Source organism: Frankia sp. RB5, assembly GCF_059816245.1.
The window spans coordinates 1-115,343 of the sequence record NZ_JCBATA010000008.1; the positions used below are offsets into that span (position 1 = coordinate 1).

The 115,343-nt window shown below is 73.4% G+C and carries 95 protein-coding genes and 1 pseudogene (1 of these 96 running past the window's edge); 60 read left to right on the forward strand and 36 right to left on the reverse strand.

All coding sequences use genetic code 11. The features are described 5' to 3' along the window. Positions 1 to 493 precede the first annotated feature (493 nt). Both AC6EXY_RS05660 and AC6EXY_RS05665 read right to left on the reverse strand, forming a co-directional pair. Positions 494 to 2,422 (reverse strand): serine/threonine-protein kinase, encoded by a 1,929-nt coding sequence (locus tag AC6EXY_RS05660; protein ID WP_499818837.1) that lies wholly within the window; start codon positions 2,420 to 2,422, stop codon positions 494 to 496. A gap of 408 nt (positions 2,423 to 2,830) precedes the next feature. Then, positions 2,831 to 4,759 carry a protein kinase domain-containing protein gene (locus AC6EXY_RS05665; RefSeq protein ID WP_499818836.1) on the reverse strand — a complete coding sequence of 643 codons (1,929 nt, stop codon included), beginning with the start codon at positions 4,757 to 4,759 and terminating at the stop codon, positions 2,831 to 2,833. 505 nt (positions 4,760 to 5,264) lie between these two features. Between AC6EXY_RS05665 and ppk2 the strand changes: the two genes are divergently transcribed. Together ppk2 and AC6EXY_RS05675 are read left to right on the forward strand one after the other, a co-directional pair. Then, on the forward strand, positions 5,265 to 6,287 hold the full coding sequence (gene ppk2, locus AC6EXY_RS05670) for a polyphosphate kinase 2 (protein WP_101832747.1): 1,023 nt from the start codon (positions 5,265 to 5,267) through the stop codon (positions 6,285 to 6,287). 120 nt (positions 6,288 to 6,407) lie between these two features. Then, the gene (locus AC6EXY_RS05675) at positions 6,408 to 7,385 is read left to right on the forward strand and encodes a 1-aminocyclopropane-1-carboxylate deaminase/D-cysteine desulfhydrase (RefSeq protein WP_101832746.1); all 978 of its coding nucleotides are present in this window, start codon (positions 6,408 to 6,410) and stop codon (positions 7,383 to 7,385) included. A 60-nt stretch (positions 7,386 to 7,445) separates the two neighbouring features. Here the strand turns inward: AC6EXY_RS05675 and AC6EXY_RS05680 are convergent, their stop codons facing one another. Further along, complete coding sequence (locus AC6EXY_RS05680; RefSeq protein WP_243407703.1) at positions 7,446 to 7,994, reverse strand: phosphotransferase; 549 nt, start codon at positions 7,992 to 7,994, stop codon at positions 7,446 to 7,448. 309 nt (positions 7,995 to 8,303) lie between these two features. Between AC6EXY_RS05680 and panB the strand changes: the two genes are divergently transcribed. Continuing rightward, on the forward strand, positions 8,304 to 9,158 hold the full coding sequence (gene panB, locus AC6EXY_RS05685) for a 3-methyl-2-oxobutanoate hydroxymethyltransferase (protein ID WP_101832744.1): 855 nt from the start codon (positions 8,304 to 8,306) through the stop codon (positions 9,156 to 9,158). Positions 9,159 to 9,240: 82 nt separating this feature from the next. Here the strand turns inward: panB and AC6EXY_RS05690 are convergent, their stop codons facing one another. From AC6EXY_RS05690 to AC6EXY_RS05735, 10 genes are all read right to left on the reverse strand, one after another. Next, positions 9,241 to 10,632 carry a class I SAM-dependent methyltransferase gene (locus tag AC6EXY_RS05690; RefSeq protein WP_499818835.1) on the reverse strand — a complete coding sequence of 464 codons (1,392 nt, stop codon included), beginning with the start codon at positions 10,630 to 10,632 and terminating at the stop codon, positions 9,241 to 9,243. A gap of 393 nt (positions 10,633 to 11,025) precedes the next feature. Next, positions 11,026 to 14,559, reverse strand: a complete 3,534-nt coding sequence (gene dnaE, locus AC6EXY_RS05695; protein WP_101830097.1) for a DNA polymerase III subunit alpha — start codon at positions 14,557 to 14,559, stop codon at positions 11,026 to 11,028. 265 nt (positions 14,560 to 14,824) lie between these two features. Further along, positions 14,825 to 16,414, reverse strand: a complete 1,590-nt coding sequence (locus tag AC6EXY_RS05700; protein WP_207770141.1) for a pyridoxal phosphate-dependent decarboxylase family protein — start codon at positions 16,412 to 16,414, stop codon at positions 14,825 to 14,827. Further along, positions 16,411 to 17,499 carry an alpha/beta fold hydrolase gene (locus AC6EXY_RS05705; RefSeq protein ID WP_499842308.1) on the reverse strand — a complete coding sequence of 363 codons (1,089 nt, stop codon included), beginning with the start codon at positions 17,497 to 17,499 and terminating at the stop codon, positions 16,411 to 16,413. Before AC6EXY_RS05705 ends, AC6EXY_RS05700 begins: the two co-directional genes overlap by 4 nt. Positions 17,500 to 17,686: 187 nt before the next feature. Then, positions 17,687 to 17,863: a hypothetical protein gene (locus AC6EXY_RS05710; protein ID WP_165818211.1), complete on the reverse strand. Its 177-nt coding sequence runs from the start codon at positions 17,861 to 17,863 to the stop codon at positions 17,687 to 17,689. 306 nt (positions 17,864 to 18,169) lie between these two features. Next, entirely contained in the window at positions 18,170 to 19,525 is a 1,356-nt protein-coding gene (locus tag AC6EXY_RS05715; RefSeq protein WP_101830080.1) for a DEAD/DEAH box helicase, read from the reverse strand. A gap of 561 nt (positions 19,526 to 20,086) precedes the next feature. Further along, the gene (locus tag AC6EXY_RS05720) at positions 20,087 to 21,814 is read right to left on the reverse strand and encodes a glycosyltransferase 87 family protein (RefSeq protein WP_243407136.1); all 1,728 of its coding nucleotides are present in this window, start codon (positions 21,812 to 21,814) and stop codon (positions 20,087 to 20,089) included. Between the two features lie 11 nt (positions 21,815 to 21,825). Further along, complete coding sequence (locus tag AC6EXY_RS05725; protein WP_101830079.1) at positions 21,826 to 23,121, reverse strand: DUF445 domain-containing protein; 1,296 nt, start codon at positions 23,119 to 23,121, stop codon at positions 21,826 to 21,828. Between the two features lie 234 nt (positions 23,122 to 23,355). Beyond that, entirely contained in the window at positions 23,356 to 23,592 is a 237-nt protein-coding gene (locus AC6EXY_RS05730; RefSeq protein ID WP_243407135.1) for a DUF6343 family protein, read from the reverse strand. Between the two features lie 165 nt (positions 23,593 to 23,757). Further along, the gene (locus AC6EXY_RS05735) at positions 23,758 to 24,519 is read right to left on the reverse strand and encodes an enoyl-CoA hydratase-related protein (RefSeq protein ID WP_101830078.1); all 762 of its coding nucleotides are present in this window, start codon (positions 24,517 to 24,519) and stop codon (positions 23,758 to 23,760) included. Positions 24,520 to 24,657: 138 nt separating this feature from the next. Here AC6EXY_RS05735 and AC6EXY_RS05740 point away from each other — a divergent pair, with 138 nt between their 5' ends. From AC6EXY_RS05740 to AC6EXY_RS05810, 15 genes are all read left to right on the forward strand, one after another. After that, a complete protein-coding gene (locus AC6EXY_RS05740) occupies positions 24,658 to 25,731 on the forward strand; it encodes a thioesterase family protein (RefSeq protein ID WP_243407134.1) in 1,074 nt (357 codons plus the stop codon). An 872-nt stretch (positions 25,732 to 26,603) separates the two neighbouring features. After that, a complete protein-coding gene (locus tag AC6EXY_RS05745) occupies positions 26,604 to 29,606 on the forward strand; it encodes a sensor histidine kinase (protein WP_101830077.1) in 3,003 nt (1,000 codons plus the stop codon). Position 29,607: 1 nt separating this feature from the next. Further along, on the forward strand, positions 29,608 to 30,027 hold the full coding sequence (locus AC6EXY_RS05750; protein ID WP_101830076.1) for a roadblock/LC7 domain-containing protein: 420 nt from the start codon (positions 29,608 to 29,610) through the stop codon (positions 30,025 to 30,027). A gap of 108 nt (positions 30,028 to 30,135) precedes the next feature. Then, positions 30,136 to 30,507 carry a DUF742 domain-containing protein gene (locus tag AC6EXY_RS05755; protein ID WP_101830075.1) on the forward strand — a complete coding sequence of 124 codons (372 nt, stop codon included), beginning with the start codon at positions 30,136 to 30,138 and terminating at the stop codon, positions 30,505 to 30,507. Next, positions 30,488 to 31,114, forward strand: coding sequence for a GTP-binding protein (locus AC6EXY_RS05760; protein ID WP_101830074.1), 627 nt, complete (start codon positions 30,488 to 30,490; stop codon positions 31,112 to 31,114). Before AC6EXY_RS05755 ends, AC6EXY_RS05760 begins: the two co-directional genes overlap by 20 nt. A gap of 167 nt (positions 31,115 to 31,281) precedes the next feature. Next, positions 31,282 to 32,289 carry a LuxR C-terminal-related transcriptional regulator gene (locus tag AC6EXY_RS05765; protein WP_101830094.1) on the forward strand — a complete coding sequence of 336 codons (1,008 nt, stop codon included), beginning with the start codon at positions 31,282 to 31,284 and terminating at the stop codon, positions 32,287 to 32,289. A gap of 744 nt (positions 32,290 to 33,033) precedes the next feature. Then, positions 33,034 to 33,405, forward strand: a complete 372-nt coding sequence (locus AC6EXY_RS05770; protein WP_279354588.1) for a TcmI family type II polyketide cyclase — start codon at positions 33,034 to 33,036, stop codon at positions 33,403 to 33,405. 216 nt (positions 33,406 to 33,621) lie between these two features. Then, positions 33,622 to 33,879, forward strand: a complete 258-nt coding sequence (locus tag AC6EXY_RS05775) for an acyl carrier protein (protein ID WP_101830073.1) — start codon at positions 33,622 to 33,624, stop codon at positions 33,877 to 33,879. Positions 33,880 to 33,965: 86 nt separating this feature from the next. Further along, positions 33,966 to 34,472 (forward strand): SRPBCC family protein, encoded by a 507-nt coding sequence (locus tag AC6EXY_RS05780; RefSeq protein ID WP_101830072.1) that lies wholly within the window; start codon positions 33,966 to 33,968, stop codon positions 34,470 to 34,472. A 14-nt stretch (positions 34,473 to 34,486) separates the two neighbouring features. Continuing rightward, complete coding sequence (locus AC6EXY_RS05785; RefSeq protein ID WP_101830071.1) at positions 34,487 to 34,975, forward strand: cupin domain-containing protein; 489 nt, start codon at positions 34,487 to 34,489, stop codon at positions 34,973 to 34,975. After that, complete coding sequence (locus tag AC6EXY_RS05790) at positions 34,972 to 36,273, forward strand: beta-ketoacyl-[acyl-carrier-protein] synthase family protein (protein WP_101830070.1); 1,302 nt, start codon at positions 34,972 to 34,974, stop codon at positions 36,271 to 36,273. Before AC6EXY_RS05785 ends, AC6EXY_RS05790 begins: the two co-directional genes overlap by 4 nt. A gap of 29 nt (positions 36,274 to 36,302) precedes the next feature. Beyond that, positions 36,303 to 37,574: a beta-ketoacyl synthase N-terminal-like domain-containing protein gene (locus AC6EXY_RS05795; RefSeq protein ID WP_165818212.1), complete on the forward strand. Its 1,272-nt coding sequence runs from the start codon at positions 36,303 to 36,305 to the stop codon at positions 37,572 to 37,574. A gap of 60 nt (positions 37,575 to 37,634) precedes the next feature. Next, positions 37,635 to 38,372 (forward strand): SDR family NAD(P)-dependent oxidoreductase, encoded by a 738-nt coding sequence (locus AC6EXY_RS05800; protein WP_101830069.1) that lies wholly within the window; start codon positions 37,635 to 37,637, stop codon positions 38,370 to 38,372. After that, entirely contained in the window at positions 38,372 to 38,713 is a 342-nt protein-coding gene (locus AC6EXY_RS05805) for an antibiotic biosynthesis monooxygenase family protein (RefSeq protein ID WP_101830068.1), read from the forward strand. The genes AC6EXY_RS05800 and AC6EXY_RS05805 overlap by 1 nt, the downstream gene beginning before the upstream one ends. A 29-nt stretch (positions 38,714 to 38,742) precedes the next feature. Next, positions 38,743 to 39,060, forward strand: coding sequence for an antibiotic biosynthesis monooxygenase family protein (locus AC6EXY_RS05810; RefSeq protein ID WP_243407133.1), 318 nt, complete (start codon positions 38,743 to 38,745; stop codon positions 39,058 to 39,060). Between the two features lie 182 nt (positions 39,061 to 39,242). Here the strand turns inward: AC6EXY_RS05810 and AC6EXY_RS05815 are convergent, their stop codons facing one another. Both AC6EXY_RS05815 and AC6EXY_RS05820 read right to left on the reverse strand, forming a co-directional pair. Continuing rightward, on the reverse strand, positions 39,243 to 39,878 hold the full coding sequence (locus AC6EXY_RS05815; RefSeq protein ID WP_279354587.1) for an ATP dependent DNA ligase: 636 nt from the start codon (positions 39,876 to 39,878) through the stop codon (positions 39,243 to 39,245). Further along, the gene (locus AC6EXY_RS05820; protein WP_279354586.1) at positions 39,875 to 40,180 is read right to left on the reverse strand and encodes an ATP-dependent DNA ligase; all 306 of its coding nucleotides are present in this window, start codon (positions 40,178 to 40,180) and stop codon (positions 39,875 to 39,877) included. Before AC6EXY_RS05820 ends, AC6EXY_RS05815 begins: the two co-directional genes overlap by 4 nt. 340 nt (positions 40,181 to 40,520) lie before the next feature. Between AC6EXY_RS05820 and AC6EXY_RS05825 the strand changes: the two genes are divergently transcribed. From AC6EXY_RS05825 to AC6EXY_RS05840, 4 genes are all read left to right on the forward strand, one after another. Then, positions 40,521 to 41,756: a hypothetical protein gene (locus AC6EXY_RS05825; protein WP_101830066.1), complete on the forward strand. Its 1,236-nt coding sequence runs from the start codon at positions 40,521 to 40,523 to the stop codon at positions 41,754 to 41,756. Positions 41,757 to 41,829: 73 nt separating this feature from the next. Continuing rightward, complete coding sequence (locus tag AC6EXY_RS05830) at positions 41,830 to 41,979, forward strand: hypothetical protein (RefSeq protein WP_243407132.1); 150 nt, start codon at positions 41,830 to 41,832, stop codon at positions 41,977 to 41,979. Between the two features lie 136 nt (positions 41,980 to 42,115). Beyond that, positions 42,116 to 43,234, forward strand: a complete 1,119-nt coding sequence (locus tag AC6EXY_RS05835; RefSeq protein ID WP_243407131.1) for an enoyl-CoA hydratase/isomerase family protein — start codon at positions 42,116 to 42,118, stop codon at positions 43,232 to 43,234. An 899-nt stretch (positions 43,235 to 44,133) separates the two neighbouring features. Beyond that, on the forward strand, positions 44,134 to 45,471 hold the full coding sequence (locus tag AC6EXY_RS05840; protein WP_101830063.1) for an ATP-dependent 6-phosphofructokinase: 1,338 nt from the start codon (positions 44,134 to 44,136) through the stop codon (positions 45,469 to 45,471). A 110-nt stretch (positions 45,472 to 45,581) separates the two neighbouring features. On the opposite strand, the gene AC6EXY_RS05845 is transcribed toward AC6EXY_RS05840, so the two are convergent. The 3 genes from AC6EXY_RS05845 to AC6EXY_RS05855 all read right to left on the reverse strand — a co-directional run bounded on the left by AC6EXY_RS05845 (position 45,582) and on the right by AC6EXY_RS05855 (position 49,141). Beyond that, on the reverse strand, positions 45,582 to 46,502 hold the full coding sequence (locus tag AC6EXY_RS05845; RefSeq protein WP_499818166.1) for a GNAT family N-acetyltransferase: 921 nt from the start codon (positions 46,500 to 46,502) through the stop codon (positions 45,582 to 45,584). Between the two features lie 124 nt (positions 46,503 to 46,626). Next, the gene (gene metX, locus AC6EXY_RS05850) at positions 46,627 to 47,721 is read right to left on the reverse strand and encodes a homoserine O-acetyltransferase MetX (protein WP_101830062.1); all 1,095 of its coding nucleotides are present in this window, start codon (positions 47,719 to 47,721) and stop codon (positions 46,627 to 46,629) included. 127 nt (positions 47,722 to 47,848) lie between these two features. Next, positions 47,849 to 49,141, reverse strand: coding sequence for a bifunctional o-acetylhomoserine/o-acetylserine sulfhydrylase (locus AC6EXY_RS05855; protein ID WP_101830061.1), 1,293 nt, complete (start codon positions 49,139 to 49,141; stop codon positions 47,849 to 47,851). A gap of 773 nt (positions 49,142 to 49,914) precedes the next feature. On the opposite strand from AC6EXY_RS05855, the gene AC6EXY_RS05860 reads away from it, so the two are divergent. The 6 genes from AC6EXY_RS05860 (at position 49,915) to AC6EXY_RS05885 (ending at position 56,294) form a co-directional block, all read left to right on the forward strand. Next, the gene (locus tag AC6EXY_RS05860; protein ID WP_101830060.1) at positions 49,915 to 50,886 is read left to right on the forward strand and encodes a proline dehydrogenase family protein; all 972 of its coding nucleotides are present in this window, start codon (positions 49,915 to 49,917) and stop codon (positions 50,884 to 50,886) included. Further along, the gene (gene pruA / locus AC6EXY_RS05865) at positions 50,883 to 52,646 is read left to right on the forward strand and encodes an L-glutamate gamma-semialdehyde dehydrogenase (protein ID WP_207770137.1); all 1,764 of its coding nucleotides are present in this window, start codon (positions 50,883 to 50,885) and stop codon (positions 52,644 to 52,646) included. Before AC6EXY_RS05860 ends, pruA begins: the two co-directional genes overlap by 4 nt. A 96-nt stretch (positions 52,647 to 52,742) precedes the next feature. After that, positions 52,743 to 52,979, forward strand: coding sequence for a hypothetical protein (locus AC6EXY_RS05870; RefSeq protein WP_101830059.1), 237 nt, complete (start codon positions 52,743 to 52,745; stop codon positions 52,977 to 52,979). Positions 52,980 to 53,060: 81 nt separating this feature from the next. Beyond that, positions 53,061 to 53,759, forward strand: coding sequence for a DUF5134 domain-containing protein (locus tag AC6EXY_RS05875; protein WP_243407129.1), 699 nt, complete (start codon positions 53,061 to 53,063; stop codon positions 53,757 to 53,759). Between the two features lie 192 nt (positions 53,760 to 53,951). Then, positions 53,952 to 54,635: an AIM24 family protein gene (locus AC6EXY_RS05880; protein ID WP_101830058.1), complete on the forward strand. Its 684-nt coding sequence runs from the start codon at positions 53,952 to 53,954 to the stop codon at positions 54,633 to 54,635. Between the two features lie 123 nt (positions 54,636 to 54,758). Next, on the forward strand, positions 54,759 to 56,294 hold the full coding sequence (locus AC6EXY_RS05885; RefSeq protein ID WP_243407128.1) for a CoA transferase: 1,536 nt from the start codon (positions 54,759 to 54,761) through the stop codon (positions 56,292 to 56,294). 16 nt (positions 56,295 to 56,310) lie between these two features. On the opposite strand, the gene AC6EXY_RS05890 is transcribed toward AC6EXY_RS05885, so the two are convergent. After that, positions 56,311 to 57,510, reverse strand: a complete 1,200-nt coding sequence (locus AC6EXY_RS05890) for a hypothetical protein (protein WP_101830057.1) — start codon at positions 57,508 to 57,510, stop codon at positions 56,311 to 56,313. A gap of 625 nt (positions 57,511 to 58,135) precedes the next feature. On the opposite strand from AC6EXY_RS05890, the gene bfr reads away from it, so the two are divergent. The 3 genes from bfr to AC6EXY_RS05905 all read left to right on the forward strand — a co-directional run bounded on the left by bfr (position 58,136) and on the right by AC6EXY_RS05905 (position 61,471). Continuing rightward, positions 58,136 to 58,615: a bacterioferritin gene (gene bfr, locus AC6EXY_RS05895; RefSeq protein WP_101830056.1), complete on the forward strand. Its 480-nt coding sequence runs from the start codon at positions 58,136 to 58,138 to the stop codon at positions 58,613 to 58,615. Positions 58,616 to 59,129: 514 nt separating this feature from the next. Then, positions 59,130 to 59,741, forward strand: coding sequence for a superoxide dismutase (locus AC6EXY_RS05900; RefSeq protein WP_101830055.1), 612 nt, complete (start codon positions 59,130 to 59,132; stop codon positions 59,739 to 59,741). Between the two features lie 944 nt (positions 59,742 to 60,685). Then, complete coding sequence (locus tag AC6EXY_RS05905; RefSeq protein WP_499842309.1) at positions 60,686 to 61,471, forward strand: alpha/beta hydrolase; 786 nt, start codon at positions 60,686 to 60,688, stop codon at positions 61,469 to 61,471. 47 nt (positions 61,472 to 61,518) lie between these two features. On the opposite strand, the gene AC6EXY_RS05910 is transcribed toward AC6EXY_RS05905, so the two are convergent. Further along, positions 61,519 to 62,109: an HD domain-containing protein gene (locus AC6EXY_RS05910; RefSeq protein WP_499818165.1), complete on the reverse strand. Its 591-nt coding sequence runs from the start codon at positions 62,107 to 62,109 to the stop codon at positions 61,519 to 61,521. A 369-nt stretch (positions 62,110 to 62,478) separates the two neighbouring features. Here AC6EXY_RS05910 and AC6EXY_RS05915 point away from each other — a divergent pair, with 369 nt between their 5' ends. Together AC6EXY_RS05915 and AC6EXY_RS05920 are read left to right on the forward strand one after the other, a co-directional pair. Continuing rightward, positions 62,479 to 64,206 (forward strand): GlnX family signal transduction membrane protein, encoded by a 1,728-nt coding sequence (locus AC6EXY_RS05915; RefSeq protein WP_101830053.1) that lies wholly within the window; start codon positions 62,479 to 62,481, stop codon positions 64,204 to 64,206. Then, a complete protein-coding gene (locus AC6EXY_RS05920) occupies positions 64,203 to 65,339 on the forward strand; it encodes a glutamate ABC transporter substrate-binding protein (RefSeq protein WP_243407127.1) in 1,137 nt (378 codons plus the stop codon). The genes AC6EXY_RS05915 and AC6EXY_RS05920 overlap by 4 nt, the downstream gene beginning before the upstream one ends. Positions 65,340 to 65,428: 89 nt before the next feature. Here the strand turns inward: AC6EXY_RS05920 and AC6EXY_RS05925 are convergent, their stop codons facing one another. The 3 genes from AC6EXY_RS05925 to AC6EXY_RS05935 all read right to left on the reverse strand — a co-directional run bounded on the left by AC6EXY_RS05925 (position 65,429) and on the right by AC6EXY_RS05935 (position 69,311). After that, a complete protein-coding gene (locus AC6EXY_RS05925; RefSeq protein ID WP_243407126.1) occupies positions 65,429 to 67,759 on the reverse strand; it encodes a serine/threonine-protein kinase in 2,331 nt (776 codons plus the stop codon). 207 nt (positions 67,760 to 67,966) lie between these two features. Next, positions 67,967 to 68,245 carry a GlsB/YeaQ/YmgE family stress response membrane protein gene (locus AC6EXY_RS05930; RefSeq protein WP_207770135.1) on the reverse strand — a complete coding sequence of 93 codons (279 nt, stop codon included), beginning with the start codon at positions 68,243 to 68,245 and terminating at the stop codon, positions 67,967 to 67,969. Positions 68,246 to 68,390: 145 nt separating this feature from the next. Next, positions 68,391 to 69,311 (reverse strand): ABC transporter ATP-binding protein, encoded by a 921-nt coding sequence (locus tag AC6EXY_RS05935; RefSeq protein ID WP_101830052.1) that lies wholly within the window; start codon positions 69,309 to 69,311, stop codon positions 68,391 to 68,393. Positions 69,312 to 69,704: 393 nt separating this feature from the next. Between AC6EXY_RS05935 and ddaH the strand changes: the two are divergent. Beyond that, positions 69,705 to 70,511: pseudogene (gene ddaH, locus AC6EXY_RS05940) on the forward strand (dimethylargininase); the annotation flags it as partial. Between the two features lie 38 nt (positions 70,512 to 70,549). Here ddaH and AC6EXY_RS05945 read toward each other — a convergent pair. Next, positions 70,550 to 71,812, reverse strand: coding sequence for an aminotransferase-like domain-containing protein (locus AC6EXY_RS05945; protein WP_243407125.1), 1,263 nt, complete (start codon positions 71,810 to 71,812; stop codon positions 70,550 to 70,552). A gap of 659 nt (positions 71,813 to 72,471) precedes the next feature. Here AC6EXY_RS05945 and mftR point away from each other — a divergent pair. The 4 genes from mftR (at position 72,472) to AC6EXY_RS05965 (ending at position 78,697) form a co-directional block, all read left to right on the forward strand. Then, positions 72,472 to 73,035: a mycofactocin system transcriptional regulator MftR gene (gene mftR, locus AC6EXY_RS05950; RefSeq protein WP_499818168.1), complete on the forward strand. Its 564-nt coding sequence runs from the start codon at positions 72,472 to 72,474 to the stop codon at positions 73,033 to 73,035. Positions 73,036 to 74,128: 1,093 nt separating this feature from the next. Then, the gene (locus AC6EXY_RS05955) at positions 74,129 to 74,605 is read left to right on the forward strand and encodes a hypothetical protein (protein ID WP_499818164.1); all 477 of its coding nucleotides are present in this window, start codon (positions 74,129 to 74,131) and stop codon (positions 74,603 to 74,605) included. Between the two features lie 302 nt (positions 74,606 to 74,907). Beyond that, a complete protein-coding gene (locus tag AC6EXY_RS05960; RefSeq protein WP_499817718.1) occupies positions 74,908 to 75,876 on the forward strand; it encodes an undecaprenyl-diphosphate phosphatase in 969 nt (322 codons plus the stop codon). Positions 75,877 to 76,033: 157 nt separating this feature from the next. Continuing rightward, positions 76,034 to 78,697, forward strand: a complete 2,664-nt coding sequence (locus tag AC6EXY_RS05965; RefSeq protein WP_499817717.1) for a cation-translocating P-type ATPase — start codon at positions 76,034 to 76,036, stop codon at positions 78,695 to 78,697. A gap of 64 nt (positions 78,698 to 78,761) precedes the next feature. Here the strand turns inward: AC6EXY_RS05965 and AC6EXY_RS05970 are convergent, their stop codons facing one another. Then, positions 78,762 to 81,347, reverse strand: a complete 2,586-nt coding sequence (locus AC6EXY_RS05970) for a bifunctional copper resistance protein CopD/cytochrome c oxidase assembly protein (RefSeq protein ID WP_499817716.1) — start codon at positions 81,345 to 81,347, stop codon at positions 78,762 to 78,764. 3 nt (positions 81,348 to 81,350) lie between these two features. Continuing rightward, positions 81,351 to 82,034 (reverse strand): copper resistance CopC family protein, encoded by a 684-nt coding sequence (locus tag AC6EXY_RS05975; protein WP_243408088.1) that lies wholly within the window; start codon positions 82,032 to 82,034, stop codon positions 81,351 to 81,353. A 315-nt stretch (positions 82,035 to 82,349) separates the two neighbouring features. On the opposite strand from AC6EXY_RS05975, the gene AC6EXY_RS05980 reads away from it, so the two are divergent. Then, entirely contained in the window at positions 82,350 to 84,020 is a 1,671-nt protein-coding gene (locus AC6EXY_RS05980; protein WP_423748168.1) for an NAD(P)/FAD-dependent oxidoreductase, read from the forward strand. Here AC6EXY_RS05980 and AC6EXY_RS05985 read toward each other — a convergent pair. Then, positions 83,951 to 84,763, reverse strand: a complete 813-nt coding sequence (locus AC6EXY_RS05985) for a CHRD domain-containing protein (RefSeq protein WP_101835619.1) — start codon at positions 84,761 to 84,763, stop codon at positions 83,951 to 83,953. The genes AC6EXY_RS05980 and AC6EXY_RS05985 overlap by 70 nt on opposite strands. A 389-nt stretch (positions 84,764 to 85,152) precedes the next feature. Here AC6EXY_RS05985 and AC6EXY_RS05990 point away from each other — a divergent pair, with 389 nt between their 5' ends. Further along, positions 85,153 to 86,463 carry a YhjD/YihY/BrkB family envelope integrity protein gene (locus AC6EXY_RS05990; protein WP_499817715.1) on the forward strand — a complete coding sequence of 437 codons (1,311 nt, stop codon included), beginning with the start codon at positions 85,153 to 85,155 and terminating at the stop codon, positions 86,461 to 86,463. A gap of 34 nt (positions 86,464 to 86,497) precedes the next feature. On the opposite strand, the gene AC6EXY_RS05995 is transcribed toward AC6EXY_RS05990, so the two are convergent. Further along, positions 86,498 to 87,646 carry a hypothetical protein gene (locus tag AC6EXY_RS05995; protein ID WP_101835617.1) on the reverse strand — a complete coding sequence of 383 codons (1,149 nt, stop codon included), beginning with the start codon at positions 87,644 to 87,646 and terminating at the stop codon, positions 86,498 to 86,500. A gap of 182 nt (positions 87,647 to 87,828) precedes the next feature. Further along, on the reverse strand, positions 87,829 to 88,161 hold the full coding sequence (locus AC6EXY_RS06000) for a HypC/HybG/HupF family hydrogenase formation chaperone (protein WP_115538036.1): 333 nt from the start codon (positions 88,159 to 88,161) through the stop codon (positions 87,829 to 87,831). Positions 88,162 to 88,362: 201 nt separating this feature from the next. Between AC6EXY_RS06000 and AC6EXY_RS06005 the strand changes: the two genes are divergently transcribed. From AC6EXY_RS06005 to AC6EXY_RS06025, 5 genes are all read left to right on the forward strand, one after another. Beyond that, positions 88,363 to 89,325: an NAD-dependent protein deacetylase gene (locus tag AC6EXY_RS06005; RefSeq protein ID WP_499817714.1), complete on the forward strand. Its 963-nt coding sequence runs from the start codon at positions 88,363 to 88,365 to the stop codon at positions 89,323 to 89,325. 80 nt (positions 89,326 to 89,405) lie between these two features. Continuing rightward, complete coding sequence (locus AC6EXY_RS06010; RefSeq protein WP_101835612.1) at positions 89,406 to 90,095, forward strand: GNAT family N-acetyltransferase; 690 nt, start codon at positions 89,406 to 89,408, stop codon at positions 90,093 to 90,095. A gap of 127 nt (positions 90,096 to 90,222) precedes the next feature. Beyond that, on the forward strand, positions 90,223 to 91,833 hold the full coding sequence (locus AC6EXY_RS06015; RefSeq protein ID WP_499817713.1) for a DNA-3-methyladenine glycosylase 2 family protein: 1,611 nt from the start codon (positions 90,223 to 90,225) through the stop codon (positions 91,831 to 91,833). Next, positions 91,830 to 92,462, forward strand: a complete 633-nt coding sequence (locus AC6EXY_RS06020; protein ID WP_101835608.1) for a methylated-DNA--[protein]-cysteine S-methyltransferase — start codon at positions 91,830 to 91,832, stop codon at positions 92,460 to 92,462. The genes AC6EXY_RS06015 and AC6EXY_RS06020 overlap by 4 nt, the downstream gene beginning before the upstream one ends. Before the next feature lie 90 nt (positions 92,463 to 92,552). Continuing rightward, positions 92,553 to 92,816, forward strand: a complete 264-nt coding sequence (locus tag AC6EXY_RS06025) for a UBP-type zinc finger domain-containing protein (protein WP_101835606.1) — start codon at positions 92,553 to 92,555, stop codon at positions 92,814 to 92,816. Between the two features lie 122 nt (positions 92,817 to 92,938). Here AC6EXY_RS06025 and AC6EXY_RS06030 read toward each other — a convergent pair whose 3' ends face one another. Both AC6EXY_RS06030 and AC6EXY_RS06035 read right to left on the reverse strand, forming a co-directional pair. After that, positions 92,939 to 94,153 carry an RtcB family protein gene (locus AC6EXY_RS06030; protein ID WP_101835604.1) on the reverse strand — a complete coding sequence of 405 codons (1,215 nt, stop codon included), beginning with the start codon at positions 94,151 to 94,153 and terminating at the stop codon, positions 92,939 to 92,941. Between the two features lie 324 nt (positions 94,154 to 94,477). Further along, on the reverse strand, positions 94,478 to 94,849 hold the full coding sequence (locus AC6EXY_RS06035; protein WP_101835602.1) for a protealysin inhibitor emfourin: 372 nt from the start codon (positions 94,847 to 94,849) through the stop codon (positions 94,478 to 94,480). A gap of 542 nt (positions 94,850 to 95,391) precedes the next feature. Between AC6EXY_RS06035 and AC6EXY_RS06040 the strand changes: the two genes are divergently transcribed. The 3 genes from AC6EXY_RS06040 to AC6EXY_RS06050 all read left to right on the forward strand — a co-directional run bounded on the left by AC6EXY_RS06040 (position 95,392) and on the right by AC6EXY_RS06050 (position 99,107). Next, complete coding sequence (locus AC6EXY_RS06040) at positions 95,392 to 96,732, forward strand: thiamine pyrophosphate-dependent enzyme (protein WP_499842310.1); 1,341 nt, start codon at positions 95,392 to 95,394, stop codon at positions 96,730 to 96,732. A 160-nt stretch (positions 96,733 to 96,892) separates the two neighbouring features. Next, positions 96,893 to 98,422 (forward strand): aldehyde dehydrogenase family protein, encoded by a 1,530-nt coding sequence (locus AC6EXY_RS06045; protein ID WP_499817712.1) that lies wholly within the window; start codon positions 96,893 to 96,895, stop codon positions 98,420 to 98,422. Positions 98,423 to 98,600: 178 nt separating this feature from the next. Then, the gene (locus AC6EXY_RS06050; RefSeq protein WP_243408085.1) at positions 98,601 to 99,107 is read left to right on the forward strand and encodes an LppP/LprE family lipoprotein; all 507 of its coding nucleotides are present in this window, start codon (positions 98,601 to 98,603) and stop codon (positions 99,105 to 99,107) included. A 98-nt stretch (positions 99,108 to 99,205) separates the two neighbouring features. Here the strand turns inward: AC6EXY_RS06050 and mce are convergent, their stop codons facing one another. Further along, entirely contained in the window at positions 99,206 to 99,631 is a 426-nt protein-coding gene (gene mce, locus AC6EXY_RS06055; RefSeq protein WP_101835596.1) for a methylmalonyl-CoA epimerase, read from the reverse strand. A 400-nt stretch (positions 99,632 to 100,031) separates the two neighbouring features. Here mce and AC6EXY_RS06060 point away from each other — a divergent pair, with 400 nt between their 5' ends. The 4 genes from AC6EXY_RS06060 (at position 100,032) to AC6EXY_RS06075 (ending at position 103,197) form a co-directional block, all read left to right on the forward strand. Beyond that, positions 100,032 to 100,466 (forward strand): MerR family transcriptional regulator, encoded by a 435-nt coding sequence (locus AC6EXY_RS06060; protein ID WP_101835594.1) that lies wholly within the window; start codon positions 100,032 to 100,034, stop codon positions 100,464 to 100,466. Between the two features lie 375 nt (positions 100,467 to 100,841). After that, on the forward strand, positions 100,842 to 101,516 hold the full coding sequence (locus AC6EXY_RS06065) for a MerR family transcriptional regulator (RefSeq protein ID WP_101835592.1): 675 nt from the start codon (positions 100,842 to 100,844) through the stop codon (positions 101,514 to 101,516). 269 nt (positions 101,517 to 101,785) lie between these two features. Next, positions 101,786 to 102,493: an ATP-dependent Clp protease proteolytic subunit gene (locus AC6EXY_RS06070; protein WP_101835590.1), complete on the forward strand. Its 708-nt coding sequence runs from the start codon at positions 101,786 to 101,788 to the stop codon at positions 102,491 to 102,493. Next, the gene (locus AC6EXY_RS06075; protein WP_499817711.1) at positions 102,490 to 103,197 is read left to right on the forward strand and encodes an ATP-dependent Clp protease proteolytic subunit; all 708 of its coding nucleotides are present in this window, start codon (positions 102,490 to 102,492) and stop codon (positions 103,195 to 103,197) included. The genes AC6EXY_RS06070 and AC6EXY_RS06075 overlap by 4 nt, the downstream gene beginning before the upstream one ends. A gap of 317 nt (positions 103,198 to 103,514) precedes the next feature. Here the strand turns inward: AC6EXY_RS06075 and AC6EXY_RS06080 are convergent, their stop codons facing one another. The 3 genes from AC6EXY_RS06080 to AC6EXY_RS06090 all read right to left on the reverse strand — a co-directional run bounded on the left by AC6EXY_RS06080 (position 103,515) and on the right by AC6EXY_RS06090 (position 106,075). Beyond that, positions 103,515 to 104,891, reverse strand: coding sequence for an RNA polymerase sigma factor (locus AC6EXY_RS06080; RefSeq protein ID WP_499817710.1), 1,377 nt, complete (start codon positions 104,889 to 104,891; stop codon positions 103,515 to 103,517). Continuing rightward, positions 104,891 to 105,310, reverse strand: a complete 420-nt coding sequence (locus AC6EXY_RS06085) for a YciI family protein (protein ID WP_101833247.1) — start codon at positions 105,308 to 105,310, stop codon at positions 104,891 to 104,893. The genes AC6EXY_RS06080 and AC6EXY_RS06085 overlap by 1 nt, the downstream gene beginning before the upstream one ends. Before the next feature lie 213 nt (positions 105,311 to 105,523). Further along, positions 105,524 to 106,075 carry an SDR family NAD(P)-dependent oxidoreductase gene (locus AC6EXY_RS06090; RefSeq protein WP_499817709.1) on the reverse strand — a complete coding sequence of 184 codons (552 nt, stop codon included), beginning with the start codon at positions 106,073 to 106,075 and terminating at the stop codon, positions 105,524 to 105,526. Positions 106,076 to 106,182: 107 nt separating this feature from the next. On the opposite strand from AC6EXY_RS06090, the gene AC6EXY_RS06095 reads away from it, so the two are divergent. The 4 genes from AC6EXY_RS06095 (at position 106,183) to AC6EXY_RS06110 (ending at position 110,874) form a co-directional block, all read left to right on the forward strand. Next, the gene (locus tag AC6EXY_RS06095) at positions 106,183 to 106,734 is read left to right on the forward strand and encodes a MarR family winged helix-turn-helix transcriptional regulator (protein ID WP_165818522.1); all 552 of its coding nucleotides are present in this window, start codon (positions 106,183 to 106,185) and stop codon (positions 106,732 to 106,734) included. Between the two features lie 30 nt (positions 106,735 to 106,764). Then, positions 106,765 to 107,616: a DUF72 domain-containing protein gene (locus AC6EXY_RS06100; RefSeq protein WP_101833244.1), complete on the forward strand. Its 852-nt coding sequence runs from the start codon at positions 106,765 to 106,767 to the stop codon at positions 107,614 to 107,616. 282 nt (positions 107,617 to 107,898) lie between these two features. Beyond that, the gene (locus tag AC6EXY_RS06105) at positions 107,899 to 109,719 is read left to right on the forward strand and encodes a VIT1/CCC1 transporter family protein (protein ID WP_499817708.1); all 1,821 of its coding nucleotides are present in this window, start codon (positions 107,899 to 107,901) and stop codon (positions 109,717 to 109,719) included. A gap of 276 nt (positions 109,720 to 109,995) precedes the next feature. Further along, positions 109,996 to 110,874 carry an NAD(P)H-binding protein gene (locus tag AC6EXY_RS06110; RefSeq protein WP_499817707.1) on the forward strand — a complete coding sequence of 293 codons (879 nt, stop codon included), beginning with the start codon at positions 109,996 to 109,998 and terminating at the stop codon, positions 110,872 to 110,874. Between the two features lie 31 nt (positions 110,875 to 110,905). Here the strand turns inward: AC6EXY_RS06110 and AC6EXY_RS06115 are convergent, their stop codons facing one another. Then, positions 110,906 to 111,037, reverse strand: a complete 132-nt coding sequence (locus AC6EXY_RS06115) for a hypothetical protein (protein WP_499817706.1) — start codon at positions 111,035 to 111,037, stop codon at positions 110,906 to 110,908. A gap of 21 nt (positions 111,038 to 111,058) precedes the next feature. Here AC6EXY_RS06115 and AC6EXY_RS06120 point away from each other — a divergent pair, with 21 nt between their 5' ends. The 4 genes from AC6EXY_RS06120 to AC6EXY_RS06135 all read left to right on the forward strand — a co-directional run. Then, complete coding sequence (locus AC6EXY_RS06120) at positions 111,059 to 112,009, forward strand: IclR family transcriptional regulator (protein ID WP_101833242.1); 951 nt, start codon at positions 111,059 to 111,061, stop codon at positions 112,007 to 112,009. Positions 112,010 to 112,544: 535 nt separating this feature from the next. Further along, entirely contained in the window at positions 112,545 to 113,333 is a 789-nt protein-coding gene (locus tag AC6EXY_RS06125; RefSeq protein ID WP_101833241.1) for an SDR family NAD(P)-dependent oxidoreductase, read from the forward strand. 59 nt (positions 113,334 to 113,392) lie between these two features. Then, a complete protein-coding gene (locus AC6EXY_RS06130) occupies positions 113,393 to 114,679 on the forward strand; it encodes an acyl-CoA dehydrogenase family protein (RefSeq protein WP_101833240.1) in 1,287 nt (428 codons plus the stop codon). 78 nt (positions 114,680 to 114,757) lie between these two features. Next, positions 114,758 to 115,343, forward strand: partial view of a rhodanese-like domain-containing protein gene (locus AC6EXY_RS06135; protein WP_499817705.1) — the beginning only. It continues 1,040 nt past the right edge of the window; 586 of the gene's 1,626 nt are visible here — the first part of the coding sequence; the start codon lies at positions 114,758 to 114,760; its stop codon lies beyond the right edge, outside the window.

Here is a 115,343-nt window from a genome sequence, read left to right on the forward strand (position 1 = left end):
CGTCTCACCCCCGACGGCGAGACGCTGCTCGCCCAGGCGCGGCGGCTGCTCGCCATCCACGACGAGACGCTGCGTGACTTCGGCGTCGCCGCCGACAAGACGATCGTCATCGGCTCCACCGAGCACGAGGGCCGAGCGCGTCACCGGCCGCACCGACCAACCCGGGCGCCCCGACGACCCCGCCCGCGCAGCCCACCCACACTCCGCCGCCCGACACCCCGTCTCCCACACCGGCGCCGACCACCGAGCCGCCCACCGACAGGCCCACGGACGGACCGACGAGTGAGCCGACGGACCGGCCGACCCCGAAGCCGAGTCGCAGCTGCACCGGCTCCGCGACCGGGAGCAACCGGTCCTCCGCCAGTGGCAACCGGAACTGCACCGGGTCCCGCCGGAACCTGACGCCCCAGCCCGGTGACACGGCGTAGGCGACTGCCGTCAGCCGGTGCTCCGCCGTGACGGACCGGAGTTCCCGCGCGGGCGGTGTGGCCCGTCAGCAGACCGGCGGCGGGGGTGTGCCCGGCCCGTTCGGGGCCGCCGTCGGGCAGCCGGTCGGCGGCGCCTGAGCCGACCCGGTCGGCGAGGGGGTGGGCCCGCCGGTCGGGGAGGCTCCGGACGTCGGCGAGGGCCGTTCCGTCGAGGTCGGGGTCGGCTCTACGGTCCCCGGCTGCGGGCTCGGCGTGAGCGGGGTCGGGTCACCCTCTGGTGTCTCCGGCTGGCTGCCGCCGCGCGGCGACCCGGCGGTCGGCGGTGGTGCGGCGGTCCCGTGGGCGACGCCCCCGGGTATCCATGGCATATCGCTACCGGGGCCGGGCGGCGGGGGATACGTGCCCGCGGGTGTGCGGTCCTGCGCGGGGGTCGGGGTCGGTTCCACCTGCGGTTCGCTGCCGCCGCCGGACGACGCGAGGACGGCGGCGACGATGCCGGCCACCAGCATGACCAGCAGCGCGCCACTGGCCAGCGGCGCGGCCCGCCGCCAGGGCGCGGGCAGCCAGCCGAACGTCGCCTCCAGCGCCGCGCTGCCCCATCCCGCCACGCCCGGCCGTCCGGACCCGCTGTCCCGCCTGGGGCCGCCGCCCTGTCTGGGACCGGCGCCCTGTCTGGGACCGCCGTCGGCGAGATGCCCGTCGTCCTCGAGGAGCCCGCCGCCGGCGGGCCGGCCGGCCTCGGCGGACCGGTCGTCGTCGAGGAGCGCGCCGTCGAGGTCGGCTCCCGCACCACGGCCGCCCGGGTTCACGCGTCCCGGCGCCGCGCCGCGCGCGAGAGCCACGGCGGCGGGCGCGAGGCGGGTCGCGACCGCCCCTCCCCGGGGCTCGGTGCGCTCCGTCGCCGGCGTCGGGACGCCGCGAGGCCTCGGCGCGGCCGGGGCGGCGCCCGCGACACCGGGCGGGTTGTCGCCCTCCGGGCCCGCCCAGCGCGGCACGGGCATGGTGCCGACGGAGCGGTCGCCGCCGGGCGGAGGGGTGGGGCGCAGCGCCAGTGGGTGGGTCGGCTGGTCGGGCCGGTCGGGATCGAGGCCGGCCGCCGCCTCGTCGAGGGAGCCCAGCGGTGGGCGGGCCTGCCAGGGGGTCAGGGCCTGCGCGGCGACCCGGTCGGCGTCCGCGGGCGTGCGCACCTGAGGATCGGCGACGAGCCGGCGCACCAGATCGGCGGCGCTCGGGCGGTCCTGCGGGCGGCGGGCCAGCGCGGCGCGCACGAGCGGGACGAGCGCGTCGGGAACGCCGACGATGTCCGGCGGGCGGTCCTCGCGCATCCGGGTCAGCACGTCGGCCTCCTCCGAGGCGAACGGCGGATGGCCGGTGGCCGCGTACGTCACGCAGGCCCCCCAGGCGAAGATGTCGGCCGGCGGGCCGGCACGCTCCCCGCGCAGCTGCTCGGGTGCCATCCAGGCGAGCGTGCCGATGAGGATGCCGGTGCGGGTGTGGCTGGGGACGCCGGTGGCACGGGCGATCCCGAAGTCGATCACCTTGGGGCCGTCCCAGGCCAGCAGGATGTTCGACGGCTTGAGGTCACGGTGGACGACGCCGGCGGCGTGGATCGCGATGAGGGCGTCGGCGAGCCCCACGCCGAAGCCGTGCAGCAGACGCTCCTCCATCCGGCCGTGGCGCAGCACCGCGTCGGCGAGGCTGGTGCCCTCGACGTACTCGGTGGCCAGCCACGGGGAGGCGGCCTCGGGGTCGGCGTCGAGGACGGCGGCGACCGCGCGACCGTGGACCCGCCGGGCGGCGGCGACCTCGCGGCGGAACCGCTCGCGGAACTCCGGGTCGTCCGAGAACCGGGCGTCGGGCACCTTGACGGCCGCGGCCCGGCCCTCGGCGTTGAAGCCGAGATAGACCGTGCCCATCCCCCCCGCGCCGATCCGGTTGTGGATGGCGAACGGGCCGACCTGGCGGGGGTCGTCGTCGACCAGCGGAGTCAGCATCGCCCCGCCCGGCCGCGTGAGGACGCCCGGGCGGCCCGAGCCCGGCGACGGGCACCCGGCCGTCGCCGGGCCCGCTCACCGTCCCGCCCGACCTGCGCCGACATGGTCACTCCTTCGATCACCACGCCAGGACTCCGCACCGCGCCGGGAACCCGACCCACACCCTCGGCCCCGGCCGGTCCACCGGCGGATCCGCTCGGACGGCTCGTCCCCTCTGCGCGCCGCGGCCGGAGCCGGGCACATCCCGGGTGAAACGATAATGCTCCAGGCCATCCAGATGCGGCTGGTCCCGGGGTGACGGGCGCGCCGCCGGCGGGGCGGCCTCCGGCGGGCGCGTCCGGCGGCCCGTCGCCGACCACCCGCGAACGGCGCCCGGTCGCAGGCGCCGTCGGGACACGCAGGGGCGTCTCACCGGCGGCTGTCGGCGGCCTGCGGGTCGGTGGTGGGGATCGGGTCGAGCGTGCTGAAGTTCGTTCCCGTCCAGCGGAAACGGACGTCGGCGTGGCCTGAGGGGGAGCCGATCGGGTCCTGCGGGTTGTAGGTGTCGTACCGCAACGTCACCTCGTGGTCGTTGCGCTGGTTGCGCAGGGCGACGTGCGCGCTGGGATCCTTCGTGTCCGTGCCGCGGTAGCGGCCGTCGGCGAAGACGAACGCGAGCTGGCGCGGGGTGTTGTCGGCGGCCGGCTGGCCGGTGCCGATGACCACGTTGAGGCGGCGGTCCTCCTGGTAGGTGCTCATGTCCGGCTCGTAGCCGTTGGAGCGCACGACCGCCGCCGCGTCGGTCGACGACAGGGTGCCCGCGGAGGACGTCGGGCTCGGACTCGTGGTCGTGCCTGTCGGTGAGGCCGCGCTCGTCGTCCGCGTGGCCGGTACGGTCGCCGTCGGCGCGGTCGGGTTCGACGTCGGCGCGCCCGTGGCCGGCGGGAAGCTCGCCGTCGGCGCCGCGGAGGGATCCGCGCCGCCCCCGCCGCCGCTCGTGAGGGCGACCGCGGCGGCGATCCCACCGCCGACGAGCAGCAGGGCGAGGACGGCGACCGCGACCAGGGCGCCGCGCCCGCCGGACGAGCCGCCGCGGCCCCCCGACGGCCCCGTCCCGCCCCAGCCGCCGGGCCCACCCGGACCGGCGCCGTGCTGGTGGGCGTAGCCGGGTCCGGGCGGTGCCGCGTCGTAGCCGGCGGGGCCGTAGGACGGCGGTGTGCCCCCGCCGGGGCCCGAGCCGCCGTACCCACGGTCGTCATAACCACGGGTGTCGTAGCCCCGGCCGTCGTAGCCCCGGCCGTCGTAGCCCCGGTCGTCGTAGCCGCGGTCGCGGGCGGCGCGGGAGTCGCGCAGGGTGGGATCGGGCGGGTAGCCGCCGGCCGGTGCCGCCGGGGGGCGACGGCCCGCCGTGGCGGGCGGGTAGCCGGGCCCGCCGTGGGCCGCGGGGCGCCCGGCGAACGCGGGGCCCGCGCCGTCCGGCGGCGTCGGCGGCAGGTTCCAGATCTGGGCGAGCGCCGTCTCGCTCGCCTGGTCGGACTCGGCCGCCGAGCGCACGTCCCGGCCCACCAGCCGGGCCAGCAGGTCGGTGGCGCGCGGGCGCGCCTCGGGCTCCTTCGCCAGCGCCGCGTACACCAGGTCCACCAGGTCCGCCGGCACCCCGTCGAGGTCGGGCTCGGCGGTCATGATCTGCATCCCGATGGCCTCGGCGCGTTCCCCCCGAAACGGCGGGCGTCCCGCCGCCGCGAACGCCACGCACGCCCCCCAGGCGAACACGTCGGCGGGCGGGCCCGCCCGGTCCCCGCGCAGCTGCTCGGGCGCCATCCAGATCAGCGTGCCGATCAGCATCCCCGTGCGGGTGTGGCTGGTGCTGTCGGCGGCCCGCGCGATCCCGAAGTCGATGACCTTCGGCCCGTCCCAGGCCAGCAGGATGTTCGCCGGCTTCAGATCGCGGTGGACCACCCCGGCCGCGTGGATCGCGACCAGCGCGTCGGCGAGCCCGATCGCCAGCCCGTGCACCAGCCGGTCGTCCAGGGCACCGCGGCTGGCGACCGCGTCGGCGAGACTGCGGCCCTCGACGAACTCGGTGGCCATCCACGGCCGGTCCCCGGTCAGATCGGCGTCCAGCACCGCCGCGACCGAGCTGCCCCGCACCCGCCGCGCCGCGTCCACCTCCTGGCGGAACCGCGACCGGAACTCCGCGCTGTCCGCCAGGCCCACCGACGGCACCTTCACCGCGGCCGGCTTGCCGTCCTCGCCGAATCCGAGGTAGACCACTCCCATTCCGCCGGCGCCGATCCGGTTCGCCACCCGGAACGGACCGATACGACGGGGGTCATCCGAGGTCAGGGGCGTCAGCACACTGCTTCCTTATCTCCTGGCACCCCGCGCGGCGGCGGGTCGTACAAGAACCGACATGGGCGAGCGGCCGATCCGTCACCGCCGCTGGCGCCGTGCGGTGCGGGTGGTCCTGGCGATTGTCTCGCGGGCCGGGCGGCACCCTCATCTGGTAATGGCGATGTTGCCGTCCGTCGATGGACTGTGTACTCCCGGTGCGGGTGGGGGTGTCGGCGGGACGACATCCGCGGCCGCGGTGTGAATGCCGGTGGGCGACGCCGGGAAGGAACGGGACAGGACCTCGGCCGTACGTCGGCCGTGGACGGAGCGAGCCGCGACGCGGTGATGCCGGCCGGTCTGTGTCGGATATGTCGGAGTGCGACTGTTCCGCCATCGGGCGTTCGTTCGTCCGCCAACACCGGACCGGCGGACTTTCGTACGGTTGGCCGGCCAGGGCCGACCTGGGATGGACGCGGCCGGGACCACCGCCCGGGCCGGGGAACGCAGCCGGTGCGCGGAGGGAGTCGATGTGACCCAGGTCGAACGGGTGATCCCCAGGGGAGCCGACGTGAAGGCCGAGCCGCTGGTGCATGGCGGCGAGAGCATCCGCGGCTGGCTGGGGGCCGCCGGGCTCGCGGAGCAGGTCGGTGAGCAGTCGGAGCATCTCGCCGGGCTGCGCGTCCTCGACGAGGACGACGACGAGGCCACCCTGCTGCGTCCCGACGGCACCCCCGTCGACACCTGGCGCGAGAACTACCCCTACGACGCCCGCCTGCACCGCGCCGACTACGAGCGCGAGAAGCGGTTGCTGCAGATCGAGCTGCTCAAGCTGCAGTACTGGGTCAAGGAGACCGGGCAGCGCCTCCTGCTCGTCTTCGAGGGCCGCGACGCCGCCGGCAAGGGCGGGACGATCAAGCGGTTCACCGAGCATCTCAACCCGCGTGGCGCCCGGGTCGTCGCCCTGGAGAAGCCCTCCCCCCGTGAGCAGGGCTCCTGGTACTTCCAGCGGTACGTCGAGCACCTGCCGGCCGCCGGCGAGATCGTCATGTTCGACCGGTCCTGGTACAACCGGGCCGGCGTCGAGCGGGTGATGGGGTTCTGCTCGCCGGAGGAGTACCGCGAGTTCCTCCGCCAGGCTCCGGAGCTGGAGCGGATGTGGACCCGCAGCGGCATCACCATCGTCAAGCTGTGGTTCTCGGTGTCCCGGCGCGAGCAGCAGACCCGCTTCATCGTCCGCCAGATCGACCCGGTCCGGCAGTGGAAGCTCAGCCCCATGGACATCGCCTCCCTGGACCGCTGGGACGACTACACCGACGCCAAGGAGGCGATGTTCTTCTACACCGACACGGTCGAGGCGCCGTGGACGGTGGTGAAGAGCAACGACAAGAAGCGCGCCCGGCTCGAGGCGATGCGCCACGTCCTGCACCGTCTCAACTACACCGGCAAGGACCCGGAGCTCGTCGGCACGCCGGACCCGCTCATCGTCGGCCACGCCGTCGACCTCCTCGAGACCGGCGAACAGGCCGACCGCACCTTCCCCTCCCTGCACTGACCCGACCGCCGCGGGTCGGCCGGCCGCGAGGACGTGACATCGCGGCCAGACCCAGGCGCGCGGCGGCCGTGGCCCGCCATGGCAGTGCGGGCTCGGCCGTGGACGGTCGACAATGGCCTGATGGACGAGGCACCGGCCGCCGCCGTTCGAGGTGAGGAAGCGCGTCTCGCCGAGCTGCTGCGCCCGCGGCTGCCGTCGCCGCTCGACGAGCTCGTCGACGACCGGATGGCCGCGCGCGGCCTGCGCCTGCTGCTCAAGCGTGACGACCTCGTTCATCCGGACATCCCGGGCAACAAGTGGCGCAAGCTCGCGCCGAACCTGGCGTGGGCCCACGCCGCGGGCCACGACACGGTGCTGACGTTCGGCGGCGCCTACTCGCACCACGTCCGGGCCGTCGCCGTCGCCGGCGCGGCGCTCGGGCTGCGCACCGTCGGCGTCATCCGCGGGGAGGAGCACCGCCCGCTCAACCCGGTCCTGGCACGCGCCGCCGAGCATGGCATGCACCTGACCTACCTCGACCGGACGTCCTACCGGCGGCGGACGTCCCCGGACCTGGCCGACCGGCTGCGGGCCGCGTTCGGCCCCTTCCATCTGCTGCCGGAAGGCGGCAGCAACGCGCTCGGGGTACGCGGCGCCGCCGGGCTGCCCGCCGAGATCACCCAGCCATTCGACGTGCTCTGCTGCTCCTGCGGAACCGGGGGCACCCTGGCCGGCCTCGCCGCCGGGCTGCGGCCCGGCCAGCGCGCGGTCGGCTTCCCCGTGCTGCGCGGCGGCGACTTCCTGGCCGACGACATCCGCGCGCTGCAGCGGGCCGCGTTCGGCGCCGCCACCACCACCTGGACGTTGGAGTGTGGCTTCCACTGCGGCGGCTACGCCCGGACGACCCCGGACCTGACCCGGTTCATCGCCGACTTCGCCGACCGCCACGGCCTCACCCTGGAACCGGTCTACGAGGCGAAGATGCTCCTGGGAGTGTTCACCCTCGTCGCCGCCGGAGACTTCCGGCCTGGGAGCACCATCGTCGCTGTCGTGAACGCCCTGGCCGACGGACCGCAGTCGTCTGCGCGCATCGCGGCCGCGGGTGTGGCGACGCCCTGAGTCCCCGTCCGCCAGCCTGGGTCGTGCGCACAATCGGCGAACGAATCGTCTCCCGGCTCCTCAGGTGAGCTGCTCGCGATGGTCGCAGACCCACTGCTGCGAAGCGCGCACCTCGTCGACGGCGCCCGCGTCGCGCAGCCGCCTGGCCGCCGGATCACCGGCGCGTGCTCCCGCCTCGATCCCGCGCCAGCAGCGATCCTGCCACCACAACACCGTCTCGATCAGCGGCGCATCCCGGCGCAGGCCGTAGGCGTCACGGATCAGCCCGATCCTTCGGGCTGCTTCCGACGGGGCGGCGACGGCGGGCCCGAGCCCGACGAACTGCCAGCACACATGCGCGACATCGTGGATGCGTTCGCCGGGGCCGGCCAGATCCCAGTCGATGAAGGCAACGGGACGCATCCCTGCGCCGAGGTCGCGGTACACGGTGTTCTTGGGAGCCAGATCGTTGTGGCAGACGACCTCGCAGCCGCCGGCCAGGTGAGTGCCGGCCGTCAGATCGTGCAGCTGGCGAACCAGGCCGGCAACGCGGGAGAGACTGGCGTCGGAGATGACCGCGGCGAGCTGTCCGGGCGCCCAGGCGACATGACCGGGCAGATAGGTGAGCACCTGGCGTCCGTGTTCGTCGACTCCGAGCGGTCGTGGTGCCCCATCCCAGCCCTGCTGTGCCAGAAACGTGAGTAGATCGTGGATGTAACCGGCACGGGGTGGCAGCGGCCTTCGTACTGTTGCGCCAACGCGGGTCACGGCGTTGACCGCGCCGCCGGGAAGAGACGTGTCCGTCATGCCGCTCCGCCGAGCTTTGCCGCGGCCGAGTCCGTGGTGAAGGCATCACGGGCCGGCGGCACAGAGATCCGCCGGAGCATTATCGGGACTGGCGCCAACCCGACCGTGGTGGTGACCAGAAGGGACATACCCATGTCCATTCCTCCCCTCCTTCCCGTGCCTTCGCGGACAGCAACAGCGTGGCCCACGGATCGTCGGATCACTGTTCGTGATCTACAGGCGGCGACCGACCGCGGTGAGCGATGGGCGATGCTCACCAGCTACGACGCCCTCACGGCCGGGGTCCTTGACCAGGCCGGGGCGCGTGCCCTGCTCGTCGGCGACACCAGCGGCGAGATGGTCCTCGGGGACCCGAGCACCGTACCGGTGACGATGGAGCAGCTCGTTCCGATGGTGCGGGCCGTCGTCCGCGGCACCCGTACCGCGCTGGTCGTCGCCGACCTGCCCTTCGGTACCTACCAGAGCGGGCCGCGACAGGCGCTGGTCAACGCGGTGCGCCATCTGAAGGAGGGCGGGGCGCAGGCGGTCAAGCTGGAAGGCGGCCGGGCGGTGATCCCGCAGGTGAGCGCGCTGGTGGCGGCCGGCATCCCGGTCGTGGGGCATCTCGGACTGACCCCGCAGAGCATCCATGCTCTGGGCGGGCACCGGGTTCAGGGCCGCGGCGGCGCCGGTGACCGGCTGCTGGAGGATGCGCTGGCACTGGAACGGGCGGGCGCGTTCGCCGTTGTCCTGGAGGCCGTCCCGGCCGAGCTGGGACGCCGGGTGTCCGTGTCCCTGCGCATCCCGACGGTGGGCATCGGAGCGGGTCCGGACTGCGACGCCCAGATCATGGTCTGGCAGGACCTGGCCGGCCTGACCACGGGCCGCGCGCCCCGGTTCGTCAAGCGCTACGCCCACCTTGCCGGCACTCTGGGCGACGCAGCCGATCGTTACGCCGGCGAGGTCGCCGCGGTCCGCTATCCCGAGCGCGCGCACACCAGCGTCTGAGCGGTTCGCGGCGCCGTGACCATGGCCGGCGTCCCACAAGGTGGGGCGCCGGCCGATCGACGTCGGGACGTCGGGACGTCGGTCAGGAGGACGGGGACGGGGCGGGGGAGTCGTAGTGGGGGCGCAGGGGTTGGCCGGAGCGGCCGGCGTCGGGGCGGACGGCCAGCGTCTGGTGGATCTGGGTCTGGCCGGACTCGAAGCTGAGCGCCGAGCCCGCCATGTACAGCCGCCACACCCGCGCGCGGCCCGCGCCGGCCAGCCGGATGGCGGTGTCCCAGTCCTCCTCCAGGCGGCGCACCCAGGCGCGCAGGGTCAGCGCGTAGTGCTCGCGCAGGTTCTCGACGTGGCGGACCTCGAAGCCGGCGGCCTGCGTCAGCGAGGTCATGAGCCCGATCTCGTGCAGCTCCCCGTCGGGAAACACGTAGCGGCGCAGGAAGTCCCGGCCCTTCGGCAGCGGCACCGGCCCGAGGTGCGGGCGGCCGCGTCCCGCGCCCGCCGGGTCGCCGGGCAGGGAGATGCCGTGGTTGAGCAGCCGGCCGCCGGGGCGCAGCAGCCCGTACAGGCTGGCGAAGTAGGTCGGCAGCATCGCCCGGCCGACGTGCTCGACCATGCCGACGGAGCTGATCGCGTCGAACGGGCCGTCGGGGATCTCCCGGTAGTCCTGCAGGCGGATCTCGATCGCGTCGGACAGTCCCGCCTCGGCGATGCGGCGCCGTGCCTCCGTCGCCTGCTCCACCGAGATCGTCACCCCCACTCCGCGCACGCCGTGGTGCCGGGCGGCGTGCAGGAGCATGCTGCCCCAGCCGCAGCCGATGTCAAGCAGCCGCTCGCCGGGTCGCAGGCCGAGCTTGCGGCAGACCAGCTCGTGCTTGGCCTCCTGGGCGGCGTCGAGCCCCACGGACGGGGACTCCCAGACCGCGCACGAGTACGTCATCGTGGGGCCGAGCAGCAGGCGGTAGAAGTCGTTCGACACGTCGTAGTGGTGCGAGATGGCGGCGGCGTCGCGGTCCTGGCTGTGCCGGCGGCCATGGAGTCGGGCCTCCTCCGCCGGCGGGACCGGCGGCCGGGTGCCCAGCTCCCGCAGCAGGGTGAACAGCGCGCCCCGGGCCGCGGCGTCAAGCCGCCGCGGTGATGTCGACAGCCCCTCGCGCACTCCGAGGGCGGCGAAGATGTCGCCGTCGACGTCGAGGTCGCCGGCGACGAACGCGCGGGCCAGGCCCAGCTCGCCGGGGCGGAACAGCACCCGGCGCATCGCCTCGGGGGAGCGCACGGCGATCCGGGTCGGCGTGTCGGGGCCGAGCGTCGAACCGTCCCACAGTGTGACCCGGACCGGCGGGTCGGTCCCGAGCAGGGTCCCGAGCAGGGCGTGCGTCGCCCGCGCGACCTGCGGCGACCACGCGGGCGCCGGATCGGCACCGGTGGGGGTCGCGGGGGCGACGGGCTGGGGGTCCTCCAGGTCTCGACTGATCGTCACGGCGCATCCTCCGGCTCGGGTGCGCCGTCCCCGTGCTGGGACGTCGCCGGAGTCGGCCGGCGGGGACAGCGCCGGGGACCGGCCCGGTCGGCGCCGCCCGACCCGGGTCTGGACAAACCACCGGTGCTGTGCGCGCCGGCCGGTCGCGGACCCTGGTCGGCCCAGCCCCGCGGGGCGCGGTCGCACCTGGTTGTCTGGGTGGCATCGTCCCCCGGAAAAGCCGCGTTCGAACGGTGGCAGGTGTCGCATGCCAGTAGGCCCGAGAACGGGAATAAACCGCCTGCTGACCTCCTGAGAACACCAGGCCACGCACGGCGCGAGACGCCCGCGGTGGACGCCCGGCCGGGCTGGGCCGGGGCGGCCGCTGGCCGCCCCGGCCCGATCCGGCGGAGGTCAGGCGACGGCGGCGGCGCCGAGCAGGGCCTTGAGGTCGCCCATCAGCGCGGGGGTGCGCTGCACCTTGTAGGCGTCGTCGAGGCGCAGCAGCGTGACCCGGCTCGCGCCCTGCAGGCGCAGGTGCACCTCGGTCGTGCCCGGATGGGTGCCGAGTACCTCGCGTAGCCGTTCGACGGTCGGCGGGTTCACCCGCGACGCCGGCATCGTGATGATCACCGGCGGGCTCAGCGCCTGGTCGCTGAGGTCCGGCACGGTCAGCTCGGAGGCGATCAGCCGCGGGGCATCCTCCCGCTTGTCGAGGCGGCCCTTGACGATGACGACGGCGTCCTCGGCGAGCTGCGTCGAGCACGTCTCGTAGGTCTGCGGGAAGAACATCACCTCCAGACCGCCCTCCAGGTCCTCGATGGTCGTCAGCGCCCAGAGCTTGCCCTGCTTGGTGACCTTGCGCTGCAGGCTGGAGATGATTCCGCCGATGGTCACCGTCGAGCCGTCCGCGTACTCACCGCCGGTGAGCGAGGCGATGCCGCAGTCGGCCTTGGCGGCCAGGATGTGCTCGACGTCGCGCAGCGGGTGGTCCGACACGTACAGGCCGAGCATCTCCCGCTCGTGGGACAGCTTGACCGTCTTGTCCCACTCCTGGTCGGAGAACTCCTGGACGCCGAACATCGGCGCGCCGCCGTCGTCCTCGGTGTCGTCGAGTGCGAACAGGTCGAACTGGCCCTCGGCGTTCTTCTTCTTCACGCTCATGACCGCGTCGACGGCCTGCTCGTGCCGCTCCACCAGGCCGCGACGGGTGTGCCCGAGGGCGTCGAAGGCGCCGGCCTTGATCAGCGACTCGATGGTGCGCTTGTTGCAGACCACCGCCTCGACCTTGTCGAGGAAGTCCGGGAACGACACGAACCGGGGCTTGGCTCCCCGGGTGCGCACGATCGACTCGACGACGTTCGTCCCCACGTTGCGGATGGCGGCGAGGCCGACCCGGATCTCGTTCGATCCGTGCGCCGTGTAGTCGGCGTTGGAGCTGTTGACGTCCGGCGGCAGCACCCGGATGCCCATCCGTCGGCACTCGTTGAGGTAGATCGCCGACTTGTCCTTGTCGTCACGCACCGAGGTGAGCAGCGCCGCCATGTACTCGGCCGGATAGTTGGCCTTCAGGTACGCCGTCCAGTAGGAGACGAGTCCGTAGCCGGCGGTGTGCGCTTTGTTGAAGGCGTAGTCGGAGAACGGGACGAGGATGTCCCACAGTGTCTTGATGGCCGCGTCGGAGTAGCCGTTGTCCTTCATCCCGCTGGAGAACGGGACGAACTCCTTGTCGAGGATCTCCTTCTTCTTCTTGCCCATCGCCCGGCGCAGCAGGTCCGCGCCGCCGAGGGAGTAGCCGGCGACCCTCTGCGCGATCGCCATGACCTGCTCCTGGTAGACGATCAGGCCGTAGGTCGTGTCGAGGATGTCGGCGAGCGGCTCGGCCAGCTCCGGGTGGATCGGGGTGATCTCCTGCTGGCCGTTCTTGCGCAGCGCGTAGTTGATGTGCGAGTTGGCGCCCATCGGCCCCGGCCGGTAGAGCGCGAGCACGGCGGAGATGTCCTCGAAGTTGTCGGGGCGCATCATCCGCAGCAGGGAGCGCATCGGGCCGCCGTCGAGCTGGAACACGCCGAGCGTGTCGCCGCGGCCCAGCAGTTCGTAGCTGGCGGGATCGTCGAGGCTCAGGCCGAGCAGGTCGATCGTCCGGTCCCGGTTGGACTCGACGTTGCGCACCGCGTCGTCCATCACCGTGAGGTTGCGCAGGCCCAGGAAGTCCATCTTGAGCAGGCCGAGCGTCTCGCAGGTCGGGTAGTCGAACTGCGTGATGATCGCGCCGTCGGCGTCGCGGCGCCACACCGGGATGTGGTCGATGATCGGCTCGGCGGACATGATGACGCCCGCCGCGTGCACGCCTGCCTGGCGGATGAGGCCCTCGAGGCCCTTCGCGGTGTCGATGACCTTGCGGACGTCCGCGTCGGACTCGTAGAGGCCGCGGATCTCACCGGCCTCGCTGAAGCGCGGGTGCTTCTCGTCGAAGATGCCGCCCAGCGGGATGTCCTTGCCCATGACGGCCGGCGGCATCGCCTTGGTGATCCGGTCGCCGACCGCGTACGGGTAGCCGAGGACACGGGAGGAGTCCTTGATGGCGGCCTTCGCCTTGATGGTGCCGTAGGTGACGATCTGCGCGATGCGGTCCTCGCCCCACCGGTCGGTCACATAGCGGATCACGTCACCGCGCCGACGTTCGTCGAAGTCGATGTCGATGTCGGGCATGGACACGCGCTCGGGGTTGAGGAAGCGCTCGAACAGCAGCGAGTGGGGGATCGGGTCGAGGTCGGTGATGCCAAGCGCGTAGGCGACCATCGACCCGGCGGCGCTGCCACGGCCGGGCCCGACCGGGATCCCCTGGCTCTTCGCCCACATGATGAAGTCGGCGACGACCAGGAAGTACGAGGGGAACCCCATCTGGAGGATGATCCCGATCTCGTACTCGACCCGCTCGCGGTGCTCCTCGTCGTAGCCGCCGGGGAAGCGCCGGTCCATGCCGGCCCAGGTCTCCGCGCGGAACCAGCTCTCCTCGGTCTCGCCGTCGGGGACCGGGAAACGCGGCATGAGGTTGCGCTTGCTGAACATGCCGGTCGGGTCGACCCGCTCGGCGATCATCAGCGTGGTCTCGCAGCCCTCCTGCCAGACGTCCGAGCCATCGATCGCGTACATCTCCTCGGCGCTCTTGAGGTAGTAACCCGATCCCTCGAACTGGAAGGTCGGGTTCGCCACCGTCGAGGCCGTCTGGACGCACAGCAGCGCGGAGTGGGCCTCGCGCTCGGACTCGTAGGTGTAGTGCGAGTCGTTGGTGACCACGAAGCGCATGCCGAGCTTGCGGGCGATGTCGACGAGCCCGTCGCGGACCCGGCGCTCGATGTCGAGCCCGTGATCCATGATCTCGCAGAAGAAGTTCTCCCTGCCGAAGATCTCCTGGTAGGTCGCGGCGGCCTGCAGGGCGGCGTCGAAGTGCCCGAGGCGCAGCCGGGTCTGCACGTTCCCGGACGGGCACCCGGTCGTCGCCATGAGCCCCTCGGCGTGCTCGGCGATGATCTCCTCGTCCATCCGCGGCCACTTGATGTAGTGACCCTCGATCGACGCCCGGGAGTTGAGCTTGAACATGTTCTTCAGGCCGACCGCGTTGCGCGCCCACATCGTCATGTGGGTGTAGGAGCCACCACCGGAGACGTCGTCGCCCTTCTGGTGTGGCTCGCCCCAGCGCACACGCTGCTTGAGCAGGCGCGACTGGGGGGCCACGTACGCCTCGCAGCCGATGATCGGCTTGACGCCGGCGGCGGTCGCCTGCTTGTGGAAGTCGTACGCGCCGTACATGTAGCCGTGGTCGGTGATCGCGACCGCCGGCATCTGCTGGCGCGACACCTCGGCGAACATGTCCTTCAACCGGGCCGCGCCGTCCAGCATCGAGTACTCGGTGTGGACGTGCAGGTGGACGAAGGAGTTTGACACCTCGGACGGACCCTTCCGCGCGCTGGGCACGCCGGTCGAAGCGGACGGCCACCCACCCGGCGGTGCCCGACGGGGGACGCACCCGGCGCACCCGGTGGGCCCGGACTCGGCCGAGGTTGTCGGGTGGGGCCGGGCCGATGCGCCCGCCGCGGGGGATCGGCCGGATGGACGGGACTTGTCCCGGCAGCCTAGCTGCCCGGCCGCGCCCCGGATCGCCGCCATGCCGGCGGCCCACGGCGTGCGACGGAGCGCTCCCGGCCGGCGGTTACCGAGCGTCCCCTGCGCCCCCGGCGCGGCGCGCGGCAACGGCCGCGGCGATCACGTCGACGGCGCGGTCGACGTCAGCGAGGGTGGTCGCCCAGTTACTCACGGACAGGCGCATCGCGGCCTGCCCGCGCCACGTCGTGCCGGTCAGGTACGCCTCGCCACCCGCCGTCACCGCGGCGGTGACCTCGCGGGTCAGCCGGTCGCCCGCCACGGCGGGGTCCGGGTATCCGCGCGACGGGATGTCCGCCCGGGCGCACCCCGGGCGCCGCGCCGGGCCGTCCACCCGGAGCAGGACCTGGTTGAGCGGGACGAGCCCGCCCGGCGCGGCGGGGCCGTCGGTGGCGTTGAGCACGCTCAGGCCGGGTACCGCCGCGAGTCGGTGGGCGGCGTGGTCGGCGAGGTCGCAACAGCGGTCGACAAGCTCACGCAGGCCCGCGCGGCCCAGCGAGCGCAGCGCCGCGTACACCGCGAACGCCCGCGCCCGGCGGCTGAACTCCGGCGTCCAGTCGACCGGATCGAGCTGGCCGGCCCCGTCCGGCGGGAAGTAGACGGCGGGTGCCGCCATCGCCCCCCGATGCGCCGCCGGGTCGGCGACGAGCGCGATCCCGCAGTCGTAGGGCACGTTGAGCCACTTGTGCCCATCGGTCGCCCACGAGTCGGCCTGCGCCGCCCCGGCGACGAGGGCACGCCGCGCCGGCGATCCCGACACCGCCGCCCACAGCCCGAAGGCCCCGTCGACGTGCACCCAGCCGCCGTGCTCGTGGGCCAGCGCGCAGATCTCGGCGAGCGGGTCCGCGGCGCCGGTGTTGACCTCGCCCACCTGGGTGATGACGATCGTCGGCCGGGCCGCGGCGGCGCGGCCGGGGCCGGCCGCATGGCCGGGGTGGGTGTGGGAGGGCGGCGCGCCGCCGGCGAGGGCGGCGCGCAGCGCGTCCGGGCGCATGCGGCCGAGCCCGTCGGTGGCCACCGGGACGACGGCGCGCCGCCCGAGGCCGAGCAGGCGCAGCGCGGCGTCGACGGTGGCGTGGCGGTCGGCGCCGGCGAGCACCCGCACCGGGGGTGCGCCGAGCAGGCCGTCGGCCTCCACGTCCCAGCCAGCGTCGGCGAGCACCCGGTGCCGGGCGGCCGCGAGGGCGGTGACATGCGCCATCTGGGTGCCGGTGGTGAACCCGACGGACACGTGGGACGGCAGGCCGAGCAGCTGCGTCACCCAGCGCCCGGCGACGGACTCCACGGCGCTGGCCGCCGGCGACAGCGACGCGAGCGCCGCGTTCTGGTCCCAGACGACGGCGAGGACGTCGGCGGCGAGCGCCGCGGGCAGGGTGCCGCCGATGACGTAGCCGAAGAAGGCGGGCGAGCCGGTGGCGGTCAGCCCGCCATCCACCGCCTCGACGAGCGCGTCGATGACCGCCACCGGGTCGGTGGGGCCGTCGGGCAGCCGGTCGTCGAGGCGGGCGAGGACCTCAGCGGCGCTGTGCGCCGGGCGGACCGGACGGGTACCCAATCCCGCGAGCCAGTCGTGCGCGTGTCCGGTGGCGGCCCGCAGCGCCGCCGCCAGCGCCGGCCCGGGATCGGCCGGGCCGCTCAGCCGCCCACCGCCGGCGTCGGGGCGGCCGCGGGCCGTCCGGTCGCGGCGCCGGGGCCGGGCGCCGGGCGGGCCCGGTCGGCCGCGACCCGCCCCTCGCCCGACAGCCAGTCCTGGATCAGTGTCGCCGTGCGGTCAGCGTCCTCGATCATCGGCACGTGCCCGAGCCCGTCGAGGATCTCCACCCGCCAGTCCGGGCGGCGGGCGGCGACGTCGCGCGCCACCGCCACCGGGATGAGCCGGTCGGCGGTGCCGTGCAGCAGCAGCGTCGGATGCGGGACGGTGCGGACCAGTCGCGACAGCGGCGCCGCCCGCAGCAGCGACCACACCACCGACCGGGCGGCGGCGACGAACGCCTGGTCGGCGTCGGGCAGGCCGTCCCGTTCCCGCTGGGCGCGTTCCATCGCGACCCGGGCGGAGGCGGGAACGCGGGCCGGGTCGGCGCAGATCCGGCGCAGGCTCTGCTCGACGAGCTCGCCCGGCGTGTAGCGGGTCCGCCGGTGGGCCAGCACGGCCGTGCCGACCCAGGGGAGGAACAGGCCGGCGAACAGGCGGGCGATCTCCGGATCCGGGCGCACGCCGCGGGGGCGGGGCAGCGCCGGGTCGACGAGGATCATGCCGGCCACGGAGTCCGGTCGGTGACCGGCCTGCAGGAGGCTGATCATGCCGCCCATCGAGTTGCCGACGAGGACCGGCGCGACGGCGAGGACCTCCGCGAGGAACCGGTCGAGCAGGCGCTGGTTGGCGGCGACGTCGGTGCGCCGCCCGGCGGCCGGGGTGCGGCCGTGCCCGGCGAGGTCCACGGCCAGCACCCGGTGGGACGCGGTGAGAAGAGGGGCGAGCGGCAGCCAGTTGAGGTGCGAGCCGCCGAGGCCGTGCACGCACAGCAACAGCGGCGCGGTGGCCGGGCCCCCGAAGTCGACGAAGTGCACGGGCCCACCGAGCTGCGCCCAGTAGGACCGATGGCCCTCGGCCGTCTGCCCGCTGACCGCCGACACGGGTGCCCCGGGCACCACCGGCGGGTGGGGGAGCACCGGCACGCCGGGCGTATCACCGTCGGTGCGCGACGTCTCCTCGAGGTTGGTCATCCCTCGACGGTAGGGCGCCCGCGGCCCGCAGTGAACGGCGAGGCCGCGCTGGTGGCACGCGCGAGAGGGCGGGAGAGGGGAAGGGCGGGCATGACGATGTGACGGATGGTGATGAAGGGTGGGCAGGGAGGCGTGAGGCCGGCCGCCCGGCGGCGGCCGACCCTCCTCGACCCTGACCGCCCGCGGGTCACGCGGACCGGGGTACGCCCAGACGCAGCCGCTTCGGGTTCGCGACCGAACCGAAGGCGATCTTCTCGGCGGCGGGGTCCGCGCCGCTCACGCCATCGGCGGCACCGGGGATCGCCTCCCGCGGCCCCGATCCGGAAAGGCCGGAGGTCAGAGGGCCGGGCTGGTTCTGCTCCATGCGCACGCTCCTTCCAGTGATGTCGACACCTGTCCCTAAAACGGTATCCAGGGGACGGGGTGCGCAAAGGCCTCGGGTGGCCCTGCTCACACCACGGAACCGAACGGTGCGCTGACGGGCAGTCCCGCGTGCCAGGTCACAGCGTCGCGAACCCGGCCGGCCCGAACGGGTCGGTCCGACCGGGCCGGCCGAGAACACGGGCGGAGGTGGATACGGATGGTGACCAGACCGCCTGGTCGGCCGCGCCCTGAGTCCTGGTCGGACACGGGGCGCGGCCGGTCGCCCGGCTGGCGGGCGACAGGCGGGTCAGGCGCTCGGCGCGGAGGACGCCGGCGTCTGGTCGGGCACGGCGGCGCTGCCGTGCCGCGGTGCCCGACCGCCGGAGGCCGGGCGGCCGAGGCGGTGTCCGTCGCGGCGGGCGTGGCGGGAGTCGCCGTCACGGGGAGCCGCGCCGGGTCCGCCGCCGTGGCGCGGGCCGCCGCCCGAGCGGGAGCCTCCGCTGCCCGCGCCGGCGAAGCGCGGGCCCCGGCCGCCCGCGGTGCCGCCGGAGCGGGCCTGCGGGATCTCGTTCCGGCTGACCCGGGGGGCCGGCGGACCGGCGAGCTCCAGGACGATCGGGTCATCGGGCGTGGTCGTGGCCGGCCGCGCCTCGATGCCGACCGCCCGCAGCAGCCCGCGCACCTTGCCGCGCTCCGCGGGCAGGGTGACGAGCACGTCGGCACCGTCGGCGCCGGCGCGCGCGGTGCGCCCACCACGATGCTGGTAGGTCTTGGCGTCCTCGGGCGGGCCGAGGTGCACGACGAGCCGGATGCCGTCGACGTGGATGCCGCGCGCGGCGACGTCGGTGGCGACGAGTACCCGGTAGAAGCCGTCGGTGAAGCCGGCGAGCGCCCGGGTGCGGGCACCCTGCGGCATCCCGCCGTGCAGCGGCTCGGCCGGCACTCCGGCGCGGCTCAGCGACTCGGCGATCCGGTCGGCGTCGCGCTGGGTGCGCACGAACACCAGCGTGCGCCCCGACCCGCCGGCCAGCGCCGTCACCAGCGCGACCTGCGCGTTGCGGTCGGGGGCCTCGAGGGCGTGCCGAGCCAGCGTCGTGACCTGGGAGGTCTCCGAGTCGATCGCGACGAGGACCGGGTCGGGCAGGTAGTCGCGCACGAGCACCTCCACCTCCCGGTCAAGCGTCGCGCTGAACAGCAGCCGCTGCCCGTCGGACGGGGTGGCGTCGAGCAGAGCCCGCACCGCGGGCAGGAAGCCGAGGTCACACATGAAGTCGGCCTCGTCCAGCACCGTCATCTCGATGCCGCCGAGCTCACAGGCGCCGCGCTCGACGAGGTCCGTCAGCCGGCCCGGGGTGGCCACGACGAGATGCACGCCGCGGCGCAGCGCCGAGATCTGCCGGCTGATCGACGTTCCGCCGTAGACGGGCACCATGCGCAGGTTCAGCGACCGGGTCAGCGGCTCGAGGGCGTCGTTGACCTGCTGGGCGAGCTCGCGGGTCGGCACCAGGACGAGCCCGCGGGGACGGCGTGGCTGCGCGGGGCCGCCAGCCGACAGCCGCGCGAGCATGGGCAGCCCGAACGCGAGTGTCTTGCCCGAGCCGGTGCGTGCCCGGCCGAGGACGTTCTCGCCGGCCAGCACGTCGGGCAGGGTCGAGGCCTGCACCGGGAACGGGGCGGCGATGTCCCGCTCGGCCAGCGCCTTGATCAGCCGGCGGGGCAGGCCGGCGTCCTCGAAGGACTCCGCCGGGGGCCGGGGGTCACGGGTCGTGATGAGGGGAGCGGCCGGCCGCGCCGGTCCGCCGACGCGGGAGCCGCCGTACCGGGAACCGCGGCCGGCGCCGCGGCCCGCACCGCTCGGACCGCCGCGGCCCCGGGCCGGGCGCGGCTGGCGGTGGGCAGCAAGGGACTGGGAGTTTCCGTGCTGAGACAGAGGTATCCGCCGATCAGGTCAGGGCCACCATGAGATCAGTTGGACGAGTGCGAAGATCCGCACAAGCCCGCGCATCGTCCGGCGGCCGGGGTACGGCCGGCTCCGCGACCGGACCCACGGCGGGAATGTCCCGCTTTGGCGCTCGCACCGACCTCGCACACCCGACCATTCGGTCGGGCGCGGACAGCCGCTCGGGCCGTCGTCCTGTTCACGGTACCTCGACGATCCGCGGACCGGGACCCGCCGGCAGGGTGCAACGGCCAGGTGCATGCCCGTCTGAGGCACTTTGCCCGGTCACGATCCGCCCGTACCCCGGCGCGCGGCGCCGGAGTCCTCCGTGTTGGCCGGACCGCCGTCGGCCTCGCGACCGGTCGCCGGTGTGATCGGGCCGTCGAGGGCCACAACGCCCACAGGCGACCAGGATACGGCGGTGGTCCGTACTGCCCAGGCAAGCAGTGCGAGGATGCCGACGACCGCGGCGTACGCGCCGACGACGTGTGCACCCGGCGTGTGCACGGCGGCGAGCTCCGCCAGGCCATCACCCACAGCGACGACGAGCCCGATCCCGGCTGTCGTGGACGCGACCAGGGTCACCCGCGGGACCATCGGCCTGCGCCGATCGCCGAACGGCCCCGGCGCACCCCCGCTCACCAGGCAGGACACCACCAGGGGCGCCAGGATGAGGGCGGTCACGGCCAGAGCGGCGCCGCTGCTGCGGTGCGGGGTCACGAGAAACCAGGAGGCGGCCGCGAACGTGGCGATCGGCACGGGGGAGACAGGACCTTCGGGCCGATTCGCCCCCACGGGCCGCCCACGCCGTCGCCGGCGCGGCCCACGCACCCCGTCCGGGTCGGCCACCGCGTCCGCGTCAGCCACCCCGACAGGGCGCCCTGGTCCGGACGGTCTACTCAGCGCGAGCAGGGGAGCAACGAGCAGAAGCAGGTAGTGGCACCAGACGATCGGGGAGGCGAGCACGGCGGCGACGACCCCGCCGGTGTACGCCAGCCGTTCGTCGTGGCCCCGGCGGCGCAGTGCCCACCCGCATCCGGCCAGCACCGCCACCGCGGCCGCCCGTGCCAGCCCCGCGGCGACACCCATCGGCAGCCCGACGTTGGCCAGCAGTCCCGTCAGACTCACCCCGGCGACCGATTCGGCCCGGCCGAGCTGACCCAGCAGGTCCAGGTAGCCCCGGGTCCCGAGCGGACTGAGCAGCTCGCCGGCGCCGAGCAGGACGGCCAGGACCACGCCGGCCACCGCCGCCGCCCGCCACCGTCGGGCCAGCACCGGCCACAGCAGCAGGGGAAGGAGGAACACCTTGCTGTAGACCAGCAGCGCGAGGACCGTCCCACAGGTGGCTGGCCGGTCCCGTCGTCGCCAGGCGAGGGTGAGCCCGGCGAACAGCAACGCGTTGAGGGTGCCCATCTGCAGCCCGATGATCGTCGTGGACGCGGCGATGACCAGCGCGAACACCCGCCAGTCCCGCGCGCCGGCGAGGCGTGCGCCGGCGAGCACCGCGAGCACCGACAGCGCGACGAACACGTCGTCGGCGTGCCGCAGGCCCGACAGCGGCGCGAACGGCAGGGCGGTCAGGTACGGGTAGACGAACGCGAAGCCCGAGTGCACGGCGGCCGTACCCGGTGTCGGGTAGGGGTCCTGGCCCGCCCGCACCGCCGCGCCGGCGCGCAGGAACACGTCCACGTCGAAGTGGCCGATGCGGCTGATCATCCCGAACCAGGCGAGGGCGACCAGCCCGGTGAGGCCCACGGCCGCCGCCAGGGACCGGCCGGGCGGCCCGATCGGCGCCCGCCGTTCGGGCCAGCGGCGCCGGCGGCGGGCCGGTCCCGGGCCGCTCGGTGTGACGGGGCCGACGACACGCTCGGGCAGGGCCGCCCAGCCGTCCCCGCCCGATCCGGTGACCACGGCCGGAGGGTCGGGCCGCGGATCGCGCCGGTCCGCGGCACCGGCTGTGCCGCCGGCGTCGTGTGGGTCACGTGGGTCGCGGGCACTCGGTGTGGCCTGCATGGGGCGTCCTGTCAGAAGACGAGGTCGGTCAGCGCGTGGATGACCAGCCCGACCAGCGCGCCGACGACCGTTCCGTTGATCCGGATGAACTGCAGGTCGCGGCCGACGTGCAGCTCGATGCGCCGCGAGGTCTCCGCCGGCTCCCAGCTCGCGACCGTGTCGCCGATGATCGCCGCGATGTCCCGTTTGTACCGGGCCACCGCCCGGGTCGCGAGGTCCGCGGCGCCGCGGTCGACGGTGCGGCCGAGCTGCGGGTCGGTGGCCAGGCGGGCGCCGAACGCGGCCAGCTCGTCGGTCGCGCGGACCCGGGCGGTGCCGCGCGGATCCCCGGCGAGGTCGAGCAGGATGGTCCGCGTCGTCGCCCAGATGGCACTCACGGCCCGGCCCACCTCTGGGTGCCCGAGCAGCCGTCCCTTGAGCTGCTCCACCTGCTCGCCCAGCTCGGGGTCGGTGCGAAGCCGGGCGGCGAAGTCGCCGAGGAACCGGTCGATCGCCTGGCGGATCCGGTGCTCGGGATCGGCCCGCAGCTGCGCGACCGCCTCGAGAGCCTTGTCGTACGCCTTGGCGGCGACCGCCTCGTCGAGCCACTGCGGCGTCCAGGAGGGTGCCTGGTCGAGCACGAGGCGGACGAACGTGTCCGGATTGTGCACGAGCCAGTCCTGGATCTCGGCCACGAGCACGTCCACCAGCCGGTGGTGCAACGAGTCGTCGAGCACCCGTTGCAGTGCCATGCCGAGCACCCCCGCCCAGGGACGCTCGACCACCCGCGGCAGCACCGCCTTCTCGACGATCTCCCGGACGAGATCGTCGTTCATCCCGGCGATGACGGAGGTGAGCCGCTCGGCGACCTCGGTCGTCACCCGCTCGGCGTGCGCCGGCTGGCGCAGCCAGGCGCCGACCCGCGCCGAGACGCCGACACCGTCCACCTTCTCGCGGATCACGTCCTCGGCGAGGAAGTGCGTGCTGACGAACGTCTCCAGGCCGCGGCCGAGGGCGTCCTTGCGGTGCGGGATGATCGCCGTGTGCGGGATCGGGAGGCCCAGCGGGTGGCGGAACAGCGCCGTCACGGCGAACCAGTCGGCCAGCGCGCCCACGACACCGGCCTCGGCGGCCGCGGCCACATACCCGGCCCAGGCGGGGCCGCCGTGGCTGTGCCAGCCCTGCGTGACCAGGTAGACCGTCACGACGGCGGCGAGCAGGCCGGTGGCGATGATCCGCATCCGCCGCAGTCCCTGCCGCAGTTCCGGCTCGTCCGCCGTCCCCCGGGGGAGCTCCGCGCCTTCCCGGTAGCCCGCCGGGTCGCTCATCGACCGCCGTCCTCTTCCTGACCGCCGCCTGCCCGCAGACGTGAACCGTGGCCGTCACCGCGGGCGGGAGCAGCCCGCCATCACCGCCGGCTGACCCGCGCTACGAACACCCTATGCGGCCAGGGTGGGGCGTTGTGGCGGTAGGCCGGCTCGGGATTGCGCGGTCCTGCTCCGAGAACCCGTGCGGTGCGCGCGCACCGGTCCGCCCTCGCGGTCCGCGGTCGCCGGCGGCGATCAGACGGGTGGCGGGGCGCCGCGGGCGCGCTGGCGCAGGCGCCACCCGAGGACGAGGAGATCCACGATCGCCACCAGGGCGAGCACCGCCAGCACCGCCGCGGCGCCGGCCTGCCCGCGCACGGCGAACAGCCCCGCGCACACCCCGCAGAAGATCAACCCGAAGGTGGCGAGCACAACACGCAGGCCGAGGGCACTGCGGGCCGGCGGAAAACCGCCCGAAACGGGCGACGACACGCGCCACCAGCGTCGGCGTGGGACGACGTCCCCCCGCTCACGCTGGCGCGGCAGGGAACCGGTCACGGTCACCGGTATGCCCGGGGCACGTCCGCCGAACCGGCCGTGCGGGGGGCGAGGTCAGCGGGCGTCGGGGGTGTGGTGCGGCGATCCGATGGCCACCCGTCAGGAACCCCGGTTCCGGCCGGGCATCCGCGCCGCGATCGCGGCCTGGGTCTGCGCCGAGGCGAGGCGCTCGGCGAAGATCCTGCCCTCGAGCTCAATACGGTCGAGGATCTCGGCGTCGCCGGCGTCGTGGAGCAGCGCCCGGGTGGCGGCGAGGGCCTCGGCGGGCTGGGCGAGCAGCGCGGCGACGCGGTCGTCGACCCGCGCCCGCAGCGCCTGCGCGTCCGCCAGCACCTCGGTGACGATTCCCAGCCGGGCCGCCTCGGCGGCACCGAACGGCTCGCCGAAGTAGACCAGTCGCGCCGCGGCCGCCGGCCCTACCCGTCGGGGCAGCAGCAGGCTCGACCCGAACTCCGGCACCACCCCGAGACTGACGAACGGCAGGCCCAGCCTGCTGCGCTCGGTGGCGTACACCAGGTCACAGTGCAGCAGCACCGTCGTGCCGATCCCCACCGCGGGCCCGTCGACCTCGGCGACGAGCAGCTTGGTGCCGCGCGCGACGACCCGCAGGAACCCCATCGTCGGCCCGTCCGGCCGCAGTGCCCCACCGGCCAGGAAATCGTCCAGGTCGTTGCCCGCGGTGAACGACCCGGCGTCGCCGCACAGCCGGATGATCCGGACACCGGCGTCGGCCTCGGCCGCTGTGAACGCCTCGGTGAGCGCGCTGTACATGCCCTGTGTCAGGGCGCCGCGCTTGTCGGGGCGCACGATGCGCACCGTCTGCACGCCCCCGTGGACGTCGCTGTGGATCTCGTCGCTCATGCGGCCTCCTCGGTCCCTGCCGAGCGCACCCACTCTGTCACTGAGCCGGGGCGGGCGAAAGCTCTCGACGGGCCGGCCGCCGAGGCTCCGGTCACAGCCCCGGTGGGTGCGGGGGAGCCGGACTGCCAGGATGGCAGGGTGACTGGGTCGAGCGAAGCCGGCACCGCGGCAGGGATCGTCCATGACGCGGCGACCCGGACCGGCGGGGGCAAGGCGGTCCGGACGGTGGCCGGCGAGCCCGCCGCCGCGCCCGCCGCGCCATCCGGCGGCGCGGCGCCACATCCCCGCCGGGAGTCGCCGGTGGGCGCTGGCAGGGTTTGCGGGGGGCCCTCACCGTCCGAGGCCGCGTCGATCACACAGCTGCTCGGGCTCACCGTCGATCCGGTGCGCAGGCGGGGACGCTTCGTCGCGGCGGACCATCTGCTCAACACCCGCGGGACGCTGTGGGGCGGCTGCGGGCTCGCCGCCGCGATGGAGTTCGTCCGCGTCTGCGGCGGCCGTGACGGCGTGTGGGCACAGACCCAGTTCCTCGCCCCGGTCGAGGCCGGTCGGACGGTGGATCTCGAGATCGACCCCGCCGGCCGCGGCCTGTCGCAGGCCGTCGTGCGCGCCACGGTCGAGGGCCGGCCCGTGTTCGTCACGAGCGGCACGTTCGGCCGGGGCGGCGGCGACGTCACCCGGTTCGCGCCACCTGCGCACTGGGCGCCCGCCCCCGAGGACTGCCCGCCGCGGGAGTACCCGACCTGGCTCGACTACCGCGACGACGGCCTCGTGTCCCTGCTCGACCAGCGCTGGGCACGCCCGGCCCGCGTCGATCTCGACGGGACGCCGGGCACCGGGCGCAGCGCCCTGTGGCTGCGCCTGCGTCCCCCGCTGGCGCCCGCCGGCGCGGCACTCGCGGTGCTCGGTGACCTCGCGCCGGCCGCGCTCATCGAGGCGATCGGCGACATGGCGTTCGGGACGAGCCTGGACAACCACCTTCGCCTCGTCGCACCCGCCTGTGGTCCGGCGGTGCTGCCGGCCGGTGAGTGGATCCTGCTGGACGTGCGGGTCGAGGGGATCGTCCGCAACGTCGCGCATCTGGGCGGCCGGATGTACGCCGGTGACGGGACGCTGATCGCCGTGACCGGCCAGTCGGTTCTCGTCCACCGGGTCCGCCCGCCGGAGCGCGGCGGGGTCGACCGCGCCGCCCGGTCCCGCCTGTCGGGCTGACGCCGCGCTCGCCCTTCCGTCCGCCGCCGGGTGCGCCGCGGGCGGAGCGGCCGGTACGCCGTCACCGACGGCCTGCCCCCGCCCTGGTCTGTCCCCGCCCCGGTCTGTCTCCGCCCTGGTCTGTCCCCGTCCATGGACTGCCCACGTCCGTCCTTGCCGCGGAAAACCTGCGAAGGAATGCGCTTTTTGTCCGAGTTGACTGGTGGGCATGGCGGTTCCGCTGCGGACCTGGATTGAAACGGTCTCACCTGGGGTACCTCCGGTCCACCGAGGGCGGCACGGGGCTTTGCGCGGCATGTCGGCGATTGGCCGGCGGTGCGCACCGCCCTCTTAGCGGGTCGACAAGAGTTGGTAAAGGCATGGGATGCCGGCGCTGTCCGGCGTTTCGGGTGCGGCTGTGCGTCCGGGGGTGCCTTGATGTGTCTCCGGCAAGGCCGGAGTGTGCGCGTTGTCGCTGTCGCGAAACCGGTTACCGGGCGGACGCCGAGCGGCCCCGGTGATCCGTGCGCGTTCCCGCTGGCTACCGCTGATTCGTGCTCGTTTTGGTCGCTGGACGCTACCCGGGACCGGATACCCCGAATTAATTCCGCGGCCGGTGATACCGCGCCGCGGGTGGCGCCGAATGCCCGTCACCCCCTGCGACGCCCTCGTAGCCATTTGTTTGGCGCGCCCTGCCCCTAACACCGCGCCCGGTATCGACCGCTAGAGTTGTCCGCACCCCCCGGAACAATCGTCAGATGGTCGGACCGCGCTGCCAATGTGCCGGCCCGTGCGTTGTCGTGTCTGGTCCGCGGGGGCCTTGTCCCGCTTGAACACGAACAGCAACCCCGCACACGAGGCGCCCAGCTCCGGGTGCCGGACGAGAGGACCGGATGCTCCAGAATTGGCCCATCCGCTCGAAGCTCGTGGTGATTCTCGTCGTCCCCCTGGCCGCCTTGGCGGTGCTGAGCGCGATACAGGTGCGAGGGAACGTCGACAACGTACGGGCCGCGAACCGCATCAAGGCGCTGGCAAACTTCTCGATCAAGGCGAATGACCTGGTCGCCGCACTGCAGGCCGAGCGGTACGCCACGAACTCCTACGCGGGCTCCAACTACATGGCCGTCGCGCAGGGGCAGGTGGCCGTCGCCGCGCGGGGGCCCGTCGACCAGGCCCTGGCCACCTACCGTGCCGGCGAGGCCGCGCTGCCCTCCGGCGCGCGCGACACCCTCGCGACGACGCTGGCGGCCATCGCGAACCGGCTGGACCGGCTGCCCGCGCAGCGCAAGGCGCTCGACGTGCACCAGGCGCAGGTGGACGACAACAATTCGTACTTCAATGACCTGGTTAGCGATCTCCTTTCGCTCAACGGGAGTGTGGCGGCCGGCAGCCATAACGCGGCTCTCGTCAACGGAGCCACCACGCTGGTCGGTATCTCCCAGGCGAAGGAACAGGCCGCCCAACAGCGCGGCGCCGTCGCCCGAGTGATCATTCTCCGGCAGACGGATACGGTGACGCTGCGCCAGATCCAGAGCGCGGCCGGTGCCGAGGACGCGTGGCTGCAGCAGTTCCGCACCACCGCCACCCCGGACGAGCAGTCGTTCTACAACGTGACGGTCGGGCGCACGATCTCGGCGGCGACGGCAATGCGCGACGACACAGTGAATGCTGTCGCGAACGGCCAGCCACTGACGATCACCCAGCAGGACTGGCTGCGGACCGTGGACGCGAAGATCACGGCGATGCGACAGGTCGAACACCGGATCGCGACCGATTTGGGCACGACCAGCGAGGACATCTCCAGTTCGGCGTCCCGCGACGCGCTGTTCGGTAGTATCGGGGTCGCGTTGGTTCTCGTCGTCTCCCTGGTGATTTCGCTGCTGGTGGCGAGCCCGATGATCCGGCACCTGCGCCGCCTGCGCCAGGGCGCGCTCGAAGTGGCCAACGAGAGCCTTCCCGGGGTTGTGGAACGCCTTCACCGGGGCGAACAGGTCGACATGTCGGCGGAGACATTCCCCGTCGACGTGCAGAGCACAGACGAGATCGGCCAGCTCGCCGAGGCGTTCTCCACCGTGCACGCGGTGGCCGTGCGCACGGCGGTCGAGCAGGCGGCGATGCGCAAGAGCATCGGTGACACGTTCCTCAACCTCGCTCGGCGCAGCCAGGCGCTCATCCATCGCCAGCTGAAGATCATCGACGGTCTGGAGCGCAAGGAGACCGACCCCGACGAGCTCGAGGAGCTGTTCCGCCTCGACCACCTCGCCACCCGCATGCGGCGCCACGCGGAGGACCTCATCGTCCTGTCGGGCTCCAAGCCCGCCCGTGGCTGGCGCCGGCCCGTCGCGATCAAGGACGTGGTGCGCGGTGCCGTCGCCGAGGTCGAGGACTACACCCGGGTGAAGGTCATGCCGATCGACGGCGGCGCGATCAGCGGCCACGCCGTCGGTGACGTCATCCACATGCTCGCCGAGCTCATCGAGAACGCCACGTCCTTCTCGCCCCCGCACACACCGGTCCAGGTCAGCGGGCACGAGGTGTCCAACGGCTTCGTTATCGAGGTCGAGGACCGGGGGCTTGGCATGAGCCCCGAGGAGTTCCACGGTCTCAACGAGCGGCTCGCGAACCCGCCGCCGTTCGATCTGTCGACCAGCGAGCGCCTCGGTCTGTTCGTCGTCGGCCGCCTCGCCGAGCGTCACGCGGTGTCGGTACGCCTGCGCCCGTCCCCCTACGGCGGCACGATGGCGATCGTCCTCGTCCCCGCCACCCTGCTGCGCCAGCCCGAAGAGGAGGGGCAGGACAGCGGCACCTCGGGCGGCGCCACGGTACGTGCGCTGCCGGCCCCCGCCGTCCCCGCGCTCGACGGCCCGGTCCTTGACGAGGACGGCTTCTCCGACCCGTACGCGGACACCGGCGAGTACGGCGACGAGTTCTCGCCGGACGACGGGATGCCGGCACGTACCGGCCCCCTCCCCCTCGGTGCGGCCGGCGGCGACGCGGCGCGGGACGACCAGCGCGAACTCTTCCCGGACCCGCAACGCGGCCAGGACGAGACGCTCATCGACGACCTGCCGGTGTTCGCCACCGTGCGGTCGAGCTGGTTCGTCGCCGACCGGCCCCGCCGGCGGGCGGGCGGGCGCCGCTCCGACGCGCCCGCGCGTACCGACGACGCCGAGCCCACCAGTGGTCCCGCGGGCGAGGCGGCCGGCGGGGCTCTTCCCGAACTGCCCTCCCGGCGAGGCCGCAGGGGCCGCTCGGCTCCGCCTCCCGCAGTGGACATCCCGTCAGGCCCCGCCGACGGGACCGGGCCGGTGGATCCGCTCGGCGGACCACCCGGGGCCGACCCCCGTGCCGTGAACGGATTCGGTGCGGCGCCGGTGGAACGCACCGCCTTCGACACCGGTGGCTACCCGCAGGGCGGCCCGGGCCAGCCGGCGGCGCCCTTCGGGTATCCGCCCGCCGGGCGGGACGTGTCGGCGCACACCGGCGGGGGATCCGTCCGGGGCGGCGAGGTGGCTCGGATGGACCCCCTCACCTCGCCGCTGCGCCGCGGCACCGGGCCTCGCCGCGGCGACACCGGCGCCGACCAGTCGATCGTCCCGCTGCATCGTGGTCAGCCGCCGACGCGCTCGCGCGGCGCCGGCGGGCCGGAGCACCCGGACCGCGGCGGCCGCTCCGCCACCACCGACGCGGACGGGCTGCCCAAGCGGACCCGGCGGGCGAACCTCGCGCCGCAGCTGCGCCGCGAGGCGGCCGAGGAGCGCCCCGTGCCCCTGGCCGCGCAGCGCAGCCCGGACGAGATCCGCAGCATGATGTCGTCCTTCCAGAGCAACTTCGGTCGCGGCCTGGCGGACGGTCAGGATTCCAACGACGGCGACGATGTGGGAAAGGTGACCTGAGATGCGTCCGCTGGGACCGTCGGAGAACATGAGCTGGCTGCTCAACAATCTCGTCAAGAAGGTGCCGGAAGTCACCTACGTGATTGCTCTGTCCTCGGACGGCCTGCTTCTCGCCACGTCCTACGGGATGGACCGGGCGACCGCCGACCAGCTCGCGGCGGTCGCCTCCGGTTTCAACAGCCTGGCCCGCGGTGCGGGCCGGTTCTTCGGCGGCGGAAACGTGCGGCAGACCATCGTCGAGATGGATCAGGGCTTCCTGTTCGTCACCGCGGTCGGTGACGGCTCCTGCCTCGCGATCCTGTCCAGCCCGGGGGCGGACATCGGCCTCATCGCCTACGAGATGGCCTTGCTGGTGACCAGGGTCGGGGAGTTCCTCACACCGGAACTGCGCGCGCAGATGCAGTCGGCGCTCCCGCTGTAGCCGAGGCATCGGCGGCCGCCGGGGGGCGCGGCCGTGAACCTGGTCTCCCGGTCGCCCCCTGCCCGCACGGACCGGGCCGCTAGGAACTCTCGAGGCAGGAGGACCGGCATGTCGCACGACGAGGAATGGTTCGACGAGGAGGCGGGTCCGGTCGTCCGCCCCTACGCCGTCACCGGGGGACGGACCCGGCCGACCAATCGCGCGCTGGAACTGGTCGCTCTCGTGACCACCACGCCCAACGGGCGACTGATGTCCGCGACGCTCGAGGCCGAGCAGCGCGCGATCGCCCTGCTGTGTCACCGGGTGCAGTCGATCGTCGAGATCTCCGCCCGGCTGGATCTACCCGTCGGTGTGGTGCGTGTTCTCGTCGGCGACCTGCTCGACGCCGGTCTGGTCAACGTGACCCGACCGGCCCGTTCCTCGGACCGCCCTTCCGCAGCCCTCATCGAAAAGGTGCTCGATGGACTACAGGCCCTCTAGAACGCGGTCGCCGGAGACGACGGCACTGCACCCGGTCAAAATCATCATCGCCGGTGGATTCGGCGTCGGAAAGACGACCTTCGTCGGGGCGGTCAGCGAGATCCCGCCGTTGACCACTGAGGCCGCGATGACGGCCGCCAGCATCGGCATCGACGACACCAGCTCGGTCACCTCCAAGACCACGACCACTGTCGCGATGGACTTCGGCCGGATCACCCTGGTCGACAGCGTCATCCTCTACCTGTTCGGCACGCCCGGCCAGGACCGGTTCTGGTTCATGTGGGACGAACTGGTGCTCGGCGCGATCGGCGCGGTGGTCCTGGTCGACACCCGCCGGCTGGCCGACTCCTTTCCCGCCATCGACTACTTCGAGGAACGGGACATCCCGTTCCTCGTCGCGCTGAACCGGTTCGACGGCGCGCGCGAGTACCGGGTCGAGGACGTCCGCGCGGCGCTGGACCTTGATCCGCGGCGGCCGATGGTGTTCTGCGACGCCCGCCAGCGCGAGTCCGTTCGGCAGGCGTTGGTGTCCCTGGTCCGCCATGCGCTCGACGTCGTCTCCGCCGAGCAGGCGGGGCGGCCGGTGCTGCCGCAGCGGTCCGGGTGAGCGCGGCGGACGACCGCGCGGCCCGGACGGCGGGAACGATCACGGCGGCCGCGGCCCGGACGATCGCCGCGCCGCGCGCCCGCCGCGCGGCGCGTGGACCCGCCGCGGGAACGAGCCGCGAACCGTCCGTCGGAGACGGCCATGATCCAGGTGCGGGGGAGGGTGCAGTGCTCGAACTCATCGGACTCGACGACGTCGCGCTGTCCGCCTACCGGCTCTGGCTGCGCCACGAGTCGCTGACCGTGGCGGACGTGGCCGGCCTGCTGGGAGAGCCGGTGCGGGACATGGGACAGGTGCGCGACCGTCTGCTCGAACACGGTCTGGTGCTGGCCTCCCGCGAGCGTCCAGGTCACTTCGTCGCCGTGCATCCCGAGGCGGGTTTCGACCATCTGCTGCAGGCCCAGCACGAACAGCTCATCCGCCGCCACGAGCGCCTCGTGCGTGCCCGTGCGCAGATCAGCACCTTCGTCTCGGACTACCTGGACAGCCGGCCCGAGTCGGACGGCGTGGAGGTCCAGCGCATCGACAGTGTCGACCAGGCCCGCGCGGAGCTGCTCGCCCTCGTCGGGCGGGCCGAGCGCGAGGTGCTCACCCTGCACACCAGGCAGGGCTGGTCGGCGGCGCTGTCCAGCGACGTCCTGCCGGCCGAGCTGCGCGCGCTGCGCCGCGGCGTCGTGATGCGCGCCGTGTTGCCGCGCACGCTGCGCCTCGACGAGCGAGGTGCCGGCTATGTGCGCACCGTGTCCGCGCACGGCCTGGACGCCAGGATTCACGATGACCCGCGGCTGGACGCCACCACGGTCGACGGCCGCGTCGCGCTCGTCGGCCCCGGACGCCCCGGCGCCGCGGTCGGCACCGGCCAGGCACTGCTCGTGCGGGCCCCCGAGCTCACCGCCGTCCTGCTCACCCTGTTCGAGCAGGTGTGGGAGATCGCCGAGCCGCTGGCCGGCGACCAGCTCGGACCCGCCGAGGGCGCCGAGGCCAACATGCCGTCGGACACCGAACGACTGCTGCTGCGCCTGCTCAGCCTCGGCGTCAAGGACGAGGCCGCCGCCCGTCACCTGGGAGTCTCGGTCCGGACGGTACGCCGCATGATCGCCGACCTGATGGCCCGGCTCGACGCCCGCAGCCGCTTCCAGGCCGGCACCCTCGCCACCCGGCGCGGCTGGATCTGACCTGAGAGGCCCGGTCCGGTAGGCCCGGTACCTTCTCCCGTCACCGATCAGCCGTCAGCACTCGTGCGGACAACATCCAGAGCCTGTCCGGATGTTGTCCGCACGTGTTGTTGGTCCCTGTCGGGGATCGCAATGTTTGCGCAGGTCGCGCGGGCGGTATCTGTCCGGTTGTAGGCGTGTTGTGTGTCACGTGCGACCCGGTTGGCACATGGTTGCCAGGGCAGCTTCGTGTCAGGCGAATCGCAGGACACGGACCACGCGTGGCCGCATGCTCTCGATGAACCGAAAACCAGCCACGCCGGAGGGTCGGCGGGCAGGAGCCGGCGGTCGCGCGCCGCTCCACACCCGCCCGGGTCCACCGTCGCGGACACGCCTCGTCGGCCGCGAACGGCCGACGGCGAGCCGCTTCACCCATCACTGCCTGCAGCGAAGCAGGCGCCACAACCGCGAACCGGATCGGGTCGATGCCACCCCACGGCGGCGCCGGCCTGGCCGGGCCGTGTGATCGTCCTGTGCCTCGCTGCGCCGTGCCCGCTTATCCGCCGTGGACCGGTGGGCACGTGGTGGCCCGACCAGCCGTATCCGCCGAGTCAGCCGACCTGCCCCTGCCCACGACCCGTCCCCGCTGGAGCGACGTTCCCGTTCGAGCGGTGCCCCCGTCCGAGCAGCCGCGACGCGCGCCGTCGTCGTCGCTCGCAGTGGGCATGCGGACCATTCTGTCAGAGCCGCCCGAGGAGCCTGCCCGTGCCCCCAGCCGACGGACCACATCCCGCCGCCGCACCGAGCCAGCCCACCCATCGCACCCTGATCGTGGCGAGGATGGATCCGGCCGACGCCGACGCCGTCGCCGAGACCTTCGCCGAGTCCGACGCGGGCGAGCTTCCCGGCATCGTGGGTGTCACCCGGCGGGAACTGTTCGCGTTCCACGGCCTGTACTTCCACCTCGTCGACGCGCCCGCCGACATCGCGCCGGCGGTCGCGAACGTGCGCGAGCACCCGTTGTTCGTCGACGTGAACCGGAAGCTGGAGAAGTTCATCGGGGCCTACGACCCCGCCACCTGGCGTGGCCCGCGCGACGCGATGGCCCGCAGCTTCTACCGCTGGACGGCCGGCTGAGCTCGCCGCGTCCCAGGGGCGTCACGCCACGTGGATGATCCCCACCCGCACGGTCGCCGACGATGATCCACAGGATCCGTCGCCCGCGGACCGCGCCAGGCGGGTGGGTACCCGTCCATGGGTCGCGCCTGGTCAGCCGCCCACGCCGGTACCGCACCGGACCCGTTCTGTGTTTCCGACATCCGCATCAGCACACGAACCTAGGAGCGCACTGCGATGCCCCAGTTGTGGACGGCCGAGGCCCTGCTCGACTTCCTCGTCGAGGCGGCCGGGCTGCCGCCGGCGGACCGGCCGAGTGATCTCGGGGTGACGTTCGTCGACATCGGTCTCGACTCGTTGGCCTACCTGCAGCTGTCCGCCGAGGTCGCCGGAACCTTCGGAGTCGATCTCCCGGCGGAGATGCCGGAGGGCTACACCCTGGCCGAGATCCTCGACACGGTCAACGCCACCGCCGGCCAGCGCGAGCCGGTCTGACCGACCCGACCGTCCGTCGGCACACCGGCCGTGCGGACGCATCCGAGAGTCCTCCGTTGCGCGACCGTCGAACACCCGGAGCAGCCGTGAGTGGGCACACCGACAACTCGATCTTCATCGACGCCGACATCGACACCGTCTGGTCCATCACCAACGACCTGCCCTCGTGGCCGGACCTGTTCACCGAGTACGCGTCGGTGGAGATCCTCGAGGCGACCGGCAACACCTTCAAGTTCCGCCTGACGATGCGTCCGGACGAGAACGGCACCGCCTGGAGCTGGGTGTCGGAACGCACTCTCGACCCGGTGGCCCACGAGGTGCGGGCCTACCGCATCGAGACCGGGCCCTTCGAGTACATGCACATCCACTGGACCTACGCCGCGGAGGCCACCGGCACCCGGATGCGGTGGGTCCAGGACTTCCACATGCGTCCCGCGGCGCCGCTCGACGACGCGGGGATGACCGCGCGGATCAACACCAACACCGCCCGGGAGATGGCGGTGATCCGGGACAAGGTGGAGCGTGCCGCCGCCGTCGGGTCGACCGTCCTGATCGTCGACGCGCCGGTCGCCGGCGTGCCGGAACAGGTCTGAGGAGGACCACGCCGATGACTGCCCCCGTGACTGCGCGCCCGACGGCCTCCCCGAAGGTCCTCTGCATCCACGACGTCGCGCCCAACCGACGCCGCGGCGGCGACATCCGCACCCTGCTCTCGCCGGCGACGGTCGGGTCGACGTCCGGCTTCCTCGGCACGCTCACCCTCGAGCCGGGGGAGTTCGTGACCGAGCACTGGCACCCCTACTCGGAGGAGTTCCTCTACTGCGTGCGCGGTGCGGTCACCGCCCGCCTGGACGGGCAGCACCAGGCCCTGCCGGCCGAGCACGGCCTGTGCATCCCGATCGGGATGCGCCACCGCATCGAGAACACCGGTGACGAGACGGCGTTCCTCGTGTTCCATCTCAGCCCGCTGGCCCCCCGCCCCGACCTCGGCCACGTGGACACCGAGGCCGTGCTCGACCCGCAGGCCCCGCACGCGCCCATCATCCGGTCGGGCCCCCACGCCGCCGACGCCCTCTCGGCAGGGTCCGGTCGGTGACCGGTCATCGGGGGGTCGCGGTCACCGGCATCGGGGTGGTCGCCCCGGGCGGGTCCAACCGCAAGGAGTTCTGGACACTGCTGACGGACGGCCGCACGGCGACGCGTCGGCTGTCGTTCTTCGACCCGGCGCAGTTCCGGTCGCAGGTCGCCGCGGAGTGCGACTTCGACGCGGCGGCCGCCGGACTCGGTGCCCGCGAGATCGCGCGCAACGACAGGTTCGTACAGTTCGCGCTCGCCGCGGCGCTGGAGGCGGTCGAGGACAGCGGCCTGGACCTGCGCCCGACGGGTAGTAGTGGACTGACGGACGCGGGTGACGGCGCGGACGGCCCGGTCGTCGGCGTCAGCATGGGCAGCGCGGTCGGCGCGACGACACGGCTGGAGAACGAGTACGTCGTCGTGTCGGACTCCGGCCGACACTGGGAGGTCGACCCGCACTACGCGAGCGCCTTCCTGTACCACGCGCTGGTTCCGAGCTGCCTGGCCACCGAGCTCGCCTGCCGCTTCGGCGCGCACGGCCCCGCGTCGGTGGTCTCCACCGGCTGCACGTCCGGCATCGACGCCGTCGGCTACGGCGCGCAACTGATCGCCGACGGCGAGGCCGACATCGTGATCGCCGGCGCGTCGGACGCGCCGATCTCGCCGATCTCGATGGCCTGCTTCGACGCCATCCGGGCGACCACGGCCCGCAACGATGATCCGGAGCACGCCTCCCGCCCGTTCGATGCCAGCCGCGACGGGTTCGTGATGGGGGAGGGGTCGGCCGTGTTCGTCCTCGAGGACGCCGCCGCCGCCCGTGCCCGCGGGGCGCGCATCTACTGCGAGGTGGCCGGCTACGCGTCGCGCTCCAACGCCTTCCACATGACCGGGCTGCGTCCCGACGGCGTCGAGATGGCCGAGGCGATCCGGGTCGCCATGGACGCCGCCCGGGTCGGCGCGCAGGACATCGACTACATCAACGCGCACGGGTCGGGCACCAAGCAGAACGACCGGCACGAGACGGCCGCCTTCAAGCGCTCACTGGGCGCCCGGGCGTACGACGTCCCGGTCAGCTCGATCAAGTCGATGATCGGCCACTCGCTCGGGGCGATCGGCTCGCTGGAGATCGCCGCCTGCGCCCTGGCCATCGAGAACCACGTCGTGCCGCCCACCGCCAACTGGAGCACCCGCGACCCCGACTGCGACCTGGACTACGTGCCGAACATCGCACGGGACCACACCGTCGACGTGGCGCTGTCGGTCGGCAGCGGGTTCGGCGGTTTCCAGTCCGCGATCGTCCTGACCGCGCCGAACCGGTGAGCGTCACCGTGGAGAACTCCGCCGCCGCCCTGGCCGCGGCGCGACAGGACCAGGCTCTCGCGCCGTCGCTCACGTCGGTGCGGCCGGTGGTCACGGGACTCGGCGTGGTCGCGCCCAGCGGCATCGGGGTCGAGGAGCACTGGTCGTCCACCCTTCGCGGCGACCTGCGGGTCGCGCCGATCACCCGGTTCGATCCGTCCCGGTACGACGCCACGCTCGCCGGCGAGATCCTCGGCTTCGACCCGGAGGAGCAGGTCGACAAGCGGTACCTCGTCCAGACCGACCGGTGGACCTGGATCGGCATGGCCGCCTCCCGTCTCGCCCTCGCCGACGCCGCCTACGACCCGGCCGCGCACGAGCCCTACGCGACCGCCGTGGTGTTCGGCAGCGGCTCCGGCGGCAACGGCTTCGGCCAGCGGGAGCTGTCCAGGCTGTGGACCCGCGGGCGCACCGCGGTGAGCGTCTACCAGTCGATCGCCTGGTTCTACGCGGCGACCACCGGTCAGACGTCGATCCGGCACGGCCTGAAGGGCCCGTCCGGCGTGGTCGTCAGCGACGGTGCGGGTGGCCTGGACAGCATCGCCCAGGCCAGACGGGTCATCCGGCGCGGTACCGCGACGGTCCTCGCGGGCGGGGCCGAGTCGGGCCTGACGCCGTACGCGCTGACCTGTCACCTGTCCAGTGGCCGGGTCAGCACCGCGGCGGTGGCCGCTGACGGCTACAAGCCGTTCGACGCCCGGGCCAACGGCTACGTGCCCGGCGAGGGCGGCGCGACCCTGATCGTCGAGGATCCCGCCGCCGCCGCCGCCCGGGGCGCGCGGGTCTACGGCGAGATCGCCGGGTACGCCGCCACGCACGACGCGGCGCACCCCTGCCGGCCCGCACCGGACGCCCGCTGGCTGGCCACCGCCATGCGCCGGGCGATCGCCGACGCCGGGCTCACCCCGGACGACATCGACGTCGTCTTCGCCGACGGCGCCGGATCGGTGGACCTCGACGCGCAGGAGGCCGCCGCGATCCGCGCGGTGTTCGCGGGACGGCCGGTGCCCGTCACCGCGCCGCAGGGGCTCGTCGGCCGGTTGTGCGCCGGCGGGTCTGCGCTGGCGGTCGCCTCCGCGCTGCTGTCGATCCGCGACGGCGTCCTGCCCGCGGTGGGCAACCTCGACACCCCCCACCCCGACCACGACCTGCACCTCGTCCGGCAACCACGACCGGCCACGGTGCGGGTCGCCCTGGTCAACGCACGCGGCTATGGCGGCTTCAACAGCAGCCTGGTCGTGCGCGCGGTCGACCCGCGCTGACCCGCGCCGGTCATCCCCACACCCACCCGCCTCATGAGCGACCGAGGAGAAGAGTCAGCGATGTTCCCAGACCTGGCCGGACGCCGAGCCCTGGTCACCGGTGGCACCCGCGGAATCGGCCGAGCGGTGGTGCTCGGCCTCGCCCGGGCCGGCGCGACGGTGGTCGTCGGCCACCAGCGCCAGACCGAGGAAGCCGAGAGCCTGCGTCGCGAGCTGAAGGACACCGGCGGTGACCACCTGCTCGTCCAGGCGGACGTCGCGGAACCCGCCCAGATCGGTGAGCTCGTCGAGGCCACCGGCACGCACCTGGGCGGCCTCGACATCGTGGTCAACAGCGTCGGCACCATCAGCCACGTGCCCTACGCGCAGCTGCCCCTCGAGGCGTGGACCCAGGTGCTGGCGACCAACCTCACCGCCACCCACCTCGTCACCCAGGGCGCGCTGCCGCTGCTGGGCGACTCCGGCTCGGTGGTCAACATCGGCTCCGGCGCCGGCGTGGTCGGGGTTCCCCTGCGTGCCCACTACACCGCCGCGAAGACCGGCCTCATCGGACTGACCCGCTCGCTGTCCAAGGAGCTCGGCGCCAAGGGCATCCGGGTCAACCTCGTCTCCCCGGGCGTCATCGAGACCGACCAGGCCGCGGGGATGCCCGAGGCCGCCCGCGCGGCCTACACCAACCGCATCCCGCTGGGTCGGCTCGGCGAGGCCGAGGAGGTCGCCGCGGTCGTCCTGTTCCTGGCCAGCGACGTGTCGTCCTACGTCAACGGCGCCACCTTCACGGTCGACGGAGGCATCTGATGGCATCGACCCCACCTTTCCGGATCATGCTCACCATGCGGATCCACCCGGGTCGCGAGGCCGAGTTCGAGCGGACCTGGCTGCGCATCGGTGACGTGGTCACCTCGCACCCGGCCAACCTCGGCCAGTGGCTCATCCGCTCGGAGGAGGAGCAGAGCACCTACTACATCGTCAGCGACTGGGTGGACGAGCCGCGGTTCCGCGAGTTCGAGCGCAGCGAGCGGCACCTGGAGCACCGCCAGGCCCTGCACCCCCTGCGGGCCAGCGGCTCCATGGTGACCGGCAGTGTCCTGGTCCACCTGACCGGCGCGGCCGCCCAGCCGGTGCCGGCGGCGGGCTGACCATGGCGGCCGAGGCCAGGGTCCGGGTGATGCTCTGGGCGGTCGACCCGTCGGACGACCCCGGCGCGGTCGAGCGTGCCTACCACGAGATCAGCTCCAAGCTGGTCGGCACGCCCGGGTTGCTGGGCAACACCCTGCAGCGATCGGTGGCGGACCCGTCCCGCTACGCCGTCGTCAGCGTCTGGTCCGACATGACCGCGTTCAGCGCGTGGGAGCGGGGCGCGAACCACCGCGGAACGACGTCGCCGCTGCGGCCGCTGCAGGATCCCGACCGCAGACCGGTGATCCACACGGAGGTCGCCGCGTACGGTCCCGACGGCCCGTTCGGTGACCAGCCCGACCTCTGACCGGCGGGACCGGCGGGACCGGCGGGACTGACGGGACTGACGGGACGAGGTATGCCCGGCCGGGCACGGTGGCCACCAGGAGGAAGGTGCGCTCCCGTGCCCGGCCGGTCCACAGCGGGCCTGTGCTGGCCGATCCGGGGCAGATCGGCCAGCACAGGCCAGCAGCACGTCCTGCTCACGCCTCAGGGGGCGTCGTCGCGCGTCGTGTCGTTCGGGGTGAGGTCGTCACGCAGTCCCCTGAAGGTCGGGTGGCGCAGCCTGCCCTCCGCCGTCCACGACCCGAACTCGACGTCCGCGATCATCTCCGGCTCCACCCAGATCGCCGCCCGGTCGACCTCGGCGGGCACGCTACGGAACGGGGCGCTGCCGCGACGCGGCGGGGCGAGCAGGAGGGCGAGGCGGTCGAGGGCGGCCTCCGAGAACCCCGTGCCGATCTGACCCGCGTAGACCGGGCCGGTCGGGGCGGCGGTCCCGACGAGCAGTGAGCCGATCCGGTTCGCCCGCCGGCCGGCTCCGGGTTCCCAGCCGCCGATGAGCACGCTCGCCCGGCGGACGTGCCGCACCTTGACCCAGTTCGACGACCGACGTCCTGGCTGGTAGGCGGACGTGCGCCGCTTCGCCACGATCCCCTCCGGCCCGGCGCGGGCCGTCGCTGCCATGACCTGCCGCCCGGTGCCGGCCAGCTCCTCCGAGACGCGCAGCCGCGCACGGTCGGCGAGGCCGGCGAGCAGCGCCCGCCGCTCGTCATACGGCAGCGCGAGGGTGGAGTGCCCGTCGAGGAAGAGCAGGTCGAACACCAGGAAGCGGACGGGAATCACCGAGGCCGCGCGGCGGGCGAGGACGGGAGCCGCGTGTGCGCGCGGTGGCTGAGCAGCTCGAAGTCGGGACCGCCCGACGGGCCGAAGGCGACGACCTCACCGTCGAGGATCACTCGCGTCGAGCCCGACGCCGGGCCGAGGGCCGCCAGTTCGGGGAAGACATCCGTCACGTCCCGGCCCGTGCGGCTGCGCAGCCTCGCCCGACCGTTCTCGATGAACGCCACGAGCCGCATCCCGTCCCACTTCACCTCGTAGGCCCAGGCGGAGCCGCTCGGCGCCCGGGCGGCCGGCATCGCGAGCATGGGTGCCCATCGACGTCGGCATCGGCTCGGGAGCGCAATGGTCCCGCGGCTCCACGCGTCGCGCCCTCCCGGTCCGATCCACGACACCCACCCGCGTTCGTCCATGTCACTCGCGGCCGCGCCCGTCCCCTCCCGCCGCGCGCCGCGGCCGCTGTCCTCGGGTGGTGTACCCGAGGTCCGCGTGCGTGGCCCTTCCCGCCGGATGCGGACACGGCGGGACGCCGCTGCGTGGCCCCGCGGCGCCAAGGTGTAGAAATGCGCGGTCCGTGCCGGACACGCCCGAAGCGCTCGGGGGTCTCCCGCATCTGTTTCGCGGTACGTCGCCGATCGGGGGACCCGGATGCCTGACTCGTCCGCTCTGGACGTCCTGATCGGTCTCGCGCTGCTGTTCGCGGCGTTCAGCCTCGCGGTGTCCCGGATCAACGAGGCGGTACTCGGACTTCTGCACTACCGCGGGCGCCGCCTGGAGTCCGAACTGCGCCGCCTGCTCGGCGGGCCGAACGCCGGCGCCGGTGGCCAGGACGGTGAGCGTCCCGACGACGTCACGTCGGAGCTGTTCGACGGACCCCTGCGGGTGATGCGCGCCGCGGGCGAGGGCCGGTCGTCGGCCGCCATGGCCGACCATCCGCCGGTGCGGGGCGGATGGGCCGCGGTGCGACGTGCCCGTCGACTCAGCCTGCCGTCCTACGTCCCGTCCACCGCGTTCGCCCAGGCACTGGTCGACCGGGTGGATCCGCCGGCACGAGCCATGCTCTCGCAGCTCCGTCCGGACGGGCTGCCCGCACAGGTGTCCGACGAGGCCCGGGCCACCTACCAGGCGGCATACGAGGCGGCGACCCGCGCCCTGGACGAGACGACGGCCAGGGCCCTGCACGCGGCGATGCCCGCGGAACACGCCGCCGGCCGGGTGATCGCCGCGGCGCTCGTGTCCGCGGTCGGCGCCGGCGCGGTTGACACCCTCGAACAGGGCCTGGCCGGGCTGCCGCCCTCGCCCGCGAAGTCCGCGCTGACCGCCGCGGTGGTCCGCACCGGCGGCGACCGGGAGAAGATCGTCGCGGAGCTGGCGCAGTGGTACGACCAGGCCATGGACCGCCTGTCCGGATGGTACAAGCGGCGTGTCGCCATCTTCCTCCTCTGCTATGCCGTCGTCCTGTCCGCCGCCTTCAACCTCGACGCGATCGGCATCTCCCGGGCGTTGTGGCAGGACGGCACCGTCCGGGCGGCCGCGGTCTCCGCCAGCGGCACAGAGCTGGGACGGTCCGAACCCGCGAGCACGCCGGCGGATGACGCCGACGCGTCTGGCGGTGACCCGGGGGACACCACGGAGGCCGCGATCCGCGCCGTGCGGGACGCCTCCGGCCTCGCCCTGCCGATCGGATGGGTCGCCGCGGACGATCAGCGGGACGACCCCCGCGAGGCGCCGAGCTCGGTCGCCGGATGGCTTCTGAAGGTGCTCGGTCTCGCCATCGCCTGCTTCGCCCTCACCGCGGGTGCGCCGTTCTGGTTCGAGCTGCTCGGCCGGCTGGTCAACATGCGTTCCTCCGGGCCGAAGCCCAGGTCGGCGACCGTGAGCTGACGCGCCCCTGACGCGCCGCCGTACTGTTCGGTCTCGTTGACCGCGCGGCGCGAACGGAGGAGCGTCGAACGCGATGAGCGAGCCCACGACGTTCCATGAAGCGGTCAGCGCCGTCACCTACCCGATGGCGATTGTCACCACGGTCGCGCCCGACGGGGACCGGCACCCGGCACCCCCGGCCCTCGCCCCGGCGGGCCGGCGCCCGACGCCGTCCGCCCACTAGCGTCCTGTCCGTGACCTCATCCGTGCCCGGACCGTTCCCGACCGCGTCTTGGACCTCGACCGGCACCGGTCGGCCCGGCGGCCAGCCACCGCACGATGCCCGCCGGGAGGGCATGGCCGGGCACGATCACCGGCGCGTGCGCGACGCCGAGTCAGCCCTCGCCGACCTGAGTACCGATCCGGAGGTCTTCAGCCCGAGAGGAGGCAGTCCGCTGCTGGTCATCGACGCCGCGTCCCCGGCCGCGGTGGAGGTGGCGCGCGTTGCCCGCCGCCTGCCCTGTGTCTGTGTCGCCGTGGCCGAGGATCTGCGCTGGGTACCCGCCGAGGTCGCCACGGCCGGGTTCGACATCCTGCTCACCGACGAGCGCGACGCGCCCCGGCCCTGGGCCAGCCCACCGGGCGGACTCGCCGCGGGGGTCGACGTCCTCGCCGCGGTGGCCGCGGCGAATCCGTTCTCCGTCGTCGCGCTTGTGCAGCTGCTTCGGATCAGCACGGGCATTGATGTCCGGGACGCGGTGGTGGCCGAGTCGTTCGCCTACTCGGCGCTACAGGCGGGCCCGGAGTTCGCCGGGTGGCTGGACCGGCATCGACGCCGCAGGAGCGCACGCGAGGCGCGGCGCGCGGCACCGGATCGGGCCGCCGGGCTCGCCACGACCCCCGCCGTCGCATCGCGGGCCGCCGACGAACCCGCGGTCCTGGTGCGCCGGGACGCGGGTGTGCTCACGGTGACCCTCAACCGACCCCGGGTGCACAACGCGGTGAACATCGACCTGCGTGACGGACTGGTGAGCGCGTTCCGGTTCGCCGCGGCCGACCCCGAGCTGACCGCGATCACCCTGGTCGGTGCCGGCCCGTCCTTCTCCAGCGGCGGTGATCTCACGGAGTTCGGCACCCTGGTCGACCCGGTGGACGCGCATGCGGTCCGGACCAGCCGGAGCATCCCGCTCACCCTGCTGGCCAGCGGCCTGCCGGCGACGGCCTACGTGCACGGGCTCTGTATCGGCGCCGGCGCCGAGCTGCCGGCGTTCTGCCGGCGGGTGGTCGCGGCCGAGGACGCCACCTTCCGGCTCCCGGAGATCACGATGGGACTGGTGCCGGGCGCCGGCGGCACGGCGAGCATCCCGCGGCGGACCGGGCCCGAGCGGGCTGCCTACCTGATACTCAGCGGCCAGGCCATCGACGCCGCGCAGGCCCTGGCCTGGGGTCTCGTCGACGTGATCGAGCCGCGCCGCGCCTGGCCGCCCGCCGCCGCCTGACGGCGCGACCTGGCACGGCACGGGGTTGAGTCCGCCGTCGCGCTCGCCATCGCGACGGTGGCCGCCGTGCCGTGCCAGGCTGGCTGCGACCCGATCCCTCCGCGGGTCGTAGCCGGCTGCGCGATCTCGTCGACCGCGCGGCCGTTGGACGTGAGCCTCCCGGATCGCGGCGCGCCGCGGCAGAGGCGATCGGATCAACGTCGAGCGGCGAAGGGCCGTGGTCGCCGTGGTCCGGACGTCCCCGCAAGCCGGGTCCACCGGCCTGTGGCCCTCGGAGCCGGAGACGGTCCGGGAGCCGTGCGCGGTGGTCCCGGCCGCGTGCAGCGGCGCGCCATGCCAGGAGGCCGTTCCGGGTCGTGCGGACGGCCACGGCGGTGTCGGGACGCGGGCGGCGTGCGACCGCAATCTCACCGACATGTCCCCGTGACGGGAAGGTGCCAGGAAGCGGGCACCCGAACGAGGGCACGGCGCGGCCCCCCCGTCGTCGAGAACCGGATGCAACGAACGGGTGGAGCCCCCCGGGGGCATGGTCGCCAAACAGGCCCGGCAGTTGCTGACCAGCGCGGACATGGCTGGGCGGCGATCGTGCCGCGGTGGGGCGCGAGTCCGGCCGCCGGGCACCGTTCTCGGGCGGTGGGCACCGAGGTGTCCGGCGGGGACAAGTTGCGCCGTACGGGCGGGCCGGTTACGCCGGTTTGCCGCGTGATGAAGCGATTGTTTCCACGGGCAGGTGACCGGGTTGACGCTGCCATGCCCCCGTGGGGCCGGTTTGGGCCGGTAGTCTCAGTCTGGCGGAACTGGGTTGATCGGCCGTGTCCGTGGCCGGCTCGCCCGGGGTATGTATGGAGTGGGTCGCCGAAGAGACGAAGCGCCGATTGAGACGTGAGGGCCGGGCAACGGTGGGTGCGCCACTGCTGGTGGATAATGCCGATCTGACGGTGAAGACGTTGGGTCCTTGCCGGATAGATTCTCCCCTTCTGCCCCTGTTGGGTGAACGGCCGACCACGCAGCACTACATCGACGAGTCCGACAAGGTGCTCTACGACGACACCGCGTCGATGATCCTGGAGCGGCGCGTCGAGCTGTCCGAGCTGCCGGGCTTCGAGCCGGCCGGTCCGCGCAGGAAGATCTACTTTGATCCGTCCAAGACGCGCGTCGGCATCGTGACCTGCGGCGGGCTGTGCCCCGGCCTGAACAACGTGATCCGCGGGCTCGTGCTCGAGCTCACCTCGCACTACCGGGTCCGGCGGATCTTCGGCTTCCGGAACGGCTACCAGGGCTTCATCGCCCGCTACGGGCATGACGTCATCGACCTGACACCTGACAGCGTCGCGAACATCGACGACGATGGCGGCACGATCCTGGGTAGCTCGCGAGGCCAGCAGGACCCCGGCGAGATCGTCGACTGCCTGTCCCGGATGAACATCAACATCCTGTTCGTCATCGGTGGGGATGGCACGCTGCGCGGCGCGCGGGAGATATCCCGGGTCGCGACCGAGCGAGGCGAGAAGATCGCCGTCGTCGGGATCCCGAAGACCATCGACAACGATATTCCCTACATCGACCAGAGCTTCGGCTTCCAGACGGCCTTCGGCAAGGCCGCGGAGTCGATTCGTGTCGCCCACGCGGAGGCGACGTCCGCTCCGGGCGGTCTGGGTGTCGTGCGGCTGATGGGGCGGCACTCGGGATTCATCGCCTGCTACGCGACGCTCGCGAAGAGCAACGCGGATGTGGTCCTCATACCGGAGCTTCCGTTCAAGCTGGAGGGCGAGGGCGGACTGCTCGCCTACCTGCGGCGGCGGATCGTCGAAGGAGGCCACGCGGTCGTCGTCGTGGCGGAGGGCGCCGGCCAGGAGCTCATCACCGATCAGCCGGAGGGTGCCGACGCCTCCGGCAACCGCCGGCTGCACGATGTAGGCCAGGAGCTCTCGCGGCGTATCAAGGATCATTTCGACGCGGAGGGCGTCGAAATGAACCTGAAGTACATCGACCCGAGCTATCTCATCCGCAGTGTTCCGGCGAATCCGTACGACAGCGTCTACACCATCCGGCTCGCGCACGCGGCGGTGCACGCGGCGATGTCCGGGCGCACGGAGATGGTCGTCGGCCGCTGGCGGCGCCGGTTCATCCACATTCCGATCGGGCTTGCCGTCAGCGAGCGCAATCAGGTCGATCCCGCCGGCGACCTCTGGATGTCCGTCCTCGAGGCCACCGGCCAGCCGCCCCGCTTCGAGTAGGCGGCGTCCGCGGCGCGCGGCCCCTGCTGCCCGCGAGACCTGGGCGCGGGCATGGTCCGCAGGCGGAGTGCGCCACAGGCACCGGTGTGGCGCCGCGACCACGGCGGTGATCAGTTCCGGGTGAGTCGCGCGAGGAGGCTGGTGCGTACCTGCGGCCACTCCTCGCCCAGGATCGAGTAGTAGGCGCTGTCACGCGCGGTGCCGTCGATGGCGAGCATGTGTGCCCGCCGGATGCCCTCGAAGCGGCCGCCGAGACGCTCGATGGCCATCCGGGATCGGTGGTTGCGGACATCGGTCTTCAGACAGACGCGCAGCGCATTCCAGGTATCGAAGGCGTGGCCGAGCAACAGCAGCTTTGCTTCCACGTTGATCCCCGTGCGTTGCGCGGACGCTGCCAGCCAGGTGGCACCGACCTCGACGACCGACGGTGGCGTGGACAGGTCGCCGGACGCGGAACTGGACGGTGACGCTGCGGGCGTGGCGCTGCACGCCGGATCGCCGTCAGTCGTCCGGCATGGGCGGGTGTGTTCCTCGGCCGCCTCCCGGGACGACGCCGAGTCCTCGGTGTCCCCGCGGCTGGCGATCGTCGTGGAACCTGTGACGGTGCGGACCGTCACAGTGCTGGCGAGGGAGGAGTCGCCAGCTGGACTGGTGTGGGCGTCCGTCCAACTGTGGCTGATCGTCACGTGTTGGAAGGTTCGCCCCTGCTCGCCCTGGCCGCCGGTCGGCCGCCAGAAGTCGAGGTCGAGAAACCGGGTGCAGCCGACGATTCCGCCTCTGCCCGGCCGGAGATCATGGAGCACGAAGGGCACCACAAGGCCATGATCACGTTCGGCGAGTGCCGTCTCGACGTAGTCCGCCATCGCCTTCCTGGTCGCCGGCACACCCGTGTACTCGTACGACCGGCGATCCTCGGTGGCGGCGCGCACCAGCCCGTCGACATGATCGGGGCGCAGGGGTTCGAGCCTGGTCAGACGTCCGGACAGGATCGGCGTGGCCCATGTGGGGGGCGAGACGGGCATGGTGTCCATGATGTGGAGTGCACGGCAGGGGCACCACCTGTTTTCGGCGCGCGCCCGGTTGACCCCGCTGAGGCCGGGCGGGCGGATCTGACCCGTCGCCGCGCGGGAGGTTCCGTCGCTGCGGGCCGAGCGCTCAGCTGGGCCCCAGCACATCGCGGAGAAGATCGGCGATCTGATCGGTCTCGATCAGAAAGCCGTCATGACCAGCCCGGGAGTGGATCAGCCGCAGCGGTGAGCCGGTCAGCGACGCGATGTCCGCCTGTAGCCGCATGGGGTAGAGGCGGTCGGAGTCCACGCCGGCGAGGGTGAAGGGAACCGGACAGGCGCGCAGCGCCGTCGCGTACCCGCCCCGCCCGCGGCCGACGTCCTGCGTCATCATGGCCCGGGTCAGGCTGACATAGGAGCCGGCGTCGAAGCGGCGGGCCAGTTTGACCGCGTGATGGTCAAGGTATGAGGCCACCTCGAACTGGCCGTCGGCTCGCGTGCGGGCGCCGAAGCGTTCCTGGAGCTCCTCCTCGCTGCGATAACTGATCTGGGCGATCCGCCGGGCGAGCGCCATCCCGCGGTCGGGGCCGGCCCCGGGCGCTCGCGCGTGGTAGTCGCCGCGATGCCAGCCGGGATCCTCGGTGATGGCCTGGATCTGTACCGCGCACAACCCGATCTGCTCCGCGGTCGAGACCGCGCCGCAGGCCAGCACTACCGCCCGCGCGACCCGGTCGGGATGGCCGACGGCCCATTCGAGGGCGCGCATCCCGCCCATCGACCCGCCGACCACGGCCGCCCAACGGCGGATTCCCAGCAGGTCGGCGAGCGCGGCCTCGGCGGCCACCTGGTCTCCGATGGTGATGTCCGGCCAGCGACCACCCCAGGGCATGCCGTCCGCCCGGAGACTGGAGGGTCCGGTCGTGCCCTGGCAGCCGCCCAGGACGTTCGGCGCCACGACGTACAGCCGGTCGGTGTCGAGCACTCGGCCGGGTCCGACCAGCTCATCCCACCAGCCGGTGCTGGGATGTCCGGGCCCGGCGGGCCCCGCCGCGTGGCTGTCGCCTGTCAGGGCATGCAGGACCAGTACCGCGTTGCCGGCCGATGCGTCGAGTCGTCCCCAGGTCTCATAGGCGACCTGCACGTCGGGCAGAGCGCCGCCGCGCTCCAGGCGCAGCGGCCCTGGCAGCCGGGCGAAACGCCGTTGACCAGCGAGGTCGATCCCAGGCCGCCACGCACCCGACACTCTCCCGCCCCCGGGTGCGACATCCGGTGGGTCCGCCACGACGCCCCGGCGAGACGGCGCGCCGGTCCGTGTGGCCGCGCGAGCCCGCGGTGGCTCTCGCGGCGGGTACGGACCTCCACCGACCGGCTCAGCCCTTGGCGGCACGGAATCCGGCGTCGAGGTCGGCGAGGATGTCGTCGATTCCCTCGATGCCGACCGACAGGCGGATCAGGTCGGGGGTGACCCCCGTCGCCGCCTGCTCGGCCTCGGTCAACTGGGAGTGCGTGGTGGTCGCCGGATGGATGATCAGCGAGCGGACGTCGCCCACGTTCGCCAGATGGCTGAACAGCTCGACGCCGTCCACGAAGCGGCGGCCGGCGTCGGCACCTCCCGCGATGCCGAAGGAGAGGATCGCGCCCACCCCCTTCGGTAGAACCTTCCGCGCGCGCTCGGACCAGCGCGAGGACGGCAGTCCCGGATAGGCGACCCAGCTGACCTCGTCGCGGGCTTCGAGCCACTCGGCCACCCGCTGGGCGTTCGCGGAATGCCGCTCGATCCGCAGTGACAGCGTCTCCAGGCCCTGCAACAGCAGGAAGGCGTTGAAGGGGGAGATCGCGGCACCGATGTCGCGCAGCAGCTGCACCCTGGCCTTCGCGATGTAGGAGCCGTGCCCGAGCGCCTCCCAGTAGATCAGGCCGTGGTAGCTCGGATCGGGGGTCGTGAAGTTCGGGAAGCGACCCGACGCGCCGAAGTCGAACCGCCCTCCGTCGACGATCACGCCTCCGATGGCCGTCCCGTGACCGCCGATGAACTTCGTCGCGGAATGCACGACGATGTCCGCACCGTGTTCCAGCGGCCGATACAGGTAGGGCGTCGCCAGCGTGTTGTCGACGATCAGCGGAATGCCATGGGCGTGGGCGACTTCGGACACGCCCACGGTGTCCAGCACGTCGCCGCGTGGATTGCCGATCGTCTCGCCATAGAACGCCTTGGTGTTCGGGCGCACGGCGTCGCGCCACTCCTCCAGACTGTCGGGATCCGCGATGAAGGTGACCTCGACGCCGAGTTTGGGCAGCGTGTAGTGGAACAGGTTGTAGGTTCCGCCGTAGAGGCTCGCCGACGAGACGATATGGTCGCCGGCCTCGGCGAGGTTCAGGATCGCGAGTGTCTCCGCGGCCTGGCCGGACGCCGTGGCCAGGGCACCGACCCCGCCCTCGAGGGCCGCGACGCGCTGCTCGAAGACCTCCTGGGTCGGGTTCATGATCCGGGTGTAGATGTTGCCCGGCTCGCCGAGCGCGAACAGCGCGGCCGCGTGGTCCGTGTCGCGGAAGACGTAGCTCGTCGTCTGGTAGATCGGGACGGCTCGGGCGCCCGTCGAGGGATCGGGCTGAGCCCCCGCGTGAATCTGTTGGGTTTCGAAGGACCAGCTGTCGGCGCTCATGATGGTTGAGTCTCCCCGTGTCGGAGTACGGATACCTGTAGGAGGACGGTTCGACGCGACCGCCTCGGCTGCCTGCTCAGGGGCGTGACGTACTCGTGCCGCGGCTGCCGTGTGCTCACGACGCCCGGTCCCCGGGGGTCCGCGCGTTTGCGGGTGCGCGGAAAGACGAGCGGTGTCCCGATCGACTGGATCGGTGCTCAAGCCTGCCGTCGCCAGTGGCCAGAAGTAGAGCGAGACGCGCGCTGTCAGCGGCGGAGCCGCGCTGAACGGCGACGGGCGAGGTGTTACCGGGTAGGCGACGCGCCGGTATGCGGACGTACCACCGGACATCGACCGCTGGCCAGCAACGGTGATGAATGCCCGGCGAGTGGCCGCATGGTGCAGACGCTAGCAGCCTGTCCGGGGCCTTGTCTGCTGTCGTCCGCGTCGGTGTTCGCCTCTGTTAGTGCCGGTGACGCCTGGAGGTCGCCGTGTGTGGGCCCGCGACGGCCGAGGCGCCGCCGGCCTATGGCGGCGGAACGCAAAACCTTCACCGAGAGTAATATTTTCGGCGCGTATCGGTAGTCATGTCGGGGATCAATGACCTACGGTGCGATCATGACCTGGCCGTCTGGGCGTGGGTGCGGCCGCGGGGGACGACCGGCGCAGCCGCGACTGGCTCCCGTGAGTCCGCAGCCGTTGACGTCGTGCCAGGCTGGACAGGACGTCGCCACTGCGTGACGCTACTCGACGTGCCGCTCTCATTGCCAGAGGTGATGGATGGGGGGGCCGGCGTGATCAGACGCCTCGTACCCCGGTTGATCGGACTCGCCCCGGTGCGCGCCTCGCTCACGCGCGGACCCCTCGCCACGGCCATCGTGGACCGGTTCGTGGCCGGTCAGACGGACGCGGACGCGGTCACGGTCGTGGCCGGGCTGGCGGATCTCGGTCTTCGCGCGACTGTCGACCTGTTGGGCGAGCAGGTGACCCGTTCCGAGGACGCCGTGGCCACCGTCGAGGCCTACCGTCGGCTGCTCGATCTGGCGGATCGGGCGGGCTGCGCCTGCGGGCTCGACGTGTCGGTCAAGCTCTCCGCCATCGGGCAGGCCGTGCCCCACGACGGTCGCAAGCTGTCCTACGAGAACGCCGCGGAGATCGCTGCCGGGGCGGCGGCTGTGAACGCCACGGTCACCCTGGACATGGAGGATCACACCACGACCGACGCGACCCTGGACACGGTGGTCGAGCTCCGCCGCGACTTTCCCTCCGTCGGTGCGGTCCTGCAGGCGCAACTGCGGCGCACCGAGGCGGACTGCCGTGACCTGGCCCGGGAGGGCTCCCGGGTGCGTCTGTGCAAGGGGGCCTACCGAGAGCCGGCCGCGGTGGTCTGTCAGGGACGCGGAGCCGTCTCCGCCGCCTACGCGCGTTGCCTGGGGATTCTGGTCGCCGGCCCCGGGTATCCAATGATCGCCACCCACGATCCCGCGCTGATCTCGGTGGCCTCCGGCCTGATCGAGCAGGTGGGCCGTGCCTCGGACAGCTATGAGTTCCAGCTGCTGCACGGAGTGCGCCAGGCCGAGCAGCGGCGGCTCGCCGCGCGGGGCGCGACCGTCCGGGTGTACGTGCCCTACGGGCCCGACAGCCTGCCGTATCTGACGCGTCGGCTGGTCGAACGTCCCGCCAATCTGCTCCTCGCCGCGCGCGCCATGGGCGAACGTCGCGCGGGCGCCACGGGGTCCGCACGATCGATGCGGTGGTCGGCGTGACCGCGACGGGGTTCACGGTGCCGGACGCCGTCAACGAGGTTCCGCTGACGTACGCGCCTGGCTCGTCGGAACGCGCGGGCCTGCGGCGGGCCCTGCTGCGGCTCGGTGGCGAGCATCTCGAACTGACCAACACGATCGGCGGCCGCAGCCGGCCGGGAAGTGGTCCTGTACGGGAGGTCGTCCAGCCGCACGCGCACCGCAGGGTGCTCGGCTCGCTGCGGGAGAGCACGCATGCCGACGCCGCCGCCGCCGTCGCCGCGGCGAAGCAGGCCGCCGGTCCATGGCGTGAGTGCGGCTTCGTCGAGCGTGCGGCGGTGTTCCTGCGCGCGGCCGAGGCGCTGGCCGGTCCGTGGCGGGACACTCTGAACGCGGCGACGATGCTCGGCCAGTCGAAGACCTGCCTGCAGGCGGAGATCGACGCTGCCTGCGAACTGATCGACTACTGGCGCTACAACGTCATGTTCGCGGCTGAGCTGCACGGCATGCAGCCTCGCAGCGGAGTGGGCGAGTGGAATCGCCTCGACCTGCGCCCGCTGGAAGGGTTCGTCTACGCGGTGACGCCGTTCAACTTCACGGCGATCGCCGGCAACCTGCCGACCGCGCCCGCTCTGATGGGGAACACCGTCGTCTGGAAGCCGGCGCCGGCCCAGGCCTTCGCCGCGCACTTCCTCATGCGGCTGCTGGAAGCGGCCGGCCTGCCGCCGGGAGTGATCAACCTGGTCGGCGGTTCGGGGGAGTCGGTGAGCGATGTCGTGTTCTCCGATCCGGATCTCGCCGGTGTCCACTTCACCGGGTCCGCCGCGGTCTTCGCGCGGCTGTGGCGCGCGGTCGCGGACAACCTCGACGGTTACCGCGGCTACCCGCGGATCGTGGGGGAGACCGGCGGCAAGGACTTCGTGGTGGCGCACCCGTCGGCCGACGTCGACGTGTTGCGTACGGCACTGGTGCGCGGTGCCTTCGAGTACAGCGGGCAGAAGTGCTCCGCGGCTTCGCGTGCCTACCTGCCGGCGAGTCTGTGGCGGCGGATGGACGGCGAACTCGCCGCGGCGACCGAGGCGCTGTCGATCGGTGACATCAACGACTTCGGCCACTTCTCCGGCGCCGTCATCGACGACCGCGCCTACGCGAGGCTGGCGGCGGCCTGCACCCGCGCGGCCAACGACTCCACCGTCACGGTGCTGGCGGGTGCGCAGTGCGATGACAGCGTGGGCTGGTTCGTGCGACCGACGATCCTGGTCGGCACGGACCCGGGGCGGGAGTGGTTCACCCGTGAGCTGTTCGGGCCGATCCTGTCTGTCCATGTCTACGACGACAGCAGCCCGCAGGCCTGGGACGACGTCCTGCACCTCGTCGACCGCACCAGCGACTACGCGCTGACGGGCGCGGTCGTCGCGACGGATCGGGCCGCGATCACCCGCGCCGAGCAGCAGCTCCGATACGCCGCCGGCAACTTCTACATCAACGACAAGCCGACAGGTGCCGTCGTCGGGCGCCAGCCGTTCGGCGGGGCCCGCAGGTCGGGAACCGACGACAAGGCCGGGTCCGCGCACCACCTGATGCGGTGGGTCAGTCCCAGGGTCGTCAAGGAGAATCTCGCGCCGCCTGTCGCCCACGACCATCCGCACATGGGGCACGGCGGCTTCGCGCCCGTCGGGCCCGCGCGGGGCGACGCGGACGCGGGGACCTCCACGTCGGACGGGCGCCGGTCGGGGCGGGGGGGTACCGCGTCCTCGTCGCAGCGGGACGACCGGCGTGAATAAGTCAACAGCGTTCAGATAGGACGGCAACCAGGAGACGACGCGATCTACGGGTCATAAAATGACGTGGTCGCGCCCTCCCAGAGCCAGGAGTCCCCCATGTCGGCAGCCGAGCGTACGCGTCACGTCCTGACCTTCTGTGGCAAGTGCAGCTGCGGATGCCCGGAGCTCTTCGTCGACCACGAGGCGCCGGCCGAACGCCGCATCGTGCTGACCGACGACTTCGGCCAGCGGGTCCAGATGAGCGTCGAACAGCTGCAGGTCATCGTGGAGGAGGCCCGGTCGGGCAGGATCACCGACCTCGTCGACGCGGAGCTCGCGATGGGCGCCCACTGAGATGGTCGATGGCCTGCGACCGGGTGTGGGCGCCTGGCATGAGGGCCGACGCGTTCTGCCGCGCCTCGAGGAGGGCCCCACGTGTGCAGGGCGCCGGCATCGGCGCGGGCGGCGGTGAGGCACGACCACCTCGCGTCGCCGACCACGCACCTGCCCGCCGCCGTCACGGTCACCGCCGCGATGGCCGCCGCTCTCGTGGCGGCATTCCACCTGGTGCGGATCGGCGGCGGCGTCCGGCGCGCGCGGCGGCCGGAGGCCTCGCCGCGGCGGGCGAGTGATCGCGGCTCGACCTTCCCGCGCAGGGCGATGTTCCCCGCGAGGGCGGCGTTCGCGCCGAGTGCGAGGTTCGTCCCCGTCGAGGCGGGGCACGCGCTGACCGCCGCGGGCATGGCGGTCATGTTCGCCGGGCCGGCTGGCTGGGCGACCTCGGACGGCTTCGCGGTGGGCTATCTGCTGCTCGCCGGGATCTTCCTGACTCTGATTCTCACGAGCTCGTCATGCTGCGAGCCGGCGCGATGGTCGTGCTGCTCGATGCTCGTCGTCGAGTCACTGGCGATGGCCTGCATGGCCCGCGCCGGTCGTTGGCCGGTCGGCGACCTGGGCGACCTCGGGGATCTGGCCGGATGGTTCGCCGTCATCTTCGCCGCCTCCGCGGTCCTGGCGGTAGCCGGTCCGTTGCTGCGCAGGTCGGTGTCCGCGTGGGGCGGTGCTCCGGCTCCGCTCACGCCTGCCGCCTCCCGCCTGGTGATGGCGACCGGAATGCTGCTGATGCTGCTGTAGTGCCCCGGCCCCGGCAGCGCGGACAGTCCCGTCCGGCCGGCCCGTGCTGGCGGCTGGGCACAAGCCGCGCCACCGGGACCGCGACCAGCAGGGCGAGCAGGACAACCACCGGATATCCCCATTGGTCCGCGGGCGGCGGCGGGAACGCCTGAGTGGGCGCTCGGTGCCCGGCCTGCGGGCTTCAATGGATTCATGACACTTCCGCTGGGTCACCATGCGAGCGGTCAGGACGCGGGACCGCCGTTCGCACTCGAGGAGGGAGAGCGCATGGTGCGCGCCCGCCTCGACGGCGGCGAGATGTACGCCAAACAGGGATCGATGGTGGCCTACCGAGGCCGCGTCGACTTCGCCTACAAGGGTCAGGGCGTCGGGGGATTCCTGCGCCGGGCGGTGACGGGCGAGGGCCAGGACCTCATGAAGGTGTCGGGCCGGGGAACCGTGTGGTTCGCGGAGTCGGGCAGCCATGTGTCGATCTTTCATCTGGACCGAGACAGTCTGACCGTCAACGGGCGTAACCTGCTGGCGCTCGAATCCGGCCTCCGGTTCAAGGTGACGACGACATCGGGGGGTCTCGGCGCGATGGTGGCCGGCGGTGTGTTCAACACGGAGGTCTCCGGTACCGGCGGAGTCGCCGTCCTGTGCCTGGGGTCGCCGCTGGTGCTGGCGACGGACGAGCCGGTGTGCGTCGACCGTGACGCCGCGGTCGCCTGGACGGCGGGAGTGCGCACGCGTGTCGTGTCGACCTTCAAGCTGGGTAATCTGGTGGGCCGTAGCTCGGGTGAACTCGCCCAGGTCGAGTACACCGGCCGCGGTGGCTTCGTCGTCGTCCAGTGCGGTGAGATCCCGGCCGCAGGGACCGGTTCGGAACGCCACTGACCGGCGCTGACGAGTACCGATCGCCGGCGCCCGGACCTGGCCGGTGCCGGTACGCCCGCGCGTGGGGGAGTCCCGATGTCGTCGCGAGGTTCAACGCCAGCGCCCGACGATACGCGCGCCACCGTGGCCGCTCCGGCGCCGCTCGCTGACGCGCCGTCGCCCGATCCGCTGGACGAGCTGGGTGCGGTGCTCACCGCCCAGGGCCTGCTCGAGACGTCTCGTGGCCTCGTCGCAGCACGGGCGGTGCCGGCCGGACCGTTCGACGACGCGCCCGCCCTCGCCTGGGCGCAGAGCGGGCTGATGTGGCTGACTGGTCAGCCACGGCGTGCCCCACTCGCCCCTGGGGCCCCGGTGCTTGGCCGCGCGGTGGCGGCCGCCCGGCTGTTCGCGTCGCTGGCAGGCCAGATGGGCCACGCCGTCGTGCCGGACGTGCCGAGCCTGCTTGGGGGGCGCGCCGCGCTGATGGGACTGCGGCGCGCCGGGCGGACCTCGGCGAACGGAAGCTGCCGGCTGCTGCGCACCGCGGACGACTGGATCGCCGTGAACCTTGCCCGTCCAGCGGATGTGGAGGCGATCGATGCGCTGGTAGGGGTGCTTGGCCAGGACGTCGGAGCTGGCACGTCACCCGCCTGTCCGGACCCGCGGGCGCAACCGGGTGCTCAGGTCACGGATCAGGCGTGGCAGGTGCTCGATGCGGCTGTGCGGCGACTACCTGCGGGCGAGGTCGCCGACATGGCCCACCTGCTCGCGATTCCAGCCTCCGTGCTGCGCACCGGGCGGCGGCCGAGCCCCGTCCGGCGCGTTGCGGTTCCAGGAGCCCGTCCCGGTGGGCCAGTGGGCTCCGGTCATGGGGGTCCCCTCGTCGTCGACCTCTCGGCGATGTGGGCCGGCCCGCTGTGTGCCCGCCTGCTGGGCCAGGTGGGAATGCGGGTGATCAAGGTGGAGAGTGCGCGGCGACCGGACGGTGCCCGACAGGGCGATCCGGACTTCTACGACTGGCTGCACGAGGACCAGCGCAGCGTCGCCCTGGACTTCGAGAGCGAGTCCGGCCGGGCGAGGCTGCACCGGCTGGTGGACGAAGCCGATGTCGTCATCGAGTCGTCGCGGCCGCGTGCGCTCGAACAGCTCGGCCTGGACGCGGCCCGCGCCGTCGCCGTCCAGCCCGGGAAGGTCTGGCTGAGCATCACCGGATACGGACGCGGCGACGGCGTGGCCGGCCGGGGCGCGCAGCCGGTGTCCTTCGGGGACGACGCCGCTGTCGGTGGTGGCCTCGTCGCCTGGGAGCGCTCCGGCGCCGCCGCGTCGCCCGTGTTCTGCGGCGACGCGATCGCCGATCCGTTGACAGGCCTGTTCGCCGCGCTCGCGGTCGTCGCGTCGCTTGCCCGCGGCGGCGGAAGTCTTCTGGACGTCCCCCTGCGCGACGTGTCCGCATGGGTCGCCGACTCGCCATCCGCGCCCCGCGGCCACCGCCCGCCACCCTGGCAGGTCACCGGATCGGACGAGGACGGTTGGATGGTGGCGCAGGCGGGCCGCAGCCAGCGCGTTCTCCCGCCGCGAGCACCGTGGGTGGACGGCGCGGGACACGAGGTCCGCCCACGGCGCGCCCCGAGCAGCGGCGCGCATACACAGGCCGTCCTCGAGGAGCTCGGTCCGCGCTGAGGGCTGCCCTCTCGGGTCACCGGGGATCCTTCGCGGGGTCGCCGGCACCTGCGGGCTGGTCGCTCCCGTCAGTGCCGCGGCGGGCGGTCCCGCCGATGCCCGGGCACCCGGCCGTATCCGGCGTGGCCGGCTGATCGGGATTGCCGGGTGACCCGTGGGACAGGAAGGTCGCGTCCACGCCCGGTTCGGTGGGCGCGTCGTCGCCGAGGAAGCGGCCGGCGGGCTGGGGTGCGGCCCGCAGCGCAGGCCTGTCAGCGGCGCGCCGGTTCGTGATCGGCCCGTTGATCTCTGTGGCGGCGTCGAAGAAGCGATCGTCTGGACGGTGGTCTGCCACGGGGGATGAGCCGCTGCCTCCTCCGTGGCCGTCCTCGGCACCTGCCGAGGCATGCCTCTCTCGGGCCGGGTCAGCCCAGCTGGGCGCGCTGCCCTCACGCGGCAGTGGTGTCGGCGCGGTGGGAGCCGCGGCGCGTGTCCGCTCCCATGGGTCTGACCCGGTCTGCGTCGGCTGGCCTGGCTCGAGATGCCAGACCACGACCGCGAGGCCGACCAGCCACAGGTACCAGATCAGCTGGCCGACCACGCGACCGGTGACCGCCGCGTCGATTCCGAAGGGAAGCAGCACCCCGCCGAGGACACCACCCGCGGCGAGCCCTCCCAGGGCGGCGAGCAGGGCGAGTGCCGGCACGGACAGCGACGCGCGGCCCGCGCAGCGGCGCACGACACCGGCTCGGGCAGCCCTGGCGATCAGGGCGACCGACCAGATGGCGAGGAGCAGGCAGGCGAGGACCTCGCCGACCATGACGCCGAACAGTGATCGCGCGGCGTCGAAGACGGCCGATGCGCGGTCGGCCTCGGCGGGGATGGCCGCACGTCGGGCCAGCGCCGGCACGGACACCAGCCAGAACAGCAGACCGGTCAGCTGGGCGCCGGTGGTGGCGGCCGCCACCACCGTCAGCGCGGACCGTTCGGGCCCTGGTGGGAGGAGCCGGACCAGTCCTACGGTGATCGGCACCAGGAGGCCGGCGGCGACGCCGCACAGCACGAGGCCGACGCAGATCGCGAGCCAGTGCTCGCGCACGGCCGAGAAGGAATCCGCGGACGACGCGGTGAGCACCTCGGGATATCCCAGGGATCGGCGCAGCGCGGTAAGGCCGAGCGCGCCGCACACGGCGCAGAGCAGCAGAAGCGTGGCGGTGAAGCGCTGGCTTGTGGACATCGACGCTACACCTCCCGACCCGTCCGGGCTGGCGGGACCAGCGCGCGGCGATGTCCGCCGATCAGAGCCAGCCAGCATCATCGCGACGTTACGCAATGATGACACTACATGCAGTAGTCGAAGGTGGCGGCGGGAGGTGCGCGGCCGGCCGCCGGCAGGCCGCTGTGTTCGGAGTGGAGTCTGCTGAATGCGGCGTCGTTGCACGTGTATGGCGCCGGATCGGCGTTATATCCGGCGTCCGGATTCCCGGTGGTGAGGCCCGCCGGGCTGATGGGCGGGCGCCCGCGGCGGGTGATCGTCGGCGCGCGGTGTGGAGGCTGGGAACCTCGGACCGTGGGCGGCAACCACCTCTGGGTAGCCTCCCCTAACTTCAGGCAGCCTTACCTGTATTGCGGTCCTGGAACTACGTCGGCTCCGGCGGCTCGCTTCCCTGCGAATTCCCTATCCGTGTGATTTGCTGATGTCGGGAGGTCCGTGAGCTCGGCCCGGCCGGCGGTCCTGTGTCGCCGTCGTCGCAGATCGTGGGGCATCCGGGGTGGGTGGGCGGGCTGGTTCTGTAGGTGTCGAGCCGCTGTGGCGGTCCGTGAGGCCCGGCGGGAAACGGTCGGCAGAAAGGTGGCTATCGATGGCGACGCGTGGTGACACGGAAATCATAGAACTGCTCAACAGTGTGCTGACCAATGAGCTGACGACCATCAATCAGTATTTCCTGCACAGTCGGATGCAGCGAAACTGGGGTTATCGTCGAATCGCTGAGCACTACTATCACGAGTCGATCGACGAGATGAAGCACGCCGACAAGCTCATCGAGCGGGTTCTCTATCTCGGTGGTCTGCCGAACCTGCAGCGGCTGCATACCCTGCGCATCGGGGAGACCGTGCCCGAGCAGCTGGAGATCGACCACGCGGGCGAGCTGGAAGCGGTGGACCTCCTGCGCCGTGGAATTGCGCTCGCGCGGGAGCGCGGCGACGTGGGTTCGGCGGTCCTGCTCGAGGAGATCCTCGTTTCCGAGGAGGAGCACATCGACTGGCTCGACGCCCAGCTCGAGCTGATCTCGCAGGTGGGCGCGGCGCACTACCTCAGCCAGCAGATCCACGACGACTGACGGCGGTGCCCGAGCGTCGTCGTGGCGAGGGCCCCGACGCGGCCGGCGGCGGGGCCACGGGCGTCGGGATGAGGCGTGCGGGGTGCGGGGGGCGGATTGGGTGGGTCGAGCCCGACGGATTGCTATGGCTCCGTAGTGGTCCCTCTCCGCTGGGCGTGTGGGGTCGAGCGCGCATGGTCCTTCACGAACTGTTCTGTGATCGTCACGTGCTGTTGTTCCGCGGCGGGCTCGGGTACTTCCTCCCGGCGACGGCATCCGGTCCTCGCTCTGCAGAACCGATCCCGTGGGAGATAGTGTCCTGTCGGGGATCGCGGCACCTGACGTCGACGTCCACGGGTTTCCGCCTCGGCGGCCGGCTGGAGGGGAGGGTCTGTTGTGTCTCGCCAGCTCCCACCAGGCGTCTCGCCGGGCCAGGTGGCCGTCGCCGTCGTGTCGAGCCTCCACCTGAATCGACCGGAGCCCCCACCGGGCACCCCCGGGCGAATCCCTTGCGAATGGAAAGGATCGTGCGCTAGTGGCGACGTACACGCTGCCGGATCTGAAGTATGACTATGGCGCGCTGGAACCGTCCATCATCGGGCAGATAGTCGAGCTCCACCACGACAAGCACCACGCGACCTACGTCAAGGGCGCCAACGACACGCTGGACAAGATCGCCGAGGCTCGGGACAAGGGCGACTTCGGGGCGATCGTCGGTCTGGAGAAGACGCTCGCCTTCAACCTCTCCGGACACATTCTCCACTCGATCTACTGGGAGAACCTCTCGCCGGACGGCGGCGACAAGCCGGACGGTGTGCTCGGTGAGGCGATCGCCGCCGACTTCGGCTCCTTCGACGGGTTCAAGGCGCAGCTGAACGCCGCGACGACGACGGTGCAGGGGTCCGGGTGGGGCGTGCTGGCCTACGACGCGACCGGCCAGCGTCTGCTCGTCGAGCAGGTGTACGACCACCAGAGCAACGTCGGCGTGGGCAACACGCCGCTGCTGGTGTTCGACGCCTGGGAGCACGCCTGGTACCTGCAGTACAAGAACGTCAAGGCCGACTACGCGGCAGCCCTGTGGAACATTGTCAACTGGGCTGACGTCGCCGCGCGCTATGCGAAGGCCAAGGGCGCTCCAGCCGCCTGACAGCGTCGGCGCCCACGTTCAGGTCACCGTCGTGGGTCCTCGGATCGGACCGGATCCGCAGGCCGGGGCGTGTCCCTCGACGCGGGCCCGGATCGCGCATGGTCACGGCAAGGGCATCCCCTCGGTGATGCCCTTGCCGTGGGTCTGTGTCCACCGGATATGCAGAACCTCGCCGCGGGCGAGTGCACATGTGATGTAAACTACACCATGGGCGCCTTGACGGGAGACGGTTCCACTACCGAGAGTAGTAGACATGTCTGTCGACGCACGTCAGTCCGTTCGACGTCGATGCGGGAGCTTCCCGCTGTCCTTTCCTTCCCTCACCGCCTGGCGCTGTCGCTGACGTTTGGGGCTCTCCCCCTCTCGGCGGCTATCCCGTCGGGGCCGTCCGCCGACCGTCCGCCCGCGCCGTGTCCGTCCGTTGACGGTGGAACCCGGTGATGGTCACCGACTCGCGTTGGCACCTTCCGGCGCGCCCCCTTCGGTGAGAGGGCAGCTTCGGTCGTGAGTCCGCGGCTCATGGGCGCTGCGGTTCCACGGTTCGGGATGCGGCGGGTCGCCGGCCCTTTCGTCCTCCCAGCGGCGGAGGGCGGCGGCGTGGGATGAAGCGGATCACGGCAGCCGTCCCCATGTCCTGCCGAAGCCGTCACCACAGGCAGAGTGGGACACGGTCCGACCGCCCGGCCACCCGGGCCGCGGTGTCGCCTCGACGGCACTGGACCCACCCCGCCGCCACGCTCGCCACGGGCCCCGGAACCGACGGTGAGCCGACAGGGCGGTCGCGGTACCGCCCGTAGGAGAGGCATGCCCGGTCCGCCGGTCGTAGCCACGGTCCTTATCCCCGAATCCCCTGACGCCCATCACACCCATGGCCGCGTATGCGGCACGCCCGGCCGATCACGGCCGCGGCGATCCGTCCTCCCGCGAAGGAGAACCAGGCGCCGATGATGTCGCCGATCCGCCCGCCGTTCGCCACCGATTCCGATACCAGGACGCCTCCCACCACCCTTCCGCCCGCGCGCGCCGCGGCCCCCGCGACGGCGGCCGGTTCCGTCGCCGCGCGTGTGTGGGCGTCGACCGGCGCGTTCCGCACCACGGAGGCCACGCGGGTTCCGGCCGCGCGTACCGATCCGACCCCCACGATCACGCCGACGGGCCTGCCCGTCTCGCCCGTTCGCGGTTCATCCGGACCGGCGGACGGCTCCCGGGTGGACATCCGTTCCACCGTCGCGGTGCTGATGGGGCGCGGCGAGAACGCCGACGCCTTCACCGAACTCGCCGACCGGCTGGCGCTCGATGGTCACCGGCTCACCGTCGTGCCTGACGGCGCGCACCGGATACCGGCGGTCGTGGAGACCAGGGTGCCGGGTGTGCCGTTCGTCCTGCTCGGCTCGGATACCGGCGCGCTCGCGGCCCTCGCGATGGTCGGCTCGCCCGCCGTGCGGCCCGACGGCCTGATTCTGCTCGGCCTGCCGCTGCTCCACGTTCCCGTGGCCGGTCTGCCGGTCGAGGAGCCGTCGCCGCGGACCCTGCCCGACCTGCCGATCCTGCTGATGCACGGGGCGGACGACGAGGTCAGCCCGCTGCCGCTGGTACGCATGACCACGCGGACGGCGCCTCGGGCCGAGCTCGGCGTCACCCCCGGCGGCCACGACCTGCTGGCCGGGCCTGGTCGGCGCAGCGTGGCCGCGCGCACTGTGCTGTTCCTGGAGTCCCTGCGGGACTGCTGAACCGCACGCCCCGACTCCTGCTCCCCTGCTGCGCCGGCGTTGCCGCATCAGGGGAGCAGGTACCCGCGGCGCACCGCTTCGTCGATCATGACCTGGATGTACTCCCACAGCGCTGGCGAGCCGTCCTCGATCAGCTGTCGGCGGGCCAGCACCTGCGCCTTCGTGACGCGGTGCGCCCGCCAGCTGGCGCCACGGGTGTAGAAGTTCAGCAGCAACGGCTGGACGCGGTCCAGCGCGCGCGCGAAGCGGGCATCGGGCGTGCGGCGTTCCTCGAACTCGTCCCACAGCCTCCGTAGCGCCACCGCCTGGTCATCGGGTAGTTGGGGGAACAGCCGGTCCGCGGCGGCCCGTTCGCGCTCCTCCTGCTCAGCGGCTCCGCGCGTGTCATAGAGGAACGTGTCGCCGGCGTAGACCTCCACCAGATCGTGGATCAGCAGCATTCTGATGACCTTCGCCTGGTCTACCTCCTCCGTCGCGTACTCGCCGAGCACGACGGCGAGCATGGCCAGGTGCCAGGAGTGCTCGGCGTCGTTCTCCCGCCGGGACAGGTCGATCAGATGGCTCTGGCGCAGGACGGACTTCAGGCCGTCGATCTCGAGCAGAAAGGCGATCTGGCGCGCCAGACGTGCGTCGGTCACTCCCGGCGGCGGAGGAACCGTGCCGGTGGGGAGGCCAGGGCCACAGCCATCCTGACCCTGCTCGAACGATGATGTGCACACGGCGCGGCCCACTCCCTTCCCGGCACCCACATCAGCTTCCCGGCACTCACACCAGGCCCGCCGCCGGTCACCGCGGTGTCGTGCCGCCGAATCGGACGAAACCCTATATGGAGTTACCGTGAGTGGTCGTGGCGCGTACTCTCGGTAAGTGTGACGGTCGTCCTGTCGCCCCCCCCGGCACCGCGCGGAGGAACCGGCCTTCGTGACCGGTTGCTGCGCCGGCGCGGCGTGGGAGGGGCGGGTGGACCCTCTCGTCCCCGGGCGGGACCACGACGGCGGGTGCGGTGGATGGCGCGCCGCATCGCGGCGCGCTGCGACGCCGGGGTGCGTCTGGTCGGTCTGCTCGCGGTGCTCGTGACGACGCTCGGAATGTTCGGTCTCACCCTGCGTGCGGTCGTCGCCCATCGCCTCGACGCGACCGACGACCTCGTGACCCACCAGGGCCGCGCGCTGGCGACGGCGCAGGAGCTGCGTGTGGCGCTGTCCCAGGCTGATGCGGCAGCCGCCGCGGAGGTCTTCACCTCGGTCGAGCTTCTGGTGGACCGCGCCGCGCCGGCCGCGCGGTTGCGACACCGGTATGACGGGATCAAGAGCGACGCCCCGTTCGAGACGAGCGTCGCCGAGTCCGCCCGTGACGTCCTGGATCTTCGTCGTCTCGATCCCGGGCTGTGCGCTGCGGACGGGGGCGCTCGGCGCGGTCCGGCTGTCCTGCCAGCGGTCCCCGATCCGGACGACGCTGGTGACGACGCGCCGGGTGCCGCCGGCGGGGCCGACGGCGACGGCCCTGCTGACGCCGACCAGGCCGGGAGTATGGAACCGCCCTGGTCGGCGCAGGCGTCGGTCGCCATCCCGTCACAGGCCGCGCGTCCCGGTCCGGCGGCCGGGGAAACGGCGGGCGTGGTCGCACGGCCGGGAGCGCGCTGGGCCGCGCACGGCCCGCCCACGCGGTCGGCCGCGCGCCCCGCGGCGGGCGCGCCGTCGGTGGCCTGCCCGCTCGACCTGCTGGCCGAGGCGATTCCGGTCTACAACGGGATGGTGGAGCGGGCCCGGGCGAACAACCGGGCCGGCCTGTCCGTCGGCGAGGCGAACCTGCGGGCGGCCTCGACGATGATGCGCACACAGATCCTGCCCGCGACGGAGGTCCTGGTCGCGCGGTATGCCGACGCGGTGGACCTCGCCTACCGGCGAGCCACCGGGGCGCGCGGGGAATGGGCGGTCGTCGTCACGGCCGGTCTCGCGCTTGGCTCGCTGCTGGGAGTGCAACTGCTGCTGGTGCGCAGGACCAACCGGCTGATCAACCCAGGTCTGCTTCTCGCGACCGCGGCGGTGCTGACGGCGATCATCTGGACGGCGGTGTCGTTCGGCACCCAGCAGACCCGGCTCGACACCGGCCGCGACGCCGGCTACCGCCCGATGACGCTCCTCGCGCGCTCCAAGACCCTGGCGTTGGAGGCCCGCGTCGACGAGAACCTGTCGCTGGCGGCGCTGGGCAACGGCGTTCGCTTCGACGAGCACTTCGCCTGGGTGGCGAGGGGACTGGGATTCGATCCCGCCGGGGACCGCCTGCCTCCCGAGCCGGTCACCCGGCGTGGTTCGCTCGTCGTCGCGCTCGACAACCGGCAGGGGGCGGATCTGCCCGCAGGCCTGGAGGCGCAGCTGCGGTCCTGGCTGCGGGTGCGGGACTCGGTGGTCCGCCTGCTAGCCTCCTCGCCGGACTCCGTGGTGGCCGCCGCGCACGGTCCCGGCGACGCCGGTTCCAGCGGCGGGGACCCGCGCACGTCCGACACGTTCGGCGAGGCGGTGACCCGCACCCTCGGCCCGGGCACCGCCGCGTTCGCCCGGTTTGTCGGCACGCTCGACACAGCGATCGACGGCGCTCGCGGCCGGTTCGAGGCGGATGTCCACGAGGCCGCGGGCGCGCTGCGCGGGCTCCGCCTGGGCGCGCCGGCGCTGATCCTCGCCGCGATCCTCGCCGCGGTGGCAGGCATGTGGCCCCGGCTTCGGGAGTATCTGTGAGCGGCGTGGGCGGCCGCGCCGTCGCCGCGGCGGCGCGACGAGGCGCCCCACGCGCCGATCAGGGCATGGCGGCGCGTGCCCGGGCCGCGATCGTGCTCGCCTGCTGCGGGGCCCTGGTCATGGCAGGCTGCAGCACGGCCCGCAGCCCCCTGCCGATCGAGGCCGGCCCGCTGCCGCGCTCTCCGGCGCCCGCCGAACCGACCCCGGCCTCGTCGGACCCGGGGGCCGCGGCGCGGCCGGACGGCACCTGCCGCGCGGACGGGCGTCCGGTGCGTGCCAGCGAGCCGCCGCTGTGGCCCATGCCCACACCCGGGCGCATGCCACCGGGCAGCCGGATGGGCGTGATCGCCCGGGACCGGGGATACCTGCGCGTCGGCATCGTCACCGATGCGCCGCCCGCCGGCCTGATGAACTGGCGCACGCTGCGGCTCGAGGGGTTCGACGTCGGCATCGCCCGCGCGGTGGCCGCGGCCATCTTCGGGCCCGCGGACGTCGACGACCACATCCAGTTCCGCGCGGTCACCACGTCCGAACGCGAGGATCTGCTGCGGTCGAACATGGTCGACATGCTGGTCGCCACCATGACCATCACCTGTGAGCGCAAGCGCCAGGTCCGCTTCTCCAGCGTGTACTACGAGTCCACCCTGCGACTGCTGGTGCGGCAGAACGCCGGGATCGCCGACCTGGCCGACCTCGCCGGCCGCCCGGTGTGCACCTCGGCGGGCAGCACCGCCAGCGAGAAGCTGGCGCGGGTGCCCCCGCCCGCGCCGCGGCCGGTGACCCGCCCGCGCATCGCCGACTGCCTGGTGGCCCTCCAGTACGGCGACGTCGACGCGATCGTCGGTGACGATGTTCTGCTCGCGGGACTCGCCGCCCAGGACCCTTACACCACCGTGCTGGGCCCGCCGGCGTTCGGCGCGGCGTTCGCGGCCGGCGGGCAGCTCGATGAGCCGTACGGCATCGCGATGCCGATCACCGGGGACGCGGTGGGCGATGACGAGTTCGTCGCGTTCGTGAACGGGGTCCTGCGGCAGATCATGTCGGACGGCACGTGGACGCGGCTGTACGACGAGTGGCTACGCCCGGGGCTGCGGGTACCCGGCCGACCACCGCTGTCCGACCTCGCGTCCTGAGTGCCTCCGGGTGGCGCGGGCGCCCGAGGGGCCGGGCTGGCTGCTCGCCACGGGCTCCGAACGCAGGACCCCGGCTGTCCTAGAACGTCCTAGAACAGCGTGCGGGGGCGGGCGTGGTTCGCCCGATCGACGAGCTGGACCCGGGCGGCGCGGTCACTGGTGAGCCGGGCCATCTCCCGGTAGGTCGTGGCGAGGGCGAAGCGCAGGTCACGTTCGACCAGCGGGCAGCCGAGCAGCGTCGGGGGACGGGAGGCGTCGGGGGTGAGCGTGCCCTCGGCGAGCAGCGTGAGCCCGGTGGCGAGAATGTCGCGACGCAGCTCGGCGCGGCGCCTCTCACCCAGGTCCAGCAGGGTATCGGCGAGCATCGCCGCGGCCCGCAGCAGGGCGGCCAGGCTCACGCCGGGTACGTCCGGGCGTCCGGCGCGGTCGACCAGTACGCCGATCATCCTCACCCTGGCGGCGGTGTAGGCGAAGGAGGAGCGAGGCACGCGCTGGTAGGCGTCGAGCTTGCCGGTCGCGTCGGTGCGGCAGCGGGCCAGCCCGAACGCGGCGCTGGTCACGCCCGGATCGATGACGCTCACGACGTCGAACAGCGCGGCCGCGCGTTCCCTGGCGGCCGCCCGCTCGGCCGGCGAACCCGCCCGAGCGGCCACGTCGGCCAGCGCGGTCGCGAGCGCGAGCCGGGGTGCGAGTTCGCCCGGCAGCTGCGAGTACACGCGGTCGAAGGCCGTTGCGGCGAGTCCCGGGCACCTGCCCACCAGCGCCGCGAGGCCCCGGTACCAGTCGACCCGCCACTCCTGGGGCGCGGCCGTGGCCGCGTCATCCAGGGTCCGCGCGGCCTGCTCGAGGTGCCCGGCCCGGATCGCGGCGCGGGCGAGTGACAGACGGACCTCCGTGGTCACCGGCGAGACCGCGGCGAGCCGGGCAGCGAGGGCGGCCGGGTCCTCGTCGGGTCCGGCGGCCAGCGCCGGGGCACGCGGATCGTCCGGGTCGATCCGCAGGTCGGGCAGCACCTCCCAGGCAGCGGGCGGTCCGGCGGGACCGGCCTCGCCGGTGGGATGCCCGGCGGCATCGAACCATCGGCTCGCCAGCGGCGGGACCGGGCCCTCGGTGCGCGCGACGATCTCGTAGAGCACGCCGACCATCTCGTCGGCGAGCTCGGTGGTGCTCGGGAAGCGCCGCCGCGGATCGGTCGCGGTGGCGCGGCGCAGCAGCCGATCCAGCGATTCGAACTCGCGCAGCGGGGGATGGGCGCGCCGCGGGGGCAGCACGTGCCGGTAGGCGTCGACGAAGCCGGGAAAGCGGCCCAGGACAAGCCGCGCGAGGGTCCGGGCGACCGCGAAGACGTCCGTCGCCACCGAGGGCGCGGCCCGGTCCACGCCTGCCGGCCGCTCGCCGTCGTCGTCGATCTCGGGAGCGCGGTATCCGGGCGTGGACAGATAGCCGGAGACACGATCGTCCAGGCGGCGGGCACCGCCGAGGTCGATCAGCTTCACGCCCGACGCGGTGATCATCACGTTGTCCGGCTTGAAGTCGCAGTACACCAGTCCCATACGGTGCAGATGTCCCAGGGCGGGCAGGACGCGCAGCAGATAGCGCAGGATGTCGGCCACCACGGGCGGCACGGGGCGGCCATCCGCGCTGGGCGGGCCCGCCTCGGCCAGTGCCGTCAGGGACAGTCCGGACACGTACTCCATCACGATGTAGTCCTCGCCATCGTGCGTGACGTAGTCCAGGATCTTCACGATCGCCGGGTGCGACACGGTGGTGAGGATCCGTCGCTCGCCCTCCGCGATGCGCCGCGCCTCGGGATTCGCCGCGTCGAGCAGCCCCTTGAGCACCACCCACGCCTGGACGTCGTCTCCGCCGAGGTTGTCGTCGGTGGCCGCGTACACCCAGCCCAGCCCGCCGTGAGCGATCACGCCGTGCACGGTGTACCTGCCCACGCGCTCCCCGGGCCGCAACTTCACCGTGAACGAGTAGCGGTGGCCGCAGCCCTCGCAGACGCCGTCGAGCGCCACCGCGCCCGACGGGCCGGGCCGGGCCACCGGCGCGCCGCACCCGGCGCACTCCCGCAGCCCGATGGGGACACTGGGGGCGTCCAGCAGCGGCGGCGTGGTGCCGGGCGCTGGCCCGATCCGACGGGGCAGGCGCAGCGGATCCCGGGGCGCTCCCCGGGGTGCGATCACCGCGCGCGGCGCCGGGACGGCACCCGCGGCGATCGCCTGCTCCTCGCTGCCGCCGTCGCCGGGTCGCGGGGAACCGGTGAACATGCCCCGGGTGGGCTCGGTCGGCTCGAACCAGCGCTGCGTGCCGCCTGCCTCGCCGGGGGGCGGGCCGTGCCGCGGTGAGCGCGGCGTCAGGTCGCGCTTGCCGGGCGACGACGTGCCGTCCCGCTGACCGTCCTGGTGCTCCGCCATGACCACCGCCCGTCCGCGCGACCATGCCCCACCGGCTGGCACGCGGCCGCCGTCACTGACTGCTGCCCTCCGTCACCGCTCGCCCGCGGCGATAGCCGAGGGTGAAAGCACGGGTGCGCTGACAGCCTGACATGGGCGGCGGCCTCCGTCGCGCCGAGCCACCGGACGGACCCGGGTCAGTGGTGACCTGGGTCCGCCCGGACGGGGTCAGTGGTGGACGGGCCGGCGACCGTGGACCGCCCGGTAGACGAGCAGCGCGATGATCGCCCCGATGACCGAGCCGATGAGACCGGAAGGCTGGAAGGCACCCTCGTCGAAGTCGTGACCAAACAGCGCGAATCCGAGGAATCCTCCGACGAACGAGCCGACAATGCCCAGCACGATCGTCGCTGGAATGCTCAGCGGGTCCCGGCCGGGAACGAGGAGCCTGGCGACCGCGCCCGCCACGAGTCCGAGCAGAATCATGCTGATGATGAACCAGAGCACGGGGACCTCCGCTGTCTGTGTCGTGGCCGGCGGCGGTGCGGGGTGCGCCGCCCATCTGTTCGCCGGATGATCGCGCGGAGATGTCCCCGGGGAGATATCTGTCAAACAGCCGCTTTCGCGAAAGAACACGCGGGTGGGGCCCGAGTCAGGAAGGTCGGCCCTTCTGGTTACGTGCTCGCCGTGGTGCCCGCGCCGACCATCGCCCCTCGGTGCGGCATACCTCGATCGGGTAATCGAAGCAGGCGCTGACCAGCTCCGAGGTGAGCACGTCGTCGACCGGCCCGGCTGCCAGCACTCGTCCGCCGCGCAGCAGCATCGCGTGCCCGGTGCTGATCGGCAGGTCCTCGAGGTGATGGGTGACGAGCACGCTCGCGAGGTCGCCGAGCTCGTCGGCCAGCGTCTCGATGCTCGTCAGCAGGCGTTCCCGGGCTGCGACGTCGAGCCCGGTCGCGGGCTCGTCGAGCAGAAGGAGCCGGGGTTCGGGCATCAGCGCCCGCGCGATGAGCGCCCGGCCTCGTTCCCCCTGGGAGAGCACCGGCCAACGCGCCTCGCGGATCGCGGCGATGCCGAGCAGGGCGAGGAGATCCTCCACCTGTCGTCGTTGGCGGGCCGTCGGGCGCCAACGGGGGACGAGCTCGACGGAGCCGGTCGCCCCGGTCAGGACGACCTCCTCGACAGTCAGCGGACTGCGCAGTGGATGGCGCGGGTCGACATGCCCGATCCAACCGCGCAGCGCACGCACGTCGACACGGCCAAGCTGGTGGCCGAGCACCTCCACGCTGCCGCGGGTGGGATGACGCACGGCGCCGCACAGACTCAGCAGGGTGCTCTTGCCCGCGCCGTTCGGGCCGAGCAGCGCCCAGTGCTCCCCCGGTCGCACGGTGAGCTCGATCTCGGTGAGCAGCTCGCGCCCGTCGCGGATCAAGGACACGGCGTCGGCACGCAGCACGGGCGGGCGCGGGGTCGTCGACCGGGCCGCGAGCCGCGGAACCGGTACGGGATCAGCGCCGGACGGGGGAGTGGGCGTGGTGGCCGGTCCGGTGGTGGAGGCGGGTCGCGTGGTCATGCGGATACGCCAGTGGGCCCGGGCGAGGCGACCGCGCCGGTGCGGGCCGCGACGACGCGGTGCGGGGTGGAGGCGCCGTGATCGGTGTCGCGAGCGGCGCCGCGCAGGCCCGCCGAGCGCGTGGCGATCCCGCTGGACGGGAACATCGGGGAGCGGAGGTGGCGCGGTGTGCGGGGCGAGCCCGGCAAGGGCGGGCGCACAGGCATCGTGGTCGTCCTCTCCACCCTTCCGGACGGGCAGCGTCGTGGGGCGATGCTGGTCGTGCGGGCGGGGCCGGTTCCTCGGCTGGTACCGGCCACCAGGTCGGCGCCCTGGGCGGGCGTCCTCTCGGAGCGCCTGCCCGCAGGCAGGGCCCGCAGGCAGGGCCCGCAGGCAGGGAAGGATGTGTCGGCGATGACGGCAGGAGTGGCGGTCCGCCGCCGGGCGATCACTCGTCGCTACCTCATGTGTCGTCCGACCTACTTCGACGTCCGCTATGCCATCAACTGGTGGATGGATCCGGACAGACCGGTCGACGCGGCGCGGGCCTGCGCGCAGTGGGAGGCACTGCAGGCGCTCTACCGCGGCCTCGGGCACACCGTCGAGCTGATCGAGCCGCGTCCTCGGCTGCCGGACATGGTGTTCGCGGCGAACGGCGGGGTCGTCGTGGACGGGCGCGCGGTCGGGGTGCGGTTTCGATTCCCGCATCGCCGCGAGGAGGAGGATCTCTACCTGCGCAGGCTCGCCGCCCTGGCGCCCCGGGGCGCTCATCGGCCCCGCTACGTCAACGAGGGCGAGGGCGACTTCCTGCTCACCCGCGCGGGGATCCTCGCCGGTATGGGCTTTCGCACGGAGTCCGCCGCCCACGCCGAGGTGGCCGCCCTGTTGCGACGCCCGATCCATCCACTGCGGCTCGTCGACCCGCGCTTCTACCATCTCGACACCGCGCTGTGTGTCCTCGACGAGGATCTCGTCGCCTACCTGCCGGCGGCGTTCGACGCGCCGAGCCGGGCCCACCTGGAACGTCTGTTCCCTGACGCGATCACGGTGCCGCAGGACGAGGCGCTGCTCCTCGCGCTCAACGCGGTCAGCGACGGACGTCACGTCGTGCTGCCGGCGGGCGCGCACCGGTTCGCGGCGGCGCTGCGCGCACGGGGATTCGACCCAATCTGCATCGACGTCGGCGAACTGCGCCACGCGGGCGGCGGGATCAAGTGCGCCACCCTGGAACTGCGCGGCGCGGCCGGCGCCGGTCGCCCTCACGCGGACACCATGGCACCACCAAGGGCGCGGGAAAGGCGGGCGACTCCCTCGGCGATACGCTCGGGCGGATGCGTGGTGAACGACAGCCGCAGCGTCGAGGGATCCGGTCGGCCGGCGAAGAACGCGGCGCCGGGGACGTAGGCGACCTCGTGCTCGAGGGCCACCGGCAGCAGCGCGGTGGCGTCGTACCCCGCCGGGAGCCACACCCAGACGAACATGCCGCCGCGGGGCGTCGTCCACCGGCTGCCCGCGGGCAGCGCGGCCGGTAGCGCGGCGAGCATCGTGTCGCGGCGTTCGCGGTACGCGGCGCACATCCGCCGGACGTGGCCGTCGGGGCCGGCGGCGGGGCCCACCGCCGGTGGGTTCGGGTCGGCCGGGGCGCCGTCGCGGAGATACCGCGCCGCGGCGGCCTGGTCGATGGTGGAGGAGTGCAGGTCGGTGGCCTGCTTGGCGATCACACACGCGCGTCGCAGAGGGTCGGGCGCGCGTAGCCAGCCCAGCCGCATGCCCGGTGCCATCGTCTTGGACAGGCTGCCGAGCAGGACTGTGCGGTCGGCGGCGATGGGGTCGGCGGCGATCCACGGCTCGGCGGCGCCCTCGAAACGCAGCTCGCCGTAGGGGTCGTCCTCGACGATCCACAGGCCGCGTCGCGCGGCGATCTCGGCGACGGCGCGCCGCCGGTGTCCCGGCATGGTGCGCCCGGTCGGGTTCTGGAAGGTGGGCACGAGGTAGAGCAGCCGCGGCTGGTGCCGTGCCACGGCCTGGTCGAGGTCGTCAGGTCGCACACCGTCGTCGTCGGTCGGGACCGCGATCACGCGCGCGCCGGCGAGCCCGAAGCACTGCAACGCGGCCAGGTACGTCGGGTCCTCGACGAGAACGACGTCGCCGGGATCCAGCAGCGCTGTGCCGAGCAGTGCCAGGGCCTGCTGGGAGCCGGTGGTCACCAGCAGGCCGTCGGGGCTCGTCGGCAGGCCCCGGCGCGCGAGGCGGCCAGCGAGCAGCGCGCGCAGGTCCGGGTCGCCCTCGGTGGTGGAGTACTGCAGCGACCGCGCGGAGGGCTCGGCGAGCACGTGGTCGTAGGCGCGCCGGATGCCGGCCGCGTCGAGGAGGTCGGGGGCGGGCAGACCGCCGGCGAACGAGATGACCTCGGGGCGGGCGGTGAGGGCGAGCAGGTCGCGCACGGGTGAGGAGCGCAGTCCGGCGGCCCGCCGGGCGAGTGCGGGAGCGGGGGCGCACGGCGTGGCGGTCCGCGAGTCCACGGAACACATGGCTAGGGGAACTCCAATTCGGCCTGGCATGCACCGATGCCCGGTCGACTCATGGTCCCGCCAGCACGGACGCATGGTCGGGCACGGATCGGCGGACCGCGGGTCTGCGTGGATCAGGACGGGGCGGGGATGGCGGGCCAACCGGCCTGGACCGCACACGGTGCGCCGAGATCCGGCGGCCCGCCGGCATGCCGACCGCCCACCGGATCTCGGCGGCATTCCGGCACGTCAACTCCCGACGCCGCACCGCGTGTCGCGGCCCGTCGCGGGCGACCAAACATGGCGTTCCAGCGGGAACTCGCTCGGCCCGTCTCACCATGTGGGCTGTTTCTCCCAGATGATGGACGGGTGCCATGCTACTCCTCGTGGTGGTGGCGGGTGTTTCCTCCTCATCGGTAGGCGGGCGACGCTCCGCCGCCGGCCGGCGATCGCGCTCGGTGTCGGTTGGGACCGATACGGTGGAAGGGTCCGCGAGCTCGCGGTGCCAGCGGTGGGGTGGGCGGTCGCCGTGAGTCCGAGACAGGTAGGACCTGGTGCGGCGGAGGTGAGGTGAGGGGCACGTGGTCACCACGGCCCGGATCGTGGACGGTCGGCGTTCGGGTCGCCGGCCCGCCACCAGCGCGTCAGAACTCGAGCACCTGGCGTTGCGGATGTTCACCGAGCGAGGTTTTGAGGAGACGACGGTCGACGACATCGCCCGCGAGGCGGGCATAGGCCGGCGCACCGTCTTCCGGTATTTCGCGTCCAAGAACGATCTCGCCTGGGGAAACTTCGACGCGCACCTCGAGGTCATGCGCTCGGCACTCGCCGCCGCCTCGGCGGACGAACCGATGCTGACCGCGCTGCGCCGGGCGATTCTTGACTTCAACACCTATCCGTCCGCCGAAGGCGCCTGGCTGCGTCGCCGCATGACGCTGATCCTGCGCACGCCGGCCCTGCAGGCGCATTCGACGCTGCGTTTCGCGAGCTGGCGCGCGGTCGTCGCCGAGTTCGTCGCGCACCGGACGGCGCAGCCCACGGCCGCGCTGCTGCCGCAGGCGGTTGCGGCCGCGCACCTCGGGGTGGCGGTGAGCGCCTACGAGCAGTGGCTCAAGGCCGACGGCGCCGACCTTGTCGCCATCCTGGATGAGGCGATCAGGATGCTTCATGTCGGTTTCGCCGTCGCGGATCGGCATGGCGGTCGGCGGCTCGCGGCGGACCAAGCGTCCAACTGATTGCCGCGTGCGGTAGCGCGAAGGCCCGCCAGCTGCCAGGCTGTGCACCCATCGAAGCGAACCGATGACTTTTAGTAGTCTCTGGCTGGCTGGTGGGAGGAAGCGCTCCATGGCAAGCACGAGCTCCAGGAACGGCGCCGAACCGAACGGCGCCCGACCGAACGGCGTCGGCCTGCGCGGGACCGTCGGCGGGGCCTTGGTCAGCCCCACGTTCGTGTCGCCCGCGGCGCCACCCCCACCGGGGGGACCAGGCCGGGACGGCACGTCGGGGACGCCGGCCGCCGGCGGGACCGGCGCCACCCGCAACGGCTCCTCGGTGATCGGCGGAGCGCCCGCGTCACCCGGCACTGTCGCGCCGGCTGACGGGAGTCCGAACGCCGCGGGCGCGACAAGTTCGTCCTCGACGGCAGGCACCGCGGGATCAGCCCGCGCCATCCCCACCACCACCAGGTCGGGCGCCTCGGCGGGATCCGGCGGTTCCACCTCGACGCGATCCACTGCCGCCACCGCCCGGGTGACGGGTGCGGCACGGCAGGCCGCCGCGGGTGGGGACGCGGCCGGGCGAGGCGCCGTGAAGTCGAACGCCGCCAAGGCCACCGCGGCCCGTGGCACGAGCGCCGGCGCCGTGAAAGCGACCGCGAGCAGGACAGGCACGAGCAGGACAGGCACGGCGAAGGCGGGCACGGCGAAGGCGGCCAGAGCCGCGACGGGCGCGGCGGCGGCGTCCGCGGCGACGACGCGATCGCCGGCCACGCGGGCGAGCACGAGCCGCGCCGCCACGGGCAGCGCTGGAGCGGGCGCGACGCGCACCACGACCGGGTCAACCCGCGCCGGAGGGACGGCGACGTCGAGGACATCCGCGTCGAGGACATCCGCGTCGAGGACAGGTGCCTCGAGGGCCGGCGCCACCAGAGCAGGCGCCGCGACATCGGCCTCCGCGTCCAGACGGGCCTCCTCCTCGACGTCGGGAACTCCCTCGGGGGCGGCGACCTCGCCGGGGGCGGTATCCACGCCGGCCCGGCGCGCGGCCTCGTCGCGGCCAGGATCCCTCGGCCCCGCGGACATCCGGTCCGCGACGCTGCGCCTACCCTTCGTGACCGCTCGTTTCGAGGTCAGCCCGCCGCCGGCTCCCGGCGCGCTGCGCATCGGCCCCGTCGCCCTGCCCACTGCCCGTCGTAGCGCCTACTACCTGGGGCTGGGAACCCTGGCCGCGATCGAGCTGATCGAGTGGCCGGTCGCCCTGGCGGTCGCCGCCGGTACCTACATCGCCGACCAGGCCGGGTCCGGCCGCCGTGACATCCGGCACCGCGCCGCCGGGCGTGCGGTGGCCGGACGGGCGCGAGGCAGGGCGTCCGCCCGTGTCGACGAGGACGACCTGGCTGTCGAGATCACCGCGGCGGTGCCCAGCGAGCTCGGCCCGCTCGGACTGTGGCGTCGAGTCCTGCAGCTGGAGCCCGCAGGCGGTCCGCGCGGCGCGGGCGGGCGGCGCGGTGCTCCCCGCGCCGGCACCGGTCACCGCGGTGCCGGTCGGGTGGGATCGGTCACGAACGGGCACGGCCGCCGGACCTGAGCGGGGACGGCGCGGCCGCGCGTGGTGCCCGCCGACGGCCGCGTCGGCGCGTGTCGGCCGCGCCGCGCCTGCCGCGGCCCGCCGGCGCCCGCGAGACGGCGGCGCCCGCGAGACGGCGATACCCGCGGGGCCGGTCGATGCCCGCCCGCCCTGGCCCCGCCCACGGAGCGGGGAGCGCGCTCCGCTAGCGTGGGGCGAGTGCAGGGGTGTGTGGGCAGCGGGTGGCCGGTGAGCGCGGGGCGGGGTCGGGTACGGCCGGCGGGCGGCGACGGCCAGGCTGACCCGGTCGCCGGCCGGGCTCGATGAACTACCTGAAGGGGACGGTTCTGGGCCTGGTGCAGGGGCTCACCGAGTTCCTGCCGGTGTCCTCCAGCGCGCATCTGCGGGTCACCGCCGCGCTCGCCGGCTGGGACGATCCCGGCGCGGCCTTCACCGCGGTCACCCAGATCGGCACCGAGGCCGCCGTGCTGATCTACTTCCGCCGCGACATCGCCCGCATCCTGCGGGCCTGGGTCGCCTCGATCACCCGCCGCGAGGCTCGCGCGGATCCCGACGCCCGCATCGGCTGGCTGGTCCTGCTCGGCACGATCCCCATCGGCCTGCTCGGCGTGACGCTGCAGGAGGCGATCGAGGGACCGTTCCGTGACCTGCGCCTGATCGCGGCGACGCTGATCACGCTCGGACTGATCCTCGGCGGCGCCGACTGGTACGCGAGCCGCGGCTGGCCGGCCGGGCGCCACGCGGTACCGCGCCGGCGCAAGACCCTCACGGACCTGTCGGTCCGCGACGGTGTGCTCTACGGCCTGGCCCAGTCGGCGGCCCTGATCCCGGGAGTGTCCCGGTCCGGGGCCACGATCAGCGGAGGCCTGCTGCTCGGCTACACCCGGGAGGCAGCGGCCCGCTACTCGTTCCTGCTGGCGATGCCAGCGGTGCTCGCCTCGGGCCTGTTCGAACTGCGCAACATCGGCGGTCCGCGGGACGCCGGCGCCGAGGCCGCGCACGGTGCGCCCTCGGCCACTGGCCCGGACGGGTCCGCCGGGGCCGCAGTGGCGGTCAGCGGCGCCGACGCGGAGGTCGCCTGGGGGCCGACGCTGGTCGCCACGGTGGTGGCGTTCCTCACCGGGTACGCGGCGATCGCCTGGTTCCTGCGCTACATCACCACCCGCAGCTTCGCGCCGTTCGTCGCGTACCGGGTCGGGCTGGGACTGCTCCTGTTGGCCCTGCTTGCCGCCGGTGCCCTCGACGCGCGGTCGGGCGCCGAGGTCGACTGAACCCCCGCGGGCGGACCGGCGCCGGGCCTGTCGACTACGGTGGGTTGACACCTTCATGCGACGTGCGGGGTACGGCACGCGCGGTGTGGAGCGCGTGGTGACCCGTGAGGCGCGGGGACGCGGGGGACACGTGTCGGGGCACGAGCGGGAGGACACGATGGATCGGCCAGAGGTCGCGGGAGCGCGACCGTCCCCGGAACAGGGATCCGCCCGGGAGGCCGCCGTCGAAGCGCAGTCCCGACCGCCCGCGCCGGCGGTGGGCCTGACGGCCGCCGAGGTCGCCGAGCGGATCGCCGACGGCCGGGTCAACGACGTGCCGACCCGCTCCAGCCGCTCGTTCGGCGAGATCGCCCGGGCGAACATCTTCACCCGGATCAACGCCATCATCGGCGTCCTGCTGATCCTCGTGCTCACCGTCGGCCCCCTGCAGGACGCCCTGTTCGGCGGGGTGATCATTGCCAACACGCTGGTGGGGATGTTCCAGGAGCTGCGCGCCAAGCGGACTCTGGACCGGCTCGCCGTCGTCGGGGAGAGCCGACCCATGGTGCGCCGCGACGGCGTCCCCGCCGAGATCCCGGCCGCCGAGATCGTCCTCGACGACATCCTCGAGCTCGGCCCCGGCGACCGTATACCGGTCGACGGTGAGGTCGTCCAGGCCGAGCACCTCGAGGTCGACGAGTCGCTGCTCACCGGCGAGGCGGACCCGGTCCACAAGCAGCCCGGCGACCAGGTGATGTCGGGCAGCTTCGTCGTCGCCGGCACGGGCGCCTTCCGCGCCACCCGGGTCGGCCGGGCGGCCTACGCCGCGCAGCTCGCCGAGGAGGCCAGCCGGTTCACCCTCGTGCGCTCCGAGCTGCGCACCGGCATCAGCACGATCCTGCGTGTCGTCACCTGGATGATCATCCCGACCGGGATCGCGCTGATCATCAGCCAGATCGTGGTCAGTGGCGACGACCTGCCCGAGGGCATCCGCCGCATGGTCGCGGGACTCGTGCCGATGGTGCCCGAGGGGCTGGTGCTGCTCACCTCGGTCGCCTTCGCCGTCGGTGTCGTCCGCCTCGGCCGCCGCCAGTGCCTGGTCCAGGAACTTCCGGCGATCGAGGGGCTCGCCCGCGTCGACGTCGTCTGCCTGGACAAGACCGGGACGCTCACCGAGGCGGCGATGGACGTCGCCGAGCTGCGGGTCGTCGCCGCCGACGACGGTGGCGACACGCGGACGCTGGCCCGCGACGTGCTCGGCGCGCTCGGCGCCGCCGACGGCCGGCCCAATCCCAGCATGAGTGCGATCATCGAGGCCTGCCCAGCGCCGCCCGGCTGGGCCGCGCGCGCCGACGCCCCGTTCTCCTCGGCCCGCAAGTGGAGCGGGGCGAGACTCGCCGACCCCACCGGCACCGAGGCGACGTGGCTGCTCGGCGCACCGGACGTGCTGCTGCCCGCCGGCCACGAGGTGCTCGGCGAGGCCGACGCCTACGGCGAGCGGGGCCTGCGGGTCCTGCTGCTCGGGCGCTCGTCCGCCGCGCTGGACAACGCCCTGGCAGACCCGGCGGGCGTCCCCGACACCGTCACGCCCCTCGCGTTGGTGGTGCTGGCCCAGCGGCTGCGCTCCGACGCCGCCGACACGCTGCGGTACTTCGCCGAGCAGAACGTGGCGGCCAAGGTGATCTCCGGGGACAACGCGGTGTCCGTCGGGGCCGTCGCGCGCAGCCTCGGCCTGCCCGGCGCGGAGAATCCCGTCGACGCCCGCACGCTGCCGACCGACCGTGCCGGGCTCGCCGACGCCCTCGAGGCGCACTCGGTGTTCGGTCGCGTCACCCCGGCGCAGAAGCGGGACATGGTCGGGGCGCTGCAGTCACGCGGGCACACGGTCGCCATGACCGGCGACGGTGTCAACGACGTCCTCGCTCTCAAGGACGCCGACATCGGCGTCGCCATGGGCGCGGGCAGCCAGGCGACCCGCGGTGTCGCCCAGATCGTCCTGCTCGACAACAGCTTCGCGACGCTGCCGTCCGTCGTCGCCGAGGGCCGGCGCGTCATCGGCAACATCGAGCGGGTCGCGAACCTGTTCCTCACCAAGACCGTCTACTCGGTGCTGCTCGCCGTGCTCGTCGTCATCACCCGGGTGCCCTATCCGTTCCTGCCGCGGCACCTGACCCTGCTGGGATCGCTGACGATCGGCATCCCGGCGTTCTTCCTGGCGCTCGCGCCGAACGCGGAGCGGGCCCGCCCGGACTTCGTCAGCCGCGTACTACGCTTCGCCCTGCCCGCGGGCATCCTCGCCGGCGCCGCGACCATGGTCTCCTACCTGGTCGCCCGCTCGATCTACGACGATCTCGACGCCGAGACGTCGATGGCGACCCTCACCCTGTTCCTCGTCGCGCTATGGGCGCTGGCGATCGTCGCCCGGCCCTACACCTGGTGGCGTGTGGCGCTGGTACTGACCATGGCCGGCGCCTTCGCGCTCGTCCTGGTCGTCCCGTTCGCCCAGGACTTCTTCCAGCTGTCGCTGGTCGGCACCACCGGGCCGTGGACGGCGGTCGGCATCGCGGCCGTGGCGGCGGTGCTGCTCGAACTCGTCTGGCTGGTGGCCGGGCGCCTGCTGGCCGGCGGGGAAGGAGACCACTCCGGCGCGGCCCGCCGGCTGACGGCGCCCCGCAGCCACGTCCGTACCCTGCCCGCGGGCGGCCCCACCTCGGCCTCCGACGCTGGGCGGCCGAGCACCGAGGTACCCGCCGCCGGCCTGTCGCCCGCCGCCGGCCTGTCGGATGCCGAGGCAGCGCCCAGGGCCGTCGTGCGCGAGAAGGCGTCGGGACTCGGCGCCTGAACCCGCCCCCGCGATCTGACCGCTCTGCGGACCACCCCTCGGAGAGCGGCACGTGCCGGGGCGGTCAGCGTGCGGTCGGAGTGCCGCCGTCGTCGGGTGCCTCGCGGGGCCGGGGCGGCAGCGTCGTCGTGCCCTCCGCGCAGGACCGGGAGGGTCCGGAGGGGGCGCCGCTCGCCGACGAGGCCGCGGTGCGACGGCGGGGGCCGTCGTTCAGCCGGGCGAGATAGGCGTTGTACGCGTCGAGTTCCGCGTCCACGTCACCGGCGGCGGAGATACGCCGCTCCCGGGCCCGGCTGCGCCGCTCATCCATGCGGGCCCACTGGGCGACCAGCACCAACAGCACGGTGAATGTCGGCAGCTCCCCGAACGACCAGGCGATGCCGCCCGCCGTGTGCTGGTCGCTGAGCGGGCTCACCCCCCAGGGCCGCACGAGCCGGTCGTACCAGCCGGATCCCAGCAGCGTCGACGTGCTCATGATCGTCAGACCCAGGAAGGTGTGGAAGGGCACGACGGCCAGCAGCATCAGGATCCGCCCCGGGTGCGGCAGCCGGCGCGGCAACGGGTCGATCCCGACGATCAGCTCGAAGAACAGCAAGCCGACGGCCAGGAAGTGGACGTTCATGTACAGATGACCGAGGTGGTTGCGCATGAGCGTCGTCAGCAGCGACGTCAGATACAGCACGTACAGGCCGCCGGCGAAGTTGATCGTGACGACCATCGGATGGGTCAGGAACCGCACCGGCCACGAGTGCAGCCCCGCGACCAGCCACTCCCGTGGGCCGGTGCGGTGCGGCGCCCGTGCTGGTCGCAACGCCCGCAGCGCCAGCGTCACCGGCGCGCCGAGGACGAGGGGGAGGGGTGCCACCATGTTCAGCAGCATGTGCTGGGCCATGTGCACGCTGAGCAGGACGGGGCCGTAACGGCCCAGGCCACTGCAGGTCGTGGCCACCACGATGACCAGGCCGGCCAGGAAGGCGATGGTGCGCCCCAGCGGCCAGCGGTCGCCGCGGCGGGTCAGTCGGAGCACGCCGGCCAGGTAGAGGCCGGCGGCGAGCACCGAGGCGGACAGGAACACCCAGTCGATGTGCCAGTCGATGGCCAGGCGCGCCGCGGTGACCGCCGGCGGCATCGGGTAACCCAGCAGCGCGCGCGTGGGATCGTCCGGTACGAGCGCGTCGTCGACCGGTGGCGCGGTACGGGACAGGCCCACCGCGAGCCCGAGCGTCGCCGTGAGCACCATGAGCTCCACGCCCGCCAGCCGCACGAACCGTCCCACCACCCCGACCGTGCCCGCCGCGCCGGTCGCACCGGCCGGGACGGTGGTCCCGCCGGCCGGGGCGGGCGGCGGGACCAGACGGTCGACGACCCGGCGGCGCAGCAGTCCGCCGAGGACGACGGCCGCGATCAGACCAGCGGCCTTGAGTATCACGAGCAGCCCGTAGCGGGTCTCCCACAGGGGCGTCAGCCCGCCGAGGCGCAGCGCGGCGCTGCCGATCCCGCTGGCCGCGGTCAGGGCGGCGGCACCGGCCGCGAAGCGGCTGTGACGGCGCAGCGCCGCGCCGAACGAGCCCACCGGCAGCCGCACCGCGGTCAGCAGACCGACCAGCCCGCCGATCCAGGCCGAGGCGGCGAGGACGTGCACCGCGAGCGCCACCACGGCGACCGCGTGGTCACCGGACTCCGACGCGTGCCCGGCGAACACCGGGGGCATCAGGCCCGCGGCGGCGACGACGAGCAGCGCGCCGGCGGCCGTGGTCGTCGTCACGGTGCGCCCCACGATCGCGACGACGGCGGCGAGTGCGGCGACCGTGAGCAGCGCGCGGCCCTGGGACGTCGACGAGACGAACGAGCGCAGCGCGTGGGTGTCCAGCACCTCGCCCGCCGGGCGTGCGGAGACGTCCGACAGTGTGAACACCAGCTCGGCGAGGGTCGCCGCCAGCCACACCAGTGCGGCGTTGGCGGCGTGGCGCCCACATCGGCGCGCGGTGAAGGTCAGGTCCCGGCTGCCAGGCCCCCGGTGGACCGCCCGCGCGCCCGCGTCGCGCACGGACGCGGTCGGGGCCGTCTCGTCAGCGGTGCCGGAGGTGCGCGTGGAGGCGTTGTCCGTGCCCGCGATGCCCGCCGGTGCCGCGCCCGTGGTGTCCGTGGTGTCCGTGGTGCCCGCCGGAGTGGAGCTGGCGGGGGAGGTCTCGGCGGCGGGTGCGGGCCGGCGGCGGGCCGGCAGCAGGACGGCGGCGGTCAGGAGCCAGCCGAGGGTCGCCACGGAGGCGACCCGGCCAAGCAGCCGGGCGCAGGGCAGCGCCCAGTAGGTGAAGGTCCCGGACGAGGGCAGCCCGGGCAGCCGCAGCGGGCCCGGACCGAACCCGACGACCAGCGCGAGGACGACGAAGCCCGCGACCACGGCGGCCAGCCACGTCCCCGGCGCCGCCCGGCGCTGTGCACTCGGGGCGGCCCCGGCCGCTCCCGCCGCCGTGACAGGTCGGGCGTCGGAGGTCCCAGCGTCGGAGGTCCCGGCATCGGAGGTCCCGGGGCTGGAGGTTCCGGCGACGGCGGGCTCGGGCGCGGCGCCGCCGGTGACAGGCTCCGGCGCCTGGCCGCCGTCGGATGCCGTGGGCGCGGGCGGACGGGCCGAGGGGGGAGAGTCGTCCATGGCTCAGCGTGCTCCGGTGTGACGTCGCCGGGCGACGGCGAGGACGGTGCCGCCCGCCGCAGCGGCGAGGACGACGAGGACGGTCACCAGGATCCACCAGCCTCCATTTCCGTCGCCGCTCCCGCTGGCGGCGGTGCCCAGCGTGGTGGCGGCGGCACCGGGTGCGGTGGTGCCGGCGGAGGGCGTCGTGGTGGCGCCGCTGGAGGAGGGGGTGCCACCCGGTGTGGTGCCCTGGGCGCCGGCGGTGCTGGGCACCGCCGGCGCAGTGGCGCCCGCGACCGTGAACGCGAACGTGCCGCCGATGGGATGGCCGTCGGCCGACACCGCCCGATAGGCCACCGTGTACCGGCCGTCGCCGAGGGGGGCGAGTGGCTGGCGGACCGTGGTGCCCTCGACGGCGGTGGCCCCGCTGGCCACGCTGCTCCCGTCGCCGCGGGTCACGGCGACGTGCGTGTACTGGGCGGACACCGCCTCGTTGAAGGTGAGCACGATGTCGGCGGGCGCTGTCGACACCGCCTCGTCCGCGGTCGGTGAGGTTGCCACCAGACGGGAGTGGGCCGACGCGGGCGCGGCCAGGAGCAGCAGCAGGCCCGGCAGGACCGCGGTAAGGAAGCCGATGGCGGCGACGGGGAGGCGCCGCCGTCCGGGACGGGGGCGCCCGGCCGGCGCCTGGACCTGTCGTCGCACCCGCAAAATTCTACGCGCCGTAGAAAGCCGCCCCGGCTGCCGTCCGGCGGGATCTGATCGGGGGCTCCATGAGGGTTCTCGGCTGGAGTTACAAGATAATCAACGGTGTTGACGTCGAGGCGCGCTCATGATCAAGATCCCGGGTGCGGGTGGGTGCTGACTGATGCCCCGTTCTCGGCCGCGCGATTGCCCGTGCAGATCACCGGGCAGGCAGCCGTAGGCGGGCGGCCGGTCCGCGCCGCATCGCGGTGGGTACCCGCCACGATCGGTCCGATCCGCAGTGCTCATGTGGCTCAACGGAGGTGCACCGTGCCGATGCCCCCGACGCCGGCGTCCGTACGCCGAATCGTCCGGTCGGTGACCGCACGGCGCGGTGCCGCGCCCGTGGACGTGTCACGTGTCGGCGCCGATGGTGCGGGTGATGGTCGTGACGGCGGTGGAGGCGCAGGCGGCGCCGCGGGCGGCGGGCAGGTGCCGAGGGTGGTGGTCGTGGGCAGCGGGTTCGCCGGCCTGCGGCTGCTTCGGCGGCTGGAGGGATTGCTGCCCGCCGATGCCGCGCGGCTCACGGTCGTCTCCCCGGTGGATCACCTGCCTTACACGTCGCTGATGCCCCAGGTCTGTGCGAGTTCGGTGGAGCCGCGGCATCTGGCCGTGGCGACCCGCGGGGCGCTTCGGCGCACGGTGCTGCGGCTGGGCCATGCCGTGGCGGTGGACACCGAGTGGCATACGGTGACGGTCCGTGGCAACGACGGAACGTTGACCGTACTCGGCTGGGACCGGCTCGTGCTGGCGCCCGGCTCGATCACCCGCACCTTCGACATCCCCGGGGTGCGTGCGCACGCGATCGGGCTGAAGAACCTGACGCAGGCCGTCTACCTACGTGATCATGTTCTGCGGCAGCTGGAGACGGCGGATGCCGCGCCCGACGGCGCGCAGCGGCGCGCGCTGTGCACGTTCGTGGTCGTCGGCGGCGGCTACACGGGCACCGAGCTCGTGGCGCAGATGACCCGGTTCACCCGGCGCGCCGCGGCCAACTACCCGCGGCTGCGCGCGGAGGAGATCCGATGGGTCCTCGTCGACCACGCCCCCGCGATCCTGCATGAGCTCGCACCCGCGCTGGGACGGCGGGCGGCGCGGGTGCTCGCCGAGCGCGGCGTGGAGATCCGGCTGCGCACGGCGGTGACCGAGGTCGGCGAGCGCACCGTCCGCCTGCGGGGGGCAGGCGACGCGGACCGCGACGAGGAGACGATCGAGACCCGCACGGTGGTGTGGTGCGCGGGCGTCGACCCCAGTCCGCTGATGGCGACGCTCGGGTTGCCCACCGTCCACGGCCGGCTCGTCGTGGACGAGTTCTTCCGGGTCGCGGGGGTGGACGGACTGTTCGCGCTCGGCGATGCGGCGGCCGTCCCGGACCTGACCCGAGCGGGCGCGCCGGCCGGGCAGACCGCCCAGCACGCGGTCCGCCAGGCCGGGGTGGCCGCGCGCAACGTGGCCGCCTCACTGGGCCATGGCACCATCCGTCCCTACCGGCATCACGACCTCGGCTTCGTGGTCGACCTCGGCGGACGTGACGCGGTGGCCAACCCCCTGGGACTGACCCTGCACGGCCTGCCCGCCGTGGCTGTGACCCGCGCCTACCACGCGTACGCCCTCAACAACGGTTCCAACCGGGCGAGGGTCCTGACCGACTGGATCCTGGACCTGGTCATCCCCCATCAGATCGTGCAGCTCGGCTTCGCCCGCGGCCAGCGTCCGGGCATCGCGACCGCCGAGGAGACCAGCGTCTACCCCGGCGGTCGCGCGCCGGGCGGGCAGGAGCCCGCCGCCATGACGCCGCCCCCGCACGAAGGTACGAGTCGGCCGGAGGATGCCGCCGCGCGGGACACAGCCTGCGGCACCGTCGCCGACCGCGGGACTCAGGCGGCTCCGCCGGCGCCCGCCGCCCAGCCCGCGCCCGCCGCTGCCCCGCCGACCGGGACCGGATAGGCGACGCGGAGCAGCCTGCCGCAGGCGGCGGTGTTCGAGGCCTCCTGCGGCAGACGGGGATCGACGTCGCTGCGGGCACCGCCGCCGTAGCGGCCGTCGCGATCGGGGTCGACGCCGTGCTGTTCGATGACTCCGTCGCCCGCGCGCAGCTGGGCGGCGATCCGTGGCGTGAGGGTGATGGCCCGCTCGTAGCCGGCGTCGCCGACAGGGAAGCGGTCCAGCGCGTAGGAGCTGTCCGGACTCGTGTCGCCGCGGGTCGTCAGGGATACCGCGATGGGCCCGACCGTCTTCTTCGCGTCCGCCGAGCGGACCTGGCCGTCGACCCCGCCGCCGGTCGCATCGGGACCAGGGCAGGTGTGGCTGGCCCCGATGTGGAGGTGCTGGGCATGAGCCAGCCCGGGGGCGAGGCCGTGCGTGACGATCCGGATGTGCAGCACGTCTGCGCGCAGGACGGCGGTGGCGCTGCCGCGCGCCCCCGAGTGGTTGACCGGGCCGATCTCGGCGTGCAGGTACGCGGGCGCGCCCACGTCGGCGCCGTCGGCGGCCGACGCGGTCGCCGCCCCGCCAGGCCGGGCGGGATGTGGCGCGCCAGCCGGCTGCGCCGCCGCGACGGTCGCGGTCAGGCTCGCCGGGGCGGCCGCGTGGACGCTGGTGAGGACGGGGATGAGGGCGAGGGGAAGCAGTCCCGCGCCGATGCCGCAGAGAACCGCCCGCGGGATGGTCGTACGAGGACCGGAGCGCATCCGCAGTCTCCTGTTCCAATGATCGCCGCCTGCCCTCGGCGCCCACGGGCGTCAGGGGTGGAGCCATCGCGGCTGTCGGGTTGGTGTCACTGCCTGGTAGCCGTCGATGACGGACCCGGATGTCATCCTTGGATGACGTTGTGCAGGTGTCGGCAGAATCGGTCGCCGACGGGTCGGTCGTCTCATCGGCGGTGGTGGATGGCCCGTCCGGAGCAGTCGGTCGCCGATCTCATCCGTCCTGGCTGCGCATCGCGATGTGGGCGCTGCGTAGCGTGGCGCTCTCAGCCAAGGGCATGGGACCGGATCCGTCAACGCGATGATGGGCCGGCGATCGGCCCAGGCCTCGGCTGGTCCGCGAGTGTGAGACCGGCCCGAGCGGGGGAGAGCACGTGTCGACCGACGGGTGGGGGAGGCGCGGCATGGCGCTCGGCGGCCGGATGGACCGGGCGCAGCGCCGACACCGTGGCATCGGCTTCGTCATCGCGGTGCTGTACAAGTTCGGCGACGACCAGGGCGGCTACCTCGCCGCCCTCATCACGTTCTACGCGTTCCTGTCCCTGTTCCCGCTGTTGCTGCTCCTGACCACCGGGCTGGGCTTCGTGCTGCACGGACACCACCATCTGCAGGAGCAGGTCGTCAGTTCCGCGCTCAGCCAGTTCCCGATCATCGGCGATCAGCTGCGCGACGACGTGCAGGCCCTCAGAGGCAGCGGCGCCGCCGTCGCCATCGGGGTGCTCGGCGCCGTGTACGGCAGCCTGGGGGTGGCCCGGGCGATCGGCAACGCGCTGGACACCGCCTGGGCGGTGCCGCGCCGGTCACGGCCCAACCCGTTCTTCGCCCGCGTGCGCAGTCTCAGTCTCATCGGCCTGCTCGGGCTCGGCGTGGTGATGACCACGGTGCTGTCCACCGTCACCACCGGCGCGTCCGCCTTCGGCCGGCTCGCCGCCGGGTTCCAGGTCCTCGCGGTCGCGATCTCCACCGCCGGCAACGCGGGACTGATCCTCGCGGCGTTCACCGTGCTGACGGCCCGATCCGGCCGGGTGCGGGAGAACCTGCCGGGTGCCGTGTTCGCCGCGGTCGGGTGGCAGGCCGTCCAGACCCTCGGCAGCTACTACATCGCCCACCAGCTCAAGGGCTCGACCCAGGTGTATGGCCTGTTCGGGCTGGTCCTCGGCCTGATGACCTGGTTGTACTTCCTCTCGGTCGTGGTCGTGGTGGGCATGGAGATCAACGCGGTGCGGGCGGGCCGCCTGTACCCCCGGGCGCTGCTGACGCCCTTCGTCGACGACGTCGACCTCACCGATTCGGACCGGCGGGCCTACACCTCCTATGCCCAGGCCGAGCAGTTCAAGAGCTTCCAGCGGGTCGATGTCACCTTCACCAGCCAGCCCTCGTCACCACCCGTCCCCGACCAGCCCGCACCCGCGCGCGCCCAACCGGAGCGGGAGGTCGACCCGGCTGGGCCCGCTCCGGCCGAGGCGCCGTCGGCTCAGCCCACGTCGGCTCAGCCCTCGTCGGCTCAGCCCACGTCGGCTCAGCCCTCGTCGGCTCAGCCCTCGTCGGCTCAGCCCTCGTCGGCCGAGGCCCCGCTGGTGGTGTCCTCGCCGGTGGTGTCCCCGCCGGGGGTGTTCCCGCCCGTAGACGACATCGCCCCGCGTGCCGGCGGTGCGCTTCCCGAGGCCGCGCCCACGGACGGGTGAGCGAGCACGACGCGGACGGCCGTCGTCGGGCCACTCAGGTGGCGGGGTCGACCGAGCGCGGTCGCGGATCCGGGTCGTCGGGTAGCCGGATCGGGGCGATCAGCACGGTGCCGCCGGTGCGGTGACCGCCGATCAGGGCCGGCCACAGACCGTCGTTGACGCAGGTGCGGGCGAGGGCGCTGGCCCAGTCGGGCGGGGCGGCGAGGGAGAGGAAGCGGGCCTCCCCCGGATCGCCGCTGAGAACCACGTGCGCGCCCACAAGAGCGTGCCGCAGGGCCCGCTGTCGGGCGGCGGGCTGCGTGGCGGCGGCCGTCCATTCGACCGCGTCCATGCGCGGCTGCCAGCCGGAGGTGTTGACCAGCTCGACCCGCAGTCGGATCAGGCCAGGAGCGCCGCGCTCGACGCCGGCGCTCAGCCGCAGCTCACCCCGTCCCGACCAGGTGTCCCAGGCGACTCTCGTCCGTTCCTCGCCTGCCGCGATCTCCCGCACGCTGCGGCCGGGTGGGGCGTGCAGCGTCACGGTGTGCGAGGCCGCGTCGCCGCGACCATGGCCCGATCCGGGGGTGCGGACCGGTTCCCACGGGCTTGGCCGGGCGGCGCTCGGGTGCGGCAGCCAGCCGCGCGACCAGCCGGCGGCTGGCCCAGGCAGCGGCTGTGGGCGCGCGGCCAGCAGGTCCGCGACGACGACGTCCCGCTCGACCTCGCGCGCCAGGAACTTCACGCGCCGGCCAGCGGGCCGGGTGCCGGCATCGTCTCCCCATGTCTCGCCGTCACCCGGCTGGCCGAAGGCGACCAGCGGGTCGTCCGTGCCCGTCGGGGTGGTGGCGTCGGGCGGGATGCCCGGTGCGCGTCGGGCGTCGCCGAGGCCATGGCGGACGGGCCGCGGCCCGGCGGCATGGTGCAGGACGGGCGGCGGGGACGGCAGCCCGGCCAGGCTGGTCAGCTGCAGCCAGCGTGCGCGGACGTGCACCACCGCGTCGACGTCCGCGGCCAGCAGGCACTCCGCGTGGGCGTATGCCCGTTCCCACGGGTGGCGGGCGGCGTACGCCGCGGGCATCAGAACCCCGGGGCCCCGGCCCGCCTCGGCCGCGACCACACCGCTCGTGTCGACCGCACGCGCCCGGTAGACGGTCGCGTCCGCGATCGTGACCGCCCGGTTCAGCGACGTCCCTGTGGTTCTCATCGCAGCTCCTCTCCGTCGGGTCCGCCGGGACATCCGGATGGCGGTCGGCCCCAGGGGATCAGGCGGCCCGTTCGCCCGGCCGGCTCGACGCCCCGTCCGATCGGGCCAGCCACGCCCGGACGCGCACGGCCGGTGAACCTCCCGGGCGGTCTGTCCGGCAGAGCGACGGCGTGGGCCGGGCCTCACAGGACGCCGACGGCGGTCCCCGCGTGGATCAGCACCGTGTCACCCGGCTGTGCCGCCACGAGCACGAGGCTGATCTCCTGCGTACCCGCGGCCGCACGGACCAGCGCGTGGTCGCCGGGAAGGAGGCGCACGACCTCCGCCTCGAACACGTCCCATGGCCCCGAGAGAAGCCCCGCGGCTGCGCACAGGGGCGCCGCGGGTTCCGCGTGCGTCGCGGCCGTCGCCGCCTCCCAGGCGCGCAGCCGCTCGGCGGCCGTCCCGCTCTGCCGAATCCGTCGCTGCCGGCGCTGCTCGGTCCGTTGCCGAGCGCGGCCTACTGTCGTTTCCATCCGATCCTCACCCCCAGGTCGGACCTCTCGGGCAACCGTACGACCACGCGGGGGAGCACACCACCGGAGGACGGATGGCCGTGCACGCTGCGTGTCTCGGCGTCCCGGGGTGAATCGGGGGACACCCGCGGCCGGCGGGTCCGATTCCGCCACCGACGCCGGTGTGCCCCATCGGGCACCATGGGTGGGGTGGGCATCGGCATGACGGCGGACGACGAGAGCGTCGAGCGGCTGTGCACCCTGGTCGCGCCCGGCGGAGTGACCGTCGTCAGCGGAGCCGGGATCTCCACGGACTCCGGGATTCCGGACTATCGAGGCCCGAACGGGGCCCTGCGCCGGCACACACCGATGACCTACCAGGAGTTCACCCGCCAGCCGGGCGCCCACCACCGCTACTGGGCCCGCAGCCACGCCGGCTGGCGGCAGGTCGCCCGCGCGGAGCCGAACGCGGCCCACCGTGCGGTGGCTCGCCTGGAGCAGGCCGGGCTCGTGACCGCAGTGGTCACCCAGAATGTCGACGGTCTGCACCAGCGGGCCGGCTCCCGACAGGTGATCGACCTGCACGGGAGCCTCTCCCGCGTGATGTGCCCGGACTGTGGCCTGGTCAGCCCGCGCCACGAGCTCGACAGCCGGTTGCGGCGGGCCAATCCGGACTACCACGTCGGCGGTGCCCCCACCAACCCCGATGGTGATGTCACGCTGGCGGAGGAAACGATCGCCGGGTTCGTCATGGTCGGCTGTCTGGCCTGCGGCGGCGATCGTCTGGAGCCGGACGTGGTGTTCTTCGGCGCCACGGTGCCCCGGCCCCGCGTGGCGCGCGCGATGGGACTGGTCGAGAGTGCCAGGGCCCTGCTCATCCTCGGCTCGTCGCTGACGGTGATGTCCGGCTATCGGTTCGTCCTGCGTGCCGCCGAGCTCGGCATTCCCGTCGCGATCGTCAACCAGGGGCCCACCCGTGGCGACGCGCGGGCCGCGGTGCGCGTCGACGCCCCCCTTGGCCTCACCCTCCCGCGGCTCGCCGCCGTGCTCACGGGATCGGCCGCGTCGGCCAGGAAGGTGGCCCCTGCCGGTCCTGCCGGTCCTGCCGGTTCTGCCGGTCCTGCCGATTCCGCTGGGACTGCCGCCTCGGTCGCGTCCGCCAGCACCGACGGTCCGCCGTCCTGATCCGCGTCCGACGTCCGGATCACACCTCCCCCTGCCCGCCCGAACAGGGGAGTGACCAGCCGGGCTGTGAGGATAGGACGATGCGACCGGTCTCCTCCCGTCCCCCCGGCGATCTGGCCTTTCGCGCCGCCACCGACTCGGCGGCCGACGTCGCCGCGGTCGTCGAGCTCGTCGAGTCCGCCTATCGGGGGGAGCCCAGCCGGGCGGGGTGGACCACCGAGGCGGACCTCGTCGCTGGGCAGCGCACCAGCGCGGCCGAGGTGCGCACCGCCCTGACCGACCCGCACAGCACGGTCCTGCTCGCGGTGGAGGACACCGGCGCCCTGGTGGGCTGCTGCCACGTGGAGCGCCGACTCGCGCCGGCGGACCATCCGGCCCGCTCGGGCGATCCAGGGGCCCAGACGGGAGATGCGGGCGGCCAGCAGGGTGATCCGGGCGTCGGAGCCAGGCGTGACACTGGCCGGGATGCGCCCGAAACCGCGGCGGTGGGGGCCTACTTCGGCATGTTCGCGGTGCGACCCACCCGCCAGAGCGGGGGCGTCGGCGCCGCGCTGCTGGGAACCGCCGAGCGACACGCGGTGACCACCTGGGGGGCCGGTTGGATGGAACTGCTGGTCATCGCCCAGCGCGGCGAGCTGATCGACTGGTATCGCCGCCGCGGCTACCTGTCGACCTCCCGGACCCGACCGTTCCCGTACAACGACCGAAGGTTCGGGGAGCCGCTGCGACCCGACCTGTACTTCGTGGTCCTGCGCCGGACCCTGACTTGACCGCTCCCGTCGCTCCCGTCGCTCCCCGGGCCGGACGGAGGCCACCGCGCCCGGCCACCACGGCGGGCGCGGCATCGATGTCCGATTCCCGCCAGCGCGGCGCCCGGCCGGCGTCGACAGTGGGGACATGACGACGGAGCAGGGCCGTTTCGACGCGGTGGCCAGCAGGGACGCCCGGTTCGACGGAACCTTCTACTTCGCGGTCACCACCACCGGCATCTACTGCCGACCGAGCTGCCCGGCCGTGCGTCCCAGGCCGGAACACATCCGCTTCTTCCCGACGGCCGCCGCGGCCCACCGCGCCGGCTTCCGGGCGTGCCGGCGCTGCCGGCCCGACACCGTGCCGGGATGCGCCCAGTGGAACGTGCGGGCGGACGTCGTCGGCCGGGCGATGCGGCTGATCGGTGACGGCGTCGTCGACCGGGAGGGTGTCGGCGGGCTCGCCGCCCGACTGGGCTACAGCTCCCGGCAGCTGCACCGCCATCTCACGGCGGAGGTGGGCGCGGGCCCCCTCGCCCTGGCCCGGGCGCAGCGGGCGCACGCCGCGCGGCTGCTGCTGCAGACCTCCGAGCTGTCGGCCACCGACGTCGCGTTCGCCGCAGGGTTCGCGAGCGTGCGCCAGTTCAACGACACCATCCGCATGGTCTACGCGGCGACGCCGCGGGAGCTGCGTGACACCCGGGCCGTGCCGCGCGAGGGTCGCCAGCCGGATCACGGTGAGGGGCCCGAGCGGACGGGGCTCGTCGTCCGGCTGGGCTATCGGCCGCCGCTGGCGATCGGAGACCTGTTCGACCATCTGGACCGCCGCGCGCTGGCCGGTGCCGAGGAGATCGTCGGCGAGCCGGGCCGGCGCCGCTACCGGCGGACCCTGCGGCTGGCCCGCGGGCATGCCATCGCCGAGGTGGACGAGTCGTCGGTGGACGCCGGCGGTGGCGATGCCGGCGGCGGTGGCGCGAACGGGACCGCGAACGGGACACTGCGCTGCCGCCTCGTCCTGTCCGACCCGCGTGACCTCACCGCGGCCGTGGCCCGGGTGCGGCGGCTGTTCGACCTTGACGCCGACCCGCACGCCGTCGCCGAGCGGCTGCGCGCCGTTCCCGCCCTGGCCCCGCTCGTGGCCGCCAGGCCGGGGCTGCGCACCCCTGGCGCCGTCGACCCTCATGAGCTGGCCGTGCGAGCGGTGCTCGGCCAGCAGGTCTCGCTGGCCGCGGCCCGTCGCCTGGGCGCGGCGCTCGTCGCCGCCCACGGCGAACCGCTGCCCGCGGCGGACGGCGGGCTGACCCACCTGTTTCCGGAGGTCGCCGTTCTCGCGGACGCGGACCTGAGCGCTCTGGGGATGCCGGGGGCTCGCCGCGACACGCTACGACGGCTGTCCGCGGCGCTCGCCGGCGGCCGGGTCACCCTCGACGTCGGGGTGGACCGTGACGCGGCCGACCGGGCGCTGCGCGCGGTGCGCGGCATCGGCCCGTGGACGGCGGCGTACGTGCGGATGCGCGCGCTCGGTGATCCTGACGTTCTGCCCGTCGGCGACGCCGCGCTGCGCGTGGCGGCCCGCGGTCGCGGCATCGACCTGCGCGACACGAGCGGCTGGTCACCGTGGCGCAGCTATGGCACGCAGCATCTGTGGACCGGGGGCGCGGGCGGGCGCGGCCCTCGCGTGGTGGCCGCGTACCCCGACAGCACTCGTGATGGCGATCCGGTTCCGGGGCACGGTACGGGAGAGGAGACCGTTCGATGACGCTTTACACGACGATGCCCAGCCCGCTGGGCGAGCTGCTGCTGGCAGGCACCGACTCGGGCGATGGCGCCGACGGCGTGGCGCTCACCTCGCTGAGCATGACCCGCCAGCGGGGCGCGGTGGCGCCGGCGGCGCACTGGCAGCGGGCGCGGGAGCCCTTCGCCGAGGTGGTCCGCCAGCTTGACCGGTACTTCGCCGGCGAGCTGCGGGAGTTCCGCCTGACGCTGCGCAGCCACGGGTCGCCGTTCCAGGAACGGGTGTGGCGGGAGCTGGAGGCGATCCCGTACGGCACGACGATCAGCTACGGCGCGCTCGCCGCGCGGATGGGTGCCGGCCGGCGCGACGCGCGGGCGGTTGGTACCGCCGTCGGCGCGAATCCGCTGCTGCTGATCCGGCCCTGCCACCGGGTGATCGGTGCCGACGGCGCGCTGCGCGGCTTCGCCGCCGGGCTCGACCGCAAGGAGTTCCTGCTGCGCCATGAGGGCGCCCGCACGCCGGCCTTGGAGCGCGTCCCCGCCCGGCCCGTTCCCGATGCGCCGCCGGCGGTGGCGTGGGCGGCCCGGATCACCCGTACGCGCCGCACCGCATCGCGCGGCACCGCGGTACGCGAGGCCGCTGACCGGGCATAGTCGACCTCGGCCCCCGAACCCGCCCGCCCCGCACGGGTCGGCCGCGGGCGCGTGGGGCAGGGCCGGACCGGGCGACGATCGGAGCTGCCGATGACCACCACACAGGATCCGCACCTGTCCGACATCCGCGACGTCGAGCCGCTCACGCCGCAGGGCTGCGGCGAGTGTCTGCGCGACGGCGGCCGCTGGGTGCATCTGCGACTGTGCCTGACCTGCGGCAACGTCGGATGCTGCGACTCGTCGCCGGCACGGCATGCCAGCGCCCACGCCGCCCGGCACGGCCATCCGATCGTGCGCTCCTTCGAACCGGGCGAGGCCTGGCGCTGGTGCTACGTCGACCAGGCCTACGTATAGGCCCACGTCGTACAGGCCCACGTTGTACAGGGCACGTCGTACAGGGCCACGTCCAGGACCTGCGCGCGGGCCGGTGTCGGGTGGGTCGCCCTGGTGATGACCCCGGCGACCCCACCCGCGGGTCAGCCCTTCACACACAGCACCGCGCGCAGCTCCGCGACGATCTCGACCAGGTCCTCCTGGGCGGCGAGGACCGCGTCGATGTCCTTGTACGCGGCGGGGATCTCGTCGAGCACGCCGCGGTCCTTGCGGCATTCGACCCCACGCGTCTGGTCGGCCAGGTCCGCCACCGTGAAGGTGCGCCGGGCCCGGTTACGGCTCATAGTGCGGCCCGCCCCGTGGCTGGCGGAATGGAACGAGTCCGGATTACCGCGGCCGCGGACCAGGTAGGAACGTGTGCCCATCGAACCCGGGATGATGCCGAATTCGCCGTCCCGGGCGGAGATGGCCCCCTTGCGGGTGACCAGGACGTCCGCCCCGAAGTGATGCTCCTCGGCGACATAGTTGTGATGGCAGTTGACGAGCGCGAAGCCACGATCGCCCGCGTACGGACCGTGGCGCGGCGGCGTGGGCACCCGCAGGTCGGGCAGCAGGGTGCGCAGTGCCTCCACCGCGGCGGCGAGCATCGCGTCGCGGTTGCGCTGGGCGTAGGACTGGGCCCAGTCAAGGTCATGGCGGTAGGCCCGCATCTGCGGGGTGCCGGCGAGGAACACGGCCAGGTCGCGGTCGGGCAGGCCGGCGTTGTGCTCGAGCGTGCGGGCGACGGCGATGTGTGCCTCCGCGAGCTCCTTGCCGATGTTGCGGGACCCGGAGTGCAGCATGATCCAGACGGCGTCGTCGGTGTCCAGGCAGACCTCGAGGAAGTGGTTCCCGGACCCGAGCGTGCCCAGCTGCGCCATCGCCCGTTCCAGCCGGCCGGCGACGCGGGGATGCAGCTGGTCGAACGCGTTCCACAGGTCCGCCTGGCGGCGGGCGCGGGTCGTCGGCTGGGGATGGCGGGCCATCCCGACCGGGACCGCCGCCTCCAGCGCCGCGCGCAGGCCGCCCAGGTCGTCCGGCAGGTCCTCGGCGGTGAGGTTGGTGCGCGCCGCCGCCATCCCGCAGCCGATGTCGACGCCGACCGCGGCCGGCGAGACAGCGTCGCGCAGCGCGATGACGGAGCCCACCGTGGCGCCGTAGCCGAGGTGCACGTCCGGCATCACCGCGACGTGATGGTGGACGTAGGGCAGGGACGCGACGTTGCGCAGCTGGTCCAGCGCGGCGCTCTCGACCTCCTCGGGCCGGGTCCACAGCCAGATCGGATGCGCGGCCGCGCCGAGCGTCGCGACGGGGCTCATCTGATTCCTCCCTCCAGTAGGGAACATTCTCGAACGGCGCCGGCGGCACATGTCCGGATGGCGATTCCACGACGGTCACTCCGCCATGTGGCCACATCATCCGGCCGGATTTCCCCGCTGGGCCGTGCCACGCTTTCCGGATCCTGGTCGTCCGGATACTGCCGGACCTACTTGGGGCGAATCAACCGGGTCGGCGGCCTCGATCAGGATGCCCGATCCCCCCCCAGCCGAGCGAATGAATTATTTCGGTGCGGCGGCGAGGACGTCCCGTCGCCGGGCCCCGGTGGGGGAGGCGCGAGGGGGTGCGGCCACCGGCCGGGCGTCTCAGCGCTGCCGGAGTCCGGGTGGTGGCAGGCGGGGGGCGGTGCGCAACAGGTCGAGCAAGGGCCTCAGCGGCTCGGGGACCGGTTCGGTGACGGTGCGCACGGTCCGCCGGCCCGCGTGATCGACCTCGAGGTGGTAGACGAAACGGTCCGCTCCTCCTGCTCCTGGCCTGGGTGTGGCGGGAGCGCCGACTCCGCCCGCGGTCGCGGGCCGGCCGTCCTCGTCCCGCAGCACCACCGCGACGAGCTCCCGCAGCCGCGCCGCCGCCGCCTCGGGAAGCTCGTCGGTGTCCAGGCCACGCCGCGTCGGGCGCCCGAGCAGGCCACCTGATCGTTCCAGCACCACACGGACGCGTCCCGGATCACCGGTCATGGCGCCATTGTGCGCCCCGGCGCGCCGGCACCGGGGGCGGTGGGTGGGTTCGGCCCGCGGCGGCGGGGTCGGGCTGCGGGGTGCCCGGGTCTCGCGAGGTCGTGGTGTGCCCCGGAACCCGCCAGGACGCGGGTAACCACCGGTGGCGGATGGCGGACCGAGAGTGTCGAATTCTTCGAGTGGGCGGTCCGCGTGGACAACGGAAATGTCCGCCTTACCCGCCGCCCGTCCAAGCCTGCTCCCAGTTTTCCTTCGGTTCACATTCGGGGTGATGTTTTTCGATGGTTTCCGATCGTTGGACGTCCAGGGATCGCTCGGGTGTCCGCCGGGTAGGAGTGACACGTGATTCGCGTACCGCGATCTGACGTTCACTCTGTTGCGAAACCGCTAGTGTCGAACCGGTATACCGCACTATTTTCGATGGTTTCCGATCGTAGGATGTCCTGCGATCCCCGGGCTGGGCAGGGGTAGTCGGCATGAATGTCGTACAGCGGCCGGACCTGATTGCCGGAAGGACGCCGCGCCGGTCGGAACCGGCCGCGGTGGCAGCGGCGGTACCGTCGCCCACCACCGCGCCGGTGACGGAGGCGGGCGCGGGAGCGGCGGGTACGGACGCGCCGGCCCATCCGGGCCCACCGCCTGCCTCACCGATGTCGACGGGTGCGACGGGTGCGACGGGTGCGACGGGTGCGGCGGGTGCGGCGGCACCGGCAGGCCCGGCGGCCGCCACGCAGACCGCCGTCGTCGCCTGGCCGGCTCCGGTGGGGGGCGCGCGTCCTCGGCGCGGGTCGTGCGCCGAGGACGAACTGGCCGATGCCGGCATCCGCCTGCTCGCCCCGGACGGCGCCCTGGTGCCCGACCCCCGCTTCGCGGTGCTCGCCGATCACGACCTGTGCCGCGAGTTCTACACGTCGATGGTGCTGGCACGGCGCCTGGACGAGGAGGCCACCGCCCTGCAGCGCCAGGGCGAGTTGGTGCTGTGGATCCCGCTGCGCGGGCAGGAGGCGGCGCAGGTCGGGTCGGCGCAGGCCGTGGGGCCGCGTGACTTCGTCTTCCCCAGCTACCGCGAGCACGCCGTCGCCTGGCACCGGGGCGTGCCGGCTGCCGAGGTGTTGCGGCTGCTGCGCGGCGTCAGTCACGACGGCTGGGACGTGACGGCGCACAACATGGCGAACTACACGATCGTCCTCGCCTCCCAGACCCTGCACGCCGTCGGCTACGGCATGGGCGCGCTGCTCGACGGGGCCGTCGGCACCGGCGATCCCGACCGGGACACGGCCGTGCTGGTGTACCTCGGCGACGGGGCGATGAGCCAGGGGGATGCGAACGAGGCGTTCGTCTGGGCGGCGAGCTTCGGGGCGCCGGTCGTGTTCCTGTGCCAGAACAACCAGTGGGCGATCTCCACGCCGAGCCGGCGGCAGTCCCCGGTGCGCCTGGCGCGCCGCGCCGACGGGTTCGGCTTCCCGGGGCTTCGCGTCGACGGCAACGATGTGTTGGCCATGCACGCGGTCACCGACTGGGCCCTCGCCCACGCGCGCGGCGGTGGTGGTCCCGTTCTCATCGAGGCCAACACCTATCGGATGGCACCCCACACCACCTCCGACGACGCGGGGCGTTACCAGCCCGCCGAGGAGGTCGCCGCCTGGCGGGCGCGGGACCCCATCGAGCGCCTGCGGCGGCTGCTGGCCGCGGACGTGGCGCAGGGCTGGTTCGACGAGGTCCGTGCGCACGCCGAGGACGCCGCCGCCGACCTGCGCCGTGACTGCCTCGCCCTCGACCCGCCGCCGCCGGCGAGCATGTTCGGCCACGTCAGCGCCGACGAGACCCCCGACCAGCGTGCCCAGCGGGAGTGGTTCACCGCCTACCGCGAGTCCTTCCTCTGATCCGTCGCGGTGCCGCGCGAGGTCGATCTCCAGTCCGCGCGGTCACCCGGATCGGCGTCGCGGCGCCCGGGCGCGGGCACGGGGACGAACGGTCCCGGCGGGTGGGCGACGTAGCGTGGGCGCGACGGGGAAGGCCGCCAGGACGAGCAGGGGGAGCACGGTGGACACGGTCGCTGCCAGCGAGGTCGACGGCCGCGTCGACGCACGGACGTTCACCTCGACGAACCCGGTGACGGGCGCGGTCGTCGACACCTTCGCGATCTGCGGGCAGGCTGAGGTCGACGCGGCGGTCGCCACGGCCCGGGCGGCGTCGGCGTGGTGGGCGGGGCTCGGGTTCGCCGGTCGCCGCGCGTGCCTGCTGGCCTGGGCGGCCCAGCTGGCCCGCGAGGACGCGCGCCTCGTCGACCTGCTCCACGCCGAGAACGGCAAGACCGCCGGCGACGCCCGCATCGAACTGGTGCTCACCAGCGAGCACATCCGCTGGGCCGCCCGCGGTGCCGGGCGGGTGCTGCGGACCCGCCGGGTGGTGCCCGGGCCGTTCATGGCGGGCCACAGCGGCCGGGTGGAGTACAGACCCCTCGGGGTCGTCGGCGTCATCGGGCCGTGGAACTACCCGCTGCTGACCCCCGTCGGGTCGATCGCCTACGCGTTGGCCGCCGGCAACACGGTCGTGTTCAAGCCCAGCGAGCACACCCCGGCACTCGGTACCTGGCTCGCCCGGTCGTTCGCCGCGGCGAACCCGCAGGCCCCGGGTGGAGTGCTCGGCGTGGTCACCGGCTTCGCCGCGACGGGTGCCGCCCTGTGCGCCGCCGACGTCAACAAGATCGCCTTCACTGGCTCCGCCGCCACCGGGCGGCAGGTGATGGCTGCCTGCGCCACGCGTCTCACCCCGGTGATCATCGAGTGCGGCGGCAAGGACCCCTTCGTCGTCGCCGACGACGCCGACGTCGTCGCCGCCGCCCGGGCCGCCGCCTGGGGGTCGATGTCCAACGCCGGGCAGACGTGCGCGGGCGTGGAACGGATCTACGTCACCCGCGCGGTCGCCGAGCCGTTCCTCGCCGAACTGCGCCGCGCCCTCGATGGAGTGCGCCCCGGCGCCCGGCCGAACGCCGACTACGGGCCGATGACCATGCCCGGGCAGGCCGCCGTGGTGCGCCGGCACGTCGAGGACGCGCTGGCCCGCGGCGCGACGGCGCTCGTCGGCGAAGCGGCGTCGGTGGGGGACACCTTCATCGCGCCGGTCGTGCTGCTCGACGTGCCCGAGGACGCGCCCGCGGTGCGGGAGGAGACGTTCGGGCCGATCGTCACCGTGCGGGTCGTCGCCGACGTCGACGAGGCGGTCGCCCTGGCCAACGGCACCCCCTACGCGCTCGGTGCCACGGTCTTCTCCCGCCGCCACGGCGACGAGATCGCCTCCCGCCTCGACGCCGGCATGGTGTCGGTCAACGCGGTCCTCGCGTTCGCCGGCTTCCCAGCACTGCCGTTCGGCGGCAGCGGGGAGAGCGGGTTCGGCCGGGTGCACGGCGCCGACGGGCTGCGGGAGTTCGCCCAGCCGCGCTCGGTCGCCGTCCGGCGGGTGCCGATCCCGGGCACGACGATGACGACCTTCCGCCGCGCGCCCGGCCTGCTCGCCGCCGTCGCCCGCGCCAGCCGCCTGCGCCACGGCCGGGCGCCCCGCACCCCGCGCTGACCCGCCCGCGCCGCCGGACGAGCCTGGCGGTAGCTCGCGAGTCAGGTCAATGCGGGCGACATTGCGGCCATAGTCGCCGCTCGGCCGGCACCCGTCGAAGTCGGCATCTAGCGTGGTCGGGTCAACACGGAACCTGGGGGTTCTCATGACTCTACGTCGCGGACTTGCCGTTTCAGTGATGATCGGTGTGCTCACGCTGGTAGCCGGGCTCACCGGAACCGCCTCGGCGGCGTCATCGACACCAGCCACACCGACCGCACCAGTCCCGCCAGCCGCGGTGGGGGCGTCCGGTGTGCCCGCGCTGAGCGCCGCGAAGGCGGGGGCTGTCGTGCGCGCCGCCGGCTACACGCCGATCTCCTTCGGCGGCTACGACCCGGGCAACGACCTCAGCGTCATCGTCGGTCTGCTGTCGACGTCCGGGGACGGGCATCCGCAGCGTGCGTTCTTCTTCCACCGCGGGGCGTTCGTCGGCAACGACGCGGCGCAGCCGAGCGCGACGATCCGCTGGATCTGGTCCACGGACCGGGAGGTCGCCCTGCAGTACGACCTCTACCGCCCGGACGACCCGATGTGCTGCCCGACCGCGGGGGGCGCCACGGTGCGTTACCGGTGGACCGGTTCCAGCGTGACCCCGCTGGACGCGCTGCCGAACGCCAGCACGTCGGCCGCGGCGAGCCGCCGCTGAGCGCCGGCTCGTACGCGTGAGGGTCGGCCGACCGGGCGTGCCATGAGGCCGCCCGGTCGGCCACCTGTCGTGGTCTCGTCGGGTGCGTGGCGCCGTCGTCAGTGGCCTTCGGCGGCCTCGACCAGTTCGGTGAGGACGCCGCCGAGGCCCTTCGGGTGCAGGAAGGCGATCCGGCTGCCGGCGGTACCGTGCACCGGCGTCTTGTTGACCAGGTCGAAGCCGGTCTCGGTCAGCGCGGCTAGGGCACTGTCGATGTCGGCCACGCCGTAGGCGATGTGGTGGATGCCGGGGCCCCGCTTGGCCAGGAACTTCCCGACCGGGCTGTCCTCGCGCAGCGGCTCGAGGAGCTGGACGTAGGAGTTGCCGGCCTCGCCGCTGTGTACCAGCAGCATCGCCTCCCGCACGCCCTGGCGCTCGTTGTCCTCCTGGTGCACGACCTTGAGGCCGAACGCCTTCTCGTAGTGGGGAATGGCCTCGGCCAGTGACGCCACCGCGATCCCGACATGGTCGATCCTGCTCAGCACAGCGCTCTCCTTGTTCCGCCGACCCCGCGCCCCGCGGGTCCGTCTCCTCGATGCCGCCTCGCCGGGCGTCCTGCCGGCCCGTTCGCCCCGTCACCCGCCCAGCTGGTCACGGCGCGACCGGCCGCGTCCGCCGGTGGGCCACGACGGCGTCCCCTCTCTGGTCCGGCCCTGCGGATGATGGTGCCTGAGCCGGCCGCCCCCGTGGCGCGTACCCGCCGAGCAGCCTGCCCGGTCGGGGCGTCGACGTCGACCGATAGCACGGTCGGGCCCCGAAGCTCCCCGTACGGAGCACGCGGCGGGGAATACAGCGACCCACCTCTGCGCAGCCTGTCCGGAACGTCGTAGAGTGGTCTGTTATCAGCCTTGATCCAGACATCGAGACACTACCGATAGGGTCACCTTGTCCACGACGCGTCGCGATCCATCCGCGTACCGCGCGGCCAGCTCTACCACCTATCAGATCGGTGAGGTCGCCGAGCGGGTCGGGCTGTCGCTGCGCACGGTCCGGTACTACGAGGAGGCCGGGCTGCTTACCACGGCCGGCCGTACTCCCGGTGGTTTCCGCCTCTACGGCGATGAGGCCGTGGACCGGCTGATGGTCATCAAGAAGATGAAATCCCTCGGGTTCACCCTCGAGGAGATGCGCTCGCTGCTGTCCGTGCGTGACGAGCTCTCCGATCCGGCCGTGTCCGACGCGCGCCGCGCCGAGTTGCGGGAGCTGCTGCGCACCTGGGTCGTGCTGGCCGAGGAGAAGCTCGCGACGCTGCGCCAGCAGGCGGGTGTCGCCGAGGACTTCGTCATCGGGCTTCACGGCGACGCGAACCGTTCGGCATGACACACTGCTAAGGGCTGTTCGGGCATCGGCGGGCGCGCGGGCGGGTGACGACGCCACGCACCTCCGGGCCCGACGGGGGCGTGGACTGCATCGACGGACGAAGCCAATCGGGTACGGTACGTAACACAGCAGGTCCTGGCGTTTCTGGCGTCGGCCGCCGCGGTGAATCCGGTGATTCGGCGCGTCGTCCGAGGTCGCGTCCGGTCCGGCGCGGCCCGTGCGGGGCGTGGCCGGCCCGGTGCCGGCTCCGGTGCTGATCCACCCGCGGTCCGTGATCACCAGGTCGTCGTCGCCTGCCGGTGGACACGGGCAGCCGAGGCACAGCCGCGAGATGTCCGAGCACCAGCCGCCACGTTTACCGTGATAAGGGTCGAATTGTCCACAACCAGCAGCGCCAGGTCCTCCGCCGCCGGCCGCTACGAGATCGGTGATGTCGCCACTCTGGTGACCCTGTCCCTGCGCACCGCCAGGTTCTACGAGCAGGCGGGGCTCCTGGTCGCGGTGGGACGCTCCGAGGACGGGTTGCCGCTCTACGACGACGACGCGCTCGACCGGTTCTTCCTGATCAAGAAGATGAAGCCGCTCGGTTTCACGGTCGAGGAGATGCGCTCCCTGCTCACCCTGCGGGAGGGCATCGGCAAGCCCGGGCTGACCGCGGCGCACCGCGCCGAGCTGCATGACCGGCTGCGGACCTGGGTCAGCCTCGCGGAGGAGAAGCTCGCCTCGCTGCAGGAGCAGGTCCGCCTCGCCGAGGACTTCATGATCGGCCTTCGTGACGACGCGGCCCGCTCGCTGCGCGCCGACGGCGGCCACACCACCCCCGCAGGCGAGCAGCCTGACGCTCGCCGCGGCCCGGCCCGCGACGCCGAGGACGGGCCCCTCCTGCTCGACGACTCCTTCCTCTCCTTCCTCACCGACCCGCTGCGGGACGGCTACCTGCCCCGCAACGCCGATGCGGGCCAGCCGGAGAACCACGCGGACGAGGCGGGCAGCACCGAGGGGCGTGACGCCGACGGCGATCAGGACGGCGAGCGCCCCGGCACGCGCTGAACGGGCCGGCCGGGCGTCTTCACGGCGCGGTCGGCGTCCGCCCGAGGTGTCGACCAGCCGTCCCCGCGCGGCCAGGCGCGCCGCGAGCCGTACACGCGTTCCCCGGGGCGCGCTTGTCACCGCGGGCGGCAGGCGCCAAGGTCGTCTGCCCTGAGCAGATCTGCGACGGGCAGATCGGCGCCTGCGCGGCCGTTCCAGCGGCGAGGCTGGAGGTGCCGGCCCCGCCGTTCGCGGCGAGTCCCGAGCAGGCCGGCGGGAGGACACTTCTCATGATCGACAGATGGACGCCGACCGCGGTCACCGCGCCCGGGTGGAACTCCTCCGCCGTCGCGGCGACACCCGCGCCGGGCGGTGTCGACGACCAGGTGTACGGCCGGCTGCTGGAGAACCGGATCGTCTTCCTCGGCACCGAGGTCGACGACGACGTCGCCAACGCCATCAGCGCCAAGCTGCTGCTGCTCGCCGCCGAGCACCCGACCCGCGACATCTACCTCTACATCAACTCGCCGGGTGGCTCGGTGAGCGCCGGCATGGCGATCTACGACACGATGCAGTTCGTCGAGAACGACGTCGCCACCGTCGCGTTGGGCCTGGCCGCCTCCATGGGCCAGTTCCTGCTCTGCGCGGGCGCCGCCGGCAAGCGCTTCGCCCTCCCGCACGCGCGGATCATGATGCACCAGCCGCACGGAGGCATCGGCGGGACCGCCGCCGACATCTCCATCCAGGCCGAGCAGATGCTGCACACCAAGCGGGTGCTACAGGAGCGGATCGCCGCCCACAGCGGCCAGAACGTCGAGCAGATCGAACGAGACTCCGACCGGGACCGCTGGTTCACCGCCCCCGAGGCCCGCGACTACGGCCTGGTCGACCACGTCGTCGCCCGCGTCGACGAGGTCCCCGGCGGCGGGCGCGCCGGCGGCATCGGCCCGCGCCGCGCCACCGGCAACGCCGGCTTCGGCGCCGAGGGCACCCGATGACCGCCACCGGCCGGGTCGCCGCCGGCCACGGCGTCGGCGGTGCGGCAGCAACCGGTGGGGGTATCGCCGGGGACGGTCCGCGGGCGCGGCAGGTGCTGCCGAACATCGTCGAGCGCACCTCTCGCGGCGAGTACTCCATGGATCCGTATTCGAAGCTGCTCAAGGAGCGGATCATCTTTCTGGGTGTGCAGATCGATGACGTGTCGGCGAACGACGTGATGGCGCAGTTGTTGTTCCTGGAGTCGGAGGATCCGGACCGGGACATCTCGATCTACATCAATTCGCCGGGTGGGTCGTTCACGTCGTTGACGGCGATCTACGACACGATGCAGTTCGTGCGGCCGGACATTTCGACGATCTGTATGGGGCAGGCGGCGTCGGCGGCGGCGGTGTTGCTGGCGGCGGGGACGCCGGGCAAGCGGTGCGCGTTGGAGAACAGCCGGATCCTGATCCACCAGCCGTCCGCGCAGGCGCAGGGCCAGTCCAGCGACCTGGAGATCCAGGCCCGGGAGATCCTGCGGGTCCGCGCCCTGCAGGAGGCGATGCTCGCCCGCCACACTGGCCGCGCCGAGGACGAGATCCGCCGCGACACCGAACGCGACACGATCTTCAGCGCCGCCGAGGCGAAGGACTACGGCCTCGTCGACGAGGTCATCCTCAGCCGCAAGGCGTCCGCCTCACGCCGAATGTCCGGCGTGGCCTGACCCCGCCGCCGCCGCGACCTACGCGAATCCTGATCGTCAGTCCGCCGTGCGTGCCGTTTCCCGCGGTGCGCACGCGGCCCACGCGAACTCAGACGACGACCACTAGCGGCGCTGGCGGGGTTCGCGGTGATCGTGAGGGTGTCGTCGCCGCCGACGCGGGTCGACGCCCATGGGGTAGGCGGACGCGGCTCAACTGATGCCTTTCCGTGGTCGTGACCTGGCCGTGCCGCCACCGTGCCGCGGTCGCCTCCCCGGCCCGAACCAGCGTCCCCCGTTTCACCGAGACGCTTCTGGGACGGCGGCCGATGGCCGGGCGGCTACGACGGGCCGGCAGCCCTGCGGTCGAGGACGGCGCGTTCGCGGGTGTTGCGGCACAGGGCGGCGGCGCGGGCGAACTCGGCGCGGGCCTGGGTGGTGCGGCCGAGGCGGGCGAGGAGTTCGGCGCGGACGCTGGGCAACAGGTGGGAGTTGGACAGGTGGCCGGCGGCGGCCAGGGCGTCGACGATCTCCAGGGCGGGCAGCGGTCCGACGGCCATCGCGACGGCCACGGCCCGGTTCAGCTCGACGATCGGGGACGGAGCGATCCGGCCGAGCGCCTCGTAGAGCAGCACCACCCGCTCCCAGTCGGTCTCGGCGACCGACGGCGCCACCGCGTGGCAGGCCGCGATCGCCGCCTGCAGGCCGTAGGGCCCGAGGCCCCGCCCGAGCGCGCCGGCCCGGTCCAGCGCCGCGCGCCCGCGGCGGATCGCCGAGCGGTCCCAGCGGCGGCGGTCCTGGTGCTCCAACAGGATCGCCTCACCGTCCGGGCCGGTGCGGGCGGGGAAGCGGGCCGCCGTCAGTTCGCACAGGGCGAGCAGGCCATGGATCTCCGGCTCGGACGGCAGCAGGGCGGCGAGCGTCCGGGCCAGCCGGATCGCCTCGTGCGCGAGGTCGGCGCGCAGCAGATCGTCGCCGGACGTCGCGGTCGAACCCTCCGTGAAGATCACGTAGAGCACGCTCAGGACGCCGCCGAGACGTTCCCGCCGCGCCGCCGCGGCCGGCGGCTCGAAGGGGACGCCGGCCGCGGCGATCGTCTTCTTCGCCCGGGTGATCCGCGCCTGCACGGTCGGCACCGGGACGAGGAACGCCCGGGCGATCTCCTCGCTGGTCAGGCCGCCGACGGCACGCAGGGTCAGGGCGACGCGGGCCTCCGGCGCGAGCACCGGATGGCACGAGATGAACATGAGCGCCAGCAGGTCGTCGTCGATCCGGTCGGGATCCCACAGCAGGTCGTCCGGTCGCTCCGGCGGGAGATGCGCACCGGAGGTCGCCTGGCCCTCGGCGAGCTGGCCGGCGAGGGCAGCGTGCCGCTCGTCGAGGGCCGAGCGGCGGCGGAACCCGTCGATCGCCCGGCGCCGTGCGGTCGCGAGCAGCCATCCCACCGGGTTCGCCGGCGTGCCGTCGCGGGCCCAGGAGACGAGCGCCTCGGCGACCGCTTCCTGGGCCACGTCCTCGGCGAGTTCGAGGTCACGCGTGTAGCGGGCGAGCGCGCCGACGATGCGTGCCGACTCGATCCGCCACACCGCCTCCACCGCCCGCCGCGCGGCCGAGCCGTTCCTGGCCGCCGCGGTGTCCAGCCCAGCCGCGGTGTCCCGCGCCGTCGCGGCGTCCGCCAGCGGCCCCTCCGAGGACGGGCCGCCGGGCGTCGGGACCATCAGAGCTGGCCGGTCCGCTCGCGCCAGGCCCGCTCCTTGATGATCCACTCGTTGTCCTGCGGGAACTCGTCGATGGTGGGCACCCGGCGGATCTCGCACTTGGAGCCGCGGACCGCCGGCATCCGCCGGGCCCACTCGACCGCCTCCTCCTTGGAGGCGACCTCCAACAGGTAGAAGCCGCCGAACAGCTCCTTCGTCTCGCCGTACGGCCCGTCGGTGACCACCGGCGTCTCGCTCCCGAAGTCGACGACGACGCCCTGCCCGGGGTCGTCGAGCCCCTCGGCGGCGACGAGCACGCCGGCGCGGATCAGCTCCTCGTTGAACCGGCCCACCACTTCGAGCATCTCCTCGAACGGCGTCGACATCATCTCCGCCATCGACTCGTCCGTCCCGCGCATGATCAGCATGAACTTCGGCATCGCGGTGTTCTCCCTGGTCGTGGGCCCGTGTCCGGACCCTCTCACCACAGGGTCGAACGGGACACCCGCACATCGACACGGCGGCGGCACCTTTTTCACGGCGGATGTCGACCTTCACGGCGGATGTCGACCTGCGGCTCCCGCGGGGCGAACGGCGCACGGACCCGCCGCGGGGAGCCGGCATGGCTGCGGCGCCACGGTCGCGGGGTGGCCTCAGCCGGCCGAGCGGCCGCCGTCGACGACCCAGATCTGGCCGGTGACGTGGCTGGCCTGGCTGTCGTCGGCGAGGAACGCCGCGACGTTCGCGATCTCCTCGGGGGTGCCGAGACGTCCCTGCGGGATGCGGCCCTCGAGCATCCGCATCAGGTCCGGCGTTGCCTCGTCGAGGATGGCGGTGCGGGTCGTCCCGGGCGCGACGGCGTTGACCCGGATGTTGACCGCGACGACCCTGTCGAAGGCATCGACCGGGTATTCGTGGATGGGCAGGTTCGGGCCGCCGATCCCGGCGTTGTTCGCGAGGATGTCCAGGCCACCGAACTCGGACCCGATCCATCGCTCCAGGTCGGCGACGTTGGCCTGGTCGGCGACGTCGAGCCGGCGGGCCAGCGCGAGCCCGCCGATCTCCCGTGCGGCCGCGTCCTGCGCGCCGTTGACGTCGGTGAGGATCACCCGGGCGCCGTCAGCGGCGAGGCGGGCGGCGATCGCGCGTCCGATGCCCGAGCCCGCGCCGGTGACGAGAGCGGTCTTGCCGTCGAAGCGTCCCATCTGAGCGTCTCCTGATCTGTGTATGACGGACGCCGGGGCTGCCCGGCAGGGCGGTCGCCCGCGGCGAAGGTTTCCGAGGGAAAACATATAGGCGGTACTGTGTTGATGTGGACGAGGACGGTGCCCCTCAGGAGCTGCGGCACGCCGTCGAGCTGACGGCGCTGCTGAGCTGGCTGGCGGAGCTGTGGTCGTCGCCGACCTACCAGGCGTCGATCCTCGCGGCCATCGGGGCGGACGTCGGCGTCACGGAGGGCCGCGTGCTGTGGCATCTCGGCCAGTACGGCCCGCTGCGGCCGACCATGCTGGCCGAGCGCCTCGAGATCGGCGTGCCCAGCATCAGCAAGGCGGCCGCCAAGCTGCGCCGTCGGGGCCTGGTGGCGGATCGGAGCCCGGCGGGCGACCAGCGGGTGAGACTGCTCTACCTCACCCCGTCGGGCCGGGTGACGGTCGCTCGCATGTACCAGGTGGGTGACGCGGCGGTCCGCGGCATCCTCGCGGGGTGGGAACCGGCCGAGGCCGAGAGGTTCACGGTGGCGATGCGGACGTTCGTCGGCGCCGTGAGTGACTACGCCGCCCGGCTGCGCTCTCGGGCGGGCCTGGCACCCGGCGACGACCGGCCGACGCCCCGTCCCCGCACGGCAGACTCGGACGCGACGTGACGCGCCGTGCGCACGGGGAGGGACCGGGAGATGCGGCTGCACGTGGGGTGCGCGATGTGGAGTCTGCCGTCCTGGCAGGGGCGCTTCCTGCCGCACCGGCTCGCGGCCCACGAGCGGCTGCGGCACTACGCCAGCTGGTGTACGGCCGTGGAGGGCAACACCACCTTCTACGCGACGCCGGCGCGGGCGACCGTCGAGGCGTGGGCGCGCCAGACCGAGCCCGCCTTCCGGTTCGTCCCGAAGCTGCCGAAGATCGTCACCCATGACCGGCGCTTCGTCGACGTCGACGCCGAGCTGCGCGCCTTCTGGGACGCGATCGCCCCGCTCGGCCCGCGCGTCGACGCCGTGTGGATCCAGCTGCCGGCGGCGTTCACGCCCGTCGATGTGCCGGCGCTCGGCCGCTTCCTCGCCGGCCTGCCGGCGGTCCACCGTTACGCCGTCGAGGTGCGCCACCCGGCGTTCTTCACCGACCCACGGGCCGCGGACCTGCTCGAACGGGCGCTGGGGGCAGCGCGCGCCGAGTGGGTTCCCTTCGACACGACCGTCTTCTTCGCGTCCCCGCCGGACAGCGACGCCGAACGCGACGCCTGGGCGAAGAAGCCACGCGTGCCGGCGCGGAACCGCGCGCTCACCGAGCGGCCGATCGTGCGCTACCTCGGCCGCGACGACGTCGAGGCGACGGTCGCGGGCTGGCGGGGCTGGGTCGACGCCGTCGTCGCGTGGCTGCGGGAGGGACGCTCGCCGACGATGTTCGTCCACACGCCCGACAACGCCGACGCCCCGGCGCTCGCCCGCCGCTTCCACGACGAGGTCCGCGCCCGCGTCCCCGCCCTCGACCCACTGCCCGCCCCGATCCCGGCCGCACCGCCGACGCTGTTCTGATCCGGCCGGCGCGCGGTGGCGGTCCTGGGCACGCCACGCCCAAGGGTGCCATGCCTGATCGCCATGACCTGGCGGTGGTCCCCGGCGCCGCCCGGCAACCCTGTGAGCACGTCGTTCGTTGCACCGACAGCGTCTGATCGGTGTTCCTGCGTCACTACGGCGACACAATGATCGTCGAGGGCTCTGTCCTGGAACCGCGAATTGTCCCTAAAATCACCTTTGGTGGGGGGCGGCATCGGCTCCGGCGCGTATGGGAGCCCTGACACAAGGGCGGTTCAATCGATGGCGGTCAGTGATGACCGTGGCTGGCGGGGAACCGCCTCGCCTCCCCGGACCCCGGTTGACCCCTCGGCGGACGGCGCCGCCGGGGAGGAGCCGTACTTCATCATCAACACGCCCAGCGGCCCGATCGCCGTGAGTCGGCCGCTCGCCCCGACGACCAGCTGGGGCCAGGTGCCTGGCGGGTCGGCGCGGGACTGGCCCGACTTCGAGGACGACTTCCCCGCCCAGCCATCGGATCCCCGGCTCACGGCGCTGTTCGACCTGCCCGGGCCGGACGCGGGCGCAGACCCCTTCGACCCCGTCTATCAGGCCGGTCCCGCCGGTCTGTACGACCCGGCTGGTCTGGCGGGGCCATCGGGCTGGGACGCCGCCGGCCCCGGGCCGGGCGGATCCGGGCCGATGCGGGTGAGCCCACCCGATGGGGGCGCCCTGCCGTTCGAGTCCGTACCGCCGTCCACCGGCCAGGGGACGACGGCAGCCGGCCCGGTGGCGCCGCGGCCGAACGCGGCGAATGCGCCCGACCAGGACGACTGGGGCGACGCCGAGTGGGAGGACGACGCCTGGGGTGCCAGCGATCCGTCACCCCGCGGCGGCCGGGCCGCCACGCGCCGCGGCCGCGGGCGCCAGCAGAGCGGCGAGCGTGGTGGCGCTCAGCGTGGTGGCGGCCGGCGCGGCAGAGCGCAGCGTGGCGGTGGTCAGAGCGAGGAGGAACCGCCGCCCGCCGACCGGTACCGCGCCTATCTGGTCTCCGAGCGCGAGTCCGCCGCGATGTACCGGGAGCTCGCCGAGGTCAGCGACGGCTCGCAGGGCGAGGTGCTGCGCCAGCTCGCCGACGTCGAGGACGAGCACGCCGGGCACTGGGAGAGCCAGCTGCGCGCGATGGGCGAGCCCGTTCCCCCCGCCCGCCGCCAGCGCAGGAGCCTGCGGCTGCGGATCGTCATCATGCTGGCCCGCTGGTTCTCGCTGTCCGCGGTGCTGCCGATGCTCGAGGCCGGCGAGCGCGCCAGTGCCGGCCGCTACGACGACGAGGCCAACGCGGCGCCGGGCATGCGCCTGCAGGAACGCCGCCACGCCCGGATGCTGGCCGGGATGTCGGTGCGCCGTGCGTCGCGGGGCGGCATCGGCGACGGCGAGCGATGGCATCACGGCGACCGCTCCGGCGCGCTGCGCGCCGCCGTGTTCGGCGTCAACGACGGGCTGGTCTCCAACGCCTCCCTGGTGCTCGGCTTCGTCGGCTCCGGGGCGTCCAGCCGGGCGATCCTGCTCGCCGGGGTCGCCGGGCTGCTCGCCGGCGCGTTCTCGATGGGCGCGGGCGAGTTTGTGTCCGTGTCCAGCCAGCGCGAGATGTTCGCCGCCGAGATCCGCCTCGAGGAGCAGGAGCTGCGCGACTTCCCCGCGGGCGAGGAACGCGAGCTGGCCCTGCTCTACCAGGCGAAGGGCCTGCCGAAGGAGCAGGCGGAGGAGACCGCCCGCAAGATCATGGAGAATCCGGAGACGGCGCTGGACACCCTCGCCCGCGAGGAACTCGGCCTCGACCCGGACGAGCTCGGCTCACCGTGGGCGACCGCGGCGTCGAGCGCGGCGTCGTTCACCGCCGGCGCGTTCGTCGTCGTGCTGCCGTTCCTCATCGGGTCGGGCACGGGGGCGGCCGTGGTGGCGGTGATCCTCGCCGCCATCGCGCTCGCCGTCGTCGGCGGCGGGCTGAGCCTGCTGGCCGGCGACTCGCCACGCCGCGGCGCCACCCGTCAGCTCGTCGTCGGTGGGCTGGCGGCCGCCGCCGCGTTCGGCATCGGCGGCCTGCTCGGCGTCAACGTCTCCTGATCCCGCACGTCTCCTGATCCCGCACGTCTCCTGATCCTGCACGCCCCGACGGCCGGACGCCCTGACCGACGCGAGTTCTCATCACCCCGGGCTCGCACGGACAGGGCGCCGGCCGAACGGTTGCGGCGCGTCGCGGCGGCCCTGAGCATGTTCCGACGACGGGACCGCCACGGACCGGCTGTCATCACGGTCCCGGTGTCACCGTCCGCGCCGTCCCACCGCCCTCGGTCGCACCGAAGCGACCCGTCGACCGAATTCTGTGAGGAGAGACGCCGTATGCCGATCATCGCCGTCACCGGGGCCACCGGGCACCTCGGCCACCTCGCCGTCGAGCAGCTGCTCGCGTGCGACGTGGCCGCCGGCGACATCGTCGCTGTCGTGCGCACCCCGGCCCGGGCCGACGATCTCGCCGCCCGCGGGGTCCAGGTCCGCCACGGCGACTACGACCGGCCCGACACCCTCGCCGCCGCCCTCGTCGGCGTCGACCGGCTGCTGCTGGTCTCCGGCACTGACCTCGGCCGGCGCACCGGGCAGCACGCCGCCGTCATCGCCGCCGCCCGGACCGCGGGGGTGCACCGGATCGGCTACACCAGCGTGCTGCGCGCCGACACCACCGGCAATCCGCTCGCCCCGGAGCACGTCGCCACCGAGCAGGCGCTGCGCGACTCGGACGTGCCGTACACCGTGCTGCGCACCAGCTGGTACACCGAGGTTTACACCGAGCGGCTCGCCGAGTTCCTGCGCACCGGGGAGATCGTCGGCGCCGCCGGCACCGGCCGGATCTCCGCCGCCACCCGGGCCGACTACGCCGCCGCCGCCGTCACCGCCCTGCTGCAGGACACCGACTCCGACACGATCCACGAGCTCGGTGGCCCCGCCTTCACCCTCGACGAGCTCGCCGCGACGATCACCGAGGTCACCGGGCGGACGGTCGTCTACCGCAACCTGCCCGCCGACGAGTACGCCGCCACCCTGACCGGCGCCGGCGTCGACCCGGCGCTCGCGGGCATGCTCGCCGCGATCGACACGTCCATCGCGGCCGGTGAGCTGTACACCGACAGCGACGCGCTCACCCGGCTGGCCCGCCAACCGGCCACCCCGCTCGCCGACGCCGTCCGCGCGGCCGCCCGCGACGCCGCGGCCGTCGTGGACTGAGCCGCGGCGCCGGGAGCGGCGCGGGGGAGCGTCAGCCCAGCGGTCTCCCTACGATCGCGTAGGCGCTGCGACCGCCGGCGGCGAGGGCGCGGGCGAGGGTGAGGCCGCTGGTCCCGGTGACGGGCACAGGCTGGGCACTGTCGTTGGCGGTTCCGTCTCCCACCGGACCGGGTGATCACCACTGGTGACGGTCTCCGCCGATCTCGATACTGGACGGGTGGCGAGAACCGATCCGAACACCGTCCAGTCCGTGCTACGGGCGTCCAGCCTGCTGGACTGCTTCGCGGACGGGCGCCGGGACAGCACGCTGACCGAGCTCGCCGCGGCCACGGGCCTGACCACCAGTACCGCCTACCGCCTGCTGCGCACCCTTACGCAGGCCGGCCTGCTGTGGCGCGAGCCCCACTCGGAGCGCTACCTGCCCGGACCCGCCCTGCTGCGCCTCGCGCGGTCGGTACTGGACACCGGGGACGTCGCCAGCAGCCGGGAGGTGGTGGAGAGCCTCGCGGTGCGGACCGGCCTGCCGGTGTCGGTCGCCGTCCGCGTCGGCGACGGGGTCGAGACCATTCTCGGCGCGGACGGCGACGGCGTCGCCCTGCCCGACCCGCGCACACTGCCGCGTCTCCCGCTGCACGCGACGGCGCTCGGCAAGGTGCTGCTCGCCTACGCCGCGCCCGACCTCGGTGCGGCCGGCGCCGAACCGGGTGCCGCGCCCGGCGACGGCTGGGGCGACGACCGCGGTCCCGGCGACGGCGGGAACGGTGCCGGTCTCGGCGTCGTGAGCGAGGCCGGCCCGGACAGGCTGCCGCGGTTCACGGCGGCGACGATCGCGTCGCGCGCGGATCTCGCCGTGGACCTCTCGCGCGTCCTCGACCGGGCCTACGCCGTCGAGGACCTCGAGTACACGTCGGATCGGCGTGGCGTCGCGGTGCCGGTCCGCGGTGACGACGGGCGGGTGGTGGCCGCGCTCGGCGTGGTGGGCGCGGCCGATGTCCTGCCGCTGGCGGCGGTCCGCCGCACGGGGCTGGAGCTGGCGGCGGCCGCCGGTGCGCTGGGTCTGCCGCGTTCGCTCGTGGGGCGGGCCCGCGCCGAGGAGGTCACCGCCGCGGTGCCGCCGCCGCACGTGCCACGCTAAGCCGACCAGATCAGTGGTGTTTGCCGCATCGCGGGAAATGCCTCTTTACCTGCGTCGGGGCGGCGGGTAGCGTGTGCCGCGAAGAAGGAGGAACCGGTGTTCGTCGACTGCGGCTTCGCGGGGAGCGACTGCCGCCGCGCCCACAGGGGGGCGCCGCGGCCGGTCGGCCGTGCGCTGCTTCTCACCCGACGGCGCGATGTCGACCTCATGCGTAACAGCGGAGCGGTCTGTCCCTAGCGCGCTGATTCCGAGGCGGCGTTCCGGGCGACAGAACCCGGCTGGCCCGCCGAATCCAGCGTGATTCCTCTCGGTCGCCATCCGTATCCGGAGGCGACCCCGGCCGGGTGATTCCGGTCCCGGTCGGGACCTTTCCGCGTCCACATCGGGCGCGTCACTCTCCTGTTCCGGCACCGGGCGTCCTGGAAAACATCCGCGCGCCTGCGCCGCTGATTCCCGCGCGTAGGCGCCGGCGGTCCGAAACACGCCGCTGTTCCACGCTGCCTCGACCATCTCAGGCTGCCCAGAAAGAGGGACCATGGACCTCGGCCTCACCGACAGACGCGCCATTGTGACGGGTGCGAGCCAGGGAATAGGACTGGCCGTCGCGCACGCGCTGGCGGCGGAGGGCGTCGACCTCGTCCTGGCCGCGCGCTCAGCCGACCGGCTGCGCCGCGCCGCCGACGAGGTGGCACAGCGCCACGGCCGCGTCGTCCACGCCGTGCCGACCGACACCGGCGTCGACGAGTCCGTCCGCGCGCTCGTCGACGAGACGGTCGCGCGGCTCGGCGGCGTCGACATCCTCGTCAACAACGCGTCGAACCAGACGGCGGGCTACCCGTTCCCGCCGCTGGCCGACACCACGGACGAGGCGTTCTGGGCGGACGTGAACGTCAAGGTCGTCGGCTATCTGCGGACCAGCCGGGCGGTCGCTCCCCACCTCGTCGCCCAGGGCTGGGGCCGCATCATCAACATCAGTGGTCTGGGCGCGCGGCAGACCCATTCGATCGTCCGCACGATCCGCAACGTCAGCGTGGCCGCCCTGACGAAGAACCTCGCCGACGAACTCGGCCCGCATGGTGTGAACGTGACGGTCGTCCACCCCGGGCCCACCCGTACGGAGACCAACGCGGCCCTGCTCGCCGCGGTGGCGGCGACCGGCGCCACCGACCAGGCGGGGCGGACGACGGCAACCTCCATCGGCCGGATCGTCGAGGCCCACGAGGTCGCCGACGTGGTCGCCTTCCTCGCCTCGCCCCGCAGCGTCAGCATCACCGGCGACGCGATCGCCGCCGGCGGTGGCCTGCCCGGCGCCGTCTACTACTAGATCGCCGTGACGATGACCAGCGCGATCCCTCCCACCAACGCCCACTCGGGGAGCAGGCCATGACGCTCATCGACGCCCGTGACCCGTCCGCCGCCGGCGCCTCCGCCGCCGGCGCCTGGGTCACCGGCTCCGCCGGCGCCGATGTCGACGGGCCGGTGACGCCCGGGTCCGCCGCGCTGCGCGCGCTGCTCGCCGAACTGGCCCACGGGGAGGCGGACCGTGAGCGCGACGGCCGAGCGCCGCATGAGCAGTTCGCCCTGATCCGCCGGGCCCGGCTGGGTGCCCTGCGGGTGCCCGCCGAGCGGGGAGGCGGCGGCGCGTCGATCCGCGAACTGTTCGAGACCGTGCTCGACCTGGGGGCGGCGGACCCGAACATCGCGCAGAGCCTGCGCAACCACTTCCTGATCGTGGAGGCGAGGGTGCGGGTGTCGGCCGGCGGCGCGGCGGATCCGCTGCTGGACAGGGTCGTCGCCGGCACCCTGCTCGGCGCCGCGTCGTCCGAGCCGGGCACGCCGGACGTCGGCCAGCGCGCGCAGGACCACGCGACGACGGTGACCCCCGACGGCGACGGGCACCGGCTGGACGGGACCAAGGTCTACAGCACGGGTAACCTCTATGCCGACCTGCTCCTGGTCACCGCCGGTACACCCGACGGAACCACGGCGCAGGTGCTCGTCCCGGCCGACCGCGACGGGATCCTCCACGAGGACGACTGGGACGGCATCGGCCAGCGTCTCACCGGCAGCGGCACGACCCGGTTCGCCGGCGTCCGGGTGCTTCCGGAGGAGTTCCTGGCCGGGCAGGAGGCGTGGCCGGAGGGTGGCTCGGCCTATCCGGCGACCTATCCCCAGCTGTGGCTCACGGCGATCGTCGCCGGCATTGTTCGCCGGGTCGCCGGCGACGCGGCGGCCCTGGTCCGGGAACGGTCGCGGACCTTTTATCACGCGCCGGCGCGCCGCCCGGTGGACGACCCGATCCTGCAGGAGACCGTCGGCTACATCGCGAGCGCCGCCTATGCGGCCGAGGCGCTGGTACGGGACGCGGCGGCGGCTCTCGACGCGTCGTTCACCGCCGTTCTCGCCGGGGTGGAAAATCCCGATCTGGACGCCGCCGCGGCACTGAAGGCCGCACAGGCCAAGGTGGTCGTCGACGACCTGGCGCAGCGCGCCGCGACGGCCCTGTTCGACGCGGGCGGTGCCTCCGCCGTGCGCCGGGCGGCCCAGTTCGACCGGCACTGGCGCAACATCCGTACCCTCGCCTCCCACAACCCCCGCGCCTACAAGGCGATGTGGATAGGCGCGCACACGATCAACGGAACACCGCTGCCCGACGGCTCCTATTTCTAGGCCGCCATCCGCCGCCTTTTCCCCGCCCCTGTTTCCCCTTTCCTTCGTGACCCTTCGTTCGCCCTGAGGAGCCTGGACATGGCCGACCCGGCCGTCGCGACCGTCACCGCCCCCGAGTTGCACGCCCTGGTCGGCGGCCAGGCGGAGTACGCGCTGATCGATGTGCGGGAGGCGCGCGTCACCGCGGAGCGTGGGTCGATCCTGCTCGGGGTGTCGGTGCCGCGCAGCGTTCTCGAGACGCGGATCGACGCGCTCGTCCCCCGGCGGTCGACGCCGGTCGTCGTGTACGACGGCGGCGAGGAGGGGGAGACCCTGGCCGCGCGCGCCGCCCGCCGCCTCACCGAACTCGGGTACACCGACGTCCGCACCCTCGACGGCGGCCTGCGCGCCTGGGCGGACGCCGGCCACAAGGTGCACCTCGGCGGCACCCACGTGGTCGGCCAGTCCTTCGGTGAGTTCGTCGAGGACGTCCACGGGACCCCGCACGTCACCGTCGCCGAGCTGCGCGCCGCCCAGGCCCGCGGCGAGGACGTGGTCATCCTCGACAGCCGGCCGACCGAGGAGTTCGTCGTTCACAGCCTGCCCGGCGGCACCTCCATCCCCGGCGCCGAGCTCGTCTACCGGGCGGACGAGGTCGTCTCCTCACCGGACACGCTGGTCGTCG

Coding starts and splice junctions, on each gene's coding strand:
- AC6EXY_RS06025 (WP_101835606.1), top strand. CDS start 92,553: ATGACCACCACACAGGATCCGCACCTGTCCGACATCCGCGACGTCGAG.
- AC6EXY_RS05890 (WP_101830057.1), bottom strand. CDS start 57,510: ATGTCCACAAGCCAGCGCTTCACCGCCACGCTTCTGCTGCTCTGCGCC.
- AC6EXY_RS05925 (WP_243407126.1), bottom strand. CDS start 67,759: ATGGCGGAGCACCAGGACGGTCAGCGGGACGGCACGTCGTCGCCCGGC.
- AC6EXY_RS05710 (WP_165818211.1), bottom strand. CDS start 17,863: ATGGAGCAGAACCAGCCCGGCCCTCTGACCTCCGGCCTTTCCGGATCG.
- AC6EXY_RS06105 (WP_499817708.1), top strand. CDS start 107,899: ATGGCGGTCAGTGATGACCGTGGCTGGCGGGGAACCGCCTCGCCTCCC.
- AC6EXY_RS05845 (WP_499818166.1), bottom strand. CDS start 46,502: ATGGACACCATGCCCGTCTCGCCCCCCACATGGGCCACGCCGATCCTG.
- AC6EXY_RS06100 (WP_101833244.1), top strand. CDS start 106,765: ATGCGGCTGCACGTGGGGTGCGCGATGTGGAGTCTGCCGTCCTGGCAG.
- AC6EXY_RS05720 (WP_243407136.1), bottom strand. CDS start 21,814: ATGCAGGCCACACCGAGTGCCCGCGACCCACGTGACCCACACGACGCC.
- AC6EXY_RS05800 (WP_101830069.1), top strand. CDS start 37,635: ATGTTCCCAGACCTGGCCGGACGCCGAGCCCTGGTCACCGGTGGCACC.
- AC6EXY_RS05915 (WP_101830053.1), top strand. CDS start 62,479: ATGGCGCGCCGCATCGCGGCGCGCTGCGACGCCGGGGTGCGTCTGGTC.
- AC6EXY_RS05905 (WP_499842309.1), top strand. CDS start 60,686: ATGATGTCGCCGATCCGCCCGCCGTTCGCCACCGATTCCGATACCAGG.
- AC6EXY_RS05935 (WP_101830052.1), bottom strand. CDS start 69,311: ATGACCACGCGACCCGCCTCCACCACCGGACCGGCCACCACGCCCACT.
- AC6EXY_RS06075 (WP_499817711.1), top strand. CDS start 102,490: ATGACCGCCACCGGCCGGGTCGCCGCCGGCCACGGCGTCGGCGGTGCG.
- AC6EXY_RS05805 (WP_101830068.1), top strand. CDS start 38,372: ATGGCATCGACCCCACCTTTCCGGATCATGCTCACCATGCGGATCCAC.
- AC6EXY_RS05810 (WP_243407133.1), top strand. CDS start 38,743: ATGCTCTGGGCGGTCGACCCGTCGGACGACCCCGGCGCGGTCGAGCGT.
- bfr (WP_101830056.1), top strand. CDS start 58,136: ATGGCGACGCGTGGTGACACGGAAATCATAGAACTGCTCAACAGTGTG.
- AC6EXY_RS06090 (WP_499817709.1), bottom strand. CDS start 106,075: ATGGGACGCTTCGACGGCAAGACCGCTCTCGTCACCGGCGCGGGCTCG.
- AC6EXY_RS05965 (WP_499817717.1), top strand. CDS start 76,034: ATGGATCGGCCAGAGGTCGCGGGAGCGCGACCGTCCCCGGAACAGGGA.
- AC6EXY_RS06030 (WP_101835604.1), bottom strand. CDS start 94,153: ATGAGCCCCGTCGCGACGCTCGGCGCGGCCGCGCATCCGATCTGGCTG.
- AC6EXY_RS05825 (WP_101830066.1), top strand. CDS start 40,521: ATGCCTGACTCGTCCGCTCTGGACGTCCTGATCGGTCTCGCGCTGCTG.
- AC6EXY_RS05785 (WP_101830071.1), top strand. CDS start 34,487: ATGACTGCCCCCGTGACTGCGCGCCCGACGGCCTCCCCGAAGGTCCTC.
- AC6EXY_RS06080 (WP_499817710.1), bottom strand. CDS start 104,891: ATGGTCCCGACGCCCGGCGGCCCGTCCTCGGAGGGGCCGCTGGCGGAC.
- AC6EXY_RS06000 (WP_115538036.1), bottom strand. CDS start 88,161: ATGGAAACGACAGTAGGCCGCGCTCGGCAACGGACCGAGCAGCGCCGG.
- AC6EXY_RS05775 (WP_101830073.1), top strand. CDS start 33,622: ATGCCCCAGTTGTGGACGGCCGAGGCCCTGCTCGACTTCCTCGTCGAG.
- AC6EXY_RS05760 (WP_101830074.1), top strand. CDS start 30,488: ATGGACTACAGGCCCTCTAGAACGCGGTCGCCGGAGACGACGGCACTG.
- AC6EXY_RS06050 (WP_243408085.1), top strand. CDS start 98,601: ATGATCGGTGTGCTCACGCTGGTAGCCGGGCTCACCGGAACCGCCTCG.
- AC6EXY_RS05830 (WP_243407132.1), top strand. CDS start 41,830: ATGAGCGAGCCCACGACGTTCCATGAAGCGGTCAGCGCCGTCACCTAC.
- AC6EXY_RS05880 (WP_101830058.1), top strand. CDS start 53,952: ATGACACTTCCGCTGGGTCACCATGCGAGCGGTCAGGACGCGGGACCG.
- AC6EXY_RS06005 (WP_499817714.1), top strand. CDS start 88,363: ATGACGGCGGACGACGAGAGCGTCGAGCGGCTGTGCACCCTGGTCGCG.
- AC6EXY_RS05855 (WP_101830061.1), bottom strand. CDS start 49,141: ATGAGCGCCGACAGCTGGTCCTTCGAAACCCAACAGATTCACGCGGGG.
- AC6EXY_RS06070 (WP_101835590.1), top strand. CDS start 101,786: ATGATCGACAGATGGACGCCGACCGCGGTCACCGCGCCCGGGTGGAAC.
- AC6EXY_RS05745 (WP_101830077.1), top strand. CDS start 26,604: ATGCTCCAGAATTGGCCCATCCGCTCGAAGCTCGTGGTGATTCTCGTC.
- AC6EXY_RS05725 (WP_101830079.1), bottom strand. CDS start 23,121: ATGAGCGACCCGGCGGGCTACCGGGAAGGCGCGGAGCTCCCCCGGGGG.
- AC6EXY_RS06110 (WP_499817707.1), top strand. CDS start 109,996: ATGCCGATCATCGCCGTCACCGGGGCCACCGGGCACCTCGGCCACCTC.
- AC6EXY_RS06125 (WP_101833241.1), top strand. CDS start 112,545: ATGGACCTCGGCCTCACCGACAGACGCGCCATTGTGACGGGTGCGAGC.
- AC6EXY_RS06035 (WP_101835602.1), bottom strand. CDS start 94,849: ATGACCGGTGATCCGGGACGCGTCCGTGTGGTGCTGGAACGATCAGGT.
- AC6EXY_RS05755 (WP_101830075.1), top strand. CDS start 30,136: ATGTCGCACGACGAGGAATGGTTCGACGAGGAGGCGGGTCCGGTCGTC.
- AC6EXY_RS06015 (WP_499817713.1), top strand. CDS start 90,223: ATGACGACGGAGCAGGGCCGTTTCGACGCGGTGGCCAGCAGGGACGCC.
- AC6EXY_RS05820 (WP_279354586.1), bottom strand. CDS start 40,180: ATGCTCGCGATGCCGGCCGCCCGGGCGCCGAGCGGCTCCGCCTGGGCC.
- panB (WP_101832744.1), top strand. CDS start 8,304: ATGTCCATTCCTCCCCTCCTTCCCGTGCCTTCGCGGACAGCAACAGCG.
- AC6EXY_RS05970 (WP_499817716.1), bottom strand. CDS start 81,347: ATGGACGACTCTCCCCCCTCGGCCCGTCCGCCCGCGCCCACGGCATCC.
- AC6EXY_RS05870 (WP_101830059.1), top strand. CDS start 52,743: ATGTCGGCAGCCGAGCGTACGCGTCACGTCCTGACCTTCTGTGGCAAG.
- AC6EXY_RS06010 (WP_101835612.1), top strand. CDS start 89,406: ATGCGACCGGTCTCCTCCCGTCCCCCCGGCGATCTGGCCTTTCGCGCC.
- AC6EXY_RS05660 (WP_499818837.1), bottom strand. CDS start 2,422: ATGCTGACTCCGCTGGTCGACGACGACCCCCGCCAGGTCGGCCCGTTC.
- AC6EXY_RS06020 (WP_101835608.1), top strand. CDS start 91,830: ATGACGCTTTACACGACGATGCCCAGCCCGCTGGGCGAGCTGCTGCTG.
- AC6EXY_RS05980 (WP_423748168.1), top strand. CDS start 82,350: ATGCCCCCGACGCCGGCGTCCGTACGCCGAATCGTCCGGTCGGTGACC.
- mftR (WP_499818168.1), top strand. CDS start 72,472: ATGTTCACCGAGCGAGGTTTTGAGGAGACGACGGTCGACGACATCGCC.
- AC6EXY_RS05985 (WP_101835619.1), bottom strand. CDS start 84,763: ATGCGCTCCGGTCCTCGTACGACCATCCCGCGGGCGGTTCTCTGCGGC.
- AC6EXY_RS06085 (WP_101833247.1), bottom strand. CDS start 105,310: ATGCCGAAGTTCATGCTGATCATGCGCGGGACGGACGAGTCGATGGCG.
- AC6EXY_RS06130 (WP_101833240.1), top strand. CDS start 113,393: ATGACGCTCATCGACGCCCGTGACCCGTCCGCCGCCGGCGCCTCCGCC.
- AC6EXY_RS05960 (WP_499817718.1), top strand. CDS start 74,908: ATGAACTACCTGAAGGGGACGGTTCTGGGCCTGGTGCAGGGGCTCACC.
- AC6EXY_RS05750 (WP_101830076.1), top strand. CDS start 29,608: ATGCGTCCGCTGGGACCGTCGGAGAACATGAGCTGGCTGCTCAACAAT.
- AC6EXY_RS05735 (WP_101830078.1), bottom strand. CDS start 24,519: ATGAGCGACGAGATCCACAGCGACGTCCACGGGGGCGTGCAGACGGTG.
- AC6EXY_RS05995 (WP_101835617.1), bottom strand. CDS start 87,646: ATGAGAACCACAGGGACGTCGCTGAACCGGGCGGTCACGATCGCGGAC.
- AC6EXY_RS05705 (WP_499842308.1), bottom strand. CDS start 17,499: ATGACCAACCTCGAGGAGACGTCGCGCACCGACGGTGATACGCCCGGC.
- AC6EXY_RS05675 (WP_101832746.1), top strand. CDS start 6,408: ATGGACGAGGCACCGGCCGCCGCCGTTCGAGGTGAGGAAGCGCGTCTC.